99 protein-coding genes, 5 pseudogenes and 1 riboswitch (2 of these 105 only partly in view) are annotated in these 113,654 nt (G+C 71.9%); of the genes and pseudogenes, 33 read left to right on the plus strand and 71 right to left on the minus strand.

The genetic code is table 11. The features are described 5' to 3' along the window. Positions 1-1,779: the 5' portion of an FAD-dependent oxidoreductase gene (locus ACH4VX_RS05850; RefSeq protein WP_398366087.1), read on the minus strand. Its footprint begins 42 nt before the window's first position; the window shows 1,779 of its 1,821 coding nt (coding positions 1-1,779); its start codon is at positions 1,777-1,779; its stop codon lies off the left edge, out of view. 232 nt (positions 1,780-2,011) lie between these two features. Between ACH4VX_RS05850 and ACH4VX_RS05855 the strand changes: the two genes are divergently transcribed. The 7 genes from ACH4VX_RS05855 to ACH4VX_RS05885 all read left to right on the plus strand — a co-directional run bounded on the left by ACH4VX_RS05855 (position 2,012) and on the right by ACH4VX_RS05885 (position 7,312). Further along, complete coding sequence (locus ACH4VX_RS05855) at positions 2,012-3,136, plus strand: SchA/CurD-like domain-containing protein (RefSeq protein WP_398366088.1); 1,125 nt, start codon at positions 2,012-2,014, stop codon at positions 3,134-3,136. Between the two features lie 68 nt (positions 3,137-3,204). Then, a complete protein-coding gene (locus ACH4VX_RS05860; RefSeq protein WP_398366089.1) occupies positions 3,205-3,672 on the plus strand; it encodes a cupin domain-containing protein in 468 nt (155 codons plus the stop codon). Next, the gene (locus ACH4VX_RS05865; protein WP_398366090.1) at positions 3,669-4,937 is read left to right on the plus strand and encodes a beta-ketoacyl-[acyl-carrier-protein] synthase family protein; all 1,269 of its coding nucleotides are present in this window, start codon (positions 3,669-3,671) and stop codon (positions 4,935-4,937) included. The genes ACH4VX_RS05860 and ACH4VX_RS05865 overlap by 4 nt, the downstream gene beginning before the upstream one ends. Further along, a complete protein-coding gene (locus tag ACH4VX_RS05870) occupies positions 4,934-6,178 on the plus strand; it encodes a ketosynthase chain-length factor (RefSeq protein WP_398366091.1) in 1,245 nt (414 codons plus the stop codon). Before ACH4VX_RS05865 ends, ACH4VX_RS05870 begins: the two co-directional genes overlap by 4 nt. Before the next feature lie 27 nt (positions 6,179-6,205). Further along, entirely contained in the window at positions 6,206-6,466 is a 261-nt protein-coding gene (locus ACH4VX_RS05875; protein ID WP_398366092.1) for an acyl carrier protein, read from the plus strand. A 2-nt stretch (positions 6,467-6,468) separates the two neighbouring features. After that, positions 6,469-6,951: an SRPBCC family protein gene (locus ACH4VX_RS05880; RefSeq protein WP_398366093.1), complete on the plus strand. Its 483-nt coding sequence runs from the start codon at positions 6,469-6,471 to the stop codon at positions 6,949-6,951. 25 nt (positions 6,952-6,976) lie between these two features. Next, the gene (locus ACH4VX_RS05885; protein ID WP_398366094.1) at positions 6,977-7,312 is read left to right on the plus strand and encodes a TcmI family type II polyketide cyclase; all 336 of its coding nucleotides are present in this window, start codon (positions 6,977-6,979) and stop codon (positions 7,310-7,312) included. A gap of 84 nt (positions 7,313-7,396) precedes the next feature. On the opposite strand, the gene ACH4VX_RS05890 is transcribed toward ACH4VX_RS05885, so the two are convergent. The 4 genes from ACH4VX_RS05890 to ACH4VX_RS05905 form a co-directional block, all read right to left on the minus strand. Further along, positions 7,397-8,425 (minus strand): methyltransferase, encoded by a 1,029-nt coding sequence (locus ACH4VX_RS05890; RefSeq protein ID WP_398366095.1) that lies wholly within the window; start codon positions 8,423-8,425, stop codon positions 7,397-7,399. A 57-nt stretch (positions 8,426-8,482) separates the two neighbouring features. Beyond that, positions 8,483-9,547 carry a nitrous oxide reductase family maturation protein NosD gene (locus tag ACH4VX_RS05895; RefSeq protein ID WP_398366096.1) on the minus strand — a complete coding sequence of 355 codons (1,065 nt, stop codon included), beginning with the start codon at positions 9,545-9,547 and terminating at the stop codon, positions 8,483-8,485. A 179-nt stretch (positions 9,548-9,726) separates the two neighbouring features. Further along, on the minus strand, positions 9,727-11,298 hold the full coding sequence (locus ACH4VX_RS05900; protein WP_398366305.1) for an MDR family MFS transporter: 1,572 nt from the start codon (positions 11,296-11,298) through the stop codon (positions 9,727-9,729). A 174-nt stretch (positions 11,299-11,472) separates the two neighbouring features. Then, positions 11,473-12,153: a TetR family transcriptional regulator gene (locus tag ACH4VX_RS05905; protein WP_398366097.1), complete on the minus strand. Its 681-nt coding sequence runs from the start codon at positions 12,151-12,153 to the stop codon at positions 11,473-11,475. Between the two features lie 327 nt (positions 12,154-12,480). Between ACH4VX_RS05905 and ACH4VX_RS05910 the strand changes: the two genes are divergently transcribed. Both ACH4VX_RS05910 and ACH4VX_RS05915 read left to right on the plus strand, forming a co-directional pair. Then, positions 12,481-13,236 carry an IclR family transcriptional regulator gene (locus ACH4VX_RS05910; protein ID WP_398366098.1) on the plus strand — a complete coding sequence of 252 codons (756 nt, stop codon included), beginning with the start codon at positions 12,481-12,483 and terminating at the stop codon, positions 13,234-13,236. Positions 13,237-13,356: 120 nt separating this feature from the next. Further along, a complete protein-coding gene (locus tag ACH4VX_RS05915; protein ID WP_398366099.1) occupies positions 13,357-14,526 on the plus strand; it encodes a 4-hydroxybenzoate 3-monooxygenase in 1,170 nt (389 codons plus the stop codon). A 313-nt stretch (positions 14,527-14,839) separates the two neighbouring features. Here ACH4VX_RS05915 and ACH4VX_RS05920 read toward each other — a convergent pair whose 3' ends face one another. The 18 genes and pseudogenes from ACH4VX_RS05920 to ACH4VX_RS06005 form a co-directional block, all read right to left on the minus strand. Continuing rightward, positions 14,840-15,745, minus strand: a complete 906-nt coding sequence (locus ACH4VX_RS05920) for a LysR family transcriptional regulator (RefSeq protein WP_398366100.1) — start codon at positions 15,743-15,745, stop codon at positions 14,840-14,842. 36 nt (positions 15,746-15,781) lie between these two features. Beyond that, positions 15,782-16,981, minus strand: coding sequence for a glycine C-acetyltransferase (locus ACH4VX_RS05925; protein ID WP_398366101.1), 1,200 nt, complete (start codon positions 16,979-16,981; stop codon positions 15,782-15,784). A 28-nt stretch (positions 16,982-17,009) separates the two neighbouring features. After that, on the minus strand, positions 17,010-18,038 hold the full coding sequence (tdh, locus tag ACH4VX_RS05930; RefSeq protein WP_398366102.1) for an L-threonine 3-dehydrogenase: 1,029 nt from the start codon (positions 18,036-18,038) through the stop codon (positions 17,010-17,012). Between the two features lie 182 nt (positions 18,039-18,220). Beyond that, a complete protein-coding gene (locus ACH4VX_RS05935) occupies positions 18,221-18,796 on the minus strand; it encodes a GAF domain-containing protein (RefSeq protein ID WP_398366103.1) in 576 nt (191 codons plus the stop codon). 58 nt (positions 18,797-18,854) lie between these two features. After that, positions 18,855-19,484, minus strand: coding sequence for a GTP-binding protein (locus ACH4VX_RS05940; protein WP_398366104.1), 630 nt, complete (start codon positions 19,482-19,484; stop codon positions 18,855-18,857). Next, positions 19,462-19,833, minus strand: coding sequence for a DUF742 domain-containing protein (locus ACH4VX_RS05945; protein WP_398366306.1), 372 nt, complete (start codon positions 19,831-19,833; stop codon positions 19,462-19,464). The genes ACH4VX_RS05940 and ACH4VX_RS05945 overlap by 23 nt, the downstream gene beginning before the upstream one ends. Positions 19,834-19,835: 2 nt before the next feature. Next, complete coding sequence (locus ACH4VX_RS05950) at positions 19,836-20,273, minus strand: roadblock/LC7 domain-containing protein (protein ID WP_398366105.1); 438 nt, start codon at positions 20,271-20,273, stop codon at positions 19,836-19,838. Between the two features lie 59 nt (positions 20,274-20,332). After that, positions 20,333-22,192, minus strand: a complete 1,860-nt coding sequence (locus ACH4VX_RS05955) for a sensor histidine kinase (protein ID WP_398366106.1) — start codon at positions 22,190-22,192, stop codon at positions 20,333-20,335. A 498-nt stretch (positions 22,193-22,690) separates the two neighbouring features. Then, positions 22,691-23,902, minus strand: coding sequence for an acyl-CoA dehydrogenase (locus ACH4VX_RS05960; protein WP_398366107.1), 1,212 nt, complete (start codon positions 23,900-23,902; stop codon positions 22,691-22,693). Positions 23,903-24,012: 110 nt separating this feature from the next. Further along, the gene (locus ACH4VX_RS05965) at positions 24,013-24,471 is read right to left on the minus strand and encodes an RrF2 family transcriptional regulator (protein ID WP_398366307.1); all 459 of its coding nucleotides are present in this window, start codon (positions 24,469-24,471) and stop codon (positions 24,013-24,015) included. A gap of 66 nt (positions 24,472-24,537) precedes the next feature. Further along, positions 24,538-25,737, minus strand: a complete 1,200-nt coding sequence (locus ACH4VX_RS05970) for an IPT/TIG domain-containing protein (RefSeq protein WP_398366108.1) — start codon at positions 25,735-25,737, stop codon at positions 24,538-24,540. Positions 25,738-25,846: 109 nt separating this feature from the next. After that, entirely contained in the window at positions 25,847-27,001 is a 1,155-nt protein-coding gene (gene tuf / locus ACH4VX_RS05975) for an elongation factor Tu (RefSeq protein ID WP_398366308.1), read from the minus strand. Between the two features lie 261 nt (positions 27,002-27,262). Further along, a pseudogene (locus ACH4VX_RS05980) lies at positions 27,263-27,937 on the minus strand (caspase domain-containing protein); the annotation flags it as partial. After that, positions 27,937-28,320 (minus strand): hypothetical protein, encoded by a 384-nt coding sequence (locus tag ACH4VX_RS05985; protein ID WP_398366109.1) that lies wholly within the window; start codon positions 28,318-28,320, stop codon positions 27,937-27,939. The pseudogene ACH4VX_RS05980 and the gene ACH4VX_RS05985, both read right to left, overlap by 1 nt. Positions 28,321-28,685: 365 nt before the next feature. Then, positions 28,686-29,879 carry an MBL fold metallo-hydrolase gene (locus tag ACH4VX_RS05990; protein WP_398366110.1) on the minus strand — a complete coding sequence of 398 codons (1,194 nt, stop codon included), beginning with the start codon at positions 29,877-29,879 and terminating at the stop codon, positions 28,686-28,688. Between the two features lie 91 nt (positions 29,880-29,970). Then, positions 29,971-30,756, minus strand: coding sequence for an SGNH/GDSL hydrolase family protein (locus tag ACH4VX_RS05995; RefSeq protein ID WP_398366309.1), 786 nt, complete (start codon positions 30,754-30,756; stop codon positions 29,971-29,973). Between the two features lie 205 nt (positions 30,757-30,961). Further along, a complete protein-coding gene (locus tag ACH4VX_RS06000) occupies positions 30,962-31,891 on the minus strand; it encodes a peptidoglycan DD-metalloendopeptidase family protein (RefSeq protein WP_398366111.1) in 930 nt (309 codons plus the stop codon). A 4-nt stretch (positions 31,892-31,895) separates the two neighbouring features. Next, positions 31,896-32,054, minus strand: a riboswitch (cyclic di-AMP (ydaO/yuaA leader). 316 nt (positions 32,055-32,370) lie between these two features. Further along, positions 32,371-34,488 (minus strand): alpha-galactosidase, encoded by a 2,118-nt coding sequence (locus tag ACH4VX_RS06005; protein ID WP_398366310.1) that lies wholly within the window; start codon positions 34,486-34,488, stop codon positions 32,371-32,373. Positions 34,489-34,615: 127 nt separating this feature from the next. Here ACH4VX_RS06005 and ACH4VX_RS06010 point away from each other — a divergent pair, with 127 nt between their 5' ends. Next, positions 34,616-35,413, plus strand: coding sequence for a tyrosine-protein phosphatase (locus tag ACH4VX_RS06010; protein ID WP_398366112.1), 798 nt, complete (start codon positions 34,616-34,618; stop codon positions 35,411-35,413). Positions 35,414-35,422: 9 nt separating this feature from the next. On the opposite strand, the gene ACH4VX_RS06015 is transcribed toward ACH4VX_RS06010, so the two are convergent. From ACH4VX_RS06015 to ACH4VX_RS06110, 20 genes are all read right to left on the minus strand, one after another. Further along, a complete protein-coding gene (locus tag ACH4VX_RS06015; RefSeq protein WP_398366113.1) occupies positions 35,423-35,551 on the minus strand; it encodes a DUF6126 family protein in 129 nt (42 codons plus the stop codon). Beyond that, positions 35,548-36,171 carry a helix-turn-helix domain-containing protein gene (locus tag ACH4VX_RS06020; RefSeq protein ID WP_398366114.1) on the minus strand — a complete coding sequence of 208 codons (624 nt, stop codon included), beginning with the start codon at positions 36,169-36,171 and terminating at the stop codon, positions 35,548-35,550. The genes ACH4VX_RS06015 and ACH4VX_RS06020 overlap by 4 nt, the downstream gene beginning before the upstream one ends. 75 nt (positions 36,172-36,246) lie before the next feature. Next, complete coding sequence (locus ACH4VX_RS06025) at positions 36,247-37,650, minus strand: aspartate aminotransferase family protein (protein ID WP_398366115.1); 1,404 nt, start codon at positions 37,648-37,650, stop codon at positions 36,247-36,249. Further along, a complete protein-coding gene (gene dxs / locus ACH4VX_RS06030; protein ID WP_398366116.1) occupies positions 37,647-39,560 on the minus strand; it encodes a 1-deoxy-D-xylulose-5-phosphate synthase in 1,914 nt (637 codons plus the stop codon). Before dxs ends, ACH4VX_RS06025 begins: the two co-directional genes overlap by 4 nt. A gap of 29 nt (positions 39,561-39,589) precedes the next feature. Next, a complete protein-coding gene (gene ispG / locus ACH4VX_RS06035) occupies positions 39,590-40,747 on the minus strand; it encodes a flavodoxin-dependent (E)-4-hydroxy-3-methylbut-2-enyl-diphosphate synthase (protein WP_398366117.1) in 1,158 nt (385 codons plus the stop codon). Positions 40,748-40,751: 4 nt separating this feature from the next. Next, positions 40,752-41,774, minus strand: coding sequence for an adenosyl-hopene transferase HpnH (gene hpnH / locus ACH4VX_RS06040; protein ID WP_398366118.1), 1,023 nt, complete (start codon positions 41,772-41,774; stop codon positions 40,752-40,754). A 5-nt stretch (positions 41,775-41,779) separates the two neighbouring features. Then, positions 41,780-42,421 (minus strand): 1-hydroxy-2-methyl-2-butenyl 4-diphosphate reductase, encoded by a 642-nt coding sequence (locus ACH4VX_RS06045; protein ID WP_398366119.1) that lies wholly within the window; start codon positions 42,419-42,421, stop codon positions 41,780-41,782. Beyond that, on the minus strand, positions 42,421-44,460 hold the full coding sequence (gene shc, locus ACH4VX_RS06050) for a squalene--hopene cyclase (protein ID WP_398366120.1): 2,040 nt from the start codon (positions 44,458-44,460) through the stop codon (positions 42,421-42,423). The genes ACH4VX_RS06045 and shc overlap by 1 nt, the downstream gene beginning before the upstream one ends. A 117-nt stretch (positions 44,461-44,577) precedes the next feature. Then, the gene (locus tag ACH4VX_RS06055; RefSeq protein WP_398366311.1) at positions 44,578-45,642 is read right to left on the minus strand and encodes a polyprenyl synthetase family protein; all 1,065 of its coding nucleotides are present in this window, start codon (positions 45,640-45,642) and stop codon (positions 44,578-44,580) included. Positions 45,643-45,706: 64 nt separating this feature from the next. Beyond that, positions 45,707-47,248 carry a hydroxysqualene dehydroxylase HpnE gene (gene hpnE / locus ACH4VX_RS06060; protein ID WP_398366121.1) on the minus strand — a complete coding sequence of 514 codons (1,542 nt, stop codon included), beginning with the start codon at positions 47,246-47,248 and terminating at the stop codon, positions 45,707-45,709. Continuing rightward, entirely contained in the window at positions 47,245-47,370 is a 126-nt protein-coding gene (locus ACH4VX_RS06065; RefSeq protein WP_398366122.1) for a DUF6380 family protein, read from the minus strand. The genes hpnE and ACH4VX_RS06065 overlap by 4 nt, the downstream gene beginning before the upstream one ends. Further along, on the minus strand, positions 47,370-48,320 hold the full coding sequence (gene hpnD, locus ACH4VX_RS06070; RefSeq protein WP_398366123.1) for a presqualene diphosphate synthase HpnD: 951 nt from the start codon (positions 48,318-48,320) through the stop codon (positions 47,370-47,372). The genes ACH4VX_RS06065 and hpnD overlap by 1 nt, the downstream gene beginning before the upstream one ends. Beyond that, on the minus strand, positions 48,317-49,228 hold the full coding sequence (gene hpnC, locus ACH4VX_RS06075; RefSeq protein WP_398366124.1) for a squalene synthase HpnC: 912 nt from the start codon (positions 49,226-49,228) through the stop codon (positions 48,317-48,319). The genes hpnD and hpnC overlap by 4 nt, the downstream gene beginning before the upstream one ends. Before the next feature lie 359 nt (positions 49,229-49,587). Beyond that, positions 49,588-50,373 (minus strand): ABC transporter ATP-binding protein, encoded by a 786-nt coding sequence (locus ACH4VX_RS06080; protein WP_398366125.1) that lies wholly within the window; start codon positions 50,371-50,373, stop codon positions 49,588-49,590. Beyond that, positions 50,366-51,301 carry an ABC transporter permease gene (locus ACH4VX_RS06085; RefSeq protein WP_398366126.1) on the minus strand — a complete coding sequence of 312 codons (936 nt, stop codon included), beginning with the start codon at positions 51,299-51,301 and terminating at the stop codon, positions 50,366-50,368. The genes ACH4VX_RS06080 and ACH4VX_RS06085 overlap by 8 nt, the downstream gene beginning before the upstream one ends. 97 nt (positions 51,302-51,398) lie before the next feature. Beyond that, a complete protein-coding gene (locus ACH4VX_RS06090; RefSeq protein WP_398366312.1) occupies positions 51,399-52,271 on the minus strand; it encodes a glycosyltransferase family 2 protein in 873 nt (290 codons plus the stop codon). Between the two features lie 8 nt (positions 52,272-52,279). Further along, entirely contained in the window at positions 52,280-53,059 is a 780-nt protein-coding gene (locus ACH4VX_RS06095) for a CDP-alcohol phosphatidyltransferase family protein (RefSeq protein ID WP_398366127.1), read from the minus strand. Next, positions 53,037-54,098, minus strand: coding sequence for an iron-containing alcohol dehydrogenase family protein (locus ACH4VX_RS06100; protein ID WP_398366128.1), 1,062 nt, complete (start codon positions 54,096-54,098; stop codon positions 53,037-53,039). The genes ACH4VX_RS06095 and ACH4VX_RS06100 overlap by 23 nt, the downstream gene beginning before the upstream one ends. Then, a complete protein-coding gene (locus tag ACH4VX_RS06105) occupies positions 54,086-54,838 on the minus strand; it encodes a sugar phosphate nucleotidyltransferase (RefSeq protein ID WP_398366129.1) in 753 nt (250 codons plus the stop codon). The genes ACH4VX_RS06100 and ACH4VX_RS06105 overlap by 13 nt, the downstream gene beginning before the upstream one ends. Further along, positions 54,835-56,670 (minus strand): DUF5941 domain-containing protein, encoded by a 1,836-nt coding sequence (locus ACH4VX_RS06110; RefSeq protein WP_398366130.1) that lies wholly within the window; start codon positions 56,668-56,670, stop codon positions 54,835-54,837. Before ACH4VX_RS06110 ends, ACH4VX_RS06105 begins: the two co-directional genes overlap by 4 nt. 288 nt (positions 56,671-56,958) lie before the next feature. Between ACH4VX_RS06110 and galE the strand changes: the two genes are divergently transcribed. The 3 genes from galE (at position 56,959) to idi (ending at position 59,769) form a co-directional block, all read left to right on the plus strand. Beyond that, on the plus strand, positions 56,959-57,960 hold the full coding sequence (gene galE, locus ACH4VX_RS06115; protein ID WP_398366131.1) for a UDP-glucose 4-epimerase GalE: 1,002 nt from the start codon (positions 56,959-56,961) through the stop codon (positions 57,958-57,960). 117 nt (positions 57,961-58,077) lie between these two features. Next, positions 58,078-59,016 carry a cation diffusion facilitator family transporter gene (locus ACH4VX_RS06120; protein ID WP_398366132.1) on the plus strand — a complete coding sequence of 313 codons (939 nt, stop codon included), beginning with the start codon at positions 58,078-58,080 and terminating at the stop codon, positions 59,014-59,016. A gap of 159 nt (positions 59,017-59,175) precedes the next feature. Further along, positions 59,176-59,769, plus strand: coding sequence for an isopentenyl-diphosphate Delta-isomerase (gene idi, locus ACH4VX_RS06125; protein ID WP_398366133.1), 594 nt, complete (start codon positions 59,176-59,178; stop codon positions 59,767-59,769). Positions 59,770-59,772: 3 nt separating this feature from the next. Here the strand turns inward: idi and ACH4VX_RS06130 are convergent, their stop codons facing one another. Beyond that, on the minus strand, positions 59,773-60,234 hold the full coding sequence (locus tag ACH4VX_RS06130; RefSeq protein WP_398366134.1) for an ATP-binding protein: 462 nt from the start codon (positions 60,232-60,234) through the stop codon (positions 59,773-59,775). A gap of 138 nt (positions 60,235-60,372) precedes the next feature. Next, entirely contained in the window at positions 60,373-61,029 is a 657-nt protein-coding gene (locus ACH4VX_RS06135) for an HdeD family acid-resistance protein (protein ID WP_398366135.1), read from the minus strand. Between the two features lie 114 nt (positions 61,030-61,143). Here ACH4VX_RS06135 and ACH4VX_RS06140 point away from each other — a divergent pair, with 114 nt between their 5' ends. Continuing rightward, positions 61,144-61,899, plus strand: coding sequence for an enoyl-CoA hydratase/isomerase family protein (locus tag ACH4VX_RS06140; RefSeq protein ID WP_398366136.1), 756 nt, complete (start codon positions 61,144-61,146; stop codon positions 61,897-61,899). Here the strand turns inward: ACH4VX_RS06140 and ACH4VX_RS06145 are convergent. Both ACH4VX_RS06145 and ACH4VX_RS06150 read right to left on the minus strand, forming a co-directional pair. After that, positions 61,886-62,521 carry a DJ-1/PfpI family protein gene (locus tag ACH4VX_RS06145; protein ID WP_398366137.1) on the minus strand — a complete coding sequence of 212 codons (636 nt, stop codon included), beginning with the start codon at positions 62,519-62,521 and terminating at the stop codon, positions 61,886-61,888. The genes ACH4VX_RS06140 and ACH4VX_RS06145 overlap by 14 nt on opposite strands. Before the next feature lie 10 nt (positions 62,522-62,531). Further along, positions 62,532-63,500 (minus strand): GlxA family transcriptional regulator, encoded by a 969-nt coding sequence (locus ACH4VX_RS06150; RefSeq protein ID WP_398366138.1) that lies wholly within the window; start codon positions 63,498-63,500, stop codon positions 62,532-62,534. 148 nt (positions 63,501-63,648) lie between these two features. On the opposite strand from ACH4VX_RS06150, the gene ACH4VX_RS06155 reads away from it, so the two are divergent. Beyond that, positions 63,649-63,780, plus strand: coding sequence for an LPFR motif small protein (locus ACH4VX_RS06155; protein ID WP_398366139.1), 132 nt, complete (start codon positions 63,649-63,651; stop codon positions 63,778-63,780). Between the two features lie 105 nt (positions 63,781-63,885). Beyond that, entirely contained in the window at positions 63,886-66,243 is a 2,358-nt protein-coding gene (locus tag ACH4VX_RS06160) for a Tex family protein (RefSeq protein WP_398366140.1), read from the plus strand. Between the two features lie 222 nt (positions 66,244-66,465). Here the strand turns inward: ACH4VX_RS06160 and ACH4VX_RS06165 are convergent, their stop codons facing one another. The 5 genes from ACH4VX_RS06165 to ACH4VX_RS06185 all read right to left on the minus strand — a co-directional run bounded on the left by ACH4VX_RS06165 (position 66,466) and on the right by ACH4VX_RS06185 (position 73,662). After that, complete coding sequence (locus tag ACH4VX_RS06165) at positions 66,466-68,112, minus strand: ABC-F family ATP-binding cassette domain-containing protein (RefSeq protein WP_398366141.1); 1,647 nt, start codon at positions 68,110-68,112, stop codon at positions 66,466-66,468. A gap of 48 nt (positions 68,113-68,160) precedes the next feature. Next, positions 68,161-69,183 (minus strand): oxidoreductase, encoded by a 1,023-nt coding sequence (locus ACH4VX_RS06170; protein ID WP_398366142.1) that lies wholly within the window; start codon positions 69,181-69,183, stop codon positions 68,161-68,163. A gap of 121 nt (positions 69,184-69,304) precedes the next feature. Continuing rightward, positions 69,305-71,026 carry a BCCT family transporter gene (locus tag ACH4VX_RS06175; protein ID WP_398366143.1) on the minus strand — a complete coding sequence of 574 codons (1,722 nt, stop codon included), beginning with the start codon at positions 71,024-71,026 and terminating at the stop codon, positions 69,305-69,307. A gap of 84 nt (positions 71,027-71,110) precedes the next feature. Further along, the gene (locus ACH4VX_RS06180) at positions 71,111-73,078 is read right to left on the minus strand and encodes a Xaa-Pro dipeptidyl-peptidase (protein WP_398366144.1); all 1,968 of its coding nucleotides are present in this window, start codon (positions 73,076-73,078) and stop codon (positions 71,111-71,113) included. Between the two features lie 104 nt (positions 73,079-73,182). Further along, on the minus strand, positions 73,183-73,662 hold the full coding sequence (locus ACH4VX_RS06185) for a macro domain-containing protein (protein WP_398366145.1): 480 nt from the start codon (positions 73,660-73,662) through the stop codon (positions 73,183-73,185). A 96-nt stretch (positions 73,663-73,758) separates the two neighbouring features. On the opposite strand from ACH4VX_RS06185, the gene ACH4VX_RS06190 reads away from it, so the two are divergent. Beyond that, positions 73,759-74,454 carry a MerR family transcriptional regulator gene (locus tag ACH4VX_RS06190; RefSeq protein ID WP_398366146.1) on the plus strand — a complete coding sequence of 232 codons (696 nt, stop codon included), beginning with the start codon at positions 73,759-73,761 and terminating at the stop codon, positions 74,452-74,454. A 30-nt stretch (positions 74,455-74,484) separates the two neighbouring features. On the opposite strand, the gene ACH4VX_RS06195 is transcribed toward ACH4VX_RS06190, so the two are convergent. The 4 genes from ACH4VX_RS06195 to ACH4VX_RS06210 form a co-directional block, all read right to left on the minus strand. Beyond that, positions 74,485-76,698 (minus strand): 3-hydroxyacyl-CoA dehydrogenase NAD-binding domain-containing protein, encoded by a 2,214-nt coding sequence (locus ACH4VX_RS06195; RefSeq protein WP_398366147.1) that lies wholly within the window; start codon positions 76,696-76,698, stop codon positions 74,485-74,487. 37 nt (positions 76,699-76,735) lie between these two features. After that, positions 76,736-77,950 carry an acetyl-CoA C-acetyltransferase gene (locus ACH4VX_RS06200; protein WP_398366148.1) on the minus strand — a complete coding sequence of 405 codons (1,215 nt, stop codon included), beginning with the start codon at positions 77,948-77,950 and terminating at the stop codon, positions 76,736-76,738. A gap of 11 nt (positions 77,951-77,961) precedes the next feature. Then, positions 77,962-79,125 carry a CaiB/BaiF CoA transferase family protein gene (locus ACH4VX_RS06205; protein WP_398366149.1) on the minus strand — a complete coding sequence of 388 codons (1,164 nt, stop codon included), beginning with the start codon at positions 79,123-79,125 and terminating at the stop codon, positions 77,962-77,964. 97 nt (positions 79,126-79,222) lie between these two features. After that, on the minus strand, positions 79,223-79,441 hold the full coding sequence (locus ACH4VX_RS06210) for a hypothetical protein (protein ID WP_398366150.1): 219 nt from the start codon (positions 79,439-79,441) through the stop codon (positions 79,223-79,225). A gap of 90 nt (positions 79,442-79,531) precedes the next feature. Between ACH4VX_RS06210 and ACH4VX_RS06215 the strand changes: the two genes are divergently transcribed. Then, a complete protein-coding gene (locus tag ACH4VX_RS06215) occupies positions 79,532-80,710 on the plus strand; it encodes a saccharopine dehydrogenase family protein (protein WP_398366151.1) in 1,179 nt (392 codons plus the stop codon). An 18-nt stretch (positions 80,711-80,728) separates the two neighbouring features. Here ACH4VX_RS06215 and mmpA read toward each other — a convergent pair whose 3' ends face one another. From mmpA to ACH4VX_RS06245, 6 genes and pseudogenes are all read right to left on the minus strand, one after another. Then, positions 80,729-80,875 carry a morphogenic membrane protein MmpA gene (mmpA, locus tag ACH4VX_RS06220; protein ID WP_398366152.1) on the minus strand — a complete coding sequence of 49 codons (147 nt, stop codon included), beginning with the start codon at positions 80,873-80,875 and terminating at the stop codon, positions 80,729-80,731. 74 nt (positions 80,876-80,949) lie between these two features. Continuing rightward, entirely contained in the window at positions 80,950-81,714 is a 765-nt protein-coding gene (locus tag ACH4VX_RS06225) for a DsbA family protein (protein ID WP_398366153.1), read from the minus strand. 101 nt (positions 81,715-81,815) lie between these two features. Beyond that, positions 81,816-82,140, minus strand: a pseudogene (locus ACH4VX_RS06230) (IS630 family transposase); the annotation flags it as partial. Between the two features lie 81 nt (positions 82,141-82,221). Next, on the minus strand, positions 82,222-82,914 hold the full coding sequence (locus ACH4VX_RS06235) for an endonuclease V (protein ID WP_398366154.1): 693 nt from the start codon (positions 82,912-82,914) through the stop codon (positions 82,222-82,224). A gap of 78 nt (positions 82,915-82,992) precedes the next feature. Beyond that, positions 82,993-83,316, minus strand: a complete 324-nt coding sequence (locus ACH4VX_RS06240) for a plasmid stabilization protein (protein ID WP_398366155.1) — start codon at positions 83,314-83,316, stop codon at positions 82,993-82,995. A gap of 71 nt (positions 83,317-83,387) precedes the next feature. After that, positions 83,388-84,446: a WD40/YVTN/BNR-like repeat-containing protein gene (locus ACH4VX_RS06245; protein ID WP_398366156.1), complete on the minus strand. Its 1,059-nt coding sequence runs from the start codon at positions 84,444-84,446 to the stop codon at positions 83,388-83,390. A 291-nt stretch (positions 84,447-84,737) separates the two neighbouring features. On the opposite strand from ACH4VX_RS06245, the gene ACH4VX_RS06250 reads away from it, so the two are divergent. Then, entirely contained in the window at positions 84,738-85,151 is a 414-nt protein-coding gene (locus ACH4VX_RS06250; protein ID WP_398366157.1) for an SsgA family sporulation/cell division regulator, read from the plus strand. 98 nt (positions 85,152-85,249) lie between these two features. On the opposite strand, the pseudogene ACH4VX_RS06255 reads toward ACH4VX_RS06250, so the two are convergent. Beyond that, positions 85,250-85,660: pseudogene (locus tag ACH4VX_RS06255) on the minus strand (isocitrate lyase/phosphoenolpyruvate mutase family protein); the annotation flags it as partial. A 92-nt stretch (positions 85,661-85,752) separates the two neighbouring features. Further along, on the minus strand, positions 85,753-86,400 hold the full coding sequence (locus ACH4VX_RS06260) for a GPP34 family phosphoprotein (protein WP_398366158.1): 648 nt from the start codon (positions 86,398-86,400) through the stop codon (positions 85,753-85,755). Positions 86,401-86,714: 314 nt separating this feature from the next. Between ACH4VX_RS06260 and ACH4VX_RS06265 the strand changes: the two genes are divergently transcribed. From ACH4VX_RS06265 to ACH4VX_RS06280, 4 genes and pseudogenes are all read left to right on the plus strand, one after another. Then, on the plus strand, positions 86,715-88,340 hold the full coding sequence (locus tag ACH4VX_RS06265; protein WP_398366159.1) for an ABC-F family ATP-binding cassette domain-containing protein: 1,626 nt from the start codon (positions 86,715-86,717) through the stop codon (positions 88,338-88,340). Between the two features lie 10 nt (positions 88,341-88,350). Further along, positions 88,351-90,615 (plus strand): ATP-binding cassette domain-containing protein, encoded by a 2,265-nt coding sequence (locus ACH4VX_RS06270; RefSeq protein WP_398366160.1) that lies wholly within the window; start codon positions 88,351-88,353, stop codon positions 90,613-90,615. Positions 90,616-90,768: 153 nt separating this feature from the next. Beyond that, positions 90,769-91,470, plus strand: a pseudogene (locus ACH4VX_RS06275) (N(G),N(G)-dimethylarginine dimethylaminohydrolase); the annotation flags it as partial. A gap of 269 nt (positions 91,471-91,739) precedes the next feature. Beyond that, entirely contained in the window at positions 91,740-92,717 is a 978-nt protein-coding gene (locus tag ACH4VX_RS06280) for an acyl-ACP desaturase (protein ID WP_398366161.1), read from the plus strand. A 10-nt stretch (positions 92,718-92,727) separates the two neighbouring features. On the opposite strand, the gene ACH4VX_RS06285 is transcribed toward ACH4VX_RS06280, so the two are convergent. The 4 genes from ACH4VX_RS06285 to ACH4VX_RS06300 all read right to left on the minus strand — a co-directional run bounded on the left by ACH4VX_RS06285 (position 92,728) and on the right by ACH4VX_RS06300 (position 96,511). Then, on the minus strand, positions 92,728-92,973 hold the full coding sequence (locus ACH4VX_RS06285; protein WP_398366162.1) for a WhiB family transcriptional regulator: 246 nt from the start codon (positions 92,971-92,973) through the stop codon (positions 92,728-92,730). Between the two features lie 127 nt (positions 92,974-93,100). After that, the gene (locus tag ACH4VX_RS06290; protein WP_398366163.1) at positions 93,101-93,895 is read right to left on the minus strand and encodes a VOC family protein; all 795 of its coding nucleotides are present in this window, start codon (positions 93,893-93,895) and stop codon (positions 93,101-93,103) included. Positions 93,896-94,398: 503 nt separating this feature from the next. Then, positions 94,399-95,439, minus strand: a complete 1,041-nt coding sequence (locus ACH4VX_RS06295; protein ID WP_398366164.1) for a LacI family DNA-binding transcriptional regulator — start codon at positions 95,437-95,439, stop codon at positions 94,399-94,401. 85 nt (positions 95,440-95,524) lie between these two features. After that, positions 95,525-96,511, minus strand: coding sequence for a multicopper oxidase domain-containing protein (locus ACH4VX_RS06300; RefSeq protein WP_398366165.1), 987 nt, complete (start codon positions 96,509-96,511; stop codon positions 95,525-95,527). Positions 96,512-96,721: 210 nt separating this feature from the next. Here ACH4VX_RS06300 and ACH4VX_RS06305 point away from each other — a divergent pair, with 210 nt between their 5' ends. Together ACH4VX_RS06305 and ACH4VX_RS06310 are read left to right on the plus strand one after the other, a co-directional pair. Continuing rightward, positions 96,722-99,232 carry a ThuA domain-containing protein gene (locus ACH4VX_RS06305; RefSeq protein ID WP_398366166.1) on the plus strand — a complete coding sequence of 837 codons (2,511 nt, stop codon included), beginning with the start codon at positions 96,722-96,724 and terminating at the stop codon, positions 99,230-99,232. A 14-nt stretch (positions 99,233-99,246) separates the two neighbouring features. Continuing rightward, on the plus strand, positions 99,247-101,442 hold the full coding sequence (locus ACH4VX_RS06310; RefSeq protein ID WP_398366313.1) for an OmpL47-type beta-barrel domain-containing protein: 2,196 nt from the start codon (positions 99,247-99,249) through the stop codon (positions 101,440-101,442). A gap of 98 nt (positions 101,443-101,540) precedes the next feature. Here the strand turns inward: ACH4VX_RS06310 and ACH4VX_RS06315 are convergent, their stop codons facing one another. Then, entirely contained in the window at positions 101,541-102,731 is a 1,191-nt protein-coding gene (locus ACH4VX_RS06315; protein WP_398366167.1) for a zinc-dependent alcohol dehydrogenase, read from the minus strand. A 198-nt stretch (positions 102,732-102,929) separates the two neighbouring features. Here ACH4VX_RS06315 and ACH4VX_RS06320 point away from each other — a divergent pair. Then, positions 102,930-103,923 (plus strand): annotated as a pseudogene (locus tag ACH4VX_RS06320) (DUF3048 domain-containing protein). A 3-nt stretch (positions 103,924-103,926) separates the two neighbouring features. On the opposite strand, the gene ACH4VX_RS06325 reads toward ACH4VX_RS06320, so the two are convergent. After that, complete coding sequence (locus tag ACH4VX_RS06325; RefSeq protein ID WP_398366168.1) at positions 103,927-104,391, minus strand: MarR family winged helix-turn-helix transcriptional regulator; 465 nt, start codon at positions 104,389-104,391, stop codon at positions 103,927-103,929. Positions 104,392-104,533: 142 nt separating this feature from the next. On the opposite strand from ACH4VX_RS06325, the gene ACH4VX_RS06330 reads away from it, so the two are divergent. From ACH4VX_RS06330 to pcaD, 6 genes are read left to right on the plus strand one after another with little or no spacing between them, the layout of a single operon-like run. Continuing rightward, a complete protein-coding gene (locus ACH4VX_RS06330) occupies positions 104,534-105,289 on the plus strand; it encodes a CoA transferase subunit A (protein ID WP_398366169.1) in 756 nt (251 codons plus the stop codon). Further along, entirely contained in the window at positions 105,289-105,933 is a 645-nt protein-coding gene (locus ACH4VX_RS06335) for a CoA transferase subunit B (protein ID WP_398366170.1), read from the plus strand. The genes ACH4VX_RS06330 and ACH4VX_RS06335 overlap by 1 nt, the downstream gene beginning before the upstream one ends. After that, positions 105,930-106,709 (plus strand): protocatechuate 3,4-dioxygenase subunit beta, encoded by a 780-nt coding sequence (gene pcaH, locus ACH4VX_RS06340; protein ID WP_398366171.1) that lies wholly within the window; start codon positions 105,930-105,932, stop codon positions 106,707-106,709. Before ACH4VX_RS06335 ends, pcaH begins: the two co-directional genes overlap by 4 nt. A 6-nt stretch (positions 106,710-106,715) precedes the next feature. Continuing rightward, positions 106,716-107,321, plus strand: coding sequence for a protocatechuate 3,4-dioxygenase subunit alpha (gene pcaG, locus ACH4VX_RS06345; protein WP_398366172.1), 606 nt, complete (start codon positions 106,716-106,718; stop codon positions 107,319-107,321). After that, a complete protein-coding gene (pcaB, locus tag ACH4VX_RS06350; protein WP_398366173.1) occupies positions 107,318-108,649 on the plus strand; it encodes a 3-carboxy-cis,cis-muconate cycloisomerase in 1,332 nt (443 codons plus the stop codon). The genes pcaG and pcaB overlap by 4 nt, the downstream gene beginning before the upstream one ends. Beyond that, the gene (gene pcaD, locus ACH4VX_RS06355) at positions 108,646-109,764 is read left to right on the plus strand and encodes a 3-oxoadipate enol-lactonase (protein ID WP_398366174.1); all 1,119 of its coding nucleotides are present in this window, start codon (positions 108,646-108,648) and stop codon (positions 109,762-109,764) included. The genes pcaB and pcaD overlap by 4 nt, the downstream gene beginning before the upstream one ends. Before the next feature lie 8 nt (positions 109,765-109,772). On the opposite strand, the gene ACH4VX_RS06360 is transcribed toward pcaD, so the two are convergent. Then, a complete protein-coding gene (locus tag ACH4VX_RS06360; protein ID WP_398366175.1) occupies positions 109,773-112,460 on the minus strand; it encodes an ATP-binding protein in 2,688 nt (895 codons plus the stop codon). A gap of 263 nt (positions 112,461-112,723) precedes the next feature. Here ACH4VX_RS06360 and ACH4VX_RS06365 point away from each other — a divergent pair, with 263 nt between their 5' ends. Continuing rightward, positions 112,724-113,654, plus strand: the 5' portion of a protein-coding gene (locus tag ACH4VX_RS06365) for a DUF2510 domain-containing protein (protein ID WP_398366176.1). It continues 65 nt past the right edge of the window; only the first 931 of its 996 coding nucleotides appear in the window; it begins with the start codon at positions 112,724-112,726; its stop codon lies off the right edge, out of view.

The raw sequence follows: 113,654 nt of genomic DNA on the forward strand, positions 1-113,654 counted from the left end.
CTCCGCCGGGCCCGGTACGGGCCCTTCGGAGCGCCAGGCGACGAAGCCGTCGGGGCGGACCAGTACCGCGCCGTCCGCGGTGATCCCGTGCGCCCGGGCCCAGTCGGCACCGCCCTCGGGGCTCAGTTCCGCGTCGGGGCCGTCACCCACCCGGTACGCGTCGAGCGGTACGGACAGGTCCTTCGCGACCTCCGCCGCCGCGGTGTGCCAGTCGCAGGCGCCGTTCGCGGAACTCAGCAGCACGCACGACCGCTCGTACAGGTCGAGCGTGGAGATCCGGGTGCCGGAGCGCTCCAGCCACACGTGCGGGGCCCGGCTGCCGGGCTCGCCGGTCAGCATCACCCCGTCGGGGATGACCGGCGCCGCCTGGTCGGCGCCCAGGACCGCGCCGCGCGGATAGCGGTAGCAGAGCGCCACGTTGAGGATGCCGCCCTGCTTCATCCCGGGGCCACCGGGACCACCGGCTCCGGGACCGCCGGCTCCAGGACCGCCAGGCCTGCCGGGACCGCCGGGGCCACCGGCTCCAGGACCGCCAGGCCTGCCGGGACCGCCGGGGCCACCGGCTCCGGGACCACCGGGGGCGGGGGCTCCTAGGGAGGGGGCTCCGAGGGAGGGGGCGCCGGGGGCGGGCGTGTATCCGGGGTGGCTGTGCTCGCTCGAACGGGAGGAGGCACGGGCACTGGTCGCCTCCGCGACGGGCCGGCGTTCGGCGTCGTAGGACTCCAGCAGGCCGGGCGCGGCCCAGCCGCCGAGCACGGCGGCCAGCTTCCAGGCGAGGTTGTGGGCGTCCTGGATGCCGGTGTTGGAGCCGAACGCCCCGGTGGGCGACATCTCGTGGGCGGAGTCGCCGGCCAGGAACACCCGGCCGTCCGCGTACCGTTCGGCGACCCGCTCGGCGGCGTGCCAGGCGGCCCGGCCGGTGATCTCCACGTCGAGGTCCGGCACTCCGACGGCCTTCCGGATGTGAGCGACGCACCGCTCGTCGGTGAACTCCTCGATGGTTTCGCCGTGTTCGGGGTGCCAGGGGGCGTGGAACACCCAGTGCTCCCGGTTGTCGACCGGCAGCAGGGCTCCGTCGGCGTCCGGGTTGGTCAGGTAGCAGACGATGAACCGCCGGTCCCCGACGACGCCGGCGAGGTCACGGGAGGTGAACGTGAGACTCACGTTGTGGAACAGGTCGCCCGGGCCGTTCTGCCCGATGTCCAGCGCCTCACGGACGGGGCTGCGCGGGCCGTCGGCGGCGACGAGGTAGTCCGCCCGGATCCTGGCGTGCTCGCCGGTCTCCCGGCTCTTGACCAGCACCGTCACACCCTCGGTGTCCTGGTCGAAGGAGAGCATCTCCGTCCCGAAGCGCAGATCCCCGCCGAGTTCGCGGGCTCCCTCGAGGAGCACCGGTTCCAGGTCGTTCTGGCTGCACAGGCACCACCCGCTGGGGCTGAAGCGGGCGAGGCCGCCACCGGGGTCGATCTCCTGGAGCAGCCACTCGCCCTCGTCACCCGCCAGGCTCGGGGTCTGCCAGATGCCGTGGTTCTCCGACAGGACCGACGCGGCCCGGCCGATGCGCTGCTCGAGTCCGGCCGCCCGGAACAGCTCCATGGTGCGTACGTTGTTTCCCCGCCCGCGTGGGTGGATCGACGTGCCCGCGTGGCGTTCGACGAGCGTGTGCGGCACACCGAGGCGTCCCAGGAACAGGGACATGGACAGGCCCACCAGGGAGCCGCCGACGATGAGGACCGGCGTGCGGTGATCCGCCCGGCCGGCCGTATCCGATCGATTCATTGAAACGCCTCCAGCGTCGCCCTCGACGGGCTGTGGAACAGGACGCACCTTTCATGCCCGGTGCGGGCCGGTCCGCGTCCCGGCGGCACCCGGATGGCGCGCGGTTCACCCGCCTGCCCCGTGTCGCTCGCGCGCACCGGAAAGTCGCGTCAACGATCGACTCATGGCGACCCCGGCCCTTCGGACACGGCGGTCGTTCCTGACCTTCCGAAGAAGAGGAGAGGTGCGCCGGATGACCATGTCGGCACGCATATCGCAGTCGGCGTTCGACGGCTCGAGGCTGCGGGTGATCCTGCTGCTCGACCTGCACGACGGGGCCCAGGAGCAGTTCCTCGACGCGTACGAGCACATGCGCAACAAGGTCGCGTCCGTCCCCGGTCACATCAGTGACCAACTGTGCCAGTCGATCGAGAACCCCTCGCAGTGGCTCATCACCAGCGAGTGGGAGAGCGCCCTGCCGTTCCTCGCGTGGGTGAACAGCGAGGAGCACATCGAGATCGTCCGGCCGATGCACAGCTGCGTCCGGGACACCCGGTCGATGCGCTACAGCGTCCTCCGCGAGACCCATCCGGACCAGCCGCTCACCACCGAGGTCGCGCGGACGAGCCTCCAGAAGGCACCCCGCGTGGGTGCCGGGATGACCCGTCACGCCCTCACCTTCACCGTGAAGCCGGGCTCCGAGTCCAAGGTCGTGGACATCCTGGCCAACTACGAGGCGCCCGAGGCGCGGATCAACGGCATCACACGACTGCACCGCACCTCACTCTTCATGCACGGCAACCGTGTCGTGCGGGCCGTGGAGGTGGAGGGCGACCTGCTGGCCACCCTGTGCCACGTGGCCAGTCAGCCCGAGGTCCAGGCGGTGGAAGAGGCCATCAACCCCTATCTGGAGCAGGACCGGGATCTGTCCGACTCCGACTCCGCGCGGGTGTTCTTCACCCGGGCGGCGCTCCCGGCCATGCAGCACGTGGCGGCCGGTCGCCCGGAACCCGCCCGCCTGCGGCGGCACATGCTGTACTACCCGGCTGTGACGGACCGCGGCCTGGAGCTGGCCCGGTTCCTCGCCCACCAGGACGAGGCCGCGGCGAACGACCCGGACAGCCCGGTGTACGCGAGCACCGTCTTCCAGCGCGACGACGTCGTGGTCCGCATGATCGACGTCACCGGCGAACTCGATCTCGACCCCGCCGCCGCCCTCGGCGTCAAGGCCCCGGGCAAGGCGGCCGAGCTGGAGCGTCTCCTGGACGGCGCCGCGATCGGCGTCGAGGGCTCCCTGGACTCGGAGCGCACCTTGCACCGGCTCCTGGCGCACGCCGACATGATGCCCGTCACCGACCGCAGCTCTGCGGATTCCTGACGGTCCACCGCGGTGACGTCCGGGCCGTGCCCGCCCGGACGTCACCGGCACACCCGGAGGTAACAACCATGTCCAAGCAGCATCCACGCATCGTGGACCTGAGCGAGACGGAACCCAACCGACGGCGCGGAGGCGACCTCAGGACCCTGCTCACCCCGGCCACCGTGGGCTCCACCAGCGGCTTCATGGGCCTGGCGATCATCAAGCCCGGTGAGCGCATCGGCGAGCACTACCACCCGTACTCCGAGGAGTTCGTGTACGTGGTCAGCGGCGCGCTCGAAGTGGACCTGGACGGCGAGCCGTTCGCGCTCCGCGCCGAGCAGGGACTGATGATCCCGATCGACATGCGGCACCGCTTCCGCAACGTCTCCGACCGGGAGGCCCGCATGGTGTTCCACCTGGGCCCGCTCGCCCCGCATCCGAGCCTCGGCCACGTCGACACCGAGGAGACCGAAAGCGCCGTCGCCGGGCCGCAGTTGAAGGTCGGCGGTCCCGAGCTCGGCCGGCCGGCCGAGCCGAGCGAGGCCATAAAATGACCCGCCGGGTGGCCGTCACCGGTATAGGTGTGGTCGCTCCCGGCGGCATCGGAGCGACGGCGTTCTGGGATCTTCTGACAGCCGGCCGCACCGCGACCCGCGGCATCTCCCTGTTCGATCCGGCGGGCCTGCGCTCGCGCATAGCCGCCGAATGCGACTTCGACCCGTTCGAGCACGGCCTGGACGCGGATCTGTGCCAACACGCGGACCGTTACCTCCAGTTCGCCCTGGTCGCCGCCGCCGAGGCCGTCCGGGAATCCGGACTCGACACCGAGGCCGTGGACCCCTGGCGCACCGCGGTCTCGCTGGGCAGCGCGGTCGGCGGCACCACCCGGCTGGAACACGACTACGTGCGGGTCAGCGAGCGCGGCCGGCGCTGGGACGTGGACCACCGGGAGGCGGAGCCGAAGCTGCACCTGGCCTTCTCGCCGAGCACGCTCGCCTCGGTCGTCGCCGAGCGGTTCAACGCCCGGGGCCCGGTGCAGACCGTCTCCACCGGCTGCACCTCCGGGCTCGACGCGGTCGGCTACGCCTTCCACACCATCACCGAGGGCCGGGCCGACGTCTGCATCACGGGGGCGTCGGACTCGCCGATCTCACCGATCACGATGGCCTGCTTCGACGCCATCAAGGCGACGTCACCCAACAACGACGACCCCGAGCACGCCTCCCGGCCCTTCGACGCCCACCGCGACGGCTTCGTGATGGGCGAGGGCGCGGCCGTGCTCGTCCTCGAGGAGTACGAGCACGCACGGGCCCGCGGCGCGGAGATCCTCTGCGAGATCAGCGGCTACGCCACCTACGGCAACGCCTACCACATGACCGGTCTGACCAGTGAGGGACTGGAGATGGCCCGGGCGATCGACACCACGCTCGACCAGGCCCGTATCGACCCCACACTGATCGACTACGTCAACGCGCACGGCTCCGGCACCCGGCAGAACGACCGGCACGAGACGGCCGCCGTGAAGCGGTCCCTGGGCGCGCACGCCTTTGGGACGCCCATGAGCTCCATCAAGTCGATGGTGGGGCACTCGCTGGGCGCGATCGGCGCGATCGAGGTGGTCGCCTGCGTCCTCGCGCTGAAGCACCAGGTGGTGCCGCCCACGGCGAACTACGAGACCCCCGACCCCGAGTGCGACCTGGACTACGTGCCGCGCACCGCCCGCCCGCGGAAGCTGAACCATGTGCTCTCCGTCGGCAGCGGCTTCGGCGGCTTCCAGTCCGCGGTGCTGCTGTCCGGGCCGGGTGGGAGGACACGATGAGCAATCGACGCCCCGGGCGCGCGGCCGTCACCGGCATCGGTGTGGTCGCGCCCAACGGACTGCGGACCGACGCCTACTGGAAGTCCGTCCGCGAAGGCATCGGCGTGCTGGATCTGATCAGCCGCGAGGGCTGTGACCATCTGCCGCTCCGAGTGGCGGGCGAGGTCCGGGCCTTCGACCCGGCGGCCCTCATCGAGGACCGGTTCCTGGTGCAGACCGACCGGTTCAGCCACTTCGCGATGGCCGCCGCCGCCCTCGCCCTCGACGACGCCGGGCTCGGCGGCGATCCCGCCGAGCCGTTCTCCATCGGCGTGGTCACCGCCGCCGGATCGGGCGGTGGCGAGTTCGGCCAGCGCGAGCTGCAGAAACTGTGGGGGAAGGGCTCCAAGTTCGTCGGCCCCTACCAGTCCATCGCCTGGTTCTACGCCGCGAGCACCGGCCAGATCTCCATCCGCAGCGGCCTCAAGGGGCCGTGCGGGGTGGTGGCGAGCGACGAGGCGGGCGGTCTGGACTCCCTCGCGCACGCGAGCCGGGCCGTGGGCCGCGGCACCGACGTCATGGTCGTGGGCGCCGCGGAGGCGCCGCTGGCCCCGTACTCGATGGTGTGCCAGCTCGGCTACCCCGAGCTCAGCACCCTCGACGACCCCGAACGTGCCTACCGCCCGTTCACCGAGAAGGCGTGCGGTTTCGTGCCCGCCGAGGGCGGCGCGCTGCTCGTCGTGGAGGACGAGGACCGGGCCCGGAGGCGCGGAGTGCCCGTACGGGCCACCGTGGCCGGCCACGCCGCCACGTTCACCGGGGCCTCCCGCTGGGCGGAGTCCCGGGAGGGTCTGGCCCGCGCGATCCGCGGCGCCCTCGACGAGGCGGGCTGTGCCCCGGAGGAGATCGACGTCGTGTTCGCCGACGCCCTGGGCGTCCCCGAGGCGGACCGCGCCGAGGCGCTGGCGATCGCCGACGCCCTGGGCGCGCACGGTACCCGCGTCCCGGTCACGGCGCCCAAGACGGGCATCGGGCGCGCCTACTGCGCGGCACCCGTGCTGGACACGGTGGCCGCGGTGCTCGCCATGGAGCACGGTCAGGTACCCCCGACACCCAACGTGTTCGACGTCTGCCACGACATCGACCTGGTGATGTCGCGCGCTCGCCCCGCCGAGCTGCGCACCGCCCTGGTCCTCAGCAGGGGACTGATGGGCTCCAACGCGGCGCTGGTCCTGCGCCGCGGTGACGATTCCGCCCGTTAGGACCGGGCGGGGAAGGAGCAGGCACCCATGATCACCTCCGAAGTGACCTTCGACGAGCTGGCCGCGCTGATGAAGCAGGCTGCCGGCATCAGCGTCGACCCCCGGGAACTGAAGCAGTCGGCGGAGTCCCCCTTCGACGTCTTCGGCCTCGACTCGCTCGGTCTGCTCGGCATCGTCGGCGAGCTGGAGAACCGGTACGGCCAGTCGTTTCCCCCCGACTCGGAGCGCTGCCGTACACCCCGCGAGTTCCTGAACCTGATCAACAGCACCCTCACGGCTGGAGCCTGAAAGTGGCCGGACACACCGAGAACAGCATCACCATCGACGCTCCCTTCGACCTCGTGTGGGAGATGACCAACGACCTGGAGAACTGGCCGCGGCTGTTCAGCGAGTACGCGTCCGTGGAGGTCCTCTCCCGCGAGGGCGCCACGACGAGGTTCCGGCTGACCATGCACCCGGACGAGAACGGCAAGGTGTGGAGCTGGGTGTCGGAGCGCACCCCGGACCGCGGGAAGCGCACGGTCCACGCCCGCCGGGTCGAGACGGGCCCGTTCGCCCACATGGACATCGTGTGGGAGTACGCGGAGCTGCCGGGCGGCGTGCAGATGCGCTGGACGCAGGACTTCGCGATGAAGCCCGACGCCCCGGTCGACGACGACTGGATGACGGACAACATCAACCGCAACTCCCGTACGCAGATGACCCTCATCCGGGACCGGATCGAGCAGGTCGCCCGCGACAGCGAGAGCGCGTCCGTCGCGTCCTCGCGCTGAACACCGGTCCAAGGAAGGACACCCGATGCACCACGCCCTCATCGTCGCCCGGATGAAGCCCGGCTCGGCGCCGGACATCGCCGACGTGTTCGCCGCCTCCGACCGGGGTGAACTCCCCCATCTGGTCGGTGTCGGCCGGCGCAGCCTCTTCCAGTTCGGCGACGACGTGTACCTGCACCTCATCGAGGCCGAGCAGGACCCGGCGCCGGCGATCGCGAAGGTCGCCGGACACCCCGAGTTCCGCCGCATCAGCGAGCGGCTGGAGGCGTACGTCAGCCCGTACGACCCGGCCACCTGGCGCGGTCCCAAGGACGCCATGGCGCAGTGCTTCTACCGCTGGGAGCGGAGCGCCGGCTCCTGAGCGAGCGGCCGCCGAAACCCCGAGGCCGCCGGCCCCGCGTCAGTCGCGGGGCCGGCGGCCTCGGGGGTGGCGGCGTGCCTTCGGTCAGCCGGGGACGGTGCACTCGAAGGCGTGGAGGTAGGCGTTGACCGGGCTGACGTCGCCGATGACGAGGCCCGCGCCGGTCAGCCGGTCGACCATGCTCTGCCGGGTGTGCTTGGCGCCGCCGACGTTGAGGAGCAGCAGCAGGTCCATGGCGGTGGTGAACCGCATCGACGGGGTGTCGTCGACGAGGTTCTCGATGACGACGACACGGGCTCCGGGCCGTGCCGCCGCGCGGACGTTGGCGAGCACCCGGCGGGTGCTGTCGTCGTCCCACTCGAGGACGTTCTTGATGATGTACACGTCCGCCCGGACGGGGACGTCCTCGCGGCAGTCCCGGGCCACGACCTCGACCCGGCCGGCGAGCGAACCGCCCCGGCGCAGCCGGGGGTCCGCTTTCTCGACGACGCCCGGCAGGTCGAGCAGGGTGCCGTGCAGGTGGGGGTGCTTCTCCAGAAGGCCGGCCAGGACGTGCCCCTGGCCGCCCCCGATGTCCACGACCGAGGAGGCGTCGTCCAGGTCGAGCAGCCGGGCCACGTCGCGCGCGGACTGCTCGCTGGACGTCGTCATGGCCCGGTTGAACACGTGGGCGGACTCGGGGGCGGACTCGTTGAGGTAGGTGAAGAACTCCTGGTCGTAGGCGTCCTCGAAGACGTTGCCGCCGGAGCGCACCGCCTCGTCGAGCAGCGGCCAGACGTTCCAGGTCCATGGCTCGGTGCACCACAGGGCGATGTACCGCAGGCTGTGCGGGTCGTCCTCGCGCAGCAGCCGGGACATCTCGGTGTGCCCGAAGGTGCCGTCGGGGTTCTCGGTGAAGACGCCCTGGCAGGACAGGGCGCGCAGCAGCCGCCGCAGGGTGTGCGGCTGGGTCTTCACCGCCGTTGCCAGGTCGTCGACGGTCATGGGGGTGTCGTCCAGCGCGTCCGCCACGCCCAGGCGGACGGCCGCGCGTACGGCGGCGGCGCACGCCGCCCCGAAAACGAGCTCCCGCAGCCGCATGGGCGGTGGGGGAGCCGGATCAACGGTGGTCATCCGTTGCCTCGCTTCTGCTGTCGTGCAGTTGGTGGGGGGGCGGTGGGGCCGGGTCGGTCAGCACATGCCCGCGGGCTCGGAGAGCGTGCAGGTGTTGCGGCTGAACGTGTTGTTCCTGGCGGTGTCCCGGTTGGCCAGGTCGGCCGGGCTGTTGCCGGTCACCAGGTTGTCGCGGATGTCGTTGTGCTCACCGGCGGTGCCGACGAGGCTCTTGAAGAGCACGATGCCGCCGGACAGCGGAGAGGTGCCCTTGTTGTCCTCGACCCGGTTGTAGGCGACCAGGGTCTCCTCGGCGCCGGTGAGGACGATGCCCGAGCCCTGCAGGAAGGGCAGCCGGGGCGTCTCGGGGCAGTACTTGTTGTTGGCGTGGACGTAGTTGCGCGTCACGCGCAGGGCGCCGGCCCGCGGCTCGGACTCGTCGCCCACCACGAACACGGCGGCGCAGTTGCCGGTGGCCTCGTTGCGGTCGACGGTCAGGTTCCGCAGTCGGCGCACGGTGACGCCGACCCGGTTGTCGGCCATCCGGTTGTAACGGATCACGGTCCTCTCCGCGTCCCGGGCGCCTTCCTCGGTGCCGACGGTGTTGGACACGAACAGTCCGGCGTCGCCGTTCTTCCGGACGAGGTTGTGGCTGAGCACACTGTGTACGGAGCGTTCCTCGGCGATGCCCCACCGGCCGTTCTTCTCCGCCACCACGTGCTTGACCTCCAGCCCGTCGGTTCCGGTGGCCCACAGCCCGTTCTCGGCGAATCCCCGCACCGTCAGCGACCGTACGGTGACGTCCTTCAGAGGGCTCTTGTCGGTGCCGGTGACACAGATGCCGTTCCCCGCCCCGGCGCAGGCGCTCCTGCTCTCGGCGGCGTCCGCCGCGGGCATCAGTACGGTGCGGCCGGCGCCGTGGCCGCGCAGGGTCAGGTCCGACACCTTGATGGCGACGCTCTGCCTGTAGGTGCCGGGCGCGAGGAGGACGGTGTCCCCCGGCTTCGCGGCGTCCACGGCCTTCTGGATCGACTGTCCGGGCTGTACGCGGTGCACGGTCGGATGGTGGACCGACGGGGCGGCGCCCAACCCCGCGGCCACGGCGGCGGCGCAGGCGAGAAGGGCGGTGTGTCGTTTGTTCATGAGCCGAAGCTATGAGCGGGGGTCGGGCCCCGCCACCGGTGATCACCCGGGTGGGCCGGGGCTCCCGACGGGTGATCACCCGGTCGGCTCATCCCTCGTGGACGCCGGACGGGGCCGCCCACCGTCGTGCGGTGGGCGGCCCCGTCCTTTTCCACGCGTCCCGTCGGCCGTGTTCCGGATCAGGCGACCGGGGTCGCCCGGTCCTCGTCCGGCGTGGTGTCCGCGGTGGCGGACTCCTCGGCGAGGCGTTCCATGCCGCTGGTGGTCTTCAGCGGCTTCTCCTTGATGAACACGACGGCGACCAGGGCGAGCAGCGCGAACGGCGTGGCGACGAGGAACAGGTCGGCCGTGGCGACGGCGTAGGCGTGCTCGACGATGCCCCGCATCGGTTCGGGCAGCGTGGACATGTCCGGGACGCTGCTCTCGCCCGAGCCCTCGCCGGCCGGCACGGTGATGCCCGCGTCCTTGAGGCCCTTGGTCGTCTCGCTGGTGACCCGGTTGGCGAGGATCGCGCCGAGGACGCTGACGCCGATGGTGCCGCCCATGCTGCGGAAGAAGGACAGTACGGAGGTCGCGGCGCCCAGGTCGGCGGCGGCCACGTCGTTCTGCGCGGCGAGCACCAGGTTCTGCATCAGCATGCCGACGCCGACGCCCAGAATCGCCATGTAGAGGCTGAGCAGACCGAAGTGCGTCTTCGCGTCGATCGTGGACAGCAGCCCGAGGCCGACGGTCATGACGACCGCGCCCGCCACCAGGTACCGCTTCCACTTGCCGGTGCTGCTGATCACCTGTCCGGCGACGGTGGACGACACCAGCAGGCCGAGGATCATCGGCAGGCTCATCAGACCGGCGACGGTCGGCGACTTGCCCAGGGAGACCTGGAAGTACTGCGAGAGGAAGACGGTCCCGCCGAACATGGCGACACCGACCAGGAGGCTGGCGACGGTGGTCAGCGTGACCGTGCGGTTGCGGAAGATGTCGAGCGGGATGACCGGCTCGGGGGTGCGGGCCTCGACGAACACCGCGGCGACCAGCAGCAGTACGCCACCGCCCGCGAGGGCACCGGTCTGCCAGGACGCCCAGTCGAACTCGTTGCCGGCCAGCGACACCCAGATGAGCAGCGCGCAGACGCCGGCGACGATCAGGAAGGCCCCGAGCCAGTCGATGCGCACCTTGCGCGTCACGGTGGGCAGGCTCAGCGTGCGCTGCAGCAGCGCGATGGCGAGCAGCGCGAACGGCACGCCGATGAAGAAGCACCAGCGCCAGCCCAGCCAGGAGGTGTCGACCAGCACACCGCCGACCAGCGGTCCGGCCACGGTGCCCACCGCGAAGACGGCACCGAAGATGCCGGCGTACTTGCCCAGTTGGCGGGGCGGGATGACGGAGGCCATCACGACCTGGGCGAGGGCGGTCAGACCGCCGGCACCGATGCCCTGCACGACCCGGCTGAAGATCAGCAGGCCGACGCCTTCGGAGAAGCCCGCCAGCAGCGAGCCGACCACGAACATGGCCAGCGAGAGCTGGAGCAGCAGCTTCTTGTTGAAGAGGTCGGACAGCTTGCCCCACAGGGGCACCGTCGCGGTCATCGCCAGCAGTTCGGAGGTGACGACCCAGGTGTAGGAGGACTGGCTCGCGCCCAGGTCGGCGATGATCGTGGGCAGTGCGTTGGCCACGACGGTGCCGGCCAGGATCGCGACGAACATGCCGGCCATCAGGCCGGACATGGCCTGGAGTATCTGCCGGTGGGTCATGGAGGTGGGAGGCGCGTCGGCGGGCGCCGGGGGTGAGCTCACGGGATCTCTTTCGGTCATGGTCGAACGGTCACGCGCGGGGCGGGCGCCGGCAGGTGCCGGCCCGCTCATGGGCGCGGAACGGACAGCGGGGGCGGCGGCCGCGGCGGGAGGCCGGGCGGCCGGTGTGAGGACTTACGCGGGAGGTGCCGGGAGACCGGCGGCGAGGAGGGCGAACACCTCCCGGAAGACGTCGAGGAAGGCGGCTTCCTCCTGCCGGGCGTACCAGTGCTCCACGCTGGTGCGCACCGCGGTGCCCGCCACCGCGGCCAGCAGCCGCGGGTAGAGGTCGAGCGCGCCGCGCCGTTCCTCGTCGGTCGCGGGGGCGGGTGGGGACACGGACGCCGTCGGCCCGCCGGCGCGGATGCGCGCGGCGATGGCCTCGGCCAGTTCGGTCTCGTCCGCCATGTGCGCGCCGAGCGTGCGGACCAGCAGGTGCGGCGAGGCGTGCAGCACCTGGGCGTGCAGCCGCCACAGTTCGTGCTGCTGCTCCGCCTCGGCGAGTTCCGCCGCCATGGCCTCGCGCAGGGCCTGCAGCGGGGAGAGCGTGGCCGGCGCGTCGAGTACGGCCTGCCGCATCCGCGCACCCGCGTCCGCGTCGATCACGACGAAGGCGTCGTCGCGGGTGTCGAAGTAGTTGAAGAAGGTCCGCACGGACACCCCGGCCGCCGCGCTGATCGCCTCGACGGTGACCTTCTCCGCACCGTGTTCGGCGGCCAGCCGCACCGCGGCCTCGGCGAGGGCGGCACGCGTCGCCCGCTTCTTCCGCTCCCGCAGCCCGCCCCGCGCGGCGCCCTTCTCCGACATGCCTTGCATGCTATGCAAAGATGCATGTCATGCAAAATTATCTCCGTCCGGCTCCTGGCCGACGGGCGGCCGAGCGGGCGGCGCGGGCCACGGGCGGCCGGCGCGGGCGCTCGGGCGGCAGCGGGACCGCGGTGCGTACGACGGCTCCGAGGCGGCGCGGTTCGTCGTAGGGGCGGCCGTTCCTCCTCGGGTGCGAGCGGGCGGGAGAGGCGGCGCGCGGCGCGCACGGCGTGAGGTCCCTCTCCCGCGCCCTGCGCGAGGGGGCACCGCCCCGATACCCGACACGGCGGCACGCCGGCCGCCCGCCCGTCGCGGAAGAGCCGGGAAGGACGGACGATGGCGAACTCACGGTCCGGGGAGACGGTCACCGAACGGATCGTCCGCGTCCTCGAGACGTTCGACACCGACCGGACCGTGCAGACGGCGGCGGAGATCGGACGGCGCGCGAGGCTGCCGTCGTCCACGGCGCACCGGATCGTGGCCGATCTCGTGGAGTGCGGGCTGCTGGAACGGGACGAGGAGCAGCGGGTGCGTCTGGGCATGCGGCTGTGGGAGCTGGCGCTGCGCGGCTCCCACGCCCTCCGCCTGCGGCAGGCGGCCCTGCCGTTCATGGAGCGGGTGCAGGCCCGGGTCCGGGAGCACACCCAGCTCGCGGTGCTGGAGAACGGCGAGACCCTCTTCGTGGAGCGGCTGTCCCACCCGCACGCGGGCGCGAACATCACCCGGATCGCCGGGCGGCTGCCCCTGCACGCCTCGTCGTCGGGGCTGGTCCTGCTCGCCCACGGCCCGGAGGAGCTGCGGGAGCGGGTCCTCGCCGAGCCGCTCGAGGCGGTGTCGCCGGGGACCGTGACCGACCCGGCGCAGCTGCGCCGGGTCCTGGCCGGCATCCGGCGTGACGGCGTCGTCGTGGCTCCGGGGACGGTCGAGGCCGTCTCCACGGGCGTCGCCGTGCCGGTGCGCGAGGGTCGCGGGCGGGTGGTCGCCGCGCTGTCGGTCGTCCTCCCCCGTGACACGCCGACCGGTCCCGTGGCCGAGGCGCTGCGCTCCGCCGCCGCGGGCATCTCGGCGGCGCTCGGCGCGCGCCGCCCGTAGCCACCGGCCGGGCTGCGGGTCGCGGGGATCCGGTTCCCGTTCAATGGGAAGGTCCGTCGTCAACAGGGGTGCTCCGGCGCCAGACTCCGTGCCACCCCGTCGGCCGTCGAAGGAGACGACATGCCCGTACGCACCCGAGTCGCCGTCATCGGAGCAGGCCCCGCCGGCCTGCTGCTGTCCCATCTGCTCGGCCGCCACGGCATCGAGTCGGTCGTCATCGACTCCCGCAGCCGCGAGGAGATCGAGACCACCATCCGGGCCGGCATCCTGGAGCAGGGCACCGTCGAGGTCCTCAGCGAGACGGGGGCCTCCGACCGGGTTCTCACGGCCGGGCGGAAGCACGAGGGCATAGAGCTGCGCTTCGACGGCGAGGGCCACCGGATCGACTTCGCCGCGACCGTCGGCCGGGCGGTGTGGCTCTATCCGCAGCACGAGGTGCTGAAGGATCTGGTCGCCGCGCGCCTCGCCGCCGGCCAGGACCTCCGCTTCGGAGTGACCGCCGAGCGCGTGGAGGACGCGGAGACGAACCGGCCGCGCGTCGTGGCCAAGGACGCCGAGGGCGACACCGTCGAGATCGAGGCCGATGTCGTCATCGGTGCGGACGGCTCCCGCGGCGTGGCCCGCGAGGCCGTCACGGGCAGCCACGGCGGCTGCTTCCGGGAGTACCCGTTCGCCTGGTTCGGCATCCTGTGCGAGGCGCCGCCCAGCGCCGAGGAGCTGATCTACAGCAATTCGCCGAACGGTTTCGCGCTGATCAGCCGGCGCAGCCCCGAGGTGCAGCGCATGTACTTCCAGTGCGACCCGGCAACCGACCCCGAGGCGTACACCGAGGAGCGACTGTGGGAGATCCTGCGCTCACGCGTCCCCGGCATCACCCTCGAAGAGGGCCCCGTCTTCCAGCGGGACGTGCTCCGTTTCCGCAGCTTCGTCGCGCACGAGATGCGCCGGGGCCGGGTCGTGCTCGTCGGCGACGCGGCGCACACCGTGCCGCCCACCGGCGCCAAGGGCATGAACCTCGCCGTCGCCGACGTCGTCCTCCTCACCGACGCGCTGCGCGCGCTGCTGCTCGACGGGGACGCGTCCCTGTTCGACGCCTTCCCCGAGACCGCCCAAAAGCGCATCTGGAAGGCGCAGCACTTCTCCTGGTGGATGACGAGCATGCTGCATCTGCAGCCCGGGGCGAGCGACTTCGACCGCATGCGCCAGATCGGCGAGCTGCGCTCGGTCGTCGAGTCGGACGCCGGCCGCGCGTACCTCGCCGAGGGCTACACCGGCCTGCCGCTCGGGTGACCACCGGGGCGGTCTGCGGTGGACGACTCCCCCGGCGGGTCGCGCGCTCGTCGGGCGAGCACCTCGTCCACGGACTCCTCCCGCCGGCGGCGGGAGGAGTCCGTGGACGGCGTGGGCGCCGTGCGGGTAGGCCGTCGGGCCGGCCGCGCCCTTCGCGGTTGCAGGGCCGGGAGTGCACTCGGCGTGGAACCACTCGTGGTCGGGTGCGCCCTTGGCCTCGGCCGCCGCCACGAGTGCGGCGGCGTGCACGGCCTGCTCGTCCAGGACGTGGGTGAAGTCGACGCTGCCGGCGTCCGGTCGCCGGGACGTCGGCCTACGCCTCCCCGGCCGCCGCGCGGAGGGCGTCCAGGACCGGGTGGATCAGTGGGTGTTCCTCGGCGCCGCGGCGTACGGCGGCGAAGACGCGGCGGGTCGGGGCCACCCCGTCGACCGGGCGGACGACCACGCCCGTGAGGTCCATGCCGCGCAGGGCCGAGCGGGGCACCAGGGCGACGCCGACGTCCGCCGAGGCGAGGGCGACCACCGCGCGGAAGTCGTCCGAGGAGTGCTCCAGGCGGGGCTGGAACCCGGCGCTCTCGCAGGCCAGCACGACCACGTCGTGGCACGGGTTGCCGGGGTACGGGCCGATCCACGGGTCCTTGGCCAGCTCGGCGAGCGGCACCTCGGCGGTGTCGGCCAGTCGGTGGGTGACCGGGACGACCGCGTCGAAGGGCTCCGCGTACAACGGCATGTGGGCCAGCCGCGGGTCGTCGGCGGAGGGCGCCCCGCGGTACTCGACCGCCACGGCGACGTCGACCTGCCGGTCGAGGACCATCAGCAGGCTGGCGTCCCCTTCGGCGTCCTGGACCCGGATGCGGATGCCGGGCGCCGACCCGGCGAGGCGGGCCACCGCGGGCGCGACGACCTGGGCGATGCCGGTGGCGAAGGCGGCGACCGTGACCGTGCCGGCCTCCCCCGAGCCGTAGGCGGCCAGTTCGGCCTCGGCCCGTTCCAGCTGGGCGAGGACGACGTTGGTGTGGCCGAGCAGGATCTCGCCGGCCGGGGTGAGCCGTACGCCCTTGGCGCCGCGCTCGACGAGACGGTGGCCGGTCTCCTGTTCCAGGGCGGCGAGCTGCTGGGAGACGGCGGAAGGGGTCAGGTACAGCGCGGCGGCCGCCGCCGTGACCGTGCGGTGGTCCGCCACCGCACGGAGTATGTGGAGCCGCCGCGCCTCGATCATGAATGCGATTGTCTCAAATCGCTCGGTGTGCTCCGCTCAGGCGTCGAGCTCCGCACGGGCCGCCACGAAGGCGTCCACCGCGCGGTCGACGTCCTCGGTGGAGTGCGCGGCCGACAGCTGGACGCGGATGCGGGCCCGGTCCTGCGGCACCACCGGGTAGGAGAAGCCGATCACGTACACCCCGCGTTCCAGCAGCAGCTCCGCCATGCGGCCCGCACGGGAGGCGTCGCCGATCATCACGGGGGCGATGGCGTGGTCGCCGGGGAGGATGTCGAAGCCCTCCTCGGTCATCCGCCGGCGGAACAGGGCGGTGTTCTCGGCGAGCCGGACGCGCAGGTCGTCGGCCGACTCCAGCAGGTCCAGGACCTTCAGGGAGGCGGCGGCGATCACCGGGGCGAGGGTGTTGGAGAACAGGTACGGGCGGGAGCGCTGGCGCAGCAGGGCGACGATCTCCGCGCGGGCGGCGACATAGCCGCCGGACGCGCCGCCGAGCGCCTTGCCGAGGGTGCCGGTGACGATGTCGACGCGGTCCATGACGCCGTGCAGCTCGGGCGTGCCGCGTCCGCCGGGACCGACGAAGCCGACGGCGTGCGAGTCGTCGACCATGACCATGGCGCCGTGCCGGTCGGCGAGGTCGCAGATCTCGTCCAGCGGGGCCACGTAGCCGTCCATGGAGAAGACGCCGTCGGTGACGATCAGCGTGCGGCGCGCACCGCCCTCCGCGGCTTCCTTGAGCTGACGTTCCAGGTCGGCCATGTCGCGGTTGGCGTAGCGGAAGCGGCGGGCCTTGGACAGCCTGATGCCGTCGATGATCGACGCGTGGTTCAGCGCGTCGGAGATCACCGCGTCCTCGGGTCCGAGCAGCGTCTCGAACACACCGCCGTTGGCGTCGAAGCAGGAGGAGTAGAGGATCGTGTCCTCCTGGCCGAGGAACGCCGACAGCCGCGCCTCCAGCTCCTTGTGCACCTCCTGGGTGCCGCAGATGAAGCGCACGGACGCCATGCCGTAGCCCCAGCGGTCCAGGGCCTCGTGGGCGGCGGCGACCACCTCGGGGTGGTCGGCGAGGCCGAGGTAGTTGTTGGCGCAGAAGTTGAGGACCTCACCGGGACGGCCGCCTGCGGTGACGTTCACGGTGGCGGACTGCGGGGTGCCGATGACGCGCTCGGGCTTGTGCAGTCCGGCGGCACGGATCTCGTCGAGGGTGGCGCGCAGGTCGTCGCGCACGGAGTCGAACATTCGAAAAGCTCCTAGGGAGGCAGATGGCTTACGCGGTCCAGTCGAGGATGACCTTGCCGCCCCTGCCGGCGGCCGCGTCCTCGAAGGCGGCCTCGAAGTCGCGGTGGGAGTAGCGGCCGGTGATCACCGGGGCGAGGTCCAGGCCGCCCTCCAGCAGGACCGACATGGCGTACCAGGTCTCGAACATCTCACGGCCGTAGATGCCCTTGATGGTGATCATCGACGTGACGATCCGGGACCAGTCGACCGGGAACTCCTCGGCGGGCAGGCCGAGCATCGCGATCCGGCCACCGTGCGTCATGTTGTCGATCATGTCCCGCACGGCCTCGGGGCGGCCGGACATCTCCAGGCCGATGTCGAAGCCCTCGCGCAGTCCGAGGGTCTGCTGCCCGTCGGCGATGGTGGACTCCGCCACGTTCAGGGCCAGGGTCGCGCCGATCTTGCGGGCGAGCTCCAGACGCTCCTCGCTGACGTCGGTGATCACGACGTTGCGCGCGCCGGCGTGCCGGGCCACGGCGGCCGCCATCAGTCCGATCGGGCCGGCACCGGTGATCAGGACGTCCTCACCGACCAGTGGGAAGGACAGCGCGGTGTGCACGGCGTTGCCGAACGGGTCGAAGATCGCCGCGACGTCGAGGTCGACGGGGACCCGGTGCACCCAGACGTTGGTGGCGGGGAGCACGACGTACTCGGCGAAGGCGCCGTCGCGTCCGACGCCGAGGCCGACCGTGGCCCGGCACAGGTGGCGGCGTCCGGCCAGGCAGTTGCGGCACTTGCCGCACACCAGGTGGCCCTCGCCGCTGACCCGGTCACCGCTCCTGATGTCGGTGACGTCCCGGCCGGTCTCCACGACCTCACCGACGAATTCGTGCCCGAGGACCAGCGGGGTGCTGATCGTCTGCCGGGCCCAGCCGTCCCAGGACCGGATGTGCAGGTCGGTGCCGCAGATACCGGTGCGCAGCACCTTGATCAGCACGTCGCCGGGTCCGACGGCGGGCTCCGGGACGTCCGCGAGCCACAGCCCGGGCTCCGCCTTCTCCTTGACCAGCGCCTTCAACGCTACGGCTCCTGAGGGTGAGTCCCGGTCCCCGGGCACGCCGAAGCGGCCCCGGTCCGGGAGGAGGAGTGGAATCGCACTGCAATCTGCCGTACGACACCCTCACCGGTCCATCGAGGATTTCTTAAGCGCGGCCACAGCTTTGCTTCACACCATCACCCGTCCGGCCGTACCGCCCGCACTCACAGGGGCAGCCCGTCGCCCTCCCGGCGCTCCAGCCGTACGACGAGGTCCGTGGCCTGCGCCTTGATGGCGGCGAGCCCCGGCTGTCCCCAGGCACGTGGCTGGATGTCGGTGACCGACACCGTGCCCAGCACCATGCCGGTGCTGTCGATAAGTGGTGCGCCCATATAGGAGCGGATGCCGAACTCGTCCACCACCGGGTTGCCCGCGAAGCGGGGATAGTCGCTCACGTCCTCCAGGACCAGCGCCTTGCGCCGGGCCACCACATGGGGGCAGAAGCCGTGGTCGCGGGGCAGCACCCGGCCCAGCAGGGCGCCGGTGCCGTCGCCCCGCACGACCGGTGCGACGGGCGGGGTGTGCAGGCCCGCGAAGAACTGCCCCTCCTCACCGGGCAGGTTGACCATGGCGTACGGCGCTCCGGTGAGCTCGGCGAGGCCGTACGCGAAGGCGTCGAGCGCGGGCTCGGGGTGCTCCCCCAGACCCAGCCGGCGCAGCCTGCGGGCGCGCTCCGGCGCTTGGCCGTCCTCGGGGGTGAGCAGCAGACGACCTGCCGGGCGGGGCGGGTCGTAGCTCATGGGCGGGCTCCCAGGTTGTGGGTGAAGGTCATATAGGGGCTCCGAGGGTGTGCGGGGATCACATGTGGGCGCCATACCCGGTCGCGGCGGCCGGGGCGTGGGCGATGAGGTGGCGGACCAGGGTCAGCAGGGTCTGGACGCTGGAGCTGGAGATACGGGCGTCGCAGCAGACGACGGGGATCTCCGCGGGGAGGTCGAGGGCGGCACGCACCTCCCCGGGGTCGTAGCGGAAGGCACCGTCGAACTCGTTGACGGCGACGATGAATCCGAGACCGCGCTGCTCGAAGAAGTCGACCGCCGCGAAGCACTCCTCGAGGCGCCGGGTGTCGGCGAGGATGACCGCGCCGAGCGCGCCCTCGCAGAGCTCGTCCCACATGAACCAGAACCGTTCCTGGCCGGGAGTGCCGAACAGGTACAGCACGTGTTCCGCGTCGAGGGTGATGCGGCCGAAGTCCATGGCCACGGTCGTCTCGACCTTGTTCTCGATGCCGTCGAGGTTGTCGGTGGCCGCGCCGACCGTGGTGAGGAGTTCCTCCGTGCTGAGCGGCGCGATCTCGCTGACCGCGCCGACGAAGGTCGTCTTGCCCACGCCGAACCCGCCCGCCACCAGGATCTTGAGTGCGGTGGGGAACGGGTCGTCGCCGTGGTCCGCGCCGTCGACGTGGTCAGAGCTGTCGTCGTAGTCCATCGAGCACTGCCTCCAGAAGGGCCCGGTCCGTCGGGTTGTGGTGGAACTCGGGTGGTTTGTCGGTCAGCGCCCCGCATTCGACGAGGTCCGCCAGCAGCACCTTGGTGACGGCCACCGGCAGTCTGAGATGGGCGGAGACCTCGGCGACCGGGACGGGGGCGCGGCACAGGTCGAGGACCTGGGCGTGCTCGGGGCCGAGGTAACCGAGGGGGGTGGCTCCGGTGGCTCTCACCTGCGACAGCAGGTCGAGTGCGACGGTGGGGCGGGTACGTCCGTTACTGACCGTGAAGGGGCGCACCAGCCGACCGGCCGCGTCGTCGAGCCACGGCCCGTCACCGGCCGCCTGCACGCTCAATGCCTCATCGCCGGGGGCTCGACGCCGCCCTGCTGCCGGGGTGCGGTCATCAGATACGGGCGGACGGACTTGACCAGCATCGCCATCTCGTAGCCGAGCACCGCCGCGTCGGCCTCGCGGCCGGCCATGACGGCGAGGCAGGTGCCGGAGCCGGCGGTGGTGACGAACAGCAGGGTCGAGTCGAGCTCGACGACGACCTGCCGGACGTCGCCGCCGTCGCCGAAGCGGATGCCGGCGCTGCGGCCGAGGGAGTACAGGCCGGAGGCCAGGGCGGCCATGTGGTCGGCGGCGTCCGGGTCGAGGCCGTGCACGGACTTCACCAGCCCGTCGCAGGACAGCAGTACGGCGCTGCTGGTGTGCGGTACGCGTTGCACGAGGCCGCTCATCAGCCAGTCGAGATCGGATACCTGGACGGTCGGCGCATCGCTCGCCATGGTGGATCGACTCCTTGGGGTACGAAGGTCTGCGGGAGCGCTGGGGGTGGTGGTGCTGGTCATCCGGCGGGCGTGCTCCCGTCGTGCCGGGCGGGGTGGCCGGTGGGGGGTGCGGGTACGGCAGGCCGCGGTGCGGCGGGGGACTCCTGCTGGAACTCCGCGAGGCTGACGCCGCGTTGGAAGGCGGCCATCAGGTTGGGGTCGTGCCCGGCGACGTACTCGGTGTCCTGGCGGGGCGCGGGACCGTCGCGTAGCTGCGGGGCGATGTGCTCCTGGGCGCGGCGGCGGGGCAGCCCGGGTTTGCCCATGGTGCCGCGCACCGTGCCGCCGCGCGGAGTGAGGGGCGTGGTCCCGTGGTCCGTGAGGGCGTCCCGGTCGCCGTGGTGGCCGCCGGGTACGGCCCCGGCGGGACGGGGGCGCGCCTCATGGGCACCGCGCAGGGGCAGCGGCGGGGCGAGCGCGTCGCCGGGGGGAGACGGGGCCCGGGTGAGGAGCCGTGGCTGTGGGACGGCGGGGGTGAGGGGTGCCGCGGGCGCGGGCGCCGGCCCTCCGCCCGCCGGTGGTACGTCCACGGGAACGGGTACGGCGGGCATGTGACGGGCCGTCGGGCCGGCACCGGTGCCGTGGTCGTGCGGCTGTGGTGCCGCGCCCTGTCCGCCGCCTGCGGCCCCCGGCTCCGTGCCGAGCAGTGCCCCCGGCACCACGAGCACGGCCTGGACCCCGCCGTAGATGTTGCTCTGGAGCCGGACGTGGATGCCGTGCCGCTTGGCGAGCTGGGAGACCACGAACAGACCGATCCGGCCGTCGGCCAGCAGGCTGGCGACATGTACCTGGTCGGGGTCGGTGAGCAGCGCGTTCATCCGGTCCTGCTCGCCGATGGGCATGCCGAGTCCGCGGTCCTCGACCTCGACGGCGAGCCCGGAGGTGACGAGGCTGGCCCGCAGCAGCACCTGGGTGTGCGGGGCGGAGAACACCGTGGCGTTCTCGACGAGTTCGGCGAGCAGGTGGATGACGTCGGCGACGGCGTGCCCGCGCAGGGTGCCGTCGATCGGCGGCACGAGCTTGACCCGTGAGTACTGCTCGACCTCGGCGATCGCCGAGCGCAGCACCTCGGTCATGGAGACCGGGTTGCTCCACTGCCGCCGGGAGACGGCCCCGCCGAGCACGGCGAGGTTCTCGGCGTGGCGGCGGATGCGGGTGGCGAGGTGGTCGACGTGGAAGAGCCCCTTGAGCAGGTCGGGGTCCTCCATCTCGTTCTCCAGCTCGTCGAGGATGGAGATCTCGCGGTGCACCAGGGACTGCAGGCGCCGGGCGAGGTTGACGAACACCTCGAGCTTCTGTTCGCTGCCGGTCCGGCTGGAGAGCTGGGACGCCTGCACGACGGCGTCGACGGCCCCGTCGTGCGCCCGGGAGAGGTCGACGGCGAGCAGGTCGAAGTCGGCGTCGTCGTCGGGGGCGTCGGCCGGTCCGCCCCGCCGTCCGCGTGGGGGCGGGGCGTCGCCGCGGCGCAGTGTCTCGACGAGGGTGCGCAGGTCGGCCTCGCGCCGGGCGGTGCTCCGGCGCAGCGTGCCGATGCGGTCGTGCACGGACCGGGCGGCGCGGTCGGCGGCCACGGCGGCGATGACGATGCCGGCGAACGTCACCGAGGTGGCGCCGCCGAGGACGGCCCACAGGGTGAGGCTCGGCCGGACCCCGGTGGAGCGGACGGTGAAGAGCACGGCCGCGCAGGCGCTGAGGGCCACCGCCACGGGCGGGAGCACGGCGAGACGCAGCAGCTGGGGCCGTAGCGGTGTCTCGGGCAGCGCGGGAGCGGTCCGCGAGGGGGGCCGGCCGTGCCGCCCGCCCTCGCGGCGGTCCGCTCGGGCGGCCGGACCGGTCCGGCGGGCCCGGGCGTCGGCGCGGTCCGGCTCGCGGGCCATGACCGTGGTGCCGGCCGTGCCCCGCGCTCCGGCCGGACCCGGGGCACCGGCCGGGCCCGGGCCTCGGGGCCCCTCGCCCCGTCCGCTCCCTCGTCCGCCTTGTGGCTGCACGTACCGGTCCCCGCTCCCTGATCCGACTGTTGGACACGGCCCCTTGACGCAGAAGCGCCCTACGACGTGAGGTGCCGCGGTGCCGCCCGACCGACACTCACCGTAGTCGCCACCGCATCATGTGCGGTGGGCAGTTGACAAACTCATACGGACAGCATCGCGCTCTGGTATGAGGCTTCGTACGACAGACCGATAACCCTCACGAGCGAGGGGTCGGGAGTGGACAAAGAGCGATCGAGGCTGGTCACAAGTGGTCGTCACGGGTCTGCGAGGAGCGAGGAGCTCCCGGCCGCCCCAACCCGGCCGTCGCGCCTTCATCCCGTCCGGAGCCGACGGGCCGGGCGCTCCCGGCGCCCGCCGGCACCCCTCAGCCCTTCGGCCAGAACATCACTCACCGTCACGAACGGGCTGGGACAGGGAGGGCACGCCGCCTCGCACGGCGTTCAGGTAGTGGTCGCCGATGGTCCGCATGACGGGACCGGCGGGGCCCAGGTCCACCAGCGCCAGGACGTTGCGCAGGAACCGGTCGACGCCGTCCGCGTCGGTGAGCGCCCGCACCCGCTCGCCGGTGAGGAGGGCGGCCCTGGCGGCGACCGTGCCGGCCATCGCCACCTGGGCGGCCGTGTCCGCGCGCCGCTCGTGGTCGAGCGCCCGCCCCGCCGCGAGGGCGTCCGCCATGGCCGCCGTCGCACGGTCGGCCACCGCCGAGGCGGTGTGCAGGGCGAGGGCGAGTTCCCCGTAGACCCCCAGGAGGTCGGCGTCGTCCTCGCGCGGCGGTCGGGCGTGGCGCGCCGAGCGGCTGAGGTCCCTGGCCTCCGCCAGAGCCCCCTCGGCCACACCCAGCGCGACCTGGGTCAGCATGAGACCGAGCGCGTGCGGGGCGAGCGCCGCGTGGGGCGGGGTCATGTCCTCGTCGCGGCCGACGGGGCCCAGCACGTCGGCGGCGTCGACCGCTACGCCGTCGAAGTGGACGGTGCCCGCACCGGTGAGCCGTTGGCCGAGCCGGTCCTGCGACAGGTCGCGGCCGACTCGCGGATGCCGCGCGTCCACGACCACGACGACCGGCTCGTGCGTGAGGGAGCAGACGGCGTCGAGCACCAGCCGGTCGGCCTCGTCGACCGCGGTGGGCAGGGCGCGGTGCCCGTCCAGGACGAGGTGGCCTCCGTCGGCGGGGGTGAGCGTGGGACCCGGCAGGTCGCCGCGGGGAAGCGGCCGGGGTGCGGCGATGTCGCCCGCCCAGAGCCACTGCTCCCGTGCCGCGCGCGCCTCCAGTCGGGCGGCGTGTTCCGGGGCGGCGAAGAAGCGGGCGCTCCAGGACAACACGTAGTGGCGGCCGAGCAGTTCACCGATCGAGCCGTCGGCGGCGGCGATGCGGCGGACCATGGCGGAGGCGTCGTGCCAGCCCGTTCCGCGTCCGTCCGGCGCGGGAGGGGTGAGCACGGCCGGCAGTCCGGACTCCCGCAGCCGCGCGACCTCGTCGAAGGGCGGTTTGCCGGCCCGCTCGCGGTCGATCGCGTCCACGGCGAGATCGTCGGCGACCTCGTCGGTGACGCGCTGCCAGAAGTCCCCGGCGGCGGTGATCACCTCCACCTCACCCACGGCTCCCCATTTCCCTATTGGATTAGTAGGGAATCATCCTGTGGGAGTGGCCGGTCCGGGGCAAGGGAGCATCCACCGACCGGACGTGTCCGTCCCAGGGAACGGGACGGCTACGGATTGGTCCAGGCAGCGGGGGTGTCCGCCAGCCGCATGACCCCGTCGGGCAGCCGGCCGGAGACGACGTCCGCGAGGGACACGCCCTCCAGGATCTGCCGCACATTGGCGCGCAGGGCGATCCACAGCGGGAGCAGGGCGGTGGCCGGGCCGGTGTACGACAGGTCGGGCGGGCGCACCCCCTGCACCGACACCAGTGGACCGTCGACAGCCCGGACGACGTCCGCGATGCTGATGCCGTCCGCCGGCGCGGCCAGCCGGTAACCGCCGTTGGCACCACGTTGGCTCAGCACCAGACCGCCCCGGCGCATGTCGTTGAGGATGCCCTCCAGGAACTTGCGCGGGATCTCCTGGGCGGCGGCGATCGCCTCGGTGGTGAGCGGACGGGCCTCCGGGGCGGCGGCGAGCTGCAGCGCGGCACGCACCGCATAGTCCGCCCTGGCCGAGATCCGCATGCTCGTATTATCCAGCTCCGTGGCGTCGGCGCCGGTGCCGGGGTTCACGTCTTGGTGGCTCGTGGCTCAGTAGGTGAAAGTCGCCGGGGACCCCGGCAAGGACTGCTGACCGAACCCGTTCGTGACGACGACGGGGACACTGCCGAGGACCGGCAGGACGGGCGGGACGACGACCAGCAGGTGGGGAGAGGCGGGTACCACGCTCAGAGCGTCGATCCCGTTGAAGGTGACGGTGCTCGCCGCGTCGAACCCGAAGCCTCTGATCACGGCCTTGCCGCCGTTCGCCAGCACGCCCAGGGCGGAGTCGGGGTTGATCCCGGAGACGACGGGCGGGTCCACACCGATCTCGATCGAGAGCTCGTCGAGGACCGGCACGATCGGCAGGGCCAGGCCGACCGCGGCGGTCGGGTTGGTGCTGGTGCTGTCGGGCAGCATCTCGTCACCCTGCACGAGCAGGCCGATGACCTGGTCACTCGCGTCGACCAGGACGGAGCCGGAGTCGCCGTGCCACAGGAAGAGCCCTCCGAAGGGGAAGGTGTCCACCCGGAGACGTTCGGTCCCGACCTGCCCGGGGTTCATACGGGCGACGACCACGCCGCTCGTGAAACCCGTCGCGCGACCGCGCTTCCTGACCGCTTTGAAGAGGTGGTCATCGGGCTGGGCGGTGGACGAGCCCGTGAGGGCCCCTATGTCGAGCACACTGCAATCGGGAGTCGCTCTGCCCGGGTCCGGTTCGAGGAGGGCACAGTCCCAGTCCGTCCCCTGCAGCTCGACGGTGCCCACGAGCTTGGACTGCGGAGCCGTGGGATGCGGCTGGAACACGCCGATCCCCGGAGCGGGGGTCACGTGGTTGGCGGTGAGCAGTCGCCTCGCTCCGTCGCTGCGCCGCTGTGCCACACAGCCCAGCGTTCCGATGTGCACCTGGAAGGGATCCTCCCACCCGATGGTGACGCCGCCTCGCGGCGCGTCGGAGAAGGACGTGTCGTTGAGGAGCGCGAGCGGCTCCGGACGGCTTTCGACGACATCCGTCGCGTATCCCTCCCACGTCGGTGGGATCGCCGCTTCCGCGGGGAGCCGCGTGGGCGGAAGTTTGTCCGGGATGTAGACGATCAGCGCGAGTTCTTCCACGTACGTGTCGCCGATCCGCTTCAGGCCGATGCCGAACTCCGCTTCGGCCGGCAGCGCACCCGCGTACGCCGCCCTCAGCGAATCCAGGGCGTCGGACGCGTCCGACGGAACGGCGACGGGCTCTCCGGGCTGCAGCATTCGGATCCCTCCTTCACTCGGGCCGGGAGGGTCACCACTTCTTCCAGTGTGCTCGGATGTCCCGGTCGGGACGACTGGATCTTGCCGGTTCGGCCACGGCGACGTGCCGTCAGAACATAATTCTGGTGATCACTCCGGCGCCCACGGTCCGGCCACCCTCACGGATGGCGAACTTCAGGCCCTCCTCCATGGCGACGGGCTGGATGAGCTCCACCTTCATCTCGGTGTTGTCACCCGGCATGACCATCTCGGTGCCCTCGGGGAGGGTCACGACGCCGGTCACGTCCGTCGTACGGAAGTAGAACTGCGGGCGGTAGCTGTTGAAGAAGGGGGTGTGACGGCCACCCTCGTCCTTCGACAGGATGTAGGCCTGGGCCTCGAACTCGGTGCGCGGGGTGACCGAGCCCGGCTCGACAACAACCTGGCCGCGCTCGACGCCTCCCCGCTCGATGCCGCGGAGCAGCAGACCGACGTTCTCACCGGCCTGACCCTCGTCGAGCAGCTTGCGGAACATCTCGATGCCGGTGACCGTGGTGGTGGTCTTCTCCTGCTTGATACCCACGATGTCGACGGTCTCGTTGACCTTCAGGACACCACGCTCGATACGACCGGTGACGACCGTACCGCGACCGGTGATCGTGAAGACGTCCTCGATCGGCATCAGGAACGGCTTGTCGACGTCGTGCTCGGGCTGCGGGATGAACTCGTCCACGGCCTTCATCAGCTCGAGGACGGTGTTGCCCCACTCCCTGTCGCCCTCGAGGGCCTTCAGCGCGGAGACCTTGACGACCGGCAGGTCGTCGCCCGGGAACTCGTACTCGGAGAGCAGCTCACGGACCTCGAGCTCGACGAGCTCCAGGATCTCCTCGTCGTCCACCATGTCGGCCTTGTTCAGGGCGACGACGATGTACGGAACGCCGACCTGGCGGGCCAGACGTACATGCTCCACGGTCTGCGGCATCGGGCCGTCGGTGGCGGCGACCACGAGGATGGCGCCGTCCATACGCACCGCGCCCGTGATCATGTTCTTGATGTAGTCCGCGTGACCGGGGCAGTCGGCATGCGCGTACTGACGCTGCTCCGTCCGATACTCGACATGGGCGATGGAGATGGTGATACCGCGCTGGCGCTCCTCGGGGGGATTGTCGATGCCGGCGAACGGGATCGCCGTCTTGTTCAGACGTGGGTACGCGTTGTGGAGCACTTTGGTGATGGCGGCCGTGAGGGTCGTCTTGCCGTGATCGACGTGGCCGAGGGTCGCGATGCTGACCGGGGTCGCGGACCGACCGGACCGCGCTCGGGAAACGGAGGGACGCTTTCTGGCAGCGGCGGGGGTGCGGCGTGTATCAGGGCGGGGCTTCCCGGGCGGAGGCTCGATGGGATCAGGATGCACACGGGTCGTACCGGGGATGTGATCGCGTGGCGCGGTGGATGAGCGCGTGGCATCCGGCCGCTGAGCCACCACCGGAAACCACATGTTCCGGGTGAGGGCCAGTTGGTCGGCCAGGCCGGTCTGGCTGTGCACGGGGATGGGCATACGGCGACCGCGGAGGCCTTCGGTGACCCTGTGGGTGATCGAGCCGAGGGACAGCCACTCGGGGGCGTCGGGGATGCCCTTCTTCAACACTTTGAGCAGCTCACCGGTGAAGGCGGTATGCCGTTCGCCCGGAGGAGACAGAGAGACGGAGTCACGGGCGGAGGACGTGAAGGTGAAGGCACTCGTCGTCGACATCTGCTGTTGGAGGAACGACGGGATGTCGCCCATCGCGTGAGCCAGTCCGCTGAAGCAGCAGTCGAGCAGGATCACCGCGTGTCGGGCGCGGCGCTGGCGGACGATGTCCTTCACCGAGTTGTAGCGCAAGGCCCGGAACGAAATGTTGAGCGATGTCGTGGAGAGCAGGGTGAGCAGCAGTTCGTTGTGGGTCGTGGCTCCGTGGCCCGCGTAGTAGACCAGAAGTGTGTCCTCGGCGTCCATCGCCGCCGTATTGATCGCTTCGGCCACTTCGCCCGCGTCAGCGACGTTGAGGATCGTCGCGCAGTGCTCTTGGGCGAGTCCCCACAGCCGAGGATGCGTCAGGGCCGTCCGCAGGTCTGCGAGGTTCGACTCGACGGCCGGAAGAGGTGGCCACCGCGTCGGTTCGGCGAAGTTCGACGTCCCGATCAGAACGGCTCTGGACCGGCTCGGATCAGGTCGCCACATCACGTGTCGTTCCCGCCTTCGGAGTCCGGCCCCACGGGCAACCCAAAACTTTGGCAGAGCGCGATGACTTCCTGGTGGTCGCGTGCCTTGGGGACATCGACCTCCACGGTGCAGTCACCCCTGGTGATCACCAGACGCACACCCATCCGGCGACCGGCCAGCCAGTTGCACAGCGATTGCACCAGGATGGTTCCTACGCCGCCCGCACCGAGAAGAACGAGCACGACCTCCTCGAGCGAGCCCATCTCCCCGGGCTTCGCGCCGGTCGTCTGTTCTTGTACCCGAACCGACCGCAGACCCGGATCACTGAGTAGCGCTTCCCGTAACGACAGGGCTTCCGCCTCCGGCCGTCCTTCCCCCGCAACCCCCACAGTCACTCGCATGCAGGGATTCTGGAGCGCGGTGGCCGCCTGTGTCCTCGAAACGCCAAAACCAGGTACAGGCGGTGACATCACGGTCGAGCCGGGCAGCGAGGACCGCGGTGGCGAGGCGGAGTGCGGCGTCCGGCTTCGGGAAACGCCACCCTGCCAGGCCCCATGCGCAGATGCAGCTCAGCGCTCCACGACGTGTGTTCGTACCACAACACGAGACGGACCTACCAGGGACGGCAACGGCCTGAATCACTGAGGAGGAGTTTGCCGCTCCGCCCTGGGCGCCCCGTCCACGGCACGGACCACACCGTCACGCGCCTCAGCCGGGAGACGCTTCGGCATCCGGGCCACCTCTGCGAGCTCGTCCCCGACCGACGTCACCGCTCGCCCGCGAGGTCGAGATCACCCCTGCTCGTCTCGGCCACACCCTCAACACCCCGCGGACGGCGCCACGGACGCGCGATCGGGCCGGACACCGCCCGCCACCACGCCTCCTCGGGGAGCTTCCCCGCCGGCTCGAACGGCTCGCCCGGCCGCGGGAACGCCACCGCCTGACCCGCCTCCTCGGCCGCGTCCTTCATCCACTCCCCCGGCTCCGCCCACGCGTGCGGCGCCAGGTTGAAGGTGCCCCAGTGGATGGGCAGCAGTACGCCGGCCGCGTCGCCGCCCTGGAGGTCGAGATGCGCCCGGACGCCTTCCTCGGGCGTCATGTGGATGTCGGGCCAGAAGTCCGAGTACGCGCCGACCTGGATCATCGTGGCGTCGAACGGGCCGTGGTCGGCTCCGATGTCCTTGAAGCCCTCGAAGTAGCCGGTGTCGCCGCTGTGGTGGATCCGGTGCTTCTCGCCCGCGACCACCCAGGAGGCCCACAGGGTGTGCTGGGTGTTGCGCAGGCCCCGGCCGCAGAAGTGGCGGGCCGGGGTGGCGGTGAGGGTGATCCCGCCGACCTTCGCCGTCTCGTGCCAGTCCAGCTCGCGCAGCCGCCCGGCGGACACGCCCCAGCGCTCCAGGTGGGCGCCGACACCGAGGGGCACGGCGAACAGGGTGTCCGTGCCGGCCAGCGCCTTGATCGTGGGCAGGTCCAGGTGGTCGTAGTGGTCGTGGGAGATCACGACGACGTCGACCGGGCCGAGCGCGGCCAGCGGCAGCGGCACGGGGTGCAGCCGCCTGGGCCCGGCGAAGGGGAACGGTGAGCAGCGCTCACCCCACACGGGGTCGAACAGAACCCGGTGTCCGTCGATCTCCGCGAGCACGCTGGAGTGGCCCGCCCAGGTCAGGCGCAGCCCGGTGGCCGGCGGACGGGAGAGGTCGGCCAGGGTGGTCGGGTGCACCGGGACGGCGTCCTTCGGGGCGCGCCGGGACCGGGAGTCCTTGTCGAAGTAGAGCTTCACGAAGTCCCGCGTCGGCCCGGACGGGCGGATCCGGGCGGTGCCCCCGGGGTTCTGGAACACGCCGTCCTTGAAGTGCGGGGATCTGCGGATGCGTGCCATGCGCTCGCCGCTCGGGTCCGCGCCGAAGGCCACGGGCCGCAGGGCGCGCAGCCCGGAGCTCTGGAAACGGGAACCGGCCACGGTACCTCCAGGTGGAGTCGGTCAGACATTCCATTATGTGCGGCCGTATCCGGCACCGCGGCACCGGATACGGCCTGCCCGACGGAACGGCTCACGCCACCGAGGCGATCCGTACCTTGATGTCGTCCGGCGACAGCGTCCCCTTGGCGATCACGTGGTCGCCCGACGACTCCCCCCGCAGCCGGCGGCCGATCCACGGCACCAGGTACTCGCGGGCCCACTGGACGTCGTCCCGCCGGATGTCGAACGTGCCGCGGGGCGGCAGGGCCGGCCAGGCCTGTTCCGGATCGGCGGGGGTCTCCAGGCCGAGGGCCTGCCCGGCGCGGAGCGCGACGCGGGTGTGCCCCTCCGGTGACAGGTGCAGCCGGTCGGCGTCCCAGGCCCTGCGGTCCTGGATGCTCTTGAGGGACCACAGGTCGAGCACCGGGCAGCCGTAGCGGTCGGCGACGGCCCGCACGTGCCCGTTGTACGTCGCGATCTTGCCGCGCAGGTGCTTGAGCAGGGGCATGCCACGGGTGTCGAAACCGGTCGTCACCAGCACCGTGCCGGACACGGCCGTGAGCGCGGCGATCGCCCGCTCGAACCGCTCGGCCACCTCGTCCGGGTCGCTGCCCGGGCGGAGGATGTCGTTGCCGCCCGCGCAGAACGAGACCAGGTCGGGGGCGAGTTCGACCGCCCTCGGCAGCTGGTCCGCCACGATCTGGTCCAACAGCTTTCCGCGCACCGCGAGATTGGTGTACTGGAAGTCGCCCTCGGGCCGGAGGTCCGCGAGGAGCACGGCGAACCGGTCGGCCCAGCCGACGAACGCCCCGTCGGGGCCGGGGTCGCCGACGCCCTCGGTGAAGCTGTCCCCCACCGCCACGTACGACCCGATCACTGCTCTGCTGTCACTCTTCGAATCGTCTGCCACAGCCGCTCATGATTCACCTTCGAATGTGACTTACGCGACCGTAAGGAGGGGTTGACGTGCGGTGAGATAAGACACTTTCAAAATGTTGGCCAATTCCGGAATACACCGGAGGCCGGACCCGGGGATCGGGGTCCGGCCTCCGGCGCGCGTGTCAGGAAGGTCGCCGCGGGGGTCAGCCTATGGAGACGCCCTTGGAGCGGAGGTAGGAGATCGGGTCCACGTCCGAGCCGTAGTCCGGGGTGGTGCGGATCTCGAAGTGCAGGTGCGGGCCGGTCACGTTGCCGGTCGCGCCGGAGAGGCCGACCTGCTGGCCGGCGGTGACGGTCTGGCCGGCCGAGACGGACAGCGAGGACAGGTGGGCGTACTGGGCGTAGTAGCCGTCGTCGAGCTTGATGACGACCTGGTTGCCGTACGCGCCGCCCCAGCCGGCGGAGACGACCGTGCCGGCGCCGACGGCCTTCAGGGAGGTGCCGGTCGGGACGCTGAAGTCGACACCGGTGTGGTAGCCGCTGGACCACATGCTGCCGGCCACCTTGTAGGCGGTGCCGAGACCACCGGCACCGGGCACCGGGGAGCTGTAACCGGAGGCGCTCGCGGCCTGGTCGGTGCTCGTGCTCTGGGCGGAGGCGTCCACGGAGGGCTGCTCCGCCGGCTGCTCGGCGGGCTGCTCGGTCTTCTGCGCCGGGGCCTGCGGGGCCTCGGCGGAGGACGGCTTCTGCGGCGCGCTCGTGGCGGCCTCGCCGTCGACGGAGAGCTTCAGACCGGGGTGGATGAGCGACGGGTCGCCACCGATGGCCTCACGGTTGTCCGTGTAGAGCTGCTTCCAGCCGCCGTCGACGTGCTCCGCCTCGGCGATCTTCGCGAGGTAGTCGCCGGCCTTCACGGTGTACGTGCGGGCCTCGTCGCCCTTTTCGGCGGTCTTCTGACCGGCGACGGAAAGGGACTGGACGGCCTTTTCGGGGGTGACCCCCGGCGTGGCGGCGTGCGCGCCGGTGGCGCCGAGAAGCGGCAGGGCGAGTGCGGCGCCACCGGTTCCGGCGACGGCGATGGAACGGGTGAAACGCTGGGCCTTGGTACGGCGGTGCTTACCCTTCGCGGGCATGTCGAATTCCTCTCCGGCGCCTACGAGGTGAGCTGTCGGGTTCGGACTGGAGATGCCCGGCCGCGCTGTCGCGCGGCTTAACCCCGAGCCGTTCCGGGAACCGGAACAGGCAGTCGTACCTGTGGGTCCCCCGTTCCTGCCGTGGACGGGTCAGTGTGTGCGGGCTCCGGGCGGCGGCAGGATTAGGCGTCCGTCCGGATCGGTGGCGAACGTAAGCGACCCGGACGTGAAGGGACAAGCGCGAGGTTCACCGCGAACGGGTTTTTCCGTGATCCAAAGGCGGAAATGACGTCACCGAGCGTCAACCGGGATTCCCTTTCCCCGCGAATTCCCTTGCCGTTCCCCAGAATTACGTGAACATGGCAACAACACATCGTCACGAATATGACGATGCTCACGCACCCCCTTACCATCTCCCTTTCTTTCGGGGCACGTTATGGCGAAGCCGTCCAATCGGACAGAACGCCCGAATCACCGGATCACAGGCGTCGCAACCGCACCACCGCGGCGTCCAGATCTCCCCGCAGACCGGTGCGCAGCCCGTGGTGCAGCAGCACGGCACCCCGGTGCACTTGTCCGGTTTCGCGGCATTCGTACGATGCCTCCGGGTCGAGGCCACGCAGCCGGAGGGCCGGGACGGGCTCTCCGTAGTGCTGCGCCTGGAGACAGGCGAGGACGACGGCCTCGTCGCCGAGGACGTACTGCACCGCGCTCAGTCCGCCCTCCGGAGGGCGCAGCCGGTACAGGTCGCCGCGCTGGACGACGGGCCGGATCTCCTTGTAGAGCGCGACCCACTCCCGCGCCTCGGCGAGCTCCTCCCCGGTCCACCGCGCGAGGTCGCCGCCGACGCCGAGCACCCCGGCCATGGCGCTGACGAACCGGAAGCGCAGCGAACTGACCCGTCCGTTGAGCATGGCGTTCGGGCTGTCGGTGACCCAGGCGGCCATCACCCGGGCCGGGTGGATCTGGCTGAAGCCGTGCTGGACGGCGAGCCGGTCGAGCGGGTCGGTGTTGTCCGAGGTCCACACCTGGTCGGTACGGGAGAGGACACCCAGGTCGATCCGGCCACCGCCGCCCGAGCAGGACTCGAAGGCCACACCCGGATGGGCCGCCCGCAGCCGGTCGAGGAGTGCGTACAGCCCGCGCACATGGTCCGTCCACAGCCGCTGCGGATACGGGTCGTCCGGCCAGCCGGCGTCGGTGAAGGAGCGGTTGAAGTCCCACTTCACATAGTCCACGGGAGCGCTGGAGAGCAGCCCGTCGAGCTGTTCCCAGAGGTACTCCCGGACGTCGTCCCGCGCGAGGTTGAGGACCAGCTGGTTGCGCAGCTCCGTACGCCGCCGGCCCTGCTGGAACTGCACCCAGTCGGGGTGCGCCCGGTAGAGATCGCTGTCGGGGTTGACCATCTCCGGCTCGACCCAGATGCCGAACTGCATCCCGAGTCCGTGCACATGGTCGGCGAGGGGCTTCAGACCGCCCGGGAAGCGGTCCGGGTTGGGCGTCCAGTCGCCGAGCCCGGCCCGGTCGCTCGTACGGGCCCCGAACCAGCCGTCGTCGACGACGAACAGCTCGACGCCCATCGCGGCGGCCCGCTCCGCGAGGGCCCGCTGCTGCTCCTCCGCGATGTCGAACTGGGTGGCCTCCCACGAGTTGAACAACACCGGCCGGTCCCGGTCCGCGGCGGGGATCACATACGTCCGCTGATAGGCGTGCCAGGCGCGGCTGGCGCCGCCGAAGCCCCCGTCGCTCCACAGACCGGCGAAGACCGGCGTGACGTACGTCTCCTGCGTACCCAGCATCAGCAGGCCGGAGTCGTCGTGTCCCGCGCCGCCGGTGATCTGCACGCGCGCGTCGGGGAGTTGGGCGACGCCGATCCGCCAGGAACCGGACCAGCCCAGCGCGCAGCCGTAGACCTCGCCGCGCTCCTCGGTGGCGTCGGTGTCGAGCGCGACCCAGGGCAGATGGTGGTGCCCGGTGTGGCCGCGGCGGCTGCCGATGACCTTCTCCCCGTACGTGATGGGGGCGCTGGCCAGCCGGGACTCGGCGGCCCAGCGGCCGTGCAGCTGGGACAGCCGCCAGTGCTCGCGTTCGGGCAGGGTCCAGGTCGCGGAGTCGGCGCGCAGGAGTTCGACGGCGGGGCCCCGGTTGTGCAGGGTCACCCAGCGTTCGATCACGTCGTCGCGCATCCGGTAGTGCAGGGTGACGGTCAGGCCACCGTCGCGAAAGCGCAGGCGCAGTTCGCCGTCGTCGCTCTCGTGGCCGTCGAAGGTCCACTCGGTGCCGCGCCGTCCATCGGCGGTGCGTACGGACAGGGCGGGCCGGGTGAAGCGGGGGCCGCCCTCGACCGGGTACTCCTCGCGCCCGTCCAGCCGGGACTCGAACGAGCAGTGTTCCGGCGTCGGACGGGCGGCGAGGGCCTCCGCGTCGGCGAGCGCGATCCTCGGACCCCAGTGCAGATGCACCAGCTCGTCACGGTCGGTGACATGCAGCGCGTATGCACTGGCCGGCCCCGACAGGAGCCATGTACGACCGTTTTGGGAGACCTGCGCCACCCGAACCTCCAACAGACCCGAACAGATGCGATCAGACACCAACATCATCAGGGATATGGGGGCGGCCGGGCAATGCCTGTGGACAACTCATTGCCCCAGGCAGGCATGTCGTATCGTCGACTCGAGCCCGTCGACGAGCCCCGTCGGCGGCGTCGAGCGGGAGGAGTCCTTCGTGACGCAGCAGGTGCCGTCGACCGAACCCGAACTGGCCGGAGTGCGCAACTTCCGCGACGTGGGCGGACTGCCGACCGTCGACGGTCGGCGGGTGCGGCACGGGGTGCTGTTCCGCAGCGGTCATCTCGCCCACGCGACCGCTCAGGACGCCGCCTTCCTGTCCTCGCTCGGGCTGCACACGGTCTTCGACTTCCGCAACGCGGCCGACCAGAAGCTGGAGGGGCCGGACATCGCGCTGCCGGGCGTGCGCAATGTGAACCTGCCGCTCAGCGACCCGGCGGACGGCGCCGAGTTCTGGAAGATGGTCCGCGACGGCGATCTGGAGCAGCTGCGCTCGATCCTCGCGGACGGCAAGGGCGCGGACCGGATGATCAGCTCCTACCGGCTGATCATCAAGGAGCGCACCGCCGAGCACTCCCGGGTGCTGCGCTCGCTCACCGAGGACGGCGTTCCCGCGCTGATGCACTGCGCGGCGGGCAAGGACCGCGCGGGGCTGTCGGTGGCGGTGACGCTGCTCGCGGTGGGCGTCGAACGCGACGCGATCGTCGACGACTACCTGAAGTCCAACGCCAAGCACCGCCGCTACAAGGTGCACCGCAGCGGCAGCTCCGCCTCGGCCTACTCCCCCGAGGTCATGGAGCTGCTCAGCCCGCTGTTCGACGCGCGCGCGGAGTATCTGTCGGCGGCCTTCGAGACCGTCGAGGAGACCTGGGGCGGTGTGGACCCGTATCTGGAGCAGGCGCTCGGACTCACACCCGAGGCCCGGGAGCGGCTGCGTGAGCGCCTGCTCGACTGAGGCGGGCGCCTACTTCTTCGGAGCGATCTCGAAGAGGAAGTAGATGAAGGCCGCGAAGAGGTGTCCCACCACGACGTAGATGAACAGCCGCACCCACAGGGCCCGGGGGAGCTTCTCTTCCATGTCTTTGCCGGTCATGTCGCTTCTCCGTGGATCGGGCCCAGGCACAGCGCGGCCGTGGGACTCTGCAGCAGGGTGTGGACGAACAGCAGCTCGACCCCGTCGGGGTCGGATGCGGCGATACGGTGCGGGGTCAGCGAGTCGAAGTGGGCGCTGTCGCCCGGGGCGAGCCGGTGCAGGGTGTCCCCCAGGCGCAGCCGCAGCCGCCCCTTGAGGACGTACAGCCACTCCTCGCCGGGGTGGACGCGCACGATGTCGCCCTGGGAGCCGTGCGGCACACGGACCCGCAGGGCCTGCATGCCGCGCCCGGCGGCACCGGCCTGCCAGTACGTCCAGCCGCCCGCCGCCGTGGACTCCATGTCGGCGGCGCGCACCACGGCGTCCCGGTCGGCGGCCGTCTCACCGAGCAGCTCGGAGACCGTCGTACCGTAGATGCGGGCGAGGGAGAGCAGCATCGGCAGCGAGGGCTGGCGCTGCCCGGTCTCCAGTCGGGAGAGATGGGCGGCCGACAGACCCGCGTCGCGGGCCGCGGCCTCCAGGGTGAGGGAGGCCCGTCGCCGCAGGGCGCGCAGCTGCGGCGCGACCACGGGGAGCGCGCCGGCCGGTTCGGCCGGCGGCCCGGTCTCGGAGGAGCTCATGTCTCCATTGAGCCCCGGATTTGCCCCACGGGCAATTTCCTTGCCTCCGAGGCAAATCCTCCCGCGGTGCGTGTTTCAGCGGTTGGCGACGGCCTGTTTCATCAGCGTCCTGCCGAACTCCCACACCAGGCCACCGTCGTGCGCGTCGTCCATCACGGCGGTGAAGGCGTCCACGAACCGGTGCACGTCCCGCTCGTCGATGATCAACGGCGGAATCAGTTTGATCACCTCCAGGTGGTCACCGGAGACCTGGGTGAGGATGCGGTGCCGTTGCAGCAGCGGCACGACCACCATCTGCGCGAAGAGTCCCTTGCGGGCGGCCTGGAGCACGGCCCAGCGTGAGCGCAGTTTCAGTGACCGGGGCCGGCCGAACTCGATGCCGATCATCAGGCCCCGGCCACGGACGTCGGCGAGCAGCTCGTACTTCTCGGTCAGCGCGGCCAGCCGGGTCCGCAGCAGCTCGCCGGTGCTCCGGACGTGCGCGACGATCTGCTCGTTCTCCATGACCGACAGCACCGCGAGGCCCGCCGCCATGGCCTGGGCGTTGGCCCCGAAGCTGGCCGAGTGGACCAGCACCCGGTCCATCGACGAGTAGACCTTCCTGAAGATCCAGTCCTTGCCGATGGTGGCGCCCACCGGTACGTACCCGCCGGAGAGCGCCTTGGCCACGCACACCAGGTCCGGTTCGACCCCCGCCTCGTGCTGGTAGGCGTAGAAGTCGCCGGTCCTGCCCAGCCCGGTCTGCACCTCGTCGGCGATCAGCAGCGCCTTGTGCCGGTGCAGCAGCTCCTGCGCGGCCCGCAGATAGCCGGGCGGTGCCTCGTGCACGCCCTTGCCCTGGACCGGCTCCACGATCAGGGCGGCCACGTCCCCCTCGCGCAGCTCGCGCTCCAGCGCGTCGAGGTCGCCGAGCGGTACGGCCGTGTCGGGCAGCAGCGGGGCGAAGCCGTCCCGGAAGCCGGACTCACCGTTGACGGAGAGGGAGCCGGTGGTCAGGCCGTGGAAGGCGTGCTCGCAGTACAGGACGCGCGGTCTGCCGGTCGCGTACCGGGCGAACTTCAGGGCGCCCTCGACCGCCTCCGTGCCGCTGTTGCCGAAGAACACCCGGTCCAGGTGGGGGCTGTGCGCGAGCAGCTTCTCGGCCAGCAGGCCGGGCAGCGGCTGGCAGTCGAAGCGGGTGAGGTCGGCGAGGGAGGCGTCCAGGACGTCGTGCAGCGCCTTGCGGACCACGGGGTGGTGGCGGCCCAGACCCATCACCCCGAATCCGGCGAGCATGTCCAGGTGGTCGTTGCCGTCGGCGTCCCAGAAGTGGGCGCCCTCGGCGCGCTCGTAGACCTTGTCGAAGCCGATGGTGTGCAGCATGCGCGGGAGCTGGTGGTTGAGGTACCGGGTGTGCAGCTCGTAGCGCTCGGCTCCGCGCTCGGCCAGCAGCGCGCCGAGGTCGAACTCCCCGGTCCCCGACGACTCCGCGGTGGTCATGCCCGGGGCTCCTGTGGGTCCGGTGACTGTTTCGCGAGTTCTTCCCCGAGGGCGAGGCTCGCGCCGATCCGCCCGGCGATCTCGACCGGGGTGAGGCCGATGTCGGCGAGCACCTCACCGCGTTTGGCGTGCGCGAGGAACTGCTCCGGGATGCCGAACCGCCGTACGGGCACGTCGGTCCCGGCGTCACCCAGCGCCAGCGCCACCGCGGAACCGACCCCGGCCGCACGGCTGTTGTCCTCGACGACGGCCACCATACGATGCCCGGCGGCCAGTCGCGGGAGGGCCGGGTCCACGGGCTTGACCCAGCGGGGGTCGACCACGGTGCACCCGATGCCGCGCGCTTCGAGCAGTTCGGCGGCCTGGAGACAGACGGGCGCCATCACGCCGACGGCCACGAGGAGCACCTCGGGGGTGTCCGCCCGGTGGAGTACGTCCATGCCGCCGACGCGGTCCAGCGCGGGGACCGCCGGGCCCACGGACTCCTTGGGGAACCTGAGCAGGGTGGGCGCGTCGTCGACGGCGACCGCCTCGCGCAGCTGGGCGCGGAGCTGGTCGGCGTCGCGCGGCGCGGCGATGCGCAGGCCGGGGACGACCTGGAGGACGGACATGTCCCACATGCCGTTGTGCGAGGGCCCGTCGACGCCGGTGACGCCGGCCCGGTCCAGGACGAAGGTCACCCCGCAGCGGTGCAGCGCCACGTCCATCAGCAGCTGGTCGAAGGCACGGTTGAGGAAGGTGGCGTAGACGGCGACGACCGGGTGCAGGCCGCCGGTCGCCAGGCCCGCCGCGGACACGACCGCGTGCTGTTCGGCGATGCCGACGTCCCACACCCGGTCCGGGAACCGCTCGGCGAAGGCGCCGAGGCCGACCGGACACAGCATGGCGGCGGTGATCGCGACCACGTCCTCGCGTTCCTCGCCGATCCGGACGATCTCCTCGCCGAAGACGGAGGTCCAGGAGGGGCCGCCGGACGGGGCGAGGGGCGCGCAGGTGAGCGGGTCCATCACGCCGACGGTGTGGAAGCGGTCCTCCTCGTGGGCGAGGGCGGGTTCGTAGCCGCGGCCCTTCTCGGTGAGGCAGTGGACCAGGACGGGGCCGTGGAAGCGTTTGGCGCGGCGCAGCGCGGATTCCACGGCCTTGATGTCGTGGCCGTCGATCGGGCCGAGGTACTTCAGGCCGAGGTCCTCGAAGAGGCCCTGCGGGGCGAAGGCGTCCTTGAAGCCCTTCTTCGCGCCGTGCAGCGCCTCGTAGACGGTGGGACCGACCACGGGTGTGCGCTGGAGTACGTTCTTGCCCCAGTCCAGCACGCGTTCGTAGCTGTCGGTGGTGCGCAGGGTCGCGAGGTGGTTGGCGAGTCCGCCGATGGTCGGGGCGTAGGAGCGTTCGTTGTCGTTGACGACGACGATCAACGGCCGGTCCTTGGCGGCGGCGATGTTGTTCAGCGCCTCCCAGGCCATCCCGCCGGTGAGGGCGCCGTCGCCGATCACCGCGACGACATGGCCCTTCTCGCCCCGCACCCGGCGGGCCTTGGCCAGTCCGTCGGCCCAGCCGAGGGCCGTGGAGGCATGGCTGTTCTCGATGACGTCGTGCTCGGACTCCTCACGGGAGGGGTAGCCGGACAGACCGCCCTTGCCGCGCAGCTTGGAGAAGTCCTGACGTCCGGTCAGGAGTTTGTGGACGTAACTCTGGTGGCCGGTGTCCCACAGGATGCGGTCCACGGGCGACTCGAAGACCCGGTGCAGGGCGACGGTGAGTTCCACCACCCCGAGGTTGGGTCCGAGATGGCCGCCGGTCCTGGCGACCGCCTGCACCAGGAACTCCCGGATCTCGTGGGACAGTTCGCCGAGTTCCGTCTCGGACAGCGCCTTCAGGTCGCGCGGTTGCCGGATGCTCTCCAGGATCGTCACGCTCGGGCCCCCTTCGGATTCCGTGCTGTTCAGCTCACGGTGACGGCCGGCTCGCCCGACGTCACGCCGTCCTTCTCCATCTCCTCGGCGATCTTCATCGCCTCCTCGATCAGCGTCTGAACGATCTTCGACTCGGGCACGGTCCTGATGACCTCGCCCTTCACGAAGATCTGCCCCTTGCCGTTGCCGGAGGCCACGCCGAGGTCGGCCTCCCGGGCCTCGCCCGGCCCGTTGACCACACAGCCCATCACGGCCACCCGCAGCGGCACCTCCATGCCCTCCAGACCCGCGGTGACCTCCTCGGCCAGCTTGTACACATCGACCTGGGCACGCCCGCAGGACGGGCAGGAGACGATCTCCAGGCGCCGCTCCTTCAGCCCCAGCGACTGAAGGATCTGGATGCCTACCTTGATCTCCTCGACCGGCGGGGCCGACAGGGAGACCCGGATGGTGTCGCCGATGCCCTGGGAGAGCAGCGCCCCGAAGGCGACGGCCGACTTGATGGTCCCCTGGAAGGCGGGCCCGGCCTCGGTGACGCCGAGGTGCAGCGGGTAGTCGCACTGGGCGGCGAGCTGACGGTAGGCCTCGACCATCACGACCGGGTCGTTGTGCTTGACGGAGATCTTGATGTCCCGGAAGTCGTGCTCCTCGAAGAGGGACGCCTCCCACAGGGCGGACTCGGCCAGCGCCTCCGGGGTCGCCCTGCCGTACTTCTGGAGCAGGCGCCGGTCCAGCGAGCCGGCGTTGACGCCGATGCGGATCGGGGTGCCGTGGTCCCTGGCCGCCCTGGCGATCTCCTTGACCTTGTCGTCGAACTGCTTGATGTTGCCCGGATTCACCCGCACCGCCGCGCAGCCGGCCTCGATCGCGGCGAAGACGTACTTGGGCTGGAAGTGGATGTCGGCGATCACCGGGATCTGCGACTTGCGGGCGATGGTCGCCAGCGCGTCGGCGTCGTCCTGCGTGGGACAGGCCACCCGCACGATCTGACAGCCGGACGCGGTCAGCTCGGCGATCTGCTGGAGGGTCGCGCCGACGTCGGACGTACGCGTGGTCGTCATCGACTGCACGGACACCGGGGCATCACCACCCACCGCCACGGATCCGACCTGGATCCGCCGGCTCTTCCGCCGCTCGGCGAGCGGCGGCAACGACACCTCGGGCATCCCGAGCGGGACGGCGGTCATCACCTCACTCCCGGTTCCCGGAGACCGTCTCGCGCATGGCGCGCAGCGACTCCTTCAAAGACCCCATGGTGGCCAGGACGGCGGTGGGTTCGTAGCCGCAGTGCGCCATGCAGTTGGCGCAGCGCGGGTCCTTGCCGCGGCCGTACCGGTCCCAGTCGGTGTCCTCGATCAGCTCCCGGTACGTCGGCACGTAGCCGTCGCTCATCAGGTAGCAGGGGCGCTGCCAGCCGAAGAGGGAGTAGTTCGGGATCGCCCACGCGGTGCACGGGAAGTCGACCCTGCCCTCGAGGAAGTCCAGGAACAGCGGGGAGTGGTTCAGCCGCCAGCGGCGCCGGTTGCCGCCCGCGAAGGCCTTCCTGAACAGCTCCCGGGTCTGCTCCACGCCCAGGAAGTGCTCCTGGTCGGGGGCCTTCTCGTAGGCGTAGGCGGGCGAGATCATCATCTCGTCGACCTTGAGGTCGTCGTTGAGGTAGTCGAGCACCTCGACGATGGTCTGGGGGGTGTCGGTGTTGAAGAAGGTCGAGTTGGTGGTGACCCGGAAGCCGCGCCGCTTGGCCTCCTTGATGGCCGCCACGGCCTCGTCGAACACGCCTTCCTTCGCCACCGACTCGTCGTGGCGCTCGCGCAGCCCGTCGATGTGCACGGCGAACGCGAAGTAGGGCGAGGGGGTGAACCTGTCCATCTTCTTGCGCAGCAGCATGGCGTTGGTGCACAGGAAGACGTACTTGCGCTTGGCCACCAGCTGGCGCACGATCTCGTCGATCTGCGGGTGCATCAGGGGTTCGCCGCCGGCGATCGACACCATGGGCGCCCCGGACTCCAGTACCGCGCCCACGGCCTGCGCGACGGGCATCCGCTGTTTGAGCACCCCGGCCGGGTGCTGGATCTTGCCGCACCCCTCGCACTTGAGGTTGCAGGCGAAGAGCGGTTCCAGTTCGACGATCAGCGGGAACTTGTCCCGCCTGCGGAGCTTCTGTTCGGCCAAGTATGTAGCGACCTTGATGGACTGACGCAGCGGCATGGCCATCTGGCTCACCTCCTGGGGAGCAGCAAGGAACGGTGCCATTCACGGAAAGCCGGGAGTACGGACCGAAGAACGCGGAAAGCCGATATTCCACCGCGCACCGTGCCGATCCGGACGAGTTCGTGTTCAGGAGCGTCCACGACCACCCGGACGGCCGCAACCGGGCGCTCGCCCACCCGGACGGCGCTCAGAAGCGTGGCGGCGGATTCCATGTCGACCGCGATCGCGCCGGTCGCGAGCAGACCGGACCGTTCGTGACCGCGGACGACGTGGTCGGAGCCGGTGAGCGGACCGGTGTGGACGGTGCGCCCGGGCACCGTGCGCTCCAGCTCCTTCACCAGCAGTTCGGTCCCCACGCACGGGACGCTGCCGCGCGGGTCCCGGGTCTCCTCGGCGACGACCAGGTCGCCGGGGTGCATCCCGGGGGCGAGCCCGGCGCAGAAGCCCGTGGCGAGGACGGCCGCCCGGTTCAGGTACGGGTCGGCGAGCATCCGGGTGACGGAGCGCTCGGCCGCCGCCGGCCCCATGCCCGTACGCAGGACGGTGACCGGCCCGCCCGGAGCACCCCGTTCACGCCTGCGCAGGGCGAACTGCTCGATGCCGAGCGCGCAGGCGATCAGCAGCGGGGCCGGGGCGGGCTGGGATCTCATCAGCTTCCCTTCGCCTCGGCGAGCGACTGCCCGGGCCCGGTCCTCGCCACGACCGGTTTCTTGCTGAACGGCTCCCCGTGCACGTACCGGCCGAGCGCGGTGAGCGGGAAGACCTGCCGGTAGAGGTGGTAGTTGATGGAGAAGTCCCAGGGGAAGCCGGTGCCGGTGAAGTACGGCTCGTCCCAGGAGCCGTCCTCCCGCTGGGTGGCCGCCAGCCACGCGATGCCGCGCTCGACGGCCCCGGATCCCCGCTCCCCCGCCGCCAGCAGCGCCATCAGCGCCCAGGCGGTCTGCGAGGCGGTCGAGGCGCCCCGGCCGCTCCACTCCCGGGCGTAGCGGTACGAGCGCAGGTCCTCGCCCCAGCCTCCGTCGTCGTTCTGCACCTTCTCCAGCCAGGCCACGGCCCGCCGGATCGCCGGGTGCGAGCCGGGGAACCCGGCCGCGGTCAGTGCGGGGACGACGGAGCCGGTGCCGTAGAGGTAGTTGACGCCCCAGCGTCCGAACCAGGAGCCGTCGGGCTCCTGTTCGGCGAGCAGCCACTGGATGCCGCGCCGGGTGCGCGGGTCGTGGGCGAGGCCCTCGACGGCCAGCATCTCCACGACGTGCGCGGTGACGTCGGCCGACGGCGGGTCGATGACCTCGCCGAAGTCGCAGAACGGCAGCCGGTTGGGGAACGGACTGGTGTTGTCGACGTCGAAGGCGCCCCAGGCGCCGTTCTTCGACTGCATGCCGAGGTTCCAGCGGACCCCGCGCCCGATCGCGTTGTCCAGCCGCTCGGGGTCGTGGTGTCTGACCCGGCGCAGCGCGAGGACCACCTCGGCGGTGTCGTCGATGTCCGGGTAGTTGTCGTTGTGGAACTCGAACGCCCAGCCCCCGGGCGGCAGGTGGGGCCGGCGCACGGACCAGTCGCCGGGCCGCACGATCTGCTCGCCGAGCATCCAGTCGGCGGCCTTGACCAGTTGCGGATGGTCGGCGGGCAGGCCCGCGTCGGCCAGCGCGATGGCGGCGAGGCAGGTGTCCCACACCGGGGACTGGCAGGCCTCGATCATCCGGGCCCCGTCCTCGCGCCACACGGCGAACCGGTCCAGTGACTCCAGGCCCGCGCGCATCACCGGATGGTTCAGGTCGTATCCGAGCAGGTGCAGCGCGATGACGGAGTACACCGCCGGGGGCTGGATGCCGCCCCAGCAGCCGTCGTTCTCCTGCCGTTCGATGATCCAGCGGGCGGCGGTGTTCATGGCCGCCCCGCGCAGCCGGCGCGGGACGGCTCTGCGCAGCGCGTGCAGGGCCCTGTCCAGCCGCTGGAAGGCGCCGTCCCAGCTGGCCGGCGGTGCGAGCGGCCGGGGAGGGTTGGGGTGGTGCGGGTCGGTGTGCAGTTCGTCCAGCGGGAACGGGGCGGGGCGCACCGGCCGCTTCGCGGAGACGATCGTCAGCGGCACGATGGTCTGCCGGGCCCAGCAGCCGAAGTCGTAGATGTTGAGCGGCAGCCAGGACGGGAACCAGATCAGCTCGGGCGGGAGTTCGGGCAGGTCCTCCCACTTCCACCAGCCGAACAGGGCCAGCCAGATCCGGGTGAAGACCCGGGAGGCGGCGATGCCGCCCCGCTCACGGATCCAGGCGGAGGCCTTCGCCATGTGCGGGGCGTCGGGCGGGTCACCGGCCAGCCGCAGCGCGACGTACGCCTCGATGGTGGCGGAGAGGTCGCCGGGTCCGCCGTGGAAGGTGGCCCAGGTGCCGTCCTCGCGCTGCTCGCCGCGGACGAACAGGGCGGCGGCGCGGGTGGTGTCCTCGTCACGGATGCCGAGGAACTGACGCAGCAGCAGGTCCTCGGCGTCCATCGTGACGTTGGTCTCGAGGTCGCCCTTCCACCAGCCCTGGTCGTCCTGCCGGGACAGCAGGAAGTCGGTGGCCCGCCGCATGGCGCGGGCGGCGACGTCGGGTGCCCCGGTCGCCTCGGGAGTGTCGGTGTCGGTTTCGCTGGCCGCGGCCACCGCGGGCGGCAGGGCCGCCCCAGTGCTTCCGTCGGTCGTCGCTGTCATGGCTTCCCCTTCGTGCAGTCCTGCGAGTGGTGTCTGCTGTGGGTCCGCCGTCGGCCGGTGTCGTTCTCCCCGCAACACCGGCCGGCGACTACGCGAGGGCTATTCGACCGATAGTGATCATCTCTTTCGTACGACGACGAAGTCCGCGAGCGCCGTGAACCGTTCCCTTACCGGGTCGGGCATGTCCACGGCGTGCAGGGCCTCGATGGCGATGGTGTGCTGACGGCGTGCCTCTTCGGCGGTCCAGTCGCGGCCGCCGGCCTCCTCGATGAGGGCGGCACGGGCCGCGAACTCCTCCTCGGAGAAGTTCGCGAAGTCGCTGCTCTTGGCGTCGGCGGCGAGGATCTCGCCGAGCCGCTCGGAGGCGGGGCCGCCCGCCGCGAGCGCGGCCACGACCGGGAGGGACTTCTTGCGCTGGCGCAGGTCGCTCCAGGTCTGCTTGCCGGTGGCCTCCGGGTCTCCCCAGATGCCGAGGAGGTCGTCGACGGCCTGGAAGGCGAGGCCGAGGTGGTAGCCGTACGTCTCCAGGGTGTCGGCGGTGCGGTCGTCCGCGCCGCCGAGCACCGCGCCGATGGAGCTGGCGCAGGCGAGCAGGGCGCCGGTCTTGTTGCCCTCCATCTCCAGGCACTCCTCGACGCTGACGCGGTCGCGGTGCTCGTAGGAGATGTCCTGGGCCTGGCCGTCGATGAGCGAGCGGCTGGCGGTGGTCAGCCGACGGGTGGCGCGGCCCGCCTCCACCGTGCCGAGCTCCAGCAGCACCTCGTTGGCCAGGGCGAACAGGGCGTCGCCGACCAGGATGGCCTGGGCGGGGCCATGCACCTTCCAGACCGTGTCGCGGTGCCGGCGCTGTTCGTCGCCGTCCATCAGGTCGTCGTGCAGGAGTGAGAAGTTGTGGACCAGTTCGACGGCGACCGCGCCGGGGACGCCGGTCTCCGGGGCGGCCCCGGTGACCTCGGCGGACAGCATGGCGAGGGCGGGGCGCACGGCCTTGCCGCCGTCGCCGTCCGCGGGCCGGCCGTGGGCGTCGATCCAGCCGAAGTGGTAGGCGGCGACCGTGTCCATGGGAGGTGCCAGGCGGTCGACGGCCGCCCGCAGTACCGGCGTGGCCAGGGTCCGCCCGCGCTCCAGGAGCGCGGACACGTCCACCGCGGTCCTTCGAGCGGCCTGCGAGGCCGGGGGCACAGTGGGCACAGTCTCTCCTCTTGTTGCGGTACCGGAAGTGCGGAGGTCTGCCGCGCCCCGTTCGTCAACCTTCACCGGGCCCACCTCGCAGTGCGGCGCCGGTCCCCTGCGGCTTGTGGCCGGGGGTCCGGTCCGCGGTGGAGCCGCTGTCGGATGCGGCGTCGGCCGGGAAGACGGAGTGCGCCGCCTCTTCCAGGGCGAAGAGGCGGCGGGGGCGGGGCCGGCCGAGGGCGCCCAGTGCGGCGTCCGCCGCGCCGACGCCGCTGCGGACCGCACTCTCCATGGTCGCGGGCCACCCGGTGGCGGTCCACGCTCCGGCCAGGTACAGGCCGGGTGCCTTGGTGCGGGCGCCGGGCCTGAGGCGTCCGACGCCGGGGGCGGGAGCGAACGTGGCGGTGCGCTCCCGGGTGACGAAGAAGTCCTCGACCCGGGCGTCGCGGGTGCGCGGCAGCAGCCGCCGCAGTTCGGGCAGGTACCGCTCGCGCAGCGCGGCGACCGGCTCGTCGATGTCGTCCTGGGCGACGGACTGGGACAGCGCCAGGTACTGGCCGCGCCGCAGCCCGGACGCCTCGGTGCGGTCGAAGACCCACTGCACGGGGGTGCCGAGGGCGGCGAAGAAGGGGCGCCCGAGCACCTTGCGGTCGTAGACGACGTGCATGTTGAGGATCGGGGCGGTGCCGATGGCGAGCAGCCGCTCGGGGGCGTCGAGCGCGCCCGCGGGCAGCAGGCCGTACGCCTCGCGCTGCGGTACGGCGAGGACCACCGCGTCGGCGTGGATCGTCTCGCCGGGGACCCGGACGCTCCATCCCCCGTTCCCGTTCGCGGAGACGGAGGTGACCCGTGCACGGACCTCGGTACGCACACCCGCGGAGTCGAGCGCCTTGCGGGCGAGCCGGTCGTGCAGTTCACCCAGCGGCACTCGGGCCCAGCCGATGTCGGCCGCCGAGGGGTCGGACAGCAGACCGGTCTTGAACACCATCGCGGCGAGCGACAGGGACGTGTCGCCCGCGACCGCGTTGAGGGTGGCGACCCCGATCAGGTCCCACAGGGCCTCGACGGCGCGCGCCGACTGGCCGTGCGCGGTCAGCCAGCTGCCGAAGTCCTGGGCGTCCAGGGCCGGATCGGCGAGGTCGAGCCCCTTCAGCGCGAGCGCGGCCCGGACCGTCCTGGCCCGGTCGGCGAGCGACAGATGCGGATACGTGGCGAGGCCCCGGCCCAGATGCAGGGGTACGGGCAGCGCGTCGCGCCGCAGTCTGCCGAGCCGCCGCCCCTCGGGGCGCGTGACGTCGAGGACGGGCACGTCGAGACGGTCCTGCAGCGGTGCCAGCACCGCTCCGTCGATCCGGTCGAGGAACCAGCGGTAGGCGGTGCAGCAGCGCAGGTACACGTGCTGGCCGTTGTCGACGGTCAGCTCGCCGCGCTGGAAGGAGAAGGCGAGCCCGCCCAGGCGCGGCCGGCCTTCGAGCAGGGTGACGCCCACCCCGGCGTCGGCGAGTGCGAGCGCGGCGGTGACGCCGGCGAGCCCGCCGCCGACGACGACGGCGTGCCGTCCCGCCGGAACGGGATCGTCCGTGGGCGGCCCCGCGGAGCGTGTGCCGTGGCTCATGCGCCCTCCCCTGTCCGGCCGGTGTGCTGCTCGAACCGTGCGCGACCGGCCGTCTCAGTCTGGGACGCGGTGTCGCGGCGGAGGGTTGCCCGCCGCTTTCCGCCGGGGAGCGGGGTGCCCATCAGGCGCGCCTCCTGACGGTGCGCCTGCTCACGTGCCGGGTGTCCAGGCCGGACAGGCCGCGCACCGCGACGTACGCCTTCTCGCGTCCGGGCAGGGAGACCCGGCCGCGCAGTACCGCCTCGGGGTCGCGCTCGATGCGGTCCAGGAGCCGACGGTAGATGCCGGCCATGGCGGCGACGCAGGCGCCGCTGCGCCGGTCGAGCATGGGGAGCAGCCGGTAGCCCTCGGCGAAAAGGGCGCGGGCCCTGCGCACTTCGAAGTGCACCAGGCCCGCGAAATCGGAGCCCTCCGGTGGTGTCGGCCCGCCGAACCCGGCCGAGCAGCCGAACTTGGCGAGGTCGTCGGCGGGCAGGTAGGTGCGCCCGCCCTCGGCGTCCTCGCGGACGTCGCGGAGGATGTTGGTGAGCTGGAGGGCGAGGCCGAGGGTGTCGGCGTACTCGGGCGCGCGTTCGGCGCCGCGCGCGCCCGGCTCGGTGCCGAACACGCCGAGCGAGAGCCGTCCGATGGCGCCCGCGACACAGCGGCAGTAGACCTTGAGGTCGTCCCAGGTCTCGTAGGTCTCGCCGCGTACGTCCATCTGGACGCCGTCGATGAGTTCGTCCAGGCCGCCGAGCGGGATCGGGAAGTGCTCGGCGGCGTGGGCGAGGGCGACCGCGACCGGGTCGGTGTCGTCCTCGTCGACCGCGCCGTCGCGGACCCGGGTGAGCAGCGCCCGGGTGTCCTCCAGCCGGGCCACCTTGACGTCGTTCGCCAGCGGGCCGTCGCCGATGTCGTCGACGCGCCGGGAGAACGCGTACAGTGCCGACATCGCGCGCCGCTTGGACGTCGGCAGCAGCCGGATGCCGTAGGCGAAGTTGCGTGCCTGCTGTCCGGTGACGGCCTCGCAGTAGCTGTAGGCGGCGAGTACCGGTGCGGACGCGGGTGGTTGCGGCTCCACGGTCCGGATCACCCCTTTCCTCGCAGAGTCACGCCCGCCTCGCGCAGCAACTGGACCTTGCCGGGCTTGGGCGGGCCGGGAAGTACGTCGTATTCGGCGGCGGCGATCGCGTGGAGGGCCGCCCTTCCTCCCGCCACGAACCCCGCGAGCAGCAGTCTGAGCCTGCCGTGGACGCTACCCACCAGGGGGGCACCTTCATTCAGCAGCTCGCGGGCGCGTTGTGCCTGGTACGCGACCAGTGCGCGCACCGATGCGCCGGCGGTGGGTGCGGCGAGGTCCGCCTCCTGGACGTGGAAACGTTTCATGTCCGTGGCGGGCAGGTAGACGCGGTCGCGGCCGAGGTCCTCGGCGACGTCCTGGAGGTGTTCGACGATCTGGAGGGCGGTGCAGATGTCGTCGGAGCGGCGGACGCGCTCGGGCGTCGAGGTGCCGGTGACGGCGAGGACGAGACGGCCGACGGGGTTGGCCGACAGCTCGCAGTAGGCGAGCAGGTCGTCGTAGGTCTCGTACCGCTTGACGAGTTGGTCCTGACGGTTGGCGGCGATCAGACCGAGGAAGGGCTCGGGAGCCAGCGCGTGGCGGCGGACCGTCGGCCGGAGCCGGCGCAGCAGCGGATGGCGCGGCTCGGGGCCGGCCGGATCGAACACCCGGTGAAGGTCCGCCTCGAAGGCGTCCAGCACCACCAGCCGGTCGTCCGCCTCGTCCTCGGTCACCCCGAGGAGGCGGGCGTCGGTGCCGCCGGGGGCCAGGTCACCGTCACCGATGTCGTCGACCAGACGGGCGAACCCGTACACCGCCATGAGGTCGTCGCGCCAGGGCCGGGGCAGGAAGAAGGGGGCCACGGGGAAGTTCTCGGCGGCGGCCTTGTCGAGGGTGGCGCGCTCGGGGTCGACGGCACGCGCCGCGGCCACGGGCGTCATCGCGGACTGCCAGAGGCGGGGACGGCACACGCTGCGTTCAGCCGGGGAGTTTCCGTAGCCATTGCCGTCACATCTCCCGTTCTACACTGCTGACCCAATGCACACTATTTCGGACACGCCGCCCAGGCTTTCGCCGGACGGCATCGTTGGATGGTGTCGGGCATTATGGCCCTGATTGCCGCCTTTCGGGACCGGTACAGCTTACGTTGTACAACGCGGCACGTGACGGCGGGGGTCTCCGCGCAACACGACAACACACCGATCGGCATCAAGATTCCACGGAGCGGCCGGAGTTGACGTTTCCTTTGCAGACGCCGGGCCCCACCGGACAGTTCCGGCGGGGCCCTCCTGGCACCGGGCTACTTCCCCGTGAACTTCTCGTACTCCCTGAGCACCTCGTCGGTGGGTCCGTCCATGCGCAGCTCCCCGCGTTCCAGCCAGAGCACGCGGTCGCAGGTGTCGCGGATCGACTTGTTGTTGTGGCTGACCAGGAACACCGTGCCGGCCTGCTTGCGCAGCTCCCGGATGCGTGCCTCGGAGCGCTTCTGGAACTTGCGGTCGCCGGTGGCCAGGGCCTCGTCGATCATCAGGACGTCGTGGTCCTTGGCGGCGGCGATGGAGAAGCGCAGCCGGGCCGCCATGCCGGAGGAGTAGGTGCGCATCGGCAGGGTGATGAAGTCGCCCTTCTCGTTGATGCCGGAGAAGTCGACGATCTCCTGGTAGCGCTCCCGGATCTGCTCACGGGACATGCCCATGGCGAGCCCGCCCAATATGACGTTCCGTTCGCCCGTCAGGTCGTTCATCAGGGCGGCGTTGACGCCGAGCAGCGAGGGCTGGCCGTCGGTGTAGACCTTGCCCTGCTCGGCGGGCAGCAGTCCGGCGATGGCCCGCAGCAGGGTCGACTTGCCGGAGCCGTTGGAGCCGATCAGGCCGATCGCCTCGCCCCGGTACGAGACGAAGGAGACCCCGCGTACGGCGTGCACCTTGCGCACACCCCGCGCCGCGTCGTCCTTGCCCCGCTTCACGATGCGGCTGAGCGCCGCCGTGGCGCTGCCCTTGCCCGTCCTCGCGCCGTTGACCCGGTAGACGATGTGCAGGTCGTCCGCGATGACCGTGGGGATCTTCTTGTCGCTGGTGTCAGCCACGGCCGTATTTCTCCTCAGCCTTCCAGAAGTAGACGAACCCGATCACGCCGGCCAGCAGTGCCCAGCCCAGCGCGAACGCCCACACGTGCGGGGGCAGGTACGAGGAGCCGTAGTCGTCGATCATCGCGAAGCGGACCAGGTCCATGTAGATCGCGGCCGGGTTCCACTGCAGGACGTCGGCGAGCCAGGCGGGGACGTCCTTGTCGTGCAGCATCGCCGGGATGCTGAACATCACGCCGGACGCGTACATCCAGGTGCGCAGCACGAACGGCATCAGCTGGGCCAGGTCGGGCGTCTTGCTGCCCATCCGCGCGAAGACCAGCGCGAGCCCGGTGTTGAACACGAACTGCAGCAGCAGCGCGGGGACGACGAGCAGCCAGGACAGGGCGGGCAGGCTGCCGGAGGCCACCATGACGACGACGAGCACGATCATCGAGAACAGCAGCTGCTGGAGCTGCTGGAGCGCGAAGGAGACGGGCAGCGAGGCTCTGGGGAAGTGCAGGGCCCGTACCAGCCCCAGGTTCCCGGAGATGGCCCGCACACCGGCGAGCACCGAGCTCTGGGTGAAGGTGAACACGAACACGCCCGTCACCAGGAACGGCACGTAGACGTCCTTCGGGATGCCCCGGTTGGCGCCCAGCAGCAGACCGAAGATGAAGAAGTACACCGCCGCGTTCAGCAGCGGGGTCGCCACCTGCCACAGCTGGCCGAGCTTGGCCTGGCTGTACTGGGCGGTCAGCTTCGCCCGGGAGAAGGCGAGGATGAAGTGCCGCCGGTCCCAGAGCTGACGGACGTACTCCCTCAGGGACGGCCGGGCGCCGCTGACCGTGAGGCCGTACTTGGCGGCGAGCCGGTCCGCCGTCAGGCCCTCGTCGGGCGGCACGGGCGCGGTGACCGCGACCGTGCCGTCGTGCGTGGTCTCACTCACTAGTGGAAAACTTTCGTCCTCGAGATGCGCGGCCCGCGGGGCCTGGCATGAGCCGGGGAGCCTGGGTACGGCCCCGATGTTCCCGGATACGAGCTTGTCAGATGACGGGGGGCCGGCCCAGTCGGGTCAGCCGCCACACCGTACGCCACTTCATGGGCCGGCGGGGTCCGCAGGGGGTGGCCCAGCCCTCCCGGAATCCACCGAACCACGCCTTCAGCGCGGGGCGCGAGGGCCGGCGCAGGAGAGTGAGGAGCATCCAGACGCCCAGGTAGACCGGGACCAGGAGCGCGGGGAGGTTGCGGCGGGCCAGCCAGACCCGGTTGCGGGCGACCATGCGGTGGTAGACCGCGTGCCGTGAGGGGGCGGTGGTCGGGTGGTACAGCACCATGTCGGACCGGTAGTCGATCATCCAGCCGGCGTCGAGGGCCCGCCAGGCCAGATCGGTCTCCTCATGGGCGTAGAAGAACTCGTCCGGCAGCCCGCCGACCTCGGCGAGGACCTTGGTGCGTACGGCGTTGGCGCCGCCGAGGAAGGTGGTCACGCGGGAGGAGCGCATCGGGTCGGAGGCGCGCAGCCGGGGCACGTGGCGGCGCTGGGTGACCCCGGTCTCCGGGTCGGCGATGCGGAAGCTGATGATGCCGAGCGCCGGGTCGGCCGTGAAGGCCTCGCGGCACAGTTCGGCGGTGTCGTGGCCGGCGAGCAGGCCGTCGTCGTCGAGGAACAGCAGGATGTCGACGTCGGTGCCGCCGGGGCCGAAGGCCTCGATGCCGACGTTGCGGCCGCCGGGGATGCCGAGGTTCTCCGGCAGTTCGACGGTGCGGACGCCCTCGGGGACCTCGGGGACGGGCGAGCCGTTGCCGACGACGACGGCCCGGACCGGGTCGCCGTCCTGCTTGGCGACCGAGTCCAGCAGGGCGCGCAGCTCGTCGGGGCGGTTGCCCATGGTGATGATCACCGCGCCGACCTTCATGCCGGCGCTCACTTCAGCCTGCTGGAGGCGAGGACGGAGACCAGGTGCAGCAGGGTCTGCAGCAGGGCGATGCCGGCGAGGACGGCGGTGCCCAGGCGGGTGAAGAACAGGTCGCCCTGGACCGCGTCCGCGATCGCGAGGACCAGGATCAGCAGAGACGCCTCGATGCCGAGGATGAGCCGGTGGAACTGGAACGCGGCGGCGGCCCGGCGGGCCAGCGCCATGCCGGAGGAGCGCATCTCGGCGGCGGCCTCCTTCACCGGCGGCAGCCCGTTCTGGTGGCGGGCGACGCCGACGAGGTCGGTCTCGGCCTTGATCAGGATCGCGCCGAGGGCGGCCAGGGTGCCGAGGAAGGCCCAGAGCCAGTCGATCCGTCCGGAACCCCACGGGTCGGCGGCGCGCAGGCCGAGGCCGACCAGGACGGCCGCGTCGGTGAGGTAGGCGCCGACCCGGTCGAGGTAGACGCCGCCGAGCGAGTACTGCTTCCGCCAGCGGGCGATCTCGCCGTCGACGCAGTCCAGCAGCAGGTACATCTGGACGGCGACCACCCCGAGGACGGCCCCCGTGATCCCCGGCACCAGCAGCGCCGGGGCCGCGAGGACGCCGAAGACGGTCATCAGATACGTGAGCTGGTTGGGCGTGACCCTGGTGTTCACCAAGTAGCGGTCCACCCGCAGGGACACCTCTCGCATGTAGAGGCGCCCCATCCAGTGCTCACCGCTGCGCCGGTCCTTGACCCCCGGGGGGTGGACGACCGGACGGAGTTCAGCTACCGATGGCCTTGACATAGTCGGCGTAGACGTCCTTGATCTGTTCGGTCTTCAGGTCGAGATGTTCGAGGATGGTGAAGCGTCCGGGGCGGGTCTCCGGAGCGAACTCGACGATCCGGACGAATTCGTCCGGCGTGAATCCGATCTCCTCCGGCAGCACCGGAAGCCCGTGCCGGCGCAGCACCTCGGCCATGTGGGCCGATTCCTCGTGGGCGCCGCGCAGGTACATCGCGAAGGCGGCGCCCAGTCCGCACTGCTCGCCGTGGGCGGCGGCCCGCTTGGGGTGGAGCAGGTCGAAGGCGTGGTTGATCTCGTGGCAGGCGCCGGAGGAGGGGCGGGAGTCGCCCGACACGGACATGGCGATGCCGGTGAGGACCAGTGCCTCGGCCAGCACCTGCAGGAAACCGTCGTCGCCGACCCCGCCCGGGTGCCGCAGCACCGCCTCACCGGCCTGCCGGGCCATGGCGGCGGCCAGGCCGTCGATCTTCTCCCCGTTGACGCGGTGGGCCAGTTCCCAGTCGGCGACCGCGGAGATGTTGGAGATGGCGTCGCCGATGCCGGACCGCACGAAACGGACCGGGGCCTCGCGGATGACGTTGAGGTCGATGACGACCGCGATCGGGTTCGGTACGCCGTAGGAGCCGCGGCCCGCGTCGTTGTCGAGGGTCGCGACCGGCGAGCAGAGGCCGTCGTGCGCAAGGTTGGTGGCGACGGCGACCAGGGGCAGGCCGACGCGCGCCGACGCGAACTTGGCGCAGTCGATGATCTTCCCGCCGCCGAGTCCGACGACCGCGTCGTAGTGGCCGGCCTTTATGTCGCTCGCCAGCCGGACCGCGTCGTCGATGGTGCCGCCGCCGACCTCGTACCAGGTGGCACCGGGCAGCGAGGGCGCGATCCGCTCGCGCAGCCGGGCGCCCGAACCGCCGCTGACGGCGATGGCGAGCCGGCCGGACTGCGAAATGCGCTCGTCGGCGAGGACACAGGCCAGGTCGTCGAGGGCACCCGGGCGGATGTCCACGACGACCGGCGAGGGGATGAGCCGGGTCAGTACTGGCACGCGATCTCCCGTCCGCGGGCGAGATCGTCGTGGTTGTCGATCTCCACCCACTTGACGTCGCCGATCGGCGCCACGTCGATCCGGAAGCCGCGGTTCACCAGTTCCTGGTAGCCGTGCTCGTAGAACTGCTGCGGGTCGGTCTCCCACACGGTCTTCAGCGCGTCGGCCAGCTCGGCGGCGGCGTCGCCCTCGATGAGGGTGACGCCGATGTACTCACCGGTGGCCTCGGCGGGGTCCATCAGCTTGGTGATCTTCGTCATGCCCTTCTCGGGGTCGACGACGACCTTCATCTCCTCGTCGGCGAGCTGCTTGACCGTGTCGAGGGCGAGGATGATCCGCTTGCCCTCGCCGCGGGCGGCGAGCAGGGTCCTCTCGACGGAGACCGGGTGCACGGTGTCGCCGTTGGCGAGGATCACGCCGTCCCGGAGGGCGTCACGGCCGCACCACAGGGAGTAGGCGTTGTTCCACTCCTCGGCCTTGTCGTTGTCGATGAGGGTGAGCTCGAGGCCGTACTTCGCCTCCAGGGCCGCCTTGCGCTCGTACACGGCCTCCTTGCGGTAGCCGACGATGATCCCGACCTCGGTCAGGCCGATCTCGGCGAAGTTGCCGAGGGTGAGGTCCAGGACCGTCGGTTCGCCCTCTATGCCCGCGGGCCCCACCGGCACCAGCGCCTTGGGCAGGCTGTCGGTGTAGGGGCGCAGACGCCGTCCGGCGCCGGCCGCCAGCACGAGGCCGATCATGCGGGTTCTCCTTCATCGTGTACGGCGGGCGCCCCTGCGGACGCCCAGAAGCGGATGCTCTCGACGAGCACCAGCAGGGCCACGGCCACGGCGAGGACCGTGAGCGCGACCGTGAACTGCGAGGCGGTGAGCACGGCCGCCAGGACGGCGACCGCCAGGGTGCGTCCCTCGTGCCCCCCGATCACCCGCACCAGCCAGCGCGGGGACGCGCCCGCGTTGCCGCGGATGCGGTAGACCGTGTCGTAGTGATGGTAGGCGACCGCGGCCACCAGGCCGTAGGCCGCGGGAAGGGCTCCGTTCACGTCCGCGTCGGCCGCCAGTGCCAGGACGGTGCCGTACTCGGCGGCGCGGAAGAACGGCGGGACCAGCCAGTCGAGGGCGCCCTTGAGGGGGCGGGCGACGGCGACGGCGGAGGTCAGGACGTAGCCGCAGGCGGCGACGATCGTCCAGGGGCCGCCGAAGCCGGTGAGCACGGCCGTGGCGACGACGGCGAGGCCGCCGAGCAGTGCCAGCACGGGGGCGGTGAAGCCGGGCAGGCGCCGCGCGGGGTTCCTCAGCGGGCCGGTGAGGGCCTGGGCGAGCGGGCCGGAGTCGGCGAGGTCCGCGAGCGCCTGTGCCGCCCGGTCGGTCCGCTTCGCCTTGCGGGTCAGCGAGCGCAGGACCCGGCCCGCCGTGGTGTACGTCGCGGCGAAGGCGCAGCCGATGAGCAGGGCGTAGAAGGTGATCCGGGGGGTGGTGACGGCCGTGAGGACGGCGATCATCGCCCAGCGTTCGCCGATCGGCAGGACGATCATGCGGCGCAGCCAGACCGTCCAGCCGACGCTGTCGAGCTTGTCGGAGAGGGCGGCGGTGGGGCTCGCCAGCGACAATTCACCGAGCGCGGTGGCGTCGTGGTTGGCCTCGTTGAAGGAGAAGTCCACGACGTGCCGGCAGGTCTGCAGGACCATCGCGCCCAGGGCCAGGGCCCACACGTCGTCGCCACCGCGGGCGGCTCCGAGGGCGAGGCCGGCGTAGTAGGCGTACTCCTTGGCGCGGTCGAAGGTGGCGTCGAGCCAGGCGCCGAGGGTGGAGTACTGCAGGGAGTAGCGGGCGAGCTGGCCGTCGGTGCAGTCCAGCACGAAGGAGGCGAGGAGCAGCGCGCCGGCGGCGACGAAGCCGCCGCGGGTGCCGGTGGCGGCGCAGGCCGCGGCTATGAGCGCGGTGAGCAGGGAGGCGGTGGTGACCTGGTTGGGGGTCAGTCCGCGGCGGGCGCACCAGCGGGCGATGTAGCGCGAGTACGGGCTGATGAAGTAGGTGGTGAAGAAGCCGTCGCGGGCCTTGACGGCCGACTTCAGACGTACGGCCTCGTCGTCGACGGCGGCGACGGCCTGCCGGGCCTCGTTGCGGGTCTGGGGGTCGCCGGGGACGGTGGCGACGAGGCTGCCGAGCTCGGGGCGGTGCACGTCGGCGCCATCGGTGCCGAGGACGGCGACGAGGCGGTCGGCGATGCTGTCGACCAGGATGGTGCCGCCGGCCGGCTCGGCGGTGGCCGCGTAGTTCTCGCGGGCCAGCGCGCGGATCAGGGCCTGGCGGCCGGCCGGCTGGGCGGTGACGGCGCCGGGGATCGCGGAGAGCGGGAAGCGGGGGTCGGTGAGGCCGAGGCGCAGCGCGTGCGCGTGGCCCACGAAGCGGGCGTCGACCACGGCGACCCGTTGCCCGGCGGGCACCCCGGCGAGCAGGGTCTCGGCCTCGGCGGTGCCGGACGCGATCCGTACGTCGAAACCGAGGGAGCGCAGATCGCCCTCGAGTGACGAACCGGGGACCGGCTGGCCGGTGAGGATGGCGGTCGACAACCGAATCTCACTCCCTGGGCGCCGACGCGTCGACGCCGGTCATGTACACGATGAGGCGCCCGTGCGGGGCCTCCGGGCGGCATGTCGGCAGAGGTTATCGGATGCCCGGAAGCCCGCGTTCACCGCCCGTTCGACGACTGGAGCGGCATGGTTCGCCCGCGCGCCTCTGCCGCGATCATCATCGGTGATGGGAGGCCCGGCCCACAAACCGCCGTACCAGAACGGGACATATGACCCAACCCAGCATATTGGGGACTGCGGGGTCCGCTCGGCATAGGGTGGGCGACCATGACATGGCTGATCACCGGCGGGGCCGGTTACATCGGGGCACATGTGGCGCGGGCCATGACCGGTGCCGGGGAGCGGGTCGTGGCGCTGGACGACCTCTCGGCCGGGGTGCCGGCACGGCTGGCCGCCGACGTACCGCTGGTCAGGGGCTCGTCGTTGGACGGCGAGCTGCTGAAGCGGGTGTGCGCGGAGCACGAGGTGACGGGGGTGGTGCACCTCGCCGCGCGCAAGCAGGCCGGCGAGTCCGTGGCGCAGCCGACCCGCTACTACCGGGAGAACGTGGGCGGCCTCGTGACGCTCCTGGACGCCGTCGCCGACGCCGGCATCGAGCGCTTCGTCTTCTCCTCGTCCGCGGCCGTGTACGGCGACCCCGGTGTGGATCTCATCACGGAGGACGCCCCCTGCGCCCCGGCGAACCCCTACGGCGAGACCAAGCTCGCCGGGGAGTGGCTGGTCCGGGCGGCGGGCCGGGCGCACGGCATCGACACGGTGTGCCTGCGCTACTTCAACGTGGCGGGGGCGGCGGCGCCGGAGCTGGCCGACACCGGCGTCTTCAACATCGTGCCGATGGTCTTCGACCGGCTCACCCGTGACGAGGCCCCGCGCATCTTCGGCGACGACTATCCGACGCCGGACGGCACCTGCGTCCGTGACTACATCCACGTGGCCGATCTGGCGGAGGCGCATCTGGCGGCGGCCCGGGGGCTGTCCGAGGGGAACGTCACGGGAGACCTGACGGTGAACATCGGCCGCGGCGAGGGCGTCTCGGTGCGCGAGCTGATCACCGTCATCGGTGAGGTCACCGGCGACACCCGGGCCCCGCTCGTCGAGGACCGCCGCCCCGGGGACGCGCCCCGCGCGGTGGCGTCGGCCGCCCGCGCGGCCGAGCAGCTCGGCTGGACCGCCCGGCGCTCGGTGCCCGAGATGATCGACTCGGCATGGCGGGGGTGGCGGCTGCACCACGACCGCCGAGCGGGCGCACGACGCCTGCCCACCTCCTGACCTGCGGGTCGTTTGTGCAGGTCAGGGCACATGACAACGGTGTTCAGTGCCGCGTTGCGGATACCCCCTCCCCGTAGTTGACTGTGATCCGGACGGGGTCACGGGAAGGGGCGTTTCATGGGGGCTGGGCACGATCACGGGCATGCGCACGGCGCGCCCGCCGGCGGTACCGCGAGTGCGGCGTACCGCGGCAGGCTGCGGGCGGCGCTGGCGATCACGCTCGGGGTCATGGTCGTGGAGATCGTCGGCGGGGTGCTGGCCGACTCGCTGGCGCTGGTGGCGGACGCCGCCCACATGGCAACGGACGCCCTGGGGCTCGGCATGGCCCTGCTCGCCATCCACGTCGCGAACCGCCCGCCGAGCGAGCGCCGCACCTTCGGGCTGGCCCGCGCGGAGATCCTGGCCGCGCTGGCCAACTGTCTGCTGCTGCTCGGCGTCGGCGGCTACGTGCTGTACGAGGCGATCGAGCGGTTCGTCACCCCGGCCGGCACCGAGGGCGGGCTGACGATGGTGTTCGGCGCGATCGGCCTGGTCGCCAACATGGTGTCGCTGACGCTGCTGATGCGCGGGCAGAAGGAGAGCCTGAACGTGCGCGGCGCCTTCCTGGAGGTGGCGGCGGACGCGCTCGGCTCGGTCGCGGTGATCCTCGCCGCGCTGGTGATCCTGGCCACCGGCTGGACGGCCGCCGACCCGATCGCCTCCCTGGTGATCGCGGTGATGATCGTGCCCCGGACGTGGAAGCTGCTGCGCGAGACCCTGGACGTGCTGCTGGAGGCCGCGCCCAAGGGCGTCGACATGGGACAGGTACGGGCGCACATCCTGGCCACGGACGGCGTGGAGGACGTGCACGACCTGCACGCCTGGACCATCACCTCGGGGATGCCGGTGCTCTCCGCGCACGTGGTCGTCAGCTCCGACGTCCTGAACGCCATCGGGCACGAGAAGATGCTGCACGAGCTGCAGAACTGTCTGGGCTCCCACTTCGACGTGGAGCACTGCACCTTCCAGCTGGAGCCCGGCGGGCACGCGGAGCACGAGGCGCGCCTCTGCCGTTAGGACCGGTCCACACGCGCCTGCCGCGCGCCGATGCGCCGGGGAACGCGGCCCTCCGCCCCCGTGGGGGCGTCCCGGGGACATGCGGGCGTGTCAAGGAGTGCCGGGAGTGCCGGATTCGTGCGGCAGACTTGGGGCGCGAAGACCGAGTGAAGGATGGGTATGCCGATCACACCTGCCACCGCGACGAACAGCCCGTCGAGCGGCACCGCCGAGCCGATTTTGCTGGAACTGGTCGACGAGGACGGCGTGACGATCGGCACCGCGGAGAAGCTCGCCGCCCACCAGCCGCCAGGGCGGCTGCACCGGGCGTTCTCGGTGTTCCTGTTCGACGAGCGCGGGCGGCTGCTGCTGCAGCGGCGTGCGCTGGGCAAGTACCACTCCCCCGGTGTGTGGTCCAACACCTGCTGCGGTCACCCCTACCCCGGTGAGGCGCCGTTCGCCGCGGCGGCCCGGCGGACCTTCGAGGAGCTGGGCGTCTCCCCGTCGCTGCTCGCCGAGGCGGGCACGGTCCGCTACAACCACCCGGACCCGGCCTCGGGCCTGGTGGAGCAGGAGTACAACCACCTCTTCGTCGGCATGGTGCAGTCGCCGCCGCTGCCGGATCCGCAGGAGGTGGCGTCCACGGCGTTCGTTACCCCGTCGGAGCTGGCGGAGCGGCACGCGAGGGACACCTTCTCGGCCTGGTTCCCGACCGTCCTGGACGCGGCCCGCCCGGCGGTCCGCGAACTGACGGGCCCGTCGGCGGGCTGGTGACGGTTACGGCAGAGGGGTGGGCTTGAGCGGCAGGGCGGCCCAGATCACCTTGCCGCCGGTGGCGGTGTGCTCGGCGTCGCACGCCCCGCCCGCCTCGCGGGTGATCTCCCGCACCAGGAGCAGTCCGCGGCCGCCGGTGCGAGCGTGGTCGGTCTCCAGGGCGGTCGGCCGGTAGGGGTGATTGTCCTCCACGGACACCCGGACCCACTCGGCGCCGACGGCGACCTCGACGGCGAGCGTCGGGGACAGCAGCGCCGCGTGCCGTACGGCGTTGGTGACCAGCTCGGAGACGATCAGCAGCAGTCCCTGCACCACGTCGTCCGCGACCGGCACCCCCTGGCGCAGCAGCAGGTCCCGCACGGCGTGGCGGGCCTGCGGGACCGAGGCGTCGACGGCCGGGGCGGTGAACCGCCAGACACCTTCGTACGGTAGCTGATCGCCGCTCTCACGCTCGATTGTCACCACACGTCGAGTGTTGGTACCGATCGGCCCCACACCTCGGCACTGAACAGAAGTCAGCGGTTATCGAGCGTTTCCGACCGTCTGTGCTTGACCCGGTCGCTTACGGGACCGTTCCGGCCCGCCCTGTGTCGGAACGGTGAACTATTCGGGTTGTACGGGTTTGGCGGCCCGGTGATCGCTCCCGTGCGGCCCCTCCTCCGGCGCCCGCGCGCTCTCCTCGCCGGCCAGCCGGTCGGAGACCATGCCGACGATCCGGCGTCCGCCGTAGCCGGTGGCGATCAGGCCGAGCCCGTCGAAGAGCAGGGAGAGGGAGAAGAACGTACCGATGACGTACTGGCTGCTGCTGGGCCAGGTGGCCAGTACCAGGACGCCGAGGAGCAGTCCGAAGGCGCCCTGCACCAGCGTCCAGCCGAACTGCGGCCCGCGCACCACCAGACTGCCGACGAGGCGGAACACCCCGCCGGTGAGGAACAGCAGCGCGGCGAACATGGTGAGCGCCTCGGCCGCGGCCTCCGGTGTCTTCAGGACGACCACGCCGGCCGCGATGTTCAGGGCCGCGACGACCACGCCGAGCCAGAAGAAGTTGGTGTGCCGCGCCTGGACGGCGTGCAGCAGTCCGACCAGGCCGCCGATCAGCAGCAGCCAGCCGAACAGCACCATCGAGGTCAGGGTGGCGAGGCCGGTGTAGATCAGGCCGATCAGACCCGCGACGACCAGGATCACGCCGAGTACGGCGAGCCAGCTGAAGCCGCGGCTCAGTTTCGCGGCCTCGCCCTGGGGCTTGGTGGACCTGGCCATGGTCTGCCTCCTCGCTCCCGATTCCCCTCTCCCGGTCTCCGCCGCCCGCCCGTCCCCCGCCGGGTGGAGTCCCTGCCGGTCGGGGCGCCGGCCGGGGCGGATAGCATCCGGCGCATGGAGCCCCGGTTGCTGCACGGCGTCACCGAGCACGTCGCCACGGTCGTCATCCGTCATCCGGCGAAGCGCAACGCCATGACGGCCGCGATGTGGAGTTCCCTGCCACCGCTGCTGGAAACGCTGGCGGCCGATCCCGACGTACGCGTGCTGGTGCTCACCGGTGAGGGCGGGACGTTCTGTGCCGGCGCCGACATCTCCACGCTCCGGGGGTCGCCGCTGCAGGCGCAACGGCTGGCCGTGGCGGCGGAGGAGGCGCTCGCCGCCTTCCCCAAACCGACCCTGGCGGCGGTCCGCGGGCACTGCGTGGGCGGCGGGGCACAGCTGGCGGCGGCCTGTGATCTGCGGTTCGCCGAGGAGGGGGCGCGGTTCGGGGTGACGCCGGCGAAGCTCGGCATCGTCTACCCGGCCTCCGCGACCCGGCGCCTTGTGTCCCTGGTCGGCCCGGCCACCGCCAAGTACCTCTTGTTCTCGGGCGAGTTGATCGAGGCCGAGCGGGCGCTGCGCACCGGTCTGGTGGACGAGGTGCTGCCCGGGGGCGAACTGGACGAGCGGGTGGCCGGGTTCACCCGGATCCTGGCGTCCCGGTCGCAGCTGACGCAGGCGGCGGCGAAGGAGTTCGCGAACGGCCGCACCGACCGGGACGCGTACTGGGGCGAGCGGGCCCGGGAGAGCGGCGACACCGCGGAGGGCGTCGCCGCGTTCCTGGAGCGCCGGCCGCCGCGCTTCACCTGGAGCGTGTCTACGTCAGGATGAAGCGGCTCTTCGACCGGAGCTCCTCGACGAGGTGCGCGGGCGCCTTGCGCGGGGAGCCGGCGTCGTAGGGCGGCTGCGGGTCGTACTCGGTGAGCAGCTGGACGGCCTGGGCGTGTTCGTCGCCGGCGATCCGGCCGAGCAGGGTGAGCCCCATGTCGATGCCGGAGGAGACACCGGCCGCGGTGACGTACTTGCCGTCGGTCACCACGCGTTCCCCGGTCGGCTCGGCGCCGTACCGCTCCAGATGGTCGAGCGCGAGCCAGTGCGAGGTGGCCCGGCGCCCCCGGAGGAGTCCGGCGGCGGCCAGCAGCAGGGACCCGGTGCACACGGACGTCGTCCAGGTGCTGGACGCGTCGGCTCCGCGCAGCCAGTCCAGCAGGGTCTCGTTCTCCATCTGCGGTGTCTGCCCGGGGCCGCCGGGGACGACGACGATGTCCGGGTCCGGCACCTCGGCGAGGGTCCGGTCCGCGGTGACGGCGAGCGCGCCGGTGTCGGTGCGCACGGGGCCGGTCCGCTCGGCGACGAACACGGTCTCGGCGTCCGGGAGGCGGCCGAGGGTCTCGTACGGGCCCACCGCGTCGAGGGCGGTGAAACGGTCGAACAGGACGATGGCGATCTGCATCGGTGGCCTCTCAGGTGTGTGCGGATGAGGGTGCGGGCCGGAACCGGCGGCGGTACTCCGCCGGGGACGCCCCGAGGGTCCGGACGAAGGCGCGCCGCATCGCCTCGGGGGTGCCGTAGCCGCTGGCGCGGGAGATCTCCTCGACGCCGTCACCGGTGTCCTCCAGCAGCCGCCGGGCGTGTTCGAGCCGTACCCGGTCGACGTAGCGGCCCGGCGTCATGCCGGTCTCGGTGTGGAAGGCGCGGGCGAAGTGACGCGGCGAGAGGGCCGCACGGGCGGCGAGCGCCTCGACGGTCAGATCCGCGTCGGGGTGCTCGGTGATCCAGTGCTGGACTTCCCTCAACGGCTCGCGCCGCGCGGTCTGGGCGGCGAGCTGGGCGCTGAACTGGGCCTGGTTACCGGGCCGGCGCAGGAACACCACCAGGTGCCGGGCGACGGCGAGGGCGGCCTGACGGCCGAGGTCCTCCTCGACGAGGGCGAGCGCGAGGTCGATCCCGGAGGTGACGCCGGCGGAGGTGGCGACATGGCCGTCCCGGACGTAGATGGGATCCGGGTCGACCTCGACGGCCGGGTGGTTCCGGGCCAGTGTGTCGCAGTAGGCCCAGTGCGTGGTGGCGCGACGGCCGTCCAGCAGCCCCGCGCCGGCGAGCAGGGCCGCTCCCGTGCAGACGGAGACCAGCCGCTCGGCGCGCGGCCCGTGCCGGCGCAGCCAGTCGGTCAGCCGCGGGTCGGGCCGGCGGGTGCCCCGGCCACCGGGCACGAGCAGCGTGTGCGGCTCCGGCGCGTCGGCCAGGGCCCGGTCCGGTACGACGGTCAGCCCGCTGGTCGTGCGTACCGGAGCGCCGTCCAGCGAGGCGGTGCACAGCCGGTACGTCCCCGGCGTGTGCTGCTCGGCGCCCGCGAAGACCTCCACGGGACCGGTGACATCGAGGCTCTGCACGTCGTCGAAGAGGACGACGAGAACGGTTCGCTGCGCCATGCCGTCGATTCTCGGCGGTGCCCGGCATGGCCGCAACGACGAGTTACCCACCTTTCCTGCCATGCCGGACGGCATGCATGTTGAAGCGTTGACGAGGTACACGCAGTCAGACCCGGCCGACGGGGCCGGGAGACGGAAGGAGAGACACGTGCTGCGTGCCATCGCGGATGTCCTGCGCCAGATCGGCGGGACCATCGCCACCGTAGTGACACTGCCGTTCCGGGCCCTCGCCAGGCTCTTCGGCGGGGCCTCGTCCACCACCCGGGGCCGTCGCGCCTGACACCGCTCGCGCGCTCCCCGGGCGAGTCACCGCCCTGATCCCCGATGGCCGGCGTCACCTGCCACAATTGCCGCGCAACCTCAGTGGAGAAGGCGGTACGGGAACGTGACGACACCCCTCACAGGGTCCATCGAAGGCAGGATCGCCGAGGAGCTCGGCGTACGGGAGCGGCAGGTCAAGGCCGCGGTGGAGCTGCTCGACGGCGGTTCGACCGTGCCCTTCATCGCCCGCTACCGCAAGGAAGCGACCGAGATGCTCGACGACGCGCAGCTGCGCACGCTCGAGGAGCGGCTGCGCTACCTGCGGGAACTGGAGGAGCGTCGGACGGCGATCCTGGAGTCGGTGCGCGAGCAGGGCAAGCTGACGGACGAGCTTCAGGCGCGGATCCGCGGCGCGGAGACCAAGGCGCGCCTGGAGGACATCTACCTGCCGTACAAGCCCAAGCGGCGCACCAAGGCGCAGATCGCGCGCGAGGCGGGCCTGGAGCCGCTGGCGGAGGGGCTGCTCGGTGATCCGGGCGTCGAGCCCCTCGCCGCGGCCGCCGCGTTCGTGGACGCCGACAAGGGCATCGCCGATCCGGGGGCCGCGCTGGACGGCGCGCGGGCCATCCTCACCGAGCGGTTCTCGGAGGACGCCGACCTGATCGGTGAGCTGCGCGAGCGCATGTGGGTGCGCGGGCGGCTGGCCGCGAAGGTGCGCGACGGCAAGGAGGAGGCGGGCGCGAAGTTCGCCGACTACTTCGACTTCACCGAGCCGTTCACCGAGCTGCCCTCGCACCGGATCCTGGCGATGCTGCGCGGCGAGAAGGAGGAGGTCCTCGACCTCGTCCTGGAGCCGGAGGAGCCGGTGGACGGCCCGTCGTCGTACGAGGGGATCGTCGCGAACCGGTTCGGGATCTCCGACCGGGGGCGTCCGGGGGACAAGTGGCTCGGCGACACGGTGCGGTGGGCCTGGCGTACGCGCATCCTGGTGCACCTCGGTATCGACCTGCGGCTGCGGCTGCGTACGGCGGCCGAGGACGAGGCGGTGCGGGTCTTCGCGGCCAACCTGCGCGACCTGCTGCTCGCCGCCCCGGCCGGTACGCGCGCGACGCTCGGCCTCGACCCCGGCTTCCGTACGGGCGTGAAGGTCGCCGTGGTGGACGCGACCGGCAAGGTCGTCGCCACGGACGTGATCCATCCCCATGTCCCGGCGAACCGGTGGGACGAGGCGATCGCGAAGCTGGCGCGGCTGGCGAAGGAGCACGCGGTCGAGCTGATCGCGATCGGCAACGGCACGGCGTCCCGCGAGACCGACAAGCTCGCCGGTGAACTCATCACCAGGCACCCCGAGCTGAAGCTGACCAAGGTGATGGTGTCCGAGGCGGGTGCCTCCGTGTACTCGGCCTCCGCCTTCGCCTCCGCGGAGCTGCCGGACATGGACGTGTCGCTGCGCGGCGCGGTGTCGATCGCACGGCGGCTCCAGGACCCGCTGGCCGAGCTGGTGAAGATCGACCCGAAGTCCATCGGCGTCGGCCAGTACCAGCACGACCTGTCCGAGGTGAAGCTGTCGCGTTCGCTGGACGCGGTGGTGGAGGACTGTGTGAACGGCGTGGGGGTGGACGTCAACACCGCGTCCGCGCCGCTGCTCGCCCGGGTCTCCGGTGTCAGCTCCGGGCTCGCCGAGAACATCGTGGCCCACCGGGACAGCAACGGGCCGTTCCGGTCGCGTCGCGAGCTGAAGAAGGTGGCGCGGCTCGGCCCGAAGGCGTACGAGCAGTGCGCGGGCTTCCTGCGGATCCGCGGCGGTGACGATCCGCTGGACGCGTCGAGTGTGCACCCGGAGGCGTATCCGGTGGTGCGGCGGATGGTGAAGTCCTCCGGGGCGGAGGTCGCCGCGCTGATCGGGAACACGGCGGTGCTGCGGTCGCTGAAGCCGGGTGACTTCGTGGACGAGACGTTCGGTCTGCCGACCGTCGGCGACATCCTCAAGGAACTGGAGAAGCCGGGGCGGGACCCGCGGCCGGCGTTCAGGACCGCCGTCTTCAAGGAGGGGGTGGAGAAGATCTCCGACCTGGTCTCCGGGATGGTGCTCGAGGGTGTGGTGACCAACGTGGCCGCTTTCGGCGCGTTCGTCGATGTCGGGGTTCACCAGGACGGTCTGGTACATGTCTCGGCCATGTCGAAGACGTTCGTCAAGGACCCGCGGGACGTGGTGAAGCCGGGTGACATCGTCAAGGTCAAGGTGCTGGACGTCGACATTCCGCGCAAGCGGATCTCGCTGACGCTGCGGCTGGACGACGAGGCCCCGGCCCAGGGGGAGCAGCGGGGGCAGCGCGGGGAGCGGCAGGGCGGCCGGCCGCCGAAGCAGCGGCAGCAGGGGCGTTCCGGTTCCGGTTCCGGGGGGAAGGGGCGGTCTACGGCTGCGCCCGCTCCGGCGAACGGGGCGATGGCCGAAGCGTTGCGGCGGGCCGGGCTGGCGTAGGCGCCGGCGTTGTGGCTGGGCGGGGGTGGGTGCGCGGGCCGGCGCCTGCCGGGTGTCTCCCCCGCTCTCGGCTCCTCCCCCACTCTCGGCTCCGCTCGAGCGGGAGGTACCCCATGAGCGGGAGGTACCCCATGAGCGGGAGGTACCCCCACCGTCCACCCGTGCCGCCTGGGGGTGCCTCTCAGGCCCTCAAGGCACTGGGGGAGGCACGATTGCCCGCAGTTACGTACGGTTTTCCGTCACCTTGCCGTCCGTGACCTCCAGGCGTCTGGTCACCTTCACCGCGTCGAGCATGCGGCGGTCGTGGGTGATGAGGAGGAGGGTGCCCTCGTAGGTGTTCAGGGCTGATTCGAGTTGCTCGATGGCCGGTAGGTCCAGGTGGTTGGTCGGCTCGTCGAGGACCAGGAGGTTGACGCCTCTGCCCTGGAGGAGCGCCAGGGCGGCCCTCGTGCGTTCGCCCGGGGAGAGGGTGGCCGCCGGGCGCATGACGTGGTCCGCCCTGAGGCCGAACTTGGCCAGGAGCGTGCGGATGTCGGCCGGTTCCAGGTCCGGTACCGCCGGACGGAACGCGTCGAGCAGGGCCTGAGGGCCGTGGAACAGCGCGCGGGCCTGGTCGACCTCGCCGAGGAGGACGCCCGAGCCCAGCGCGGCGTGCCCGGCGGCGAGCGGGACGCGGCCCAGCAGGGCGCCGAGCAGCGTGGACTTGCCCGCGCCGTTCGCGCCGGTGACGGCCACCCGGTCCGCCCAGTCGATCTGCAGGGACACCGGGCCGAGCATGAAGTCACCGCGTCGGACCTCGGCGTCCCGGAGGGTGGCGACGACCGCTCCCGAGCGAGGGGCCGACGCGATCTCCATGCGCAGCTCCCACTCCTTGCGCGGCTCCTCGACCACGTCGAGGCGTTCGATCATGCGCTGTGTCTGGCGCGCCTTCGCGGCCTGTTTCTCGCTGGCCTCGCTGCGGAACTTGCGGCCGATCTTGTCGTTGTCGTTGCCCGCCTTGCGGCGCGCGTTCTTCACGCCCTTGTCCATCCAGGCGCGCTGCGTCTGCGCCCGGTCCTGGAGCCCGGCCTTCTTGTCGGCGTACTCCTCGTACTCGTCGCGGGCGTGCCGGCGGGCTACCTCCCGCTCCTCCAGATAGGCCTCGTAGCCACCGCCGTAGAGGTTGATCTGCCGCTGGGCCAGGTCGAGTTCGAGGACCTTGGTGACGGTGCGGGTGAGGAACTCGCGGTCGTGGCTGACGACGACCGTACCGGCGCGCAGGCCGGTCACGAAGCGTTCGAGGCGTTCCAGGCCGTCCAGGTCGAGGTCGTTGGTCGGCTCGTCGAGGAGGAAGACGTCGTAGCGGGAGAGGAGGAGGGAGGCGAGTCCGACGCGGGCCGCCTGGCCGCCGGACAGCGAGGTCATCGGCTGGTCCGGGCCGACGGCCAGGCCGAGGGAGTCGGCGACCTCCTCGGCGCGCTCGTCGAGGTCGGCGCCGCCCAGGGACAGCCAGCGCTCCAGGCTCGTGGCGTACGCGTCGTCCGCACCCGGCGCGCCGTCGACCAGGGCCTGGGTCGCCTCGTCCATCGCCCGCTGCGCCTCGGCGACACCGGTACGGCGGGCCAGGAACGCCCGTACGCTCTCGCCGGGCCGGCGTTCCGGCTCCTGCGGGAGGTGCCCGACGGTCGCGGTGGGCGGCGAGAGGCGCAGCTCGCCCTGTTCCGGCGCGGTGAGGCCGGCGAGCAGGCGCAGCAGGGTGGACTTGCCCGCGCCGTTGGCACCGACCAGACCGATCACGTCACCGGGCGCGACGACGAGGTCGAGACCGGCGAACAGGGAGCGGTCGCCGTGCCCGGCGGCGAGGTTCTTGGCGACGAGGGTGGCAGTCATCAGACCGCCGATCCTAATGGCCGCGCCCGGCCGGTCGCGCCCCGGCCGTCACCGCCCCACCTCCGTCACCCGTACCGTCCCGCCGGTGCGCGCGACGAGGTACGCCTCGCCCTTCACCGCCCTGCCGTCCAGCGGGACGCGGTGGCGGCCGGGTTCGAGTACGCCGTCGAAGAGGTCCTGGGTGTGGGTGCGGGAGAGGCGGTCGAGCCGGTACGCGGTGAGCCTGACCCGGCAGGACGAGGTGACCTCCAGCTCCGCCGCGTCGCCGGCGGCGGTGAGTTCCGTGAGGCGGCGCCGGTCCCGCGGGCCGCGTTCCAGGGCCTGTTCGGTCTGGGCGACGAGGAGCGGGACGACGGGGGCGAAGCCGTCGACGCAGGGCACGTCGACACCGGCGGCGGCGAAGGCGCGGCGGACGGCGTCGCGTTCGCCGCCGTTCACCGACCGGCCGAAGATCACGGCGTCGTAGCCGCGCAGTTCGTCGGCGGGGACGCCGTCGGCGTCGTGGGCGATGTCCGCGCCGATGCCGATGGTGCGCAGGGCCGCGGCGAGCCTGGCGAGCAGGGCGACCCGGGCGCCGATCAGCAGGACGCGACGGCGGGTGCCGGGGACGCCGCCGTCGAGGAGGGAGGCGAGGGCCGTACGGTACTCGGTGCCGCGAAAGCGGAACGGGCCTATGCCGTGGTAGCCGTTGAGGTCCAGGTCGGCGTGTTCGTCGGTCTGCCAGGCGAAGTCGCGCCAGATGACGTCCTCGCCGTCCCGCTCGATGACCGCGGTCACCGCGCCGCAGGCGAGGTCCTCGCACTCGGGGCAGCCGTAGACGATGTACCGGCCGGCGGGCAGCGGCGCCCCGGTCTCCAGCAGCAGACTGTGGACCTGGGCGGTGAAGAGGGAGGGCGGGACGTCGGAGGCGAGCGGGGAGACGGCGTCCAGGTCGGAGAGGCGGAAGAGCAGCGGGCACCCGTCGACGACGAAGTCGACGAAGTCCCGGTGGACTTGGTAGTCACCGTCGGCGAGGAGTCCACCGGCCCTCATCGCCGGTGCCAGGCCGAAGGTCGTGTACTCGGCAGACATGGGGTGAGTATTCCCACCGCGGGACGGACCTGAGCACGGTATGACATATTCCGCCACGGTCTCCCGACGGGGACCGAACCGGACCGCGGGTGCCCGCGGTCCGGTTCGGTCCCCGTCGGGGTCAGTGTTTGTCGATGGGGTCGCCCTCCACGTCCGGGCCGCGGCCCGGGCCCACTCGGATTTCGAATTCGCCGTCGTATTTCCTGTGGCCCTCGATGACCGCGAGGTGCACCGCCTCGGAGCCCATCTCGCCCCGCACGATGAGCGGGTCGCGGCGCAGGTCTCGCATGAGGGCCACGCACATGAAGAGCATCACGACGACGAACGGGGCCGCCGCGAGGATCGTGAGGTTCTGCAGGCCGGTCAGCGCGTCGCCCTGTCCGCTGCCGACCAGCAGCATGATCGCCGCCACCGCTCCGGTGACCACGCCCCAGAACACCACCACCCAGCGGCTGGGTTCGAGCGCGCCCTTCTGCGAGAGGGTGCCCATCACGATGGAGGCCGCGTCGGCTCCCGAGACGAAGAAGATGCCGACGAGGATCATCACCAGCAGGCTGGTGGCGGTGGCGACGGGGTACTCCTGCAGCACGGCGAAGAGCCGGCCCTCGGGGGTCGTCTCGCCGCCGAGCCGGTTCTGCTCCTGGAGCCTCATCGCCGAGCCGCCGAAGATCGCGAACCAGATCAGGCTGACCGTGCTGGGCACGAGGATGACCCCGCCGATGAACTGGCGGATGGTCCGGCCCCGGCTGATGCGGGCGATGAACATGCCGACGAAGGGCGTCCAGGAGATCCACCAGGCCCAGTAGAAGACGGTCCAGCTGCCCAGCCAGTCGGCGACGCCCTCGCCTCCGCTGATCTCGGTGCGGCCGGCCAGCTCGGGCAGGTCGCCGAGGTAGGCGAAGATCGAGGTCGGCAGCAGGTCCAGGATGAGGATGGTCGGGCCCGCGACGAACACGAACACGGCGAGGATCAGGGCCAGCACCATGTTGGTGTTGGACAGCCACTGGATGCCCTTCTCCACACCGGAGACCGCGGAGGCCACGAACGCCACGGTCAGCACCGCGATGATGCCGACCAGCAGCCCGGTGCTGACCTTGTCCATCCAGTCGAGCTTCTCCACACCGGAGCCGATCTGCAGCGCGCCGAGGCCGAGGGAGGCCGCGGAGCCGAAGACGGTCGCGATGATGGCGAGCACGTCGATGACCCGGCCGCCGACGCCGCCCGCGTGCTTCTCACCGATGAGCGGGGTGAACACGGCGCTGATGGTCTGACGGCGGCGCCTGCGGAAGGTGCTGTAGGCGATGGCGAGGCCGACCACCGCGTAGATCGCCCACGGATGGAGCGTCCAGTGGAAGAGGGTGGTCGCCATGGCCGTCTCCATGCGATCACCCGAGTCGGCCGGGCTGGTGCCCGGCGGGGGTGTCGTGTAGTGCGCCAGCGGTTCGCTCACGCCCCAGAACATCAGGCCGATGCCCATGCCGGCGCTGAACATCATGGCGATCCACGACACCGTGCGGAACTCCGGTTCCTCGCCCTCGGCGCCGAGGTGGATCCGGCCGTAGCGGCTGGCCGCGAGCCAGAGGGCGAAGACGACGAAACCGGAGGCGGCCAGCATGAACGCCCAGCCGCCGTTGTGCATCAGCCCGCCGAGCATGGTGCCGGACGCGTCCTGGAGCGAGTCCGTCGCGATGGCACCCCACAGCACGAACGCGAGGGTGAGTGCGGCCGTGACACCGAACACCACCCGGTCGGTCCGTGGGCGCTCCCGACCCGGCAGGCCCGCTTCGGAGCCCGGCAGCGGGCCCGCCGTGTCGTCCTTGTCGCTGTGCTGGTCGTGCGTCACAGGCGGCACCTTTCATCAGAGCCGTGGGACGGAGAGCACTCCTCCCGTTACGCCCCTACCACCTTTGGCGCAAAACTCACCCTCTCAGCGCGATGTGCCGGCCTCCCCGGGGACGCGGTGGGCGGTGGCATCCGGCCGGTCCACACCGTCCAGGACAGTGTCCGGGGCCGTGGTGTGCGAGCCCGCCGTGGCGCGGACGAAAGCGGCCGTCCCGCCGACGAACGGCATCCGCGCGGAGGTACGGGCCAGGTCGAGGGTGAGCGTCGGGGTGTCGGCCGGGGGATCGATCAGGCCCCGGTCGGTGCCGGCGACGATCAGGGCCAGACGGTGGCCCTCGGGGACCACGTGGTCGGTGGCCGCCAGGTCGAGGGTGATGGTGTACCGCTTGCCGGGGGTGAGCGGCTCGCCCTTGCCGTCGTCGGCGTGGTTGCCGAGGTCGGCCCAGCCACGGCTGACGATCGTGTGCTCGACGTCGGTGGTCGCGGCGCGGGTCTCCCGGAAGCAGGAACTGTCGCCCGCGGTGCTCGCGCCCCAGCAGGTGTGCTCGGGGAGGGTGGTGATGCCTTCTCCGTCGGCGGCGTAGTCGCGGACGGTGTCGGGGCCGAGGTCCACGAGTACGGCGGAGAGGTGGGCCGTGGACGTACTGGGGGTGGCGGTGACGGTGACCCGGGAGGCACCGGACAGGCGCAGGTCACGGGTGAGCGGGCCGGTGACGAAGCCGGCCTTGTCCGGGGTCGGGGTGTCGACGCGGGCGGCCCAGTCGGTCTCGCTCAGCCCCGGGTCGTCGGTGAAGGCTTCGGTCCCCTTGCCCTTGCGCAGGCCGAGGGTGCCCACTCCGGCCTCGGTGCCCCGGGCGGGGCGCAGGGTCGTGGTCTGCGTGCCGCGCGGCGGCCAGCTCTTCGAGGTCACCCACTGGTCGGGCCGGCGTTCGATGTCGGCCATGGGCTCGCGGTCGATGCCGTTGTCGTAGCCGAGGAGTTCGTGGTCGAACCAGCGGTGCAGGGTGTCGGCCCACTCGGCGCGGCGGAAGTCGAAGGGGTCGACGTGACCAGTCTGGGAGAGCCAGATCTTGCGCTCGACGCCGTTCTTCGCGAGGGCGTCCCACCAGGGGCCGACGTGCTGCATCCGTACGTTGAGGTCCTGCATGCCGTGCACCAGGAAGACGCTGGCCTTCACCTTCTTCGCGGCGCGCACGTAGTCGCGTTCGGTCCACAGCGGCGTCCGGTCGCCGGTGCGCGGGGCGCCCTCGACGAGTTCGCGCTGGACGCCGGCGCAGCCGGCGTGGGCCTCGGGGCTCTCGACGTACTGGGACAGCCAGTCGGGGCCGGAGTCGTAGAGCGGGGCGCCCCGGGTGAAGTAGTAGTCGTACCAGGAGGAGATGGCGGCGATCGGGACGATGGTCTCCAGGCCCTCGACGCCGGTGGCGGCGACGCCGTTGGCGATGGTGCCGTCCCAGCTCTTGCCGATCATTCCGGTGCGGCCGTCGGTCCAGTCGGCCCTGGCCCGTTCGGTGCCGGTGCGGGTGGTGTACGCCGTGCCGCGGCCGTTCAGCCAGTCGACGACGGCCTTCGCGGACTGGATGTCGGAGCGGCCTCCGACGTCCACGCAGCCGTCGGACCGGTTGGTTCCGGCCAGGTCGACGCCGACGACGGCGTAGCCGCGCGGCACGAAGTAGTTGTCGTAGAACAGCGGCATTCGTACGACGTCGCCGTTCGCGTCGTAGGTCTTCTTCTGGCTCTCGTTGCCGCGCCCGCAGCAGGAGTAGTACGGGCTGGCGTCCATGATGACGGGAACCTTCCGGCCCCGCTGTGCGGGTTCGCGGGGCCGGACGATGTCGACGGCGACCCGGTCGGTGCGTCCGTCCCGGTCCTCGTCGAGTCCGGTGTCCACCCAGACGGCCTCGCGGACGGCGTCGTCGTAGGAGTGGACGGGCAGGCTCTCGCGCGGCGGCGTGGCGTGTGCCGCCGCGGGGGTGAGGAGCGTGGCCGTCAGGGCGGCGGCGGCCACCGTCGCGAGCGGTCTCCAGATCGTGAAGCGCGTGCGTATCGGCATGCGCGGGACGGTACAGGGGTGAACTCGGGTGCAGAAGAGGGCGGTTGACGGACTGTGGGCACTTCTGTGGCCGAAAGCGCGCCCGGGACCGGTGGCCGGTCCGCTCAGTCACCGTGGTCGTACACCGTCACCGGTATCCCGCGTTTCACGAGCCGCTCCGTGATCAGCGGCTCGACGCGGGACCACTTGCCGCCGGCCAGGCCGCAGCCGATGCGGGGCATGTGGACCGAGGCGCCGAGGGCGGCCGCGTGGCCGGCGAGGCGGTCGAGGGCGGTGTCGATCGCCTCGTAACGGACGGGTACGCCCTTGCTGCCCGTCCGTATGCCGCGCTGGCCGATCATGTTGGCCACCTGGACGTACCGCTCGACCCGGACCAGTTGGACCGCGCCCAGGCCGAAGTCGTTCGCGGCGCGGTCGCGGTGCCAGGCGCGGTAGGCGGCCTCCGGTTCGGGCCAGCGGCGCGATACGGCCAGGACGAAGCCCTTCCCCCAGCCGCCGATGTCGTTGCAGACATGGGCGATGACCTTGACGCCCTTCACCGACGGAACGGTGGCGTCACCCCGGACATACGTGATCCCCGACATGACGCCACCGTAGGTGCCGCCACTGACAACGGCACCCCCGTCTCCGGGTGACGGCCGAGGTGTCGCAGCGATGGTGGGACAGCGATACTGCTGCGTATGACGACCGAGACCGAGCAGCCGCTCACGATCGACGAACTGGCGGCCCGAGCCGGTGTCACCGTGCGCACGGTCCGTTTCTACGGCACCAAGGGGCTGCTGCCTCCACCGGTGATCGGTCCTCGGCGGGTCGGTCACTACGGGCGGGGGCATCTGGCCCGGCTGGAGCTCATCGAGGAGCTGCAGCGGCGGGGCATGACGCTGGCGGCGATCGAGCGGTACCTGGGGCAGCTGCCGCCTGATCTGAGCGCCCGGGACCTGGCGATCCAGCGGGCGGTGGTGGCCTCCTGGGCGCCCGAGGCGGTGGAGACGGTGTCGCACGGGGAGCTGGAGCGCCGGGCGGGACGGGCGCTGGACGAGGAGGATCTTCGGCGGCTGGCGGCGACGAGCGTCGTCGAGCGGGACGGCGAGATGTTCCGCGTCGACCCCGGGCTGCTGCGCCTCGGGGTGGAGCTGCTGGACGTACCGCTGTCCCACGAGACGCTCCTCGCCGCCCGGACCGCGCTCATCGAGCACTCCCGCGCGGCCGCCCGCGAACTGTCGCGGCTGCTGCGCGACGCGGTCGCGGAGCGGGACGCGCGGGACGCGCGGTCGCTGTCCGCCCGGATGCATCCGCTGGTGGTGCAGGCGCTGCTGACCACCTTCCAGCGGTCACTGCGGGAGGAGCTGCGGGAGTGGCTCGACAAGGAGGGGTGACGGGGCGGGCCCGTCACCCCTGGCGGCGCGTCAGCGGGCGTCCGTGAAGACCTCGCCCCGCTCCGCCTTCTCCACCAGCAGCGCCGGCGGGGTGAAGCGCTCGCCGTAGCGCTCGGCGAGTTCACGCGCGCGGGCCACGAATCCGGGCAGGCCGCCCTGGTAGCCGTTGATGTACTGCAGCACTCCGCCGGTCCAGCCCGGGAAGCCGATGCCGAGGATCGAGCCGATGTTGGCGTCGGCGACGGAGGTCAGCACGCCTTCCTCCAGCAGCCGGACGGTGTCCAGCGCCTCGGAGAACAGCATCCGCTCCTGCATGTCCGCGAACGGGATCTCGTGACCGGGCCCGGTGCTGTGCCCGCCCGGGGGGCGACCCCCGGAACCCCCGAAATGCTCGCGCAGTCCCGGCCACAGCCTCGCGCGCCTGCCGTCCTCGCCGTACTCGTAGAAGCCGGCGCCGCCACTGCGGCCGGGGCGGCCGAACTCGTCGACCATGCGGTCGACGACCGCCTCGGCGGGGTGCGCGGTCCAGGTGCCGCCGGCCTCCTCGACGGCCCGCCTGGACTCGTCCCGGATCTTGCGCGGGAGGGTGAGCGTCAGCTCGTCCATCAGGGAGAGCACCTTGGCCGGGTAGCCCGCCTGGGCCGCGGCCTGCTCGACCGAGGCGGGCTCGATGCCCTCGCCGACCATGGCGACGCCCTCGTTGATGAAGTGCCCGATGACGCGCGAGGTGAAGAAGCCGCGCGAGTCGTTGACGACGATCGGGGTCTTGTTGATCTGCCGGACCAGGTCGAAGGCGCGGGCCAGCGCCTCGTCACCCGTGCGCCCGCCCTTGATGATCTCGACCAGCGGCATCCTGTCGACGGGCGAGAAGAAGTGCAGCCCGATGAAGTCGCCCTGGCGCTCGACACCCTCGGCGAGGGCGGTGATGGGCAGGGTGGAGGTGTTGGAGCACAGCAGCGCGTCGGGGGCGACGACGTCCTGGATCTCCTGGAACACCTTGTGTTTGAGGGAGGTGTCCTCGAACACGGCCTCGATGACCGCGTCACAGCCGGCGAGGTCGGCGGCCTCGGCGGTGGGCGTGATCCGGGCCAGCAGCGCGTCGGCCTTCTCCTGGCTGGTACGGCCCTTGGCGACGGCCTTGGCGCACAGCTTCTCGGAGTAGCCCCTGCCCTTGACGGCGGCTTCCAGGGAGACGTCCTTCAGGACGACGTCGATGCCCGCGCGGGCGCACGAGTAGGCGATGCCCGCGCCCATCATCCCGGCGCCGAGGACGGCGACCTTTTGGACCTTGCGCGGCTCGATGCCCTGGGGGCGGTTGGCGCCGGAGTTGACGGCCTGGAGGTCGAAGAAGAACGCCTGGATCATGTTCTTCGAGGTCTGTCCGGCGGCCAGCTCCACGAAGTAGCGGGCCTCGATGACCTGGGCGGTCTCGAAGTCGACCTGGGCGCCCTCGACGGCGGCGGCCATGATGTTGCGCGGGGCCGGGTAGGGCGCGCCGCCCGTCTGCTTGCGCAGGTTGGCCGGGAAGGCGGGCAGGTTCGCGGCGAACTTCGGATGGGCGGGGGTGCCGCCGGGGATGCGGTAGCCGGGCCGGTCCCAGGGCTGGGCCGACTCGGGGTGGGCGTCGATGAAGGCGCGGGCCTTGGCGAGCATGTCCTCGCGCGTGCCGGCGATCTCGTCGACCAGGCCGTTCTCCAGAGCGCGGCGCGGGTTGTACTGGGTGCCCTGGAGGAGCACCTTCAGCAGTGCGTCGGTGATGCCGAGCATGCGCACGGTGCGGACGACACCGCCGCCGCCGGGGAGCAGGCCGAGGGTGACCTCGGGGCAGCCGATCTTGGAGCCGGGGGCGTCGAGGGCGATCCGGTGGTGGCAGGCCAGGGCGAGTTCGTAGCCGCCGCCGAGGGCCGCGCCGTTGATCGCGGCGACGACCGGCTTGCCGAGGGTCTCGATGCGGCGCATCTGGCGCTTGAGCGCCATGCCGCCGTCGAACAGCTGCTGCGCCGTCTCGGGCGTGACCCGGATCAGGTCGCGCAGGTCGCCGCCGGCGAAGAAGGTCTTCTTGGCGGAGGTGATGATGACACCGCGGATCGTGTCCTTCTCCGCCTCCAGGCGGTCGGTGATCACGGCGAGCGAGTCGCGGAACGCCTGGTTCATGGTGTTCGCGGACTGGTCGGGGTCGTCGATGACGAGGGTGACGACGCCGGTGCGGTCCTGTTCCCAGCGGATGGTGGTGCTCTCGGTCATGAGGAAGTCTCCGTTAGAAGGGGCGGGTCGCCGGGATTCAGAGGCGTTCGACGACGGTGGCGATGCCCATGCCGCCGCCCACGCACAGCGTGGCGAGGCCGTAGCGCTTGTCCTGGCGCTCGAGCTCGTCGACGAGGGTGCCGAGGATCATCGCGCCGGTGGCGCCGAGCGGGTGGCCCAGCGCGATGGCGCCGCCGTTGACGTTGACCTTGTCCAGGGACAGGCCCATGTCCTTCACGAAGCGCAGGACGACCGCGGCGAACGCCTCGTTGATCTCGACCAGGTCGATGTCGTCGATGGTCAGGCCGGCCTTGGCGAGGGCCTTGCGGGTGGCGGGGGCGGGGCCGGTGAGCATGATGGTGGGCTCGGAGCCGGACACGGCGGCGGAGACGATCCGCGCGCGGGGGGTGAGCCCGTAGCGTTCGCCGACCTCCCTGGAACCGATGGCGACGAGCGCGGCGCCGTCGACGATGCCGGAGGAGTTGCCCGCGTGGTGGACGTGGTCGATCTTCTCGACCCAGTGGTACTTCTGCAGGGCCACGGCGTCGAAGCCGCCCAGTTCGCCGATGTCCGCGAAGGACGGCTTCAGCTTGGCCAGCGAGTCGGCGGTGGTGCCGGGGCGCAGGTGCTCGTCGTGGTCGAGGACGGTGAGGCCGCTGCGGTCCCTCACCGGGACGACGGACCGCTCGAAGCGGTTCTCCTTCCAGGCCGTGGCCGCGCGCTCCTGCGACAGGGCCGCGTACTCGTCGACGTCCCGCCGGGAGAAGCCCTCGATGGTGGCGATCAGGTCGGCGCCGATGCCCTGCGGGACGAAGTTGGTGGCGAGGTTGGTCATCGGGTCGTTGAACCAGGCGCCGCCGTCCGAGGCCATCGGCACCCGGGACATCGACTCGACGCCGCCCGCGAGGACCAGGTCCTCCCAGCCGGAACGGACCTTGGCGGCGGCCAGGTTGACGGCCTCCAGACCCGAGGCACAGAAGCGGTTCTCCTGCACGCCGGCCACCGTGTCGGGCAGTCCGGCGGCGACGGCGGCGATGCGGGCGATGTCGGAGCCCTGGTCGCCGACCGGGCCGACGACGCCGAGCACGATGTCGTCGACGGCCGCCGGGTCGAGGCCGGGGAAGCGGTCGCGGACCTCGTGAATGAGGCCGACGACCAGGTCGACGGGCTTGGTGCCGTGCAGGGCGCCGTTGGCCTTGCCGCGCCCGCGCGGGGTGCGGATCGCGTCGTACACATACGCTTCGGTGCTCACGAGGGGGCCTTTCACTGAGGATGCGAGGGCTTCGAGGACTTCGAGGTCGGGGGCAGCAGTCGTGGTACGTCCCAGTCGCGTGCCACGTCGTCGGTGTCGGCGCCCGGCCGGGCGGGCCCGCTGCGGACGGTGGTGGGGGTCGCGGAGAACCGCGGGGCCGGTGCGGGCTGGGTGATGCCGGCATGGTCCGTGAACGTGGAGCGGGCGGCGAGGTGCGGGTGGTGCGGGGCCTCGCGCAGGGACAGCACGGGCGCCACGCACGCGTCGGAGCCGTCGAAACGGGCCGTCCACTCGTCGCGGGTGCGGGCCTTGAAGCGGGCGGTGACCCGTGCGCGCAGCTCCGGCCAGCGGGTGACGTCGGCGTGGGCCCCGGCCTGGTCGTCCAGGCCGAGCAGGCGCAGGAACTCGGTGTAGAACCGCGGCTCCAGGGCGCCCACCGCCATGTGCCTGCCGTCGGCGGTCTCGTAGGTGCCGTAGTAGGGGCAGCCGCCGTCGAGGAGGTTGGCGCCGCGCCGGTCCTGCCAGGCGCCGGCGGCGAGCATGCCGTGGATCATCGCGGAGAGGTGGGCGGTGCCGTCCACGATGGCGGCGTCGACGACCTGTCCGGTGCCGGTCACGCGTGCGTGGTGCAGCGCGGCGAGGACGCCGACGACGAGATAGAGGGAGCCGCCCGCGTAGTCGCCGAGCAGGTTGGCCGGGACGGCCGGGGGCCTGTCCGGGTCGCCGATCGTGCCGAGGGTGCCGGTGAGGGCGATGTAGGCGATGTCGTGGCCCGCGCGGTCGGCGAGGGGGCCCCGCTGGCCCCAGCCGGTCATCCGGCCGTAGACCAGGCGCGGGTTGCGGGTGCGGCAGTCCGCGGGGCCGACGCCGAGCCGCTCGGCGACTCCGGGGCGGTAGCCCTCGATGAGCACGTCGGCGCGTTCGGCGAGGTCCAGGACGCGGGCCGGGCCGTCGGGGGCTTTCAGGTCGACGATCACGGAGCGCTTGTTGCGGTTGGTGATGTCGAGGGCGGGGTCGATGCCGAGTGCGGGACCTCCGGGACGGTCCACGCGTACGACATCGGCGCCCAGGTCGGCGAGGAGCATCGCGGCGAACGGGCCGGGCCCGATGCCGGCCAGTTCGACCACGCGCACGCCGCTGAGCGGACCGTGTCCCGGCGCCTTCGGCTCCGTCATCGCGCCCCCATCGGCTGTGACACTACTGGTGTAACACCTGAGATGCTAGGAATGCCTTCCCTCCGGCACAAGACCGGCGAGCAAGCGCTTGGCCACTTTACGGCGCGACCCCTGTTTCCGCCCGGTCCACGCGCCCGCTCAGCGTGCGCCGGGCTCCGCCGCCGGCCGCTCCGGCGCGACGGCGCGGCAGCCCTCCCCCGCCCGGCGGCCCGGCGGCCGGGACGCCCTGGGGACGGTCCTCGGCCGCTCCCGGCAGGCCCGGGGCACCGTCGCGCGCTTTTTCCCACTTCTTCAGGGCGTTCGGGGGTGCGGCCATCGGTTTCCTCCGGGCTCGTCGTCGGGCTCCGCACCCCTCACGCTAGCCTCGGCCACCGACAGCGGCGTGGCTGCACGACCAAGGGGTGTCATGAGCAGGCTGAACAGGACGGACCGTCCGTACGACATCGTGCTCTTCGGAGCGACCGGCTTCGTCGGGACGCTCACCGCGGAGTACCTCGCCGCCCGTGCCCCCGCAGGGCTGCGCTGGGCGATCGCCGGCCGCAGCCCGGACAAGCTGGAGCGGCTGCGGGAGCGGCTGCCCGGCGGCACGGGGATCGGGCTGCTGCGGGCGGACGTGTCCGACCCGGCCTCGCTGCGCGCCCTCGCCGAGCACGCGCGGGTGGTCGCCACGACCGTCGGCCCCTATGTGGAGTACGGCGAGGAACTCGTCGCCGCCTGCGCGGACACCGGGACGGACTACGTCGACCTCACGGGCGAACCGGAGTTCGTGGACCTGATGTACGTCCGGCACGACGCACGCGCGCGGGAGACCGGGGCGCGGCTGGTGCACGCCTGCGGCTTCGACTCGGTGCCGCACGACCTGGGCGCGTACTTCACCGTGCGGCGGCTTCCGGAAGGGGTGCCGCTGACCGTGGACGGCTTCGTGAGTGTCGACGCGGCCTTCTCGGGCGGGACCTTCGCCTCGGCGCTGAACCAGTTCGCCCGGCACCGCCGGCTCCGCGCGGCGGCCCTGGACCGCCGGCGCCACGAACCGCGGCTGGTGGGCCGCCGGGCGACGGCCCTGCCGGGCGCGCCGCGCTACGCGCCGGAGGTCGGCGCCTGGGCCCTCCCCCTGCCGACCGTCGACGCACAGATCGTGCGCCGTTCGGCCAGGGCGCTCGACCGGTACGGCCCCGACTTCCGCTACCGGCACTACGCGGCCGTGCGGCGGCTCCCGGTGGCGGTGGGCGGGGTGGCGGCCGTGGGCGCGCTGGTGACGGCGGCCCAGTTCCCGCCACTGCGACGCCGGCTCTCCGGCCGGCTCGGACCCGGCGACGGGCCGGGCCCCGAGAAGCGCGCCCGGAGCCGGTTCACCGTCCGCTTCGTCGGCGAGGGTGGCGGGCGCCGGGTGTACACGGAGGTCGCGGGCGGCGACCCCGGTTACGACGAGACGGCGAAGATGCTGGCCGAGGGAGCGCTCTGCCTGGCCTTCGACGACCTCCCGCCGACGGCGGGCCAGGTCACGACGGCGATGGCGATGGGCGACGCGCTGATCGACCGCCTCCGCGCGGCGGGGCTCCGCTTCCGCGTCGCCGCGACCCGCTGACGCCCGGCCGGGCGGGGACTACAGCGGCCACTCGGCCAGCGTGCAGATCATCCCGATGATCCAGCCCAGCCCCGCCGGTACGGCGAGGGCGAGCCCGACGGTCACGGCCCGCTCGACGGGCCGTCCGTCGGCGGCGACGGGCTTGGGTGCGCGGTGCGTTGTCATGCCCATCAGCCTGCCGTGGCGGGGGTGACCGGACATCCGTACGCGTACTCGGTTCGCGCCTGAGTACCGCACGGTCAGAACGCGTAGTCCGCCCAGCCGTCCGGGTCCGCGCCGACCTCGCGCAGCAGTTGGCCGAATGCCTCACCGTCGTAGAGGACACCGCTGTAGTCCACCGGAATCCGCTTCTTGTTGACGACGGCGGCCGGGGTGCCGGGCCCTTCGGGTTCCGCCGTTCCCCCGGCCCGCTCGTACGCCTTCTCCGACGCGGTGACGAAGGAGCGGTACTTCATGGACGCGACCGCCTTGTCGAACGCCGGGCCGCGCAGCCCCTCGACCTCGCCCGCCAGTTCCAGCAGGCGGTCGTCGGTGCAGCCGTCGACGGTCTCCTCGGGCTGGTTGGCGTAGAGCACCTCGTGGTACTCCACGAACTTGCCCTCGGCCGGCGCGGCACGCAGCGCGTTGACCGCCTTCTCCGAGCCGCTGCCGCCGACACGGTCGTCCAGGAAGGAGGCGAGGGTGTACTGGGCCCTCACCTGCCGGCCGAGCAGCGCCTCACCGAGTACGGGGCCACCACCGTCGGCCTCGAAGTCCCGGCAGTACGGGCAGCGCGGGTCCTCGTACAGGTGGACGACCGTCTCCGCGTTCGGGTCGCCCACCTGGATGGTCGTGCCGTCCCCACCCAGCCTCTCCGGCACGTCCTCCGCGCGCGTGTACGCCTCCACCGGTGCCGCCGTCGCGCTCGCACGCGTACTTTCGGCCTGGCCCCCACGCCGGCCGCAGCCCACCAGTGCCAGTATCGCGACGGCGCACAGCACGGCCCCGCGTCCCCCACGCATCATGCGTCATCCCCTCCCCGAGAACAGCGTGGCTCCAGAGCATCTCGGGGACGCGTCCCGGAGGGGGCCTGGTGCCGTGACCGCATGGGTCCGCCGGTCGGACGGGCGGAGAGGTTGTCGAGGATCACGTGGATCGGGGTGCCGTCCGGACCGGCGGCGCGGATGGACCGCAGGGCGGCCCAGGTGTGGCCGGTGCCCTTGCGGCGCCGGTCGATCCCCCGGCTTGTCGTCGCCGACCGAGTGGCAGCCGTGGAAGCAGGTGGTGCCGTGGGTGCGCCGGTAGGTGGCCGGCAATCGGTCGGGGCGGCTCTGTCCGGCCCAGCAGGAGCCGGCGGTGGGGCGGATGCCCAGTGGTCCGGACCCGTCGAAGGCGAACGTGCGGTCCGGACGTTCACCGACCGCGTACCCGATCCGTTCCGGCTTGGCGTCGACCCGCCTCCCCTGCCGGCCGGAAGTCGTCACTTCCGACCAGCACGACGAGCAACCCGGTGAACGTTGCCGGTCACAGCACTAGCGAACGGCGGCCTCGCGGAGCGCGCGCCGGCACAGGGCGTCCGACCTGCGGGTGGTTTCCGGGAGGCGGTAGGCGGGGGTCAGGGCGAGGGTGTGGGCGCAGGCGTTGTCCAGGCTCACGCGGTGGCCGACCGAGACGAAGACCGGCTTGACGCCGTTCCTGGTGCGCAGGGCGCGGCCGACCTCCTCGCGGCCTGCGAGCAGCGGGGAGGTGCTGCCGCGCGGGGTGTCCGGTTCGTCGTGGGTGAAGGTGAAGGGGTTCTTGGCGACGCCGATCGTCGGCAGGCCGGTGAGGACGCCGAGGTGGCTCGCGAGGCCGAAGCGGCGGGGGTGGGCGAGGCCGTAGCCGTCGCAGACCACCGAACCGGGCGGGCACGGCAGGGCCTCGAGGGCGGCCAGCACGGTGGGGATCTCGCGGAAGGCGAGCAGTCCGGGGACGTACGGGAAGGAGATCCGGCCGACGGCCGTGGACTCGGCGACGACGTCGAGGGTCGCCGCGTCGAGGACGACGGCCGCGGCGGCGACGACGTCCCGCTCGTCGTCGTACGCCACGTCGACTCCGGTGACATGGCCCGTCCCGGGCGGCGGACCCGGTTCGCCGAGCACCACCCGCGCGCGGAGTGCGTCCTGGACCGCGCGGGCCTCTTCCTCGGTCACGGGCCAGTCGGCCGGTGTGCGTACGGTCGTCATGGTGCCCCTGAGCCTACGGGGCGCGCGTGCTCCGCGCGGAGGGAGCCTCCCGGTCCGTCCCCTCCGCGCGAAGGCGGCTCACTTGCCGAGCGCCCGCTGGAGCTGGCCCTTGTTCATGTTCGAACGGCCCTCGATGCCCCGCTTCTTGGCCTCCTCGTACAGCTGGTCGCGCGTGGGGCCCTGGGAGCCCTTGCCCGACCGCCGGCCGCCCCGCTCGCCGGACGACATGTCCTGCGTCGAGGTACGGCTGGCCGTCTTCGACTCACCGGACCGGGCGCGCTCCTTGTTCACCGTCCGGGCGGCGATCTCCTTGGCGCGTCCGGTGCTCTCGCCCCGGTCCTCGGCACTGTCCTTGATGTGCTCGTACTGACGCTCCCGTTTGGGGCTGGAACCGCTTGGCATGTCCGCTCACTTCCTCTCGGGTACGGCGAGCGGGTACCCAGGTCCGCGGCGATCAGGGCCCGCCGCGTACATCAGTGCTCCAGGCGGGCGACCCGTCCCCTCTCCCCCGCCGCCCAGCAGCCGTGGCCGGGCGCGCAGTCGACGGTGTCGTACGAGCCGGTGTCGACGGTCCGCCAGGTGCGGCCGGCGTCGGTGGTCAGGTCGGTGCCGGTGGGGCCGACCGCGAGGGCGGCGGTGCGGCTGTGCGGGAGCCAGACGACGCCGGAGCGGTAGGCGGGCGGCGGGGTGCCGGCCGGGCGCCAGGTGCGGCCGCCGTCGACGGTGCGTGCGGCCGCGTCCGGCGATGCCTGGTCGGGGCGGAAGTCGCCGCCGACGGCGAGGCCGTGGGCGCGGTCGCGGAAGGCGAGGGCGAAGACACCGCGCGCCGGGTCTCCGCCGGGGATCGAGGTGTCGGTGACCGTCCAGGTGCGGCCCCGGTCGGCGGAGTGCAGCACACGCGCACGCGACGCTCCTCCGGTGGCCAGCCAGACGTCCTTCGGTCCGGAGGACACCAGGCACTGGCCGCTCGCCGCGAAGCCGGCCTCGCCCGCCAGCGCCGGGGGCATCCCCGTGTCGGGCAGCACCGTCCAGGAACGGCCGCCGTCGCGGGTCGACAGGATGCGGAACCTCCCGTCCACCGGGTCGCTCATCGCGAGCCCGTGGCGGTGGTCGAAGAAGGTGAGGCAGTCGTAGAAGGCGCGGGCGTCGGTGTTGCGGAAGGACTCCGTCCAGGTCGTTCCGCCGTCGTCGGTGCGGTACACCCGGGACGCCTCGCCCTCCCCGATGGCCAGCACCACGGCCCGCCGCGCGTCGAACGCCTCGATGTCCCGGAACTGCAACTCCCCCGCGCCGGGCGGCGAGACGTCCCGCCAGCTCCTGCCGCCGTCGGTGGTGCGCAGGACGGTACCGAGGGTTCCGGCCACCCAGGCGGTGTCGCGGCCGACGGCGGACAGCCCGCGGAACCTGACGTCCGGGGTGCCGGTGTCCTTGACCGACCAGTGCGGTGAGGTGTGCCGGTCCGGTCCGTGCGCCTGGGCGGGTACGGCCGTCAGGGCGGCCAGGGCCGCCACGCACACGGCCACCGCGGTCACCCTGCGGTGGTCTCGTCTCGTCCGTCTCGTCCGTCTCGTCGGTCGCGTGCTCCCCAAGCGCCTCATGGCGGGCGAAGCTAGCCCACCGCCCCGGTGGCGTCCAGAGGGCCTCCGGGCGGTACGGGCGTCCCGGTGACCGCGCGAGGAGAGCCGTGTCACTCGGGTGCATGAAGGCGGTGACAGAGGTCACTCGCTCATCGTGTGCACGGATTGGCCGATTCCGTCGTCTCATCCAGTAGCCGACCCGATCCGCCCCGGAAGCCTGTCCAGCCGTCACGAGGGAGCAAGGCGTTGCCCACCGTCATCGAGCAGACCGTCGAGGCCCGTCTCGTCGCCGCCGCGCCGCGGATGCCGAGCATTCCCGCCACCCTGCACTACGACCGCGACGACCCGTTCGCCGTCCGCATGACCTTCCCCGCGCCCGCCACCCTGGAGGGCGTCGAGGTCTGCTGGACCTTCGCCCGCGATCTGCTCTCCGCGGGCATGGAGGAGCCCGAGGGCGACGGCGACGTACGGGTCCGGCCGTACGGCTACGACCGCACCGTGCTGGAGTTCCACGCTCCCGAGGGGACCGCCGTCGTGCATGTCCGCTCGGGCGAGCTGCGCCGGTTCCTGGAGGCCACCGGCGAGCTGGTGCCGACCGGTCTCGAGCACCTCCGGCTCGACCTGGACCACGATCTCGCGGAGCTGATGCGCGACGCGTGACCGGGCCGGCTGACGCCCGCCGCTCATCAAGACGTTGGGCATGCCGTACTCCAGCCCGTCGGCCTGTGTGCCGTACGTTCCCGTGTCGAGCAGCTCCCGCGCGGCGCGGCAAGGCGTTCGGCCTGCTCGGCCGCCGGGCGCAACGGCGCCCGGCCGGCGTCGTGGAGGCTGTCCTCGGTGTCCACTCCGACCGCGCCCGCGGCGAGCACCGCGCGCACGGTGTCACCGACTCCCGCCGGCTCCTCGGCGCAACCGCTCCCGATGTCGGCGGTGACGGGTACACGGACGGCCCCGGCGATCTCCGTGACGGCCCGCAGGGCCCGTTCACATTCCAGTCGGTCCCCGTCCGCCGCCCCGAGGGTCCGGGCGACACCGGCGCCGGTGGTCGCCACGGCAGCAGCGCCCGCGTCCTCCACCAGCCGGGCACTGGCGAGATCCCAGGCGTCGGGCAGGACCAGCGGGCGGCCCGGGACGTGCAGGGAGCGGAGGGCGCGGTCGCGGTCGCGCAGGAGGGTGGTGGAGTTCGTCGTACCGGCCGCTCGACCAGCGGCCCGACCGCCCCGGCCGGCAGAAATCCGACGTGAACGCAGGGCCAGGGGCTTCAGCCGCCGGTGGGGAGGGGCGATGCCTGCGCGGTGGCGGTCAGGGTGTTCCCGAGTTCCCGGATGATCCCGGCCTGCGCGGGAGTCGCCGCGCGGGCGGTGAGCTGCTCGACGCGGCGTCCCCAGTCGGCGTGGCCGCCGGCCGGGCGGAGGGTGTTCAGGCCCGCCGCCGCCCCCAGGACGACAGCCGTCACGTCCTGTTCGGGGGCGTCCTCGGGCGGTGTCGGTCCGTCGAGGATCTGCCGCGCCTGCCGCCGCAGGGTCCGTACCCGGCCCGCGTCGGCCAGGACGTGCTCCACCGACGGGAACACCCCGAGGACCCGGTGCTTCTCGGCGCGCAGCACTCCCTCGGCCACCAGTTGCTCCCGGACCGCGTCCAGGGTGTACCGCGCGCGCAGCGTCACCCAGACGCGCCAGCGGTGCGGGCAGGACTCGCTGACCAGCTCCAGAAGGCCGTCCAGCACCGGGTCACCGGTCCGGGAGTCGAGGTCACGGGGTGTGGCGATGCCGTCGTCGTCGATCAGCAGGCCCTGCCGGGCCAGCTCGGCGAGGGCTCCGGCCCGCACCGCGGAAGCCTGCCGGGACGGGTCGGCGTCCCAGGCCAGCAGACACAGGCGGGCCGGCAGCGAGAGCGGGCCGTTGGGCACGGGGCCTCCTCGGGGTCGGTGACGTGGTGCTCCGAAATACCGTTGACAGCCGTTCCGGGCACTCCTACGGTGTACAGCGTTCCTGTTGCCGTCGAATGGAGAAGGACGTTGCTCGTCTGAGGTTCTGAGACACCGCGTCACACCACTCAGGTGTGTACGTCGCGTGCGACCTCGGCGTTCGAGCCGTCCTTGCGGTCCTTGCGGAACAGGGCTTTTCTCATGCCCAGGCCTTCCCTCCCGGCTGCCGGTCCTCGTCCCGCGGTGTCTCGATACGCGTTTGCCCCTGATCGCCCCGAGCAACCGCGGAGGCCCGCATGACACCATCCATCACCTGTACGTCCCTCGCCTTCACCTGGCCCGACGGCACCGCCGTCCTCGAGGGCCTCGACGTCGCCTTCGGCCCCGGCCGCACCGGACTCGTCGGCGTCAACGGGTCCGGGAAATCGACCCTGTTGAAGCTGATCGCCGGTGAGCTCCGGCCGGCCGACGGCGCCGTCCGGGTGGCCGGCGAGGTGGGATACCTGCCGCAGAACGTGACGCTCGACACCGCGCTGAGGGTCGACGAGGCTCTCGGCATCGCCGACTTGCGGACCGCGCTGCACGCCATCGAGGCGGGCGACGTGGCCGAGGGGCACTTCGAGACCGTCGGCGACGACTGGGACGTCGAGGAACGCGCCCTGGCCACGCTCGGCGAGCTCGGCCTCGGGCACATCGGTCTCGACCGCACCGTCGGCGAGGTGTCGGGCGGCGAGTCGGTACTGCTGCGGCTGGCCGCGCTGCTGCTGCGGCGCCCGGACGTGCTGCTGCTCGACGAGCCCACCAACAACCTCGATCTGTACGCCCGCAGGCGGCTGTACGCGGCCGTCGCGGCCTGGCCCGGGGTGATGGTCGTGGTCAGCCACGACCGTGAACTGCTGGAACTGGTGGACCAGATCGCGGATCTGCGGTCCGGGGAGGTCATCTGGTACGGCGGCAACTTCTCGGCGTACGAGGAGGCCCTGGCCGTCGAACAGGAGGCCGCCGAGCGCATGGTGCGCGTCGCCGAGTCGGACTTCCGCAAGCAGAAGCGCGAACTGGCCGACGCCCAGGTCAAACTGGCCCGCCGCAAGCGGTACGGGCAGAAGATGTGGGACCAGAAGCGCGAGCCGAAGATCGTCATGGGGGCGCGCAAGCGCGCGGCGCAGGAGTCCGCGGGCAAGCACCGCATCATGCACGAGGAGAAGCTCGCCGAGGCCAGGGAACGCCTCGGTGAGGCGGTGGACGCCGTACGGGACGACGACGAGATCCGCGTCGACCTGCCGTACACGGCCGTACCGCCGGGTCGTGACGTCCTCACCCTCATGGACCTGGAACTGGCGTACGGCGCCCGGGTGAAGGGCGGCTTCGATCTTCGGGGCCCGGAGCGGGTGGCGCTGATCGGGCGCAACGGCGCGGGCAAGACGACGCTGCTGCGCACGGTCGCCGGGGAGCTGGAGCCGGTCTCCGGCGAGGCGAGGGCCCATGTGCCCCTGCGGTTCCTGCCGCAGCGGCTCGACGTCCTCGACGCGGAGCTGACCGTCGCCGAGAACGTGGCCCGGTTCGCGCCGGGCGCCACCAACAACCGGGTCCGGGCCCGGCTCGCCCGCTTCCTGTTCCGGGGCGCCCGCGCCGACCAGAAGGCGGCGACGCTCTCCGGCGGTGAGCGGTTCCGTGCGGCGCTGGCGGCGCTGATGCTGGCGGAGCCCGCGCCGCAGCTGCTGATGCTGGACGAGCCGACCAACAACCTCGACATGGCGAGCGTCCGGCAGCTGACCACGGCGCTGGAGTCGTACGAGGGAGCCCTGATCGTGGCCAGTCACGATCTGCCGTTCCTGGAGTCGATCGGCATCACCCGGTGGCTGCTGATGGAGGAGGGGGAGCTGAAGGAAATCACGACAGAAGCTGTCGGGTATTCCGCCTAACGTCGGCGGCATGAGCCAGTCCAGCGATTTCATCACCATCACCGGAGCCGGGGAGAACAACCTCAAGGACGTCACGCTCCGCATCCCGAAGGGCCGGCTGACCGTGTTCACCGGCGTTTCGGGGTCGGGGAAGTCGTCGGTCGTCTTCGACACGATCGCGGTCGAGTCGCAACGGCAGCTCAACGAGACGTTCACCTGGTTCGTCCGCAACCGGCTGCCGAAGTACGAGCGGCCGCACGCCGAGGCCCTGGAGGACCTGACGCCCGCGATCGTCGTCGACCAGCGGCCCGTCGGCGGCCACTCCCGGTCGACGGTCGGCACGATGACGGACGTGTACTCGGTGCTGCGGGTGCTGTTCTCGCGGCACGGCGCGCCGAGCGCCGGACCGGCGACGGCGTACTCGTTCAACGACCCGTCGGGCATGTGCCGCGCGTGCGACGGCCTGGGCCGGACCGTACGGCCGGACTGGGACCGCCTTCTCGACGCGGACCGCTCCCTCGCCGAGGGGGCGGTCCGCTTCCCGCCGTTCGCCGCGGGGACCTGGCAGGGGCAGGCGTACACCAACACCGACGAGCTGGACCCGCACAAACCGGTGCGGGGGTTCACCGCCGCCGAGCGGGAGTTCCTGATGCGGGGGCGCCCCGGCAGCAAGGTCACCGTGAACGGCACGGGTGGCACCTGGACCACCGAGTACGAAGGGCTCGCCGACCGCTTCGAACGGCTGTATCTGAAGCGGGATCTGGCGGGGATGAGCCAGAAGACCCGTGACATGGTGCGGGAGTTCCTGGCCGAAGGCGTCTGCCCCGCCTGCCGGGGGGCCAGGCTGAACGAGGCGGCGCTGGCCTCCCGGATCGGCGGCCGGTCCATCGCCGACTGCGCCGGGATGCAGGTCACCGATCTCATCGCCGTGCTGCGGGAGATCGACGACCCGGTGGCCGGGCCGATCGCCGGGGCCGCCGTCGCCGCGCTGGAGCGGATCGAGACGATCGGCCTCGGCTACCTGAGTCTCGACCGGGAGACGTCCACGCTCTCCGGCGGCGAGGGGCAGCGGCTGAAGACGGTCCGGCACCTCGGGTCCAGCCTGACCGGGATGACGTACGTCTTCGACGAGCCCAGCGTCGGACTGCATCCGCGCGACGTCCACCGGCTCGGCGAGCTGCTGCTGCGGCTGCGCGACAAGGGCAACACCGTGCTGGTCGTGGAGCACGACCCGGACGTCATCGCGCTGGCCGACCATGTCGTCGACATGGGGCCGGGGGCCGGTGCCGAGGGCGGCAGGGTGGTGTTCGAGGGGACACCCCGGGAGCTGGCCGCCTCGGGCACCCTGACGGGGCGGTGCCTGGGACGGCGCACGGCGGTCAAGGACGTGGTGCGGGAGGTGGCGGGCGAGCTGTGGGTGAAGGGGGCCGACCGGCACAATCTGCGCGAGGTCACCGTGCGGTTCCCGGCCGGTGTGCTGACCGCGGTGACGGGGGTGGCGGGCTCGGGCAAGAGCACGCTGGTCGGCGAGTTCACCGCCGCTCACGGGAACGCCGTGGTGGTCGACCAGTCCTCGATCGGCGTCTCCGCCCGGTCCACCCCGGCGACGTATCTGGGGATCATGGACACGGTACGGAAGGTCTTCGCGCGGGAGACGGGCGCCGGACCGGGGCTGTTCAGCTTCAACTCCGACGGCGCCTGCGAGACCTGTGGGGGCCGCGGGATCATGTACACCGACCTGGCCTTCATGGACCCGGTGACCACGACCTGCCACACCTGCGAGGGGCGACGGTTCAAGGACGAGGTGCTGCGGCTGACCGTCGGCGGCCGCTCCGTCGCCGACGTGCTGGGGATGACCGCCGAGGAGGGCCTGCGCTTCTTCGACGACACGGGCGTACGGCGCCGGCTGCGCGCCCTGCGGGACGTCGGCCTCACCTACCTCACCCTGGGCCAGCCTCTGTCCACCCTTTCCGGTGGTGAACGACAGCGGATCAAGCTCGCCACCCGGCTGCACCGAAAAGGGGTGGTGTACGTGCTGGACGAGCCGACGACCGGGCTGCACATGGCGGACGTGGACGCTCTCGTCGGTCTCCTGGACCGGCTGATGGACGCGGGGAACACCGTGATCGTGGTCGAGCACAATCTCGATGTGATCGCCCGCGCCGACTGGGTGATCGACCTCGGTCCGGGCGGCGGGAGGGAGGGCGGCCGGGTGGTCTTCGAGGGCACACCGGCCGAGTTGCTCCTCGCCGAGGGGTCCTTCACGGGGGAGCATCTGCGGCGGGCCGGGCGCTGAGACCGTCGCCGGTGGTGCATCTCGTCGTCGCCGGGGTGGTCCCGTCCGGACGCGCCCCGCATGATGGCTGCGCCGACGCCCGCGGGAGACCGGCCGCTCCACGGGCTTCCCGGTACGGCCAGGACACGCCCCGTCCGATTCGGAGGCGTACTCGTGCCCAGCGAGAAGGCTCTCGTCCGCCGTCCCGCTCCCCGCCCGGCCGGGGCACTGGTGGCGCGCGTCGAACGGGAAGGAGTCGACCTCGACCGCGCGGTGGAGCGGTGGGAGGCGTATACGGAGGCGTTGCGCGCCCACGGCTGGGAAACGATCGAGGCCGACCCGGCCGACGACTGCCCGCACTCCGTGTTCGTCGAGGACACGGTGGCGATGTACCGGAACGTGGCGCTGACCGCCCGCTCCGGTGCCGGGTCCCGCCGCGCGGAGACCCTCGGCGTCGAGGAGGCCGTGGCGTCCCTGGGCTGCTCGGTGAACCGGGTCCGGAAGCCGGGCACACTGGACGGCGGCGATGTGCTGACGATCGGCGACACGGTGTACGTCGGCCGCGGCGGCCATATCGACGCGGCCGGGGTGCGGCAGGTTCGGGCCGCGTTCGAGCCGCTGGAGGCGCGGGTGGCCGCCGTGCCGGTCGCCGAGGTGCCGCATCCGAAGTCGGCGGTCACGGCGCTGCCGGACGGGGCGGTCGTCGGGTACATCCCGAACATGGACGTGCCGTCGCTGTTCCCGCGCTTCCTTCCGGTGCCGGAGGCGGCATTCCCGGCTTCGAGCGGGAACAGGCTGCTGACGGCGGCGAGCGCGCCGAAGACCGCGGAGCTGTTCGCGGACCTCGGCCATGAGCCGGTCCCGGTGGACATCGGCTAGTCCGAGAAGCTCGAGGGCTGTGTGACCTGCCTCTCGGTGCGCCTGCGGGAGCCGTACGTCTGACGGGCGGCACCGGCGCCCGTACGCCACAGCGACCTGCGGCTCCGCGCCGGGACGGCACTCCATGGGAACCCCCGCTGATCAGGGATCTTTACGACACTCTTAACCTACGGCTACGTAACCTACGGCTACGTAGCCTACGATTCCGTAGGTTCCCGGCCCGCTCGCCGGTACTTCCGAACGCCCACCGTCCCCTGGAGTCACCCGTGTCGCTCACTTCTCCCCACCTCGGCAGCCCTTCGGTCTGGACCGACGCCCGGCTGTTGCACGCACTGGAGGAAGTGGTCGAGAAGGAGCTCAACCGGCATCTGAAGGTCACCAAGGACTGGATGCCGCACGAGTACGTGCCGTGGAGCGACGGCCGCAACTTCCCCGGCTTCTTCGAGGACGGCGAGGCCTGGGACAAGGAGCAGTCGAAGGTCACCGAGGTCGGCCGGATCGCCCTGGTGGTGAACCTGCTGACCGAGGACAACCTCCCCAGCTACCACCACGAGATCGCCACACTGTTCGGCCGGGACGGCGCCTGGGGCACCTGGGTGCACCGCTGGACGGCCGAGGAGGGCCGGCACGGCATCGTGATGCGGGACTACCTGCTCGCCTCGCGGGCGGTGGACCCGGACAAGCTGGAGCAGTTCCGCATGGCGCACATGAGCGAGGGCTTCGAGTCGGACAACCGGCACTCGATGCTCCACTCGGTCGCCTATGTCGCGTTCCAGGAGCTGGCCACCCGCGTCTCGCACCGCAACACCGGCCACCAGTCCGGTGACCCGGTCTGCGACCGCATGCTGGCGCGCATCGCGACCGACGAGAACCTGCACATGGTGTTCTACCGCAATCTGCTCAAGGCGGCCTTCGAGCTCGCGCCCGACCTGACCATGCAGGCGGTCCGTGACGTCGTCGTGGACTTCCGGATGCCCGGCCACGGCATTCCCGGCTTCGAGCGGGCCGCGGCGCAGATGGCCATCGGCGAGGTCTACAACCTGCGCATCCACCACGACGACGTGCTCCAGCCGGTGCTGCGCTTCCTGAAGATCATGGAGATCGACGGGCTGGGCCCCGAGGGCCTCAAGGCGCAGGAGGAACTCGGCCTGTTCATGGGCGGCCTGGACGCGGAGGCGTCGAAGTTCGACGAGAAACTGGCGACCCGCAAGGCCCGTATGGCGGCCCGCGCGGAACGCGTCTGACGGCGGGGGCCTACCGGCCCGTACGGCGCAGTTCCAGGCGCTCCTTCTCGGACGTGCCGCCCCAGACGCCGAAGCGCATGTCGTTGGCCAGGGCGTACTCGAGGCACGTCGCGCGGATCGGGCAGAGGCCGCAGATCCGCTTGGCCTCGCGGACCGAGCTGCCCGGCTCGGGGAAGAAGAAGTCTCCCCCGGTCTGCGCGCACAGCGCCTCCTCCTGCCAGGTGAGGTCGGGCGACGGGATCGTTTCGGTGTGCATGACCGAAAGCGTGCCGTGCGGCGAAAAACGTTCGATCAACGCGGGATCAACGGAGGGCCCGGGGCCCTCCGTGACCGCATGATGATGACGCCGGGGCACCCGGCGCGCACGGCGGCGCGCCGAGGTGTCAGGTCTCGCGCGGATCACCCTTGAGGACGGCGAACCGTGCGCCGTACGGGTCCTCCAGACGGGCCAGCCGGCCGACGCCGGCGAGGGAGGTGGCGGGCAGCCGCACCCTGCCGCCCAGCTCGACGGCCCTGGCCACGACGGCGTCCGTGTCGTCCACCCCGAAGTAGGGCAGCCAGTGGGGCCGGGCGGGCTCCGCCCCGGTGAGGTCGTCGGCCGGCGGGACCAGTCCGCCGAACATGCCGTCCTCGCCCGTCCCGGCGGGGTTGACGGAGGTGTAGACGCCGTCGGGGAAGGTCACCGCCGAGGTCTCCCAGCCGAGGACGGAGTGGTAGAACGCGGCGGCGCGGGCGATGTCCGGGGTGTACAGCTCGACCCAGCACAGCGAGCCGACCTCGCCGGCCGCCTCGATGCCCTTGCGCAGCGCCGGTTCCCAGATGCCGAAGGGGACGCCCGCCTGGTCGGCGAGGACGGCCGTCCTGCCCTGCCCCATCACGTCCACGGGCGGCATGGGCACGCTGCCCCGGGTCCGCTGGACGGCCTCCGTCGTGGCGTCCGCGTCGGGACTCCGGAAGTAGACGGTCCAGGCGGGTGGGCCCTGCTCCGGTGCGGTCCGCATACCGCCCGCGACGATCCGCCCGGCCAGCCGGAAGAAGCCGTAGCCGCCGGCGTCGGGCCCCGCCGGGGCGAACTCCCAGCCGAACAGGCCGCCGTAGAAGGACGCGGCGCCCTCGATGTCGGACGTGCCGACGTCGATCCAGTTCGGGGCGCCGTCGACGAAGCGGGTGGTGAGCATGGTGCCTCCTCCGAGAGGTCCCGTCGCCTGCTCTGCCGAGTCTTCCACCGCTGCGCCGGCCGTCGCCGACGGAGCACCCGGACGGGCGTGTCACGGGTCCGCGGACAGGCGCTTGCGGGGCGGCCCCGCGTTGGTGTGAGCCCGGGGTGTTCGCGCTGCCCGGCGCTCGCGGGGCGCCTCCCCCAGCGGGGGTACCCCGGCTCACCCTCCCCCACTCCCGGCTGCGCTCGAGCAGGAGGCACCCTCATCGCCCCGGGGGCACCTCCCAGGTCTCAAGGCACTGGGGCGGCACGACTGCCCGCGGAGGGCGGGTGGTGCTGGGAGATGTCGTTTGGATCTTGCCGGGGTCGCGGGGTCCGGCACGCATCTCCGCGGCGTCGCCGTCGGTCCTCGACGCCCCGCGTCGACTCCCTCCTCCGCCTCGCGGCCGCACGCACCGGACCCCGCCCGGCTCGGCTGTGAGGCGCCGTCGCCCGAAGCCGGCCTGATCCAAACGACACCCCCTAGGCGGACGCCCGCCGGATCAGGATCGTCGGGAAGATCACGCCGGCCGGGCCGCCGCCGGCGTTCTCGTCGGACGCGGTGGTGCCGTCCAGGTCGCGCAGGAGGAGGCGGGCCATCAGCCGGCCCATCTCCTCGATGTCCTGGCGGACCGTGGTGAGCGGCGGTTCGGTCTGTTCGGCGATCGGCAGCATGTCGTCGAAGCCGACGACCGCCACGTCGTCCGGCACCCGCCGCCCGTGCTCGCGCAGCACGCGCAGGGCGCCCGCCGCCGTGAGGTCGTTGGCGGCGAACACCGCGTCCAGGTCCGGGCAGCGGTCGAGGAGCCGCCGCATCGCCCGCTCGCCCCCGGCCGGGGTGAAGTCGCCCTCCACGACCAGTCGCGGATCGGCGTCGGCCCTCACGTCCCGGAAGCCGTCGAGCCGGTCCACCGCCGCGGTCTGGTCCAGGGCGCCGGTGATGTGGGCGATACGGCTGCGGCCGAGACCGAGCAGATGCCGTACGGCGTCGCGGGCGCCGCCCCGGTTGTCGCTGTCGACGTAGGAGACGCCGCCCTGGCCGCCGTTCCAGTCGGGCCGGCCGCCGTACACGGTCGGCAGGCCGGCCCGCTGGATCAGTTCGGGCAGCGGGTCGTCGATGTGCAGGGAGAACACCAGGGCGCCGTCGACATGGCCGCCGGCCAGGTAGCGGCCGACGCGGGCGTGGTCGTCGCGGTCCTCGGTGAGCAGCAGGACGAGCTGGTTGTCGTGGGCCGTCAGTTCCTTGCTGATGCCGCGCAGTTGCCGGGCGAAGAAGGGGTCGGCGAAGACCCGGGTCTCCGGTTCGGCCACGATGACGGCGATGGCGTCGTGCCGCTTCGTCACCAGGCTGCGGGCGGCCTGGTTCGGCACGTACCCGAGTTCCTCCACCGCCCGCCTCACCCGCTCGGCCAGGCGTTCCCGCACCCCGTCGGAGCCGTTGACCACGCGGGAGACCGTGGCCCGGGAGACCCCGGCCCGCGCGGCCACGGCCTCCAGTGTGGGGCGCGGCACTGTGTCGGTCACTTCGGGGCTCCTCACCTGCGGCTGCGGGAAAGGATAGCCCCGGCCCGGCCAGGGGCGAGAGCGCTCTCGGATCACGTCCGGTGCGTCAGTGTTCGTGCTCCTGGTCCTCCTCGGCGACCGCTCCGTGGGCGTGCTCGTGCGGGTCGTACCCCGGGATGGTGCCGTCCGGCTTCTTCACCAGGAACAGGCCGACCATGCCCATGTCGGAGTGGCTCTGGACGTGGCAGTGGTACATCCAGGCACCGGCTCCGACGCCCTCCCCCGCGATGATCTGGAAGCCGAAGGAGTCGGCGGGGCCCACGATCTTGTTGTCGATGACCTGGCTCGGGTCGTCGGGTCCGGTGAGCATGCCGGTGCGGTTGTCGGCCCAGCGGTGACCGTGCATGTGGAAGGTGTGGTAGTACTCACCGTGCGTGATCATGACGATCTCGACGCGGTCACCCACCGTGGCCTCGAAGTTCGGGCCGGAGTGGGCCGGCTTGTTGTTGATCATCATGTCGTTGAAGACGATGGTGTGGGTCGCGTCGGGCAGGACGTCGCCCTTGCGGCGGACGATCACCGGGCCGTACAGCCCGTTGCGGATGCCGCCGGTGCCGTGCACGGTGCCGACGACGTGGTCGTGGTAGTGCCAGTAGCCCGCGCTGCCCGCCCGCCAGGTGCCGTCCGGGCGCCGGCCGGGCTTGTGGGTGCGCCAGGTGTAGGTGCGGGTGCCGCCGGGTTCGACGTCGCTCTTGTTCTGCTTGGTGCCGTCGCTGGAGATCTCGTAGTCCAGGCCGTGGACGTGCAGGCTCACGGGCACGTCCATGGTGTTCTCGAACTCGATGTGCAGCGTGTCGCCCTCGTTGAGCTCGATCAGCGGGCCGGGGACGGATGCCTTGCCCTTCTCGAAGCCGTAGCCCATCTGTCCGCCGTCCAGCCGCTCGGCGTACATTTTGAGGCGCCGCACCTCGCCCCCGGCGGGCGCGGTCTTCGCCGGTGTGGCCGCGCCCACGGCCTCGGGCGCGATGGACAACGATGTCGCGACGGCAGCGCCGCCCAGCAGTACCCGCCGGTTGAAACCGCGTCTGTCCATGCCGAACTCCCCAGTTGACTCAGTTAGCTGTCATGAACCTGTGAAACCGTAGCGGTCACCCCATGGTTTATCCACACTCAGGACAAAGTTCGTTTCATTTCTGCGATAGGTATTGGCGTGTGACGCAAAGAGGTCTAACTTCCTTGACGCTGTTGCTGCGACCGAGGAGGGGTGGGTGGCCACGTGCGGTCCACATCGCATCAAGAACCCATGCGCTTACGAGGGTTGAGCACGAGAAGCGCCACAAGCGCACGAAGGACGAGAACGAGACGACGCGTCTGGGCGGCCACCGTGACCGCCGGGGCCGTCGCCGCCGGGCTGCTGTCGGGTCCCGCCGCCAGCGCGCGCCCGGCCCCGGATCCGTCCCTGACAACGATGTCCATCAAGTCGCCCCCGGGCGGCGCGAACGTACGTGTGCTGCTGTTCCACGGCTCCGCGGCCGGCGGTGACGAGTCGCCGCTCGTGAACGCCGGGATCACGGCGATCGAGAAGATCGGGCTGTCCGGCCCGGCGGACCAGCGGTTCAAGGTCACCGCCACGGACGACGCCTCGGTCTTCACCGACGACAAGAAGCTGGGCCGGTTCAACGCCGTCGTGTTCCTGACCGGCGGCGGGGACGTCCTCGACCCGGACCAGGAGGCGGGCCTCGAGGCGTACATGGAGGCCGGCGGCGGTTTCGTCGGTCTGCACGACGCGGCCCGCGCGGAGCCGTACTCGGACTGGTTCACCGGTCTGATCGGCGCCCGCCCGGCCGCCTCCAGTCCGGAGAAGGTGCAGCGGGCGACCGTCGAGGTCGGCGACCGGACGCATCCGGCGGCCAAGAGCCTGCCGATGCAGTGGAAACGGCCCGACAAGTGGCTGAACTGGGTGAAGAACCCCTCCGGCGACGTGCACACGGTCGCCAGGGTGCGCGAGTCGACGTACGCGCCCGGTGCGAGCGCCAACGGCTGGGACCACCCGGTCAGCTGGTGCCGTGACTACGACGGCGGCCGGTCCTTCTACACCGGCATGGGCGGCACGGTGTCGTCGTACGACGAGACCGACTTCCGTGACCATCTGCGCGGCGCCCTGCTCTGGACGACCCGGCTGGCACAGGCCGACTGCAAGGCGACGATCACCGGCAACTACAAGGCGGAGCGGCTGACCCGGCCCAACCAGCCGGGACAGAACGACCAGATCGGCGAACCGCACGGCCTGGTCACCGCCCCCGACGGCCGTGTCCTCTACATCGGCCGGGGCGGCGCGGACGCCTCGCAGCCCGTCGTCACCGACTGGAACGACCCGGACATCGGCAAGGGCAAGGGCGAGATCCACGTCTACGACCCGAAGACCGGGAAGGTCACCCTCGCCGGGGCGCTCACCGTCTTCGGCAACAAGGGCGGCGGTGACGAGCTGCGCAAGGTCGAGGAGGGCCTGCTCGGCATCGAACTGGACCCGCGGTTCGAGCAGAACGGTTGGGTGTACCTGCACTACACCCCGCACTCCGGGATCAACCGGGACACGCACATGGCCGAGCGGCGGGTCTCCCGCTTCACGCTCGACCGGGCCACCGACAAGCTGGACCTGGGCAGCGAGAAGGTGCTGCTGAAGTGGCCGGTGCAGATCCACAGCTGCTGCCACGCGGGCGGCGGGATGGCCTGGGACTCCCGGGGCAACCTGTACATCGCCACCGGTGACAACAACTCCAGCGGCTTCAGCGGCGGTTACTCGGGCAACAACCCGGAGCCCAACTTCAAGGGCGTGTCCTTCGCGGACGCGCGCCGCACCGCCGGCAACACCAACAACCTCAACGGCAAGATCCTGCGCGTCCACCCGGAGCCGGACGGCACGTACACGCTGCCCGAGGGCAATCTGTTCACCGGCAAGGAGACCGCCGAGGGCGGCGGCAAGACACGCGGCGAGATCTACGTGATGGGCGTGCGCAACCCGGCGCGCATCTCCGTCGACAAGGCGACCGACACCCTGTACGCGGGCTGGGTCGGCCCGGACGCCGGCGCCCCGTCGACGACCTGGGGTCCGGCGAAGTACGACACGTTCGCCGTGATCACCGAGGCGTCCAACCGGGGCTGGCCGTACTGCATGGGCAACAAGCAGCCCTACCGGGACCGGAACCTGCCGGACCCGTCGAAGCCGCTGGGCTGGTACGACTGCGACGCCCCGAAGAACGAGTCGCCGAACAACGACGGTCTGGTCAATCTGCCGCCGGTGACCGGCAACAACATCTGGTACTCGCCGCAGGGCGGCGGCCCGGACTACCCGCGCGACGCGAACGGCATCCCGTCGTACGAGCAGGACGAGGCCATCTACCGGCTGCCCTGGCTCAAGGGCGGCGGGCAGGCCGCGATGAACGGCCCGGTCTACCGCTACGACGCCGACAGCGCCAGTGAGGTCAAGTGGCCGGCGTACTGGGACGGCAAGTGGTTCGTCGGTGACTTCTACGACGCCGACCAGCCGCGCAACGCGGTGCTGATGGACCCGAAGACACAGGGAGACGGCGGTCTTCCGGTGCACTCGGAGTCCCTGAAGAAGATCGTGCCGGTCGGCAACGACGGCATCAGGAACCTGATGGGCTGGAAGTTCGGCCCGGACGGCTCGCTGTACGTCCTCGACTACGGGCGCGGCTTCTTCACCTCCGACTCCAAGTCCGCGCTGTGGCGGGTCACCTACACGGGCGGCGGGCCGACCCCGGCCGCCGGTCAGCTGGCGAGGGGAACCGAGTGATACGGCAACGAAGAATGTGGGCCGGTCTGCTGACCGCCCTGCTCATGATGCTCGGCCTGCAGACGACGTCCGCGGCCGGCGGGACGGCAACCGGGTCGAGGGACACGGCGGCGGCGGAGCAGGTGCTCACCTGGACCGCCGATGACGGCATCACCGCGTACACCTCGGCGCCGACGACCGCGGTGGCCGGTCCGGCGACGATCGTCTTCGAGAACAGCGCGGCGACCGGCAACACCACCGGAATGCCGCACACGCTGACCTTCGTGACCTCCGACCCGGAGTTCAACAACGACGTCCAGCTGAACATCCTGGCCAATCCGGCCGACGCCCAGGGCGGGAAGCACACCGCCGAGGTGACGCTCACCCCGGGCCGCTACTTCTACCACTGCACCATTCCCGGCCACGGCGAGATGCAGGGCATCCTGACGGTGACCGAGGGCGGTGGTGAGGACACCACCGCGCCCGAGGCCACGGCGAAGGTGACCGGTTCGCAGAACGCCGAAGGTCAGTACGTCGGTTCGGCGAGCGTGACGGTCGGGGCCACCGACGAGGGCTCGGGCGTGGACCGGATCGAGTACGCGATCGGGGCCGACGGCGCCTGGCAGCCGTACACCGCCCCGGTCGTGGTCGACCAGGTCGGCACGCACACCGTGCGCTACCGCGCCCTGGACGAGGCGGGCAACGTCTCGGCGGAGCAGAGCGTCGAGTTCACCGTCGTCGCCCCGCAGTCGGACGACACCACCCCGCCGGAGACCTCGGCGACGGTGGCGGGCGAGAAGAACGACGGCGGTGACTACATCGACATGGCGACGGTCACCGTCACCGCGTCGGACACCGGCACCGGCGTCAACACCATCGAGTACGCGATCGGCGCCGACGGTGCCTGGCAGGCGTACACCGGTCCGGTGATGGTGCACCAGGTGGGCACGCACACCGTGCGCTACCGCGCCACCGACAAGGCGGGCAACGCGGCGGCGGTCAAGAGCGTGGAGTTCACGGTCGTCGCCGCTCCCCCGCAGGACACCACCCCGCCGGCGACCGGCGTGACCGTGGAGGGCACCAGGAACTCCGACGGCGCCTACGTCGGTGACGCCACCGTGACCGTCAGCGCCGACGACGGGCACGCAGGTTCCGGCGTCGCCGGCATCGAGTACTCGCTCGACGGCGGACCCTACCTGGCGTACACCGGGCCCGTGGTCGTCGACCGGGCGGGCCGGCACACCGTGGCGTACCGGGCGAGCGACCGGGCCGGCAACACCTCCGGGCCGCTCACGGTGAGCTTCACGGTCGTGGCGGACGGCGGGGTGCCCGCGCCCAACTGCCCCGAGTACGACGAACGGTCGACGGTGATCGTCGGCACGGTCGACTCGGGTGTGCCGAACCGGGTCACCAACGACCGGTGCCGGATAGGCGAACTGATCGAGGACGAGAAGGAGTGGACCTCACAGGCGCTGTTCCTGAAGCACGTGAAGAGCGTGCTGGACAAGCTCAAGAAGGAAGGGGTCGTCGACCAGCGGGAGTACCGGGCGGTCAACAAGGCGGCCCGGCAGTCCGGCATCGGAAAGCCCGGCCAGACCGAGGGCTACCGCAAGATCCTGGACGGCACCCAGGAGTCGTTCGCCAAGTGGGAGCAGGTGGGCGGCGGTTCGTTCGGGCTGAACCCGGACGGGTCGATCACCTCCGGCACCACCCGGGGCGGGCTCGGCATGCTGTGGTTCCCCGAGCGCAAGTACGGCGACTTCTCGCTGAAGCTCCAGTGGCGTGACGACGCCCCTGGCACCGGCAACGCCAACTCCGGTGTGTTCGTGCGGTTCCCGCAGATCCACGACCACCCGGAGGAGCCCCGGCCGGAGTGGGCCGCCATCAAGTTCGGGCACGAGATCCAGGTGTTCGACTCGCCCACCGGCGACATGTACAAGACGGGCTCGGTCTACGGTTTCGACCGGGTCGGCCTGGCCGGCGCGGGCGTGACGCAGAAGGGCACCTGGAACGACTACGAGATCCGGGTGGTGGACCAGCACTACTCGGTCTACCGCAACGGCGTGCTGATCAACGAGTTCGACAACACCGGCGGCCAGGACTTCGCCCCGCCGCGCTCGGACGACCCGGGCACGGACGGGCGGCGGTTCGCCTCCGGCTACCTCGGACTGCAGGTGCACGGCACGACGGACGTCGTCTCCTACCGGGACGTCCGGATCAAGGAGCTGTAGTTTCCACGGGTGCCGCAGTCACCGCGGGCCGGGAAGCCGGGATCCCCCGGCTTCCCGGCCCGTCCCGGCCGTGCCCGGCCGGGTTCCCCGGTTCCGGGTCAGGGCTTTATCAGCACCTTGACCGCACCGTCCTGCTTCTTCTGGAACATGTCGTAGGCCTGGGGTGCCTCGTCGAGCGGCACGCGGTGGGTGGCGAAGTCGTCGACACCGAGCGGGTCCTCGTCGCTGAGGTAGGGGATGATCTCGTCGCTCCAGCGGCGTACGTTCGCCTGGCCCATGCGCATCTGGATCTGCTTGTCGAACAGGGTGAGCATGGGCATCGGGTCGGCCATGCCGCCGTAGACGCCGCTGATCGAGATGGTGCCGCCGCGGCGCACCAGTTCGATCGCGGTGTACAGGGCGGCGAGCCGGTCGACACTGAAGCGTTCCGCCATCGGACCGCTGAGTTTGCGGGGCAGCAGCGCCGAGGCGTTCTGCACCATGCGGGCCGCCGCGCTGCCGTGCGCCTCGGTGCCGACGGCGTCGATCACGGCGTCGGGGCCGCGGCCGTCGGTCCGGTCGCGGATCGCCGCGACGAGTTCCTTCTCGTCGTCGAAGGAGCGCAGGTCGAAGGTTTCCACGCCCCGCTCCTTCGCCCGGTTCAGCCGTTCCGGGACCAGGTCCACGCCGAAGACCCGTCCCGCGCCCTTGACCTGGGCGATCCGGCAGGCCATGTCGCCGATGGGGCCGAGCCCGAGCACGGCGACGCTGCCGCCCTGCGGGACACCGGCGTACTCGACCGCCTGCCAGGCGGTGGGCAGGACGTCGGAGAGGTAGACGAACCGGTCGTCGGACGGCCCCTCGGGAACCTTGATCGGACCGTACTGGGCCTGCGGGACCCGCAGGTACTCGGCCTGGGCGCCCGGTACCGCGCCGTACAGCCGGGTGTAGCCGAAGAGCGCCGCGCCCATGCCCTCGGCGTTCACCTGGGTGGTCTCGCACTGGGTGGGCAGTCCGGTCAGGCACATCCAGCAGTTGCCGCAGGCGATCTGGAACGGCACCACGACCCGGTCGCCGACCTGGAGGTCGGGCACCGCCGCGCCGACCTCCTCCACGATGCCCATTGGCTCGTGGCCGAGGATGTCGCCCGGGGTCATGAACGGGGTGAGGACCTCGTACAGATGCAGATCGGATCCGCACAGTCCGGTGGAGGTGACGCGGATGACCGCGTCCGTCGGCTCCTCGATCCTGGGATCGGGCACGTTCTCCACCTTCACGTTCCGCTTCCCCTGCCAGGTCAGTGCCTTCATCGCCGCCCGCTCCCTCCGTGGTGGCCGGTGTGTCGCTCGTGCGGTGGGCGTCCGGGTACCCGAGCGGCCGTACACCGAACCGCCGGGCGCCGGGCCGATCGACGGAAGCCACCGCGCGGGAGCACCCCCGATCGGCTATGGCCAGCAACGATCGGAAAAGCGCACAATCAAGACAACAGATGACATGAGGCGGGCGCGGTGGCGACGGTGGGCACGGAGCGTGGGGCGCGTCGGCGGCGCGGCGCGGGGGCGAGGGTGCTGGTCGCCGCGTTGCTGGCGGCCGGGTCGGCGGCGGGCTGTACGACGTCGGACGGGCCGCGCGACGACGGGCGGGGTTCGCCGGGCCGGGTCGCCGACCCGGCCCGGCGGACAGGACAGCCCGCCGGTACTCGCCGTGAAGATCGACAACGCCCCCGCATCCCGGCCTCAGACCGGCGTGGACGCCGCCGACGTGGTGTACGCCGAACAGGTCGAGGGCGGAACCAGCAGACTGATCGCCGTCTACGCCACCGAGCTGCCGGAGTCCGTCGGTCCGGTGCGCAGCGCCCGGGAGTCGGACCTGGAACTGCTGCGCCAGTTCGACCGGCCGGTGCTGGCCCACTCCGGGGCGCAGAGCAAACTGACGCCGCTGATCGAGCGGGCACCGCTCGAGGCGGTGACCCCCGAGTCGGAGCCCGGGGCCTACACCCGGGGCGCCGGCCGGTCCGCTCCCCACAACCTGTATCTGCGACCGGAGCGGCTCATGGACGAACCGCCCGGCGAGGCCGCCCTGACCACCGGTTTCCGCTTCGGCCGGCCCCCGGCGGACGGCGAGCCCCGGAACGAGCTCACGGTGCGCCACCCGGCCACCCGCTTCACCTTCACCTGGTCCGGCGACCGCGACCGCTGGCTGGTCTCGATGGACGGCGCCCCGACGCTCACCACGGAGGGCGGGCGGCTGGCGCCCGCGACGGTCGTGGTGCAGTACGTGACCGTGCGCTCCTCCGGTTTCCGGGACTTCCTCGGCAACAACACCCCGTACACCGAGACGGTGGGATCCGGGAGGGCCACCGTGCTGCGCGGCGGACGCGCCTACGAGGCGGACTGGAAGCGGCCCGCCGCCGAGGACGGCACCTCGTTCAGCACCGGCTCCGGCGAAGCGATGAACTTCGCGCGCGGCCAGGTGTGGGTGGTGTACGCGAGGATGCCCTGAGCCTCAGCACGGTGCGGTCAGGGAGGGGGCCGGGTCGCGCAGTCCCTCGGCCGTGTCGGCCACCCGCCGGATCAGGTCGATGAAGAGCACCTGCTCGTCGGCGTCGAGCGGGGCCAGGAAGACCTGGTTCATCCGCGCGGTGCGCACCGTCAGCTTGCGGTGGGTGCGCACGCCGTCGTCGGTGAGGCGCAGCAGGAAGCGGCGGCCGTCCTGCGGATCGCGGACCTTGTCCAGCAGCCCGCGCCGGATGAGCCGGGCGATCACCTCGGCGATGGTGGACCGGTCAAGCCCGACCCGCTCCCCCACGGTGCGCTGGTCCAGGCCCGGCTCGGCGACGAGCGCGTTGAGGACCGCGAACTGCGGCGAGGTGGTCTCCTCGGAGACCATCGTGTTCCACAGCAGGTGGTGCGCCTGCTGGAGCCGCCGGGCGAGGTGCCCGGGATGGGTGGTGAGGTCCACGGCGGCCATGTGCGCTCCCCCGGTCGTTTCGTCGGTGCACTGATTTTCCATGGCAACAGAAGAGTACTGGACAGAGGAACCATCTCGTGTAAATACTCAGTGCGCTGACTAAATGGTCATCGGGTCACCTGGAAGGGATGGGGTTCCTCGGATGGACAAGGTGGTCGCCTCGGCTGCGGAGGCGGTGGCTGACGTGCCGGACGGCGCGTCACTGGCGGTGGGCGGCTTCGGTCTCAGCGGTGTGCCGAACGTGCTGATCCAGGCGCTGTACGAGCGGGGGGTCGACGGTCTGTCGGTCGTCTCGAACAACTGCGGGGCGATGGAGTCCGGGCTCGCGGTGCTGCTGGCGGCGGGCCGGATCGCCCGGGTGACCGGTTCCTACATCGGCGCGAACAAGGAGTTCGCCCGGCAGTACCTGGCCGGTGAGCTGGAGGTGGAACTGATCCCGCAGGGCACGCTCGCCGAAAGGCTGCGCGCCGGAGGCGCCGGCATCCCGGCGTTCTACACCCCGGCCGGGGTGGGCACGCAGGTCGCCGAGGGCGGACTGCCCTGGCGCTACGACGGCTCCGGCGGGGTGGCTCTCGCCTCGCCCGCGAAGGAGGTCCGGGAGTTCGACGGCTCGGAGTACGTGCTGGAGCGCGGCATCCGCACCGACTACGCGCTGGTGCGGGCGGCGAAGGGCGACCGGCACGGGAACCTGGTGTTCAACAAGTCCGCCCGCAACTTCAACCCCCTGGCCGCGATGGCGGGCCGGGTCACGGTCGCGGAGGTGGAGGAGCTGGTCGAGCCCGGCGCCCTCGACCCGGACGCGGTGCACCTGCCGGGCGTCTTCGTGCAGCGGGTGGTCGCCCTCACGCCCGAGCAGGCGGCGGACAAGAAGATCGAGCGGCGGACGGTGAGCGGCTGATGGCCTGGACACGGGAGAAGATGGCCGCGCGGGCGGCCCGGGAACTGCGAGACGGCCAGTACGTCAATCTCGGCATCGGCCTGCCCACGCTGATCCCCAACCACCTCCCGCCCGGTGTCGAGGTGGTGCTGGAGAGCGAGAACGGCATCCTGGGCACCGGCCCGTACCCCGCCGAGGACGCCGTCGACCCGGACCTGATCAACGCCGGGAAGGAGACCGTCACGGTCCTTGCGGGCGCCTCCTTCTTCGACTCGGCGCTGTCCTTCTCGATGATCCGGGGCGGGCACATCGACGTCGCCGTCCTCGGCGCGATGCAGGTGTCGGGGCGCGGTGACCTGGCCAACTGGGCGATACCCGGCAAGCTCGTCACCGGCATCGGCGGCGCGATGGACCTGGTCCACGGCGCCCGCACGGTGATCGTGGTGATGACCCACACCGCGAAGGACGGCTCGCCGAAGATCGTGACGGAGTGCGCGCTGCCGCTGACCGGCAAGGAGTGCGTGGACCGGATCATCACCGACCTCGGCGTCCTCGACGTCACCGACGACGGGCTCGTCCTCGTCGAGACCGCTCCCGGCGTGACCGTCCGGGAGATCACCGCCAAGACCGGAGCCGAACTCACCCTCGGGGAGGGCCTGTCGTGACCGACGTACTCACTCAAGCCGACATCGACCAGGAGATCGCGGCCGAGCACGCCGCGTACGAGAAGCGGGTCGCCGACGGCGCGCCCGTCGAGCACCACCCGCGCCGCGACTACGCGCCGTACCGCTCCTCGGTGCTGCGCCACCCGAAGCAGCCGCCGGTCGCCATCGACGTCACCAAGGACCCCGAGCTGGTGGAGCTGTCCTCCCCCGCGTTCGGGGAGCGGGACATCACGGAGATCGACAACGACCTCACCCGGCAGCACCACGGGGAACCGATCGGTGAGCGCATCACCGTCTCCGGCCGGCTGCTGGACCGCGACGGACGACCGGTGCGCGGCCAGCTGGTGGAGATCTGGCAGGCCAACTCGGCCGGACGGTACGCCCATCAGCGTGAGCAGCACGACGCGCCACTGGACCCGAACTTCACCGGCGTGGGCCGCACCCTCAGCGACGACGACGGCTTCTACCGCTTCACCACCGTCCAGCCGGGCCCGTACCCCTGGCGCCAGCACCTCAACGCCTGGCGGCCCGCCCACATCCACTTCTCGGTCTTCGGCTCGGCGTTCACCCAGCGGCTGGTGACGCAGATGTACTTCCCCAGCGATCCGCTCTTCCCGTACGACCCGATCATCCAGTCGGTGACGGACGACGCCGCCCGGCAGCGGCTGGTCGCGACGTACGACCACAACCTGTCGGTGCCGGAGTTCTCGATGGGTTACCACTGGGACATCGTGCTCGACGGACCGCGGGCCACCTGGATGGAAGAGGGGCGCTGACCCACCATGACGAAGATCGACACCACTCGTCCGGAGACCGTGCTGCCCACCCCGTCGCACACGGTCGGCCCCTTCTACGGCCACGCCCTGCCCTTCCCGGGCGGTGAGGACATCGCGCCCCTCGGGCATCCGGACACCGTCACCGTGCACGGGTACGTGTACGACGGCGAGGGCCGGCCGCTGCCGGACGCGCTGCTGGAGCTGTGGGGGCCGGATCCCGAGGGGAACGTGCCGACGGCGGACGGCTCGATACGGCGGGACCCGGCGAGCGGCGGCTTCCTCGGCCGCAACGGCGTGGAGTTCACCGGCTTCGGACGGATCCAGACCGACGCGAACGGCCACTGGTACGCCCGTACGCTGCGCCCCGGAGCGCGCGGCGGGAACGCGCCGTATCTCAGTGTGTGCGTGTTCGCGCGGGGTCTGCTGGTGCACCTGTTCACCCGGATCTACCTGCCGGGCGACGAGGCGGCGCTGGCGGCGGACCCGCTGCTGTCCCGGCTCGACACCGGGCGGCGCGACACGCTGGTCGCGGGCGAGGAGGGCGGGGGCACGTACCGTTTCGACATCCGCCTTCAGGGCGAGGGCGAGACGGTCTTCCTGGAGTTCCGGTGACATCAGCCGATTCCGACACGAGCCTGCTCGCCCCCGGGTGGGCCGGTTCCCCGGCCGCCGCCGAGACGGCGGACGCGGCGTTCCTGCGGGCGCTGCTCGACGCGGAGGCCGCGCTGACCCGGGCGCAGGCCGCGCTGGGGCTCGCCCCCGCGGAGGCGGCGGCGGCGGTGACGGAGGCGGCCGATCCGGCCGGTTTCGACGTCGCGTCCCTCGCCGCGCGGGCACGGGGCGGCGGGAATCCGGTGATCCCGCTGGTCGCGGAGCTGACCCGGGCGGCCGGCGAGCGGTACGGCCCGTACGTGCACCGGGGGGCGACCAGCCAGGACATGATGGACACGGCCATGATGCTGGTCGCCCACCGTGCCCTGGGCCCGGTCCTCGCCGACCTCGACCGCTGCCGGCGGGCCCTGGCCCGGCTGGCCGCCGAGCATCGTGACACGCCGATGCCGGGCCGGACACTGACCCAGCACGCCGTACCGACGACGTTCGGGCTGAAGGCTGCCGGGTGGCGGTCGCTGGTGCTGGACGCGCGGGACCGGGTGACGGCGGTACGCGGCTCGCTGCCCGCCCAACTCGGCGGCGCGGCCGGGACGCTGGCCGCCTTCTCCGCGTACGGGGCGGAGGACGCCACCGCGCTGCCGGGCGCGTACGCGCGTGAACTCGGGCTCCGTGAACCGCTGTTGCCCTGGCACACCCTGCGCACGCCCGTCGCGGATCTCGCCGGGTGCCTGGCGCTGACGGCAGGGGCCCTCGGCAAGCTCGCCGTGGACGTCCTCACCCTCTCGCGCACGGAGATCGCCGAGGTCGCCGAGGGCAGCGGCGGCGGCTCCTCGGCCATGCCGCACAAGGCGAACCCGGTGCGCTCGACACTGATCGCGGCAGCGGCGCGGCGCGCACCGCAGCTCGCGGCGACGCTGTACGGCTCACTGGTGGCCGAGGACGAGCGGCCGGCCGGCGCCTGGCACGCCGAGTGGGAACCACTGAGGGACCTGCTCCGCCTGGTCGGCGGCGCCGCCCGGGACGCGGCCGAACTGACCGAGGGACTGCGGGTGCGCCCGGACGTCATGCGCGGACACCTCGGGCTCACCCACGGACTGATCGTCTCCGAGCGGCTGTCCGCCGAACTGGCGCCGGTCCTCGGCCGCGCCCGCGCGAAGGAGCTGCTCACCGAACTGGCCCGGCGGGCGTACCGGGAGGGCCGCGACCTCGGCGAACTGCTGGCCGCAGAAGACGGGTTGAAGGAGATCGACGTCTCCTCGCTCGTCGATCCCGCCCGTTACACCGGCTCCGCCGGAACCCTCACCGACCGTGCCCTGGAGCGACGTTGACAAGTGCACTGCTGAATTACGCGGAAGAAGGCCCCGCCTCCGCGCCCCCGTTGCTGCTCGGCCCCTCGCTCGGCACGTCGTACGCCCTGTGGGACAAGGTGGCGCCCGAGCTGTCGGCCGCGCACCGGGTGGTCCGCTGGGACCTGCCGGGGCACGGCGGTTCGGCGGCGGACCTGATCGGTCCCGGTGCGACCGTCGGCGACCTCGCCGGGCTGGTGCTCGCGCTCGCCGACGCGCTCGGCATCGAGCGGTTCGCGTACGCGGGCGTCTCGCTGGGCGGTGCGGTGGGGCTGCACCTGGCCGTGCACCGTCCGGACCGGCTGTCGTCGCTGGCCGTGATCTGTTCCTCGGCGCACTTCAACGGCGCCAAGCCGTGGGAGGAGCGGGCGGCGCTGGTGCGTCGCGAGGGGCTCGCCGAACTCGCGGAGGGCGCCGACGCCCGCTGGTTCACCTCCGGGTTCACCGTGCCGGGGCTGGTCCGGGACCACCGGGAGGCCGACCCGGGGGCGTACGCCGCCTGCTGTGACGCGCTGGCCGCGTTCGATCTGCGGGACCGGCTGGCGGAGGTGTCCGTGCCGACGCTGCTGGTGGCCGGCCGGGAGGACCCGGCGACGCCGCCCGAGCACCTGCGGGAGATCGCGGACGCGGTGCCGGACGCCGCGCTCGTGGAGATCCCGGGTGCCTCGCACCTGGCGCCGGCCCAGCGCCCGGAGGCGGTACTGACCGCGTTGCGGGCACACTTCGACGGGACCGCACGGCGCGGTATGGAGGTGCGCCGGGAGGTACTGGGCGACGCGCACGTGGACCGGGCGCAGGCCCGGCAGACGCCGTTCACGGCACGCTTCCAGGACTTCATCTCCCGCTACGCCTGGGGCGAGATCTGGACCGACCCGACCCTCACCCGCCGCGAACGCAGCATGATCACGCTCACGGCGCTGGTCGCGCACGGCCACTACGACGAGCTCGCCATGCACGTCCGCGCGGCCCGGCGCAACGGGCTCACCCCCGAGGAGATCGGGGCGGTGCTGCTCCAGACGGCCGTGTACTGCGGGGTCCCGGCGGCGAACTCGGCGTTCGCCACGGCCCAGCGGGTGCTGGCGGAGGAGGACGAGTAGCCGGGGCGCTACCGCGGCACCGCTCCCGTTCCCAGTTCCGCCCTGGCCCGCTCCACCAGGCCGTCCGCTCCGCAGGAGCGGGCCAGGGCGAGGCCGCGTTCGAGGTCGGGGACGGACCGGGCGAGGATGCCGTACTCGACGCGGGCCGCGGCGTGTTCGTACTGGCAGGGGGAGGACTCCAGGTAGGTGACCGCCTGGGCGGCGAGGCGGACCGCGCGCTGGCCGGTCTCCAGGGCGGCGGCGACGCGCAGGGCCTCTCCTATGGCGGTGTCCGTGCCGAAGCGTTCGGCCTGCCTGCGGACGTCGACGGCGAGCCGGGCGGCACGGGCCGGGTCCTCGGTGGCGAGGGCGCGGGCGAGGTCTGCGGCCCAGAAGACGTGTACCGGATTGTGGTGGCCGCGCGCGGCCGCCGCCTTCTGAGCCGCCTCCAGTTCGTTGACACCCTCCTGGGTACGGCCGACGGCGAGCAGCAGCCGGCCGCGCACGGAGCGCGGGTCGGGCAGCACGATGGTGGAGGGGTAGGGCGGTGCGAAGTCGTGCCGTTCGGCCACCTCCCAGGCCTCGTCGACATGACCGCGTGCGAGCAGGGTGTCGACGAGGTTGCAGGTCGCCGTCCAGTACAGGGGCAGTCCGCGGCCGACGCGTTCGGCCAGGCGCAGGGACTCGCGCAGTGCCGCCTCCGCCGCCTCCAGGCGGCCGCGCCTGCGGTGCCCGAGTCCCACGTAGGCATGGGCCAGGGCCAGGTGGCCGCCGCTCCAGCCCGCCGTGTCGTAGGCGTGCAGGGCCTCGTTGTAGAGGCTCTCGGCGCGGTCGAGGCGGTCTGTGTAGGCGTAGGCGTCGGCCAGCATCAGCAGCAGTTCGACGCCCCACTCGGAGTCGGTCCAGCCGAGGCCGGGGGCGAGGCGGCCGTTGACGAGGGCGCGGTCGCAGATCTCGACGATCTCCTCGGCGTTCTCGCCGCGCATCATGGCGTCGAAGCCGCGCACGATGAGCAGCGCGCGTTCGGAGTTGTCCCGGCCGGTACAGGTGGCGGCGAGTTCGGCGAGCCGCTCGGAGCGACCGGGGGAGGCGGTCTCGCCGGCGTGGATGCCCTCCCACATGAACTGCACGGTCCGCAGCCGCATCTGTGCGGGGCCGGGTTCCAGCCGGGCGGCCTCCGCCTCGACGGTGCGGACGGCCTCCTCCAACTGGTCGTTGTGCAGCAGCGCCTGGGAGAGGCGGACCACGGCGTCCACCCGGCGGTCGCCGTCGAGGCCGGGCATGCCGAGGGCGGCCCGCAGATGGCCGATGGTGCGGGCGGGTGCGGTGAGGAAGGTGGCGCAGCCCAGTTCGTAGAGGACCTGCGCGTGGACCTCGGGGCGGGGTGGTTCCTCCAGGGCGCGTTCCAGACAGCGGCGGGCGGCGTCCGGGGCGCCGACGGCGAGGTGTTCGCGGGCGGCCTCGCGCAGTTGCCAGACGAGTTCCTCGTCGTCGTCCGGGTGCACTTCGAGGAGGTGACGGGCCGCCGCGGCGGCGCCGCGTCCGGAGTCGGTGACGATCCGGGCGGCTATGCCGTGCATGGCGCGGCGCAGCGCGTCGGGGATGGAGTTGTAGACGGCGGTGGCGATCAGCGGGTGGACGAACTCGAGGTCGGCGGGGGCGGTGCGGCCCGTGGCGGACGGGTCGGGGGCGGTGAGGATGCGGGTGCTGCGCAGGAGCTCGGCGCAGCGGCCGGCGTCGTCGACGTCCAGGGTGGCGAGCCGGGCCGCCAGGTCGACGGTGATGTCGTTGCCGAGGATGGCGGCGGCCCAGGCGAACCGGGTGGCGTCTATGCCGAGTTGTTCCAGACGGGCGACGAGTCCGCCGCCGCGGGCGGAGCGGTTCAGGTCGCGCAGTTCGCCGGCGTGGGCCTCGACGGGTTCGAGCTCGCTGTCCTGGACCTTGGCGAGGAGTTCGACGGTCTCGTAGGGGTTGCCGCCGGTGACGGCCCACACCTCGCGGCAGAACGCGGCGTCGGCGTTCTCGCCCAGGGTGGCGCGGGTGAGTCCGGCCACGGCCTCCGGGGTGAGGGCGCTGAGGGTGGTGACGGGCCGGTCGGCCGCGGCGGCGACGGTGTCCAGGTGCCGGGCGCTGACTCCGGAGATCTCGCCGGGCCGGCGGGCGACCACGACGAGGACGGACACGTCCGCCAGGCGTTCGGCGAAGGAGGCGAGCCAGCGCAGGGTCTCCTGGTCGGCCCAGTGGGCGTCGTCGATCAGCAGGACCAGTGGCCAGTCCCGGCGGGCCAGCCGGCGCACGGCGGCGACCAGTCCCTCGCACACGCCCTGCGGGTCGGCGTGCCGCTCGCCGGGGTCGGCTATGCCGAGGGCGGGGCCGGCGATGTCGTACCAGTCGCCGAGGTACTCGCGTGCCTCCTCGGGCAGCATCGACACCAGCGCGGGCTGGAGGAGCTGGCGTACGACGTTGAAGGGGACGGAGCGCAGGGTCTCGCCGCCGCGGGCCGACCACACGGTGCAGCCGCGCTGTTCGGCGATGCGGCGGGTCTCGGCCAGCAGCGCGGTCTTGCCGAGTCCGGCCTCGCCCCGCAGGACCAGCAGGCTGCCCGGTGAGGAACGGTCCGAGCACAGGGTGTCGACGGCCTGTGCGAGGGCGGCGACTTCCGCGTCCCGCTCCCACAGGGCCGCCGAGGGGGCGGCCGGGGGCCGTACCTCCGTCATCCCGCTACCTCCCCGAGTCGCCCGAATGACGTACAGACCTTGAGCCTAGTCCTCCTGCCGTCCGAGCGGTGCCCGCTCGCGTCACATGTTGCCGTGATGGGTGACACGGGCCCGAGGAGTCGACGCGTGCCTCCCCTCACCAGGGCTCCTTGTGGTCAACACCTGTCAAGGGGAAGGGAGATGACAATTCCCCGGGCGGTCCGGACGGAGGTGTGACGGGGCTCTCTCATCCGGCTTTCACCGAGGCCTCATACGGTAGGGGCATGACGCAGGTGACTCCTCCCGGGTGGTACCCCGACCCCGGGCAGACGAATGAGGGGCCGGCCACCGAGCGCTGGTGGGACGGCAGGGCCTGGACGGAGCAGGTCCGTCCGGTGGGGTCGGCCGCCGCCTGGGGTCCCCCGGCGCCGGGCGGCGCGGGCGGGCCGGCGTATCCGGTCCACCCGGCGTATCCCGCTCCGGCGCCGCCCGGGCCGGGGCGGCGGGTGCGGAACGGGATAGCCGTGGCGGTGGCCGTCGCCGTCCTGGCGAGCATCGGTGTGGGTGTGTACGCGCTGACGGACGACGGCGGGGGCGGCGGTACCGCGACCTCGCAGGGGCCGGGCGGACGGGACGGCGGGCCGTTCGGTGACCCGGACGGGCAGGACGGGGACTCCGGCGGGCCGGACGGGGACTCCGGTGGTTCCGGTGGCGAGGAGTCGGGGCCGGACGGGTCCGAGGCACCGCGGATCGAGAGCGGGTCGGTGACCGACGGGCTGAGCGGGATCAGTCTGCCCATCCCGGACGGCTGGTACGGCCAGGAGTCGCAGGTGGGTGCCTCGGTGACGTCGGAGGACTCGTACGACTGTCCCGGCGACACCTCCAAGACGTGCACCAAGGGCGGGGCGTACTCGGCGCCGGCCCTGGCGTTCGGCACCCGGGGCTCCACCGCCGAGGAGGTCGCCAAGGCGGACATCTCCGCCAACGCGGAGGAGAGCTACGGCGGTGAGGCGTACGGGAAGATCACCTCGCACGACGTCCTCGCGTCCAAGGCCGTGACCGTGGCCGGGCAGAAGGGCTATCTGGTGCGCTGGAAGGCGGTCACCAGCAAGGGCTCCGACGGGTACGTCCAGTCGCTGGCCTTCCCGTCCCCCGCGCAGCCGCAGCAGATCGTCGTGGTCCGCTTCGGGGTGGACACCGATCAGAAGCAGTCCG

Origin of the sequence: Streptomyces sp. NPDC020731, assembly GCF_044334705.1 — a bacterium.
In the GTDB taxonomy this organism is placed as follows: Bacteria; Actinomycetota; Actinomycetes; order Streptomycetales; family Streptomycetaceae; genus Streptomyces.

Bases quoted from the DNA above. Each gene is read 5' to 3' on its own strand.
- ACH4VX_RS05865 (WP_398366090.1), top strand. From the start codon at position 3,669: ATGACCCGCCGGGTGGCCGTCACCGGTATAGGTGTGGTCGCTCCCGGC.
- ACH4VX_RS06020 (WP_398366114.1), bottom strand. From the start codon at position 36,171: ATGAGCTCCTCCGAGACCGGGCCGCCGGCCGAACCGGCCGGCGCGCTC.
- ACH4VX_RS05855 (WP_398366088.1), top strand. From the start codon at position 2,012: ATGACCATGTCGGCACGCATATCGCAGTCGGCGTTCGACGGCTCGAGG.
- ACH4VX_RS05875 (WP_398366092.1), top strand. From the start codon at position 6,206: ATGATCACCTCCGAAGTGACCTTCGACGAGCTGGCCGCGCTGATGAAG.
- ACH4VX_RS06150 (WP_398366138.1), bottom strand. From the start codon at position 63,500: ATGGCGCAGCGAACCGTTCTCGTCGTCCTCTTCGACGACGTGCAGAGC.
- ACH4VX_RS06190 (WP_398366146.1), top strand. From the start codon at position 73,759: ATGACGACCGAGACCGAGCAGCCGCTCACGATCGACGAACTGGCGGCC.
- idi (WP_398366133.1), top strand. From the start codon at position 59,176: ATGCCGATCACACCTGCCACCGCGACGAACAGCCCGTCGAGCGGCACC.
- ACH4VX_RS06290 (WP_398366163.1), bottom strand. From the start codon at position 93,895: ATGCTCACCACCCGCTTCGTCGACGGCGCCCCGAACTGGATCGACGTC.
- hpnC (WP_398366124.1), bottom strand. From the start codon at position 49,228: ATGACGCCCGTGGCCGCGGCGCGTGCCGTCGACCCCGAGCGCGCCACC.
- ACH4VX_RS06095 (WP_398366127.1), bottom strand. From the start codon at position 53,059: ATGTCAAGGCCATCGGTAGCTGAACTCCGTCCGGTCGTCCACCCCCCG.
- ACH4VX_RS06240 (WP_398366155.1), bottom strand. From the start codon at position 83,316: ATGCCAAGCGGTTCCAGCCCCAAACGGGAGCGTCAGTACGAGCACATC.
- ACH4VX_RS06025 (WP_398366115.1), bottom strand. From the start codon at position 37,650: ATGACCACCGCGGAGTCGTCGGGGACCGGGGAGTTCGACCTCGGCGCG.
- ACH4VX_RS05870 (WP_398366091.1), top strand. From the start codon at position 4,934: ATGAGCAATCGACGCCCCGGGCGCGCGGCCGTCACCGGCATCGGTGTG.
- ACH4VX_RS06285 (WP_398366162.1), bottom strand. From the start codon at position 92,973: ATGCACACCGAAACGATCCCGTCGCCCGACCTCACCTGGCAGGAGGAG.
- ACH4VX_RS06000 (WP_398366111.1), bottom strand. From the start codon at position 31,891: ATGCCCGCGAAGGGTAAGCACCGCCGTACCAAGGCCCAGCGTTTCACC.
- ACH4VX_RS06205 (WP_398366149.1), bottom strand. From the start codon at position 79,125: ATGACGGAGCCGAAGGCGCCGGGACACGGTCCGCTCAGCGGCGTGCGC.
- ACH4VX_RS06145 (WP_398366137.1), bottom strand. From the start codon at position 62,521: ATGCAGATCGCCATCGTCCTGTTCGACCGTTTCACCGCCCTCGACGCG.
- ACH4VX_RS06135 (WP_398366135.1), bottom strand. From the start codon at position 61,029: ATGGCCAGGTCCACCAAGCCCCAGGGCGAGGCCGCGAAACTGAGCCGC.
- ACH4VX_RS05905 (WP_398366097.1), bottom strand. From the start codon at position 12,153: ATGCAAGGCATGTCGGAGAAGGGCGCCGCGCGGGGCGGGCTGCGGGAG.
- hpnE (WP_398366121.1), bottom strand. From the start codon at position 47,248: ATGAGCCACGGCACACGCTCCGCGGGGCCGCCCACGGACGATCCCGTT.
- ACH4VX_RS05900 (WP_398366305.1), bottom strand. From the start codon at position 11,298: ATGACCCACCGGCAGATACTCCAGGCCATGTCCGGCCTGATGGCCGGC.
- ACH4VX_RS05915 (WP_398366099.1), top strand. From the start codon at position 13,357: ATGCCCGTACGCACCCGAGTCGCCGTCATCGGAGCAGGCCCCGCCGGC.
- ACH4VX_RS06270 (WP_398366160.1), top strand. From the start codon at position 88,351: ATGAGCCAGTCCAGCGATTTCATCACCATCACCGGAGCCGGGGAGAAC.
- ACH4VX_RS05955 (WP_398366106.1), bottom strand. From the start codon at position 22,192: ATGGCCCGCGAGCCGGACCGCGCCGACGCCCGGGCCCGCCGGACCGGT.
- ACH4VX_RS06300 (WP_398366165.1), bottom strand. From the start codon at position 96,511: ATGGACAGACGCGGTTTCAACCGGCGGGTACTGCTGGGCGGCGCTGCC.
- ACH4VX_RS05890 (WP_398366095.1), bottom strand. From the start codon at position 8,425: ATGACCACCGTTGATCCGGCTCCCCCACCGCCCATGCGGCTGCGGGAG.
- ACH4VX_RS06335 (WP_398366170.1), top strand. From the start codon at position 105,289: ATGGCCTGGACACGGGAGAAGATGGCCGCGCGGGCGGCCCGGGAACTG.
- ACH4VX_RS06015 (WP_398366113.1), bottom strand. From the start codon at position 35,551: ATGACCGGCAAAGACATGGAAGAGAAGCTCCCCCGGGCCCTGTGGGTG.
- ACH4VX_RS06120 (WP_398366132.1), top strand. From the start codon at position 58,078: ATGGGGGCTGGGCACGATCACGGGCATGCGCACGGCGCGCCCGCCGGC.
- ACH4VX_RS06265 (WP_398366159.1), top strand. From the start codon at position 86,715: ATGACACCATCCATCACCTGTACGTCCCTCGCCTTCACCTGGCCCGAC.
- pcaG (WP_398366172.1), top strand. From the start codon at position 106,716: ATGACGAAGATCGACACCACTCGTCCGGAGACCGTGCTGCCCACCCCG.
- ACH4VX_RS06065 (WP_398366122.1), bottom strand. From the start codon at position 47,370: ATGGGCACCCCGCTCCCCGGCGGAAAGCGGCGGGCAACCCTCCGCCGC.
- ACH4VX_RS06210 (WP_398366150.1), bottom strand. From the start codon at position 79,441: ATGGCCGCACCCCCGAACGCCCTGAAGAAGTGGGAAAAAGCGCGCGAC.
- ACH4VX_RS05895 (WP_398366096.1), bottom strand. From the start codon at position 9,547: ATGAACAAACGACACACCGCCCTTCTCGCCTGCGCCGCCGCCGTGGCC.
- mmpA (WP_398366152.1), bottom strand. From the start codon at position 80,875: ATGACAACGCACCGCGCACCCAAGCCCGTCGCCGCCGACGGACGGCCC.
- ACH4VX_RS06170 (WP_398366142.1), bottom strand. From the start codon at position 69,183: ATGTCTGCCGAGTACACGACCTTCGGCCTGGCACCGGCGATGAGGGCC.
- ACH4VX_RS06195 (WP_398366147.1), bottom strand. From the start codon at position 76,698: ATGACCGAGAGCACCACCATCCGCTGGGAACAGGACCGCACCGGCGTC.
- ACH4VX_RS05965 (WP_398366307.1), bottom strand. From the start codon at position 24,471: ATGCGGATCTCGGCCAGGGCGGACTATGCGGTGCGTGCCGCGCTGCAG.
- ispG (WP_398366117.1), bottom strand. From the start codon at position 40,747: ATGACCGCCGTCCCGCTCGGGATGCCCGAGGTGTCGTTGCCGCCGCTC.
- ACH4VX_RS06305 (WP_398366166.1), top strand. From the start codon at position 96,722: ATGCGCTTACGAGGGTTGAGCACGAGAAGCGCCACAAGCGCACGAAGG.
- ACH4VX_RS05970 (WP_398366108.1), bottom strand. From the start codon at position 25,737: ATGCTGCAGCCCGGAGAGCCCGTCGCCGTTCCGTCGGACGCGTCCGAC.
- ACH4VX_RS05940 (WP_398366104.1), bottom strand. From the start codon at position 19,484: ATGGACTACGACGACAGCTCTGACCACGTCGACGGCGCGGACCACGGC.
- ACH4VX_RS06140 (WP_398366136.1), top strand. From the start codon at position 61,144: ATGGAGCCCCGGTTGCTGCACGGCGTCACCGAGCACGTCGCCACGGTC.
- ACH4VX_RS05885 (WP_398366094.1), top strand. From the start codon at position 6,977: ATGCACCACGCCCTCATCGTCGCCCGGATGAAGCCCGGCTCGGCGCCG.
- ACH4VX_RS06310 (WP_398366313.1), top strand. From the start codon at position 99,247: ATGTGGGCCGGTCTGCTGACCGCCCTGCTCATGATGCTCGGCCTGCAG.
- ACH4VX_RS06315 (WP_398366167.1), bottom strand. From the start codon at position 102,731: ATGAAGGCACTGACCTGGCAGGGGAAGCGGAACGTGAAGGTGGAGAAC.
- ACH4VX_RS06330 (WP_398366169.1), top strand. From the start codon at position 104,534: ATGGACAAGGTGGTCGCCTCGGCTGCGGAGGCGGTGGCTGACGTGCCG.
- ACH4VX_RS05950 (WP_398366105.1), bottom strand. From the start codon at position 20,273: ATGGCGAGCGATGCGCCGACCGTCCAGGTATCCGATCTCGACTGGCTG.
- ACH4VX_RS06215 (WP_398366151.1), top strand. From the start codon at position 79,532: ATGAGCAGGCTGAACAGGACGGACCGTCCGTACGACATCGTGCTCTTC.
- ACH4VX_RS05925 (WP_398366101.1), bottom strand. From the start codon at position 16,981: ATGTTCGACTCCGTGCGCGACGACCTGCGCGCCACCCTCGACGAGATC.
- ACH4VX_RS05935 (WP_398366103.1), bottom strand. From the start codon at position 18,796: ATGAGCTACGACCCGCCCCGCCCGGCAGGTCGTCTGCTGCTCACCCCC.
- ACH4VX_RS06105 (WP_398366129.1), bottom strand. From the start codon at position 54,838: ATGATCGGCCTCGTGCTGGCGGCCGGCGCCGGACGGCGTCTGCGCCCC.
- galE (WP_398366131.1), top strand. From the start codon at position 56,959: ATGACATGGCTGATCACCGGCGGGGCCGGTTACATCGGGGCACATGTG.
- ACH4VX_RS06185 (WP_398366145.1), bottom strand. From the start codon at position 73,662: ATGTCGGGGATCACGTATGTCCGGGGTGACGCCACCGTTCCGTCGGTG.
- ACH4VX_RS06325 (WP_398366168.1), bottom strand. From the start codon at position 104,391: ATGGCCGCCGTGGACCTCACCACCCATCCCGGGCACCTCGCCCGGCGG.
- ACH4VX_RS06235 (WP_398366154.1), bottom strand. From the start codon at position 82,914: ATGACGACCGTACGCACACCGGCCGACTGGCCCGTGACCGAGGAAGAG.
- ACH4VX_RS05910 (WP_398366098.1), top strand. From the start codon at position 12,481: ATGGCGAACTCACGGTCCGGGGAGACGGTCACCGAACGGATCGTCCGC.
- ACH4VX_RS05920 (WP_398366100.1), bottom strand. From the start codon at position 15,745: ATGATCGAGGCGCGGCGGCTCCACATACTCCGTGCGGTGGCGGACCAC.
- ACH4VX_RS06180 (WP_398366144.1), bottom strand. From the start codon at position 73,078: ATGCCGATACGCACGCGCTTCACGATCTGGAGACCGCTCGCGACGGTG.
- ACH4VX_RS06005 (WP_398366310.1), bottom strand. From the start codon at position 34,488: ATGTTGGTGTCTGATCGCATCTGTTCGGGTCTGTTGGAGGTTCGGGTG.
- ACH4VX_RS06045 (WP_398366119.1), bottom strand. From the start codon at position 42,421: ATGAGATCCCAGCCCGCCCCGGCCCCGCTGCTGATCGCCTGCGCGCTC.
- shc (WP_398366120.1), bottom strand. From the start codon at position 44,460: ATGACAGCGACGACCGACGGAAGCACTGGGGCGGCCCTGCCGCCCGCG.
- ACH4VX_RS06090 (WP_398366312.1), bottom strand. From the start codon at position 52,271: ATGAAGGTCGGCGCGGTGATCATCACCATGGGCAACCGCCCCGACGAG.
- hpnH (WP_398366118.1), bottom strand. From the start codon at position 41,774: ATGGCCATGCCGCTGCGTCAGTCCATCAAGGTCGCTACATACTTGGCC.
- ACH4VX_RS05860 (WP_398366089.1), top strand. From the start codon at position 3,205: ATGTCCAAGCAGCATCCACGCATCGTGGACCTGAGCGAGACGGAACCC.
- ACH4VX_RS06360 (WP_398366175.1), bottom strand. From the start codon at position 112,460: ATGACGGAGGTACGGCCCCCGGCCGCCCCCTCGGCGGCCCTGTGGGAG.
- ACH4VX_RS05985 (WP_398366109.1), bottom strand. From the start codon at position 28,320: ATGCGAGTGACTGTGGGGGTTGCGGGGGAAGGACGGCCGGAGGCGGAA.
- ACH4VX_RS06165 (WP_398366141.1), bottom strand. From the start codon at position 68,112: ATGACTGCCACCCTCGTCGCCAAGAACCTCGCCGCCGGGCACGGCGAC.
- ACH4VX_RS06225 (WP_398366153.1), bottom strand. From the start codon at position 81,714: ATGATGCGTGGGGGACGCGGGGCCGTGCTGTGCGCCGTCGCGATACTG.